The organism is Streptomyces sennicomposti (assembly GCF_019890635.1).
GTDB lineage: Bacteria > Actinomycetota > Actinomycetes > Streptomycetales > Streptomycetaceae > Streptomyces > Streptomyces sennicomposti.
The window spans coordinates 1-115,343 of the sequence record NZ_JAIOAB010000017.1; the positions used below are offsets into that span (position 1 = coordinate 1).

Sequence of the window (115,343 nt, forward strand, 5' to 3'; positions counted from 1 at the left end):
GACCGTACGCCCCGATCCCGAAGGGACTTCCGTGACCATCGACCTCGCCGCGCTCCCGCACGACTTCCTGTGGGGCACGGCCACTTCGGCGTACCAGATCGAGGGGGCCGCCGCCGAGGACGGCCGTGCGCCGTCCATCTGGGACACCTTCTCCCACACCCCGGGAAAGACAGACAACGGCGACCACGGCGACGTCGCCTGCGACCACTACCACCGCTGGCCCGAAGACATCGCCCTGATGCGGCAACTCGGGCTGAACGCCTACCGGTTGTCCATCGCCTGGCCCCGGGTGGTGCCGGGGGGCGACGGCCCGGCGAACCCCAAGGGCCTCGCCTTCTACGACGAGTTGATCGACGGCCTGCTCGAAGCCGGCATCACCCCGTCCGTCACCCTCTACCACTGGGACCTCCCGCAGGCGCTGCAGGACCGCGGCGGCTGGCCCGAGCGGGACACGGCCGAGCACTTCGCCGACTACGCCTCGGTCGTCGCCGACCGCCTGGGCGACCGGGTCAGCCACTGGACCACCCTCAACGAGCCCTCCTGCTCGGCCTGGATCGGCCATCTGGAGGGCAAGATGGCCCCCGGCCTGACCGATCTCACCGCTGCCGTCCGCGCCTCATACCACCTGCTGCTGGGCCACGGCCTGGCCACCCGGGCGATCCGCGCGACGGCCCCGAACGCCAAGATCGGCATCGTCAACAACCTCTCCACCGTGTTCCCCGCCACCGACCGCCCCGAGGACGCCGCAGCGGCGCACCGCCACGACGGCCACGTCAACCGCTGGTGGCTGGACCCGATCCACGGCCGCGGCTTCCCCGCCGACATGCGCGAGGTCTACGGCGTCGAACTCCCCGAGCGGCACGGCGACATGGAGACCATCGCCGCCCCGCTGGACTGGCTGGGCCTGAACTACTACTTCCCGGCCCACATCGCCGACGACCCCACCGGCCCCGCCCCGCACGTGCGTTCCGTACGCCGCCCGGACGTACCGCGCACCGGCATGGACTGGGAGATCGACGCGAGCGGCATCGAGACCCTGCTGCTGCGCCTCACCGACGAGTACCGCGCCCGCAGGCTCTACGTCACCGAGAACGGCTCCGCCTTCCCGGACGTGGTCCGCCCCGACGGCACGATCGACGACCCCGAGCGCCAGGACTACCTGGTCCGGCACCTCGCCGCCTGCGCCTCCGCCACCCGGCAGGGCGCCCCGCTCGCGGGCTACTTCGCCTGGTCGCTGCTGGACAACTTCGAGTGGGCGTACGGCTACGACAAGCGCTTCGGCCTCGTCCACGTCGACTACGCGACCCAGAAGCGCACCGTCAAGGGCAGCGGACACCGGTACGCGGGGATCGTGCGCGCGCACCGGGACGGGGAGCGGAGGGCGGCGTAGCGCCGCCGTCATGGGTTCCGGTGGGCGCGAGCGCGGGAGGCCCGCGCCCACCGGTCTGTCGTGCGCCCGTCGTGCTTGTGGGCCGCCGTCCGTCGTTCCCCGATTCCGGCGGCCCGGCGGCCCGGCGGTTCGGCGGCGGGCGCGGCCGTCAGCCGTCCTTGCGGGCCACCCCGCCGTAGATGCCGATGGGCGGGGCGTCGTGCCGCGGGGGCTCGTCGGGGCGCCAGTCGGTGACCTTGACCAGGCCGGGGTCGAGCAGGGTGAAGTCGCCGAAGAACTCCAGGACCTGGTCGTGCGAGCGGAGGTTCAGGCTGGCGGTGGCCTGGTCGTAGACGGCCGCCGCGTCCTCGCGCCGGTCGGCGTGGACGTCGCCCGTGGCGTGCGAGAGGACGAGGTAGGAGCCCGTGGGCAGCGCGTCGCGCAGGGTGGCGACGACGCCCGCCGGGTCGTCCGCCCCGGCGAGGAAGTGCACGACGGCCACCAGCAGCAGCGCCACCGGCCGGTCGAAGTCGATGACCCGCAGCACCTCGGGGTGTTCGAGGATCGCGCGCGGGTCGCGCAGATCGGCCAGGACGACGGAGGTGCCGCCGGCGCCGTCCAGCAGGGCCATCGAGTGGGTGCTGACGATCGGGTCGTTGTCGACGTAGGCGATGCGGGTGTCGGGGGCGACGCCCTGCGCGATCTGGTGCACATTGGGCTCGGTGGGCAGGCCCGTGCCGACGTCCAGGATCTGCCGGACGCCGCCCTCGGCGACGACGTGCCGGACGGCGCGGTGCATGAACCGGCGGTTGGCGAGGACCCCGTCGCGCACCTCGGGGGCCGCCTTCATGAACCGTTCGGCGGCCTGCTGGTCGACCTCGTAGTTGTCCTTGCCGCCGAGGAAGTAGTCGTACATCCGGGCCGGGTGCGGCTTGCCGGTGTCGATCTCGTACCGGGGAGCGGCGCCGCCGTCGCCGCTGCTGAGGGAGGTCATGGATACCTGGCTCCGTCCTGGACTCGCAACCCGGTGACCGCCGTCCCGGTGATCACCTGTCAGAACATCATCCTGGCACGGCTCGGGCGGGGACGGGACGGGAATCCGGGGCGGCGCGGGAGAGGGCCGCCGCCGGTGCGTTCCGGCGCATGTGTCACTCGATCGGGTGGGGTTCGGCGTGGCGGGCACGGACGGCCGGAGCGCCTCGTTCGACGGGGTGACGGGATCATCCCGGCATCGTCCGGTTTTGAGGGAGACGCGACATGGGGCTGTATTTCCACCACAACGAGGACGGCACGACCACCGGCCGGAACGAGGACACGGGCTTCACCGTGACCCTCGCCGACGAGGAAGAGGTCAAGCGACAGTTGTACGAGGACGCGGGCTGGGAGTACACGCCACCGCCGCCGCCCGTCCCGCCGGGCGTGCACCGGTTCTGCCTGATGGACGAGTCGCCCGGGACCGGCGGCTTCGACGACGAGCGGTATGCGCGGCTGCGGGAGCGACCGCCGCAGGGGTGCGTCCCGGCCGACTGGGGCGGCTTCGCCCTGGAGTGCGAGCGCCCGGGGAAGTCGCTGCTGGACGCCGTCGCCGGCACCGTCGCCGAGATCCGCCGCGAGCACGGGGTCGTGATGAACAGCCTCGGCATCGAGAAACCGCAGGAATGGTTCGGCGCGGACGACAAGGACGGGCATGCGGCGCGCATCGTGGCCCATCTGCTGCTCATGACGGCCCACCGCGCCTCGCTGCTGGGGTACGGCCGCAAGGACCTGGTCCGGCTGCTGGACGCGACGGGGGTGGGGTAGCGGGGGAGGAGGGGCGGATACGGCAGGCGTGCTGCGTTCCGGCGCGGGCTCCCGTCGGGTGCGGCGCAGCCCTCGCATCGGGTGCGGTGCTGCCCTCACACCCTCGGTGAGGTCTCCAGCAGCTCCTCGGCGAGGGAGTGATGCCGGGCGGTCGTCGGTGCGGTCGTCTCTGCGGCGTAGGGGTGCGCCGGGGCGGCCTTCCCCGTGGGGGCGTGTCGCGCGTTCTCCCCGGCAGGGGCGTGCAGCGGTGTTCCAGCCTCGGTGCCGGCCGGTCGCCGCGGGGCCGCCCGCCGGCGCAGCCACAGCACGTCCCGTCCGAAGGACCACACCAGCAGGGCCAGCGCCAGCAGGACGACGCCCAGAGCGGCCGGGTACGGAAGGAGGTGTGCGCCCGCCAGCAGCAGGAGGATGCCCTGCAGGGCGGCCACCGTCTTGCGGGCGGTGCTCGGCGGCAGCGGCGCGGTCAGCCAGGGCAGGACGCGGGCGGCGGCGACGAAGGCGTAGCGCATGCCGCCGATCAGGAGTACCCAGGGGCCGAGGTCCATGGACACGTACACGCTGAGCACCAGGATCAGGAACGCGTCGACCTCCATGTCGAAGCGGGCGCCCAGCGCTGTGGACGTGCCGGTGCGGCGCGCCACCTTGCCGTCCACGCCGTCCAGGATCAGCGCCACCGCCGTCAGACCGACCAGCAACGACACCGGAGGTGAGCTTTCGAACGAGTCCGCGACCAGCGCCGTCACCCCGCCGACGAGGGTGGCCCGCCCCAGCGTCACCCGGTTGGCCGGGCCGAACGAGGCGAGCCGCGAGCGGAGCACGGCCCTGGAGAGCACCGCCCAGGTGGCGAGCGCGAAGACCAGGCCGGTCACCCAGCCCGCCGGGCCCATGCCGATCGCCGTGCCGAGCAGGGCCAGCAGCAGGATCTGCACCCCCGCTCCCACCGCGGTCTCCTGCTGGACGGGCCGACAGGGCCTCGCCTCGTACGTGTTGTTCAGGGCCACCGCACACCTTCCGACGAGTGACAGAGTCGATCAACGCCGCGTACTGTGCGCGGCCTGTGCACACCTCGGTACGTGGACCACTTGCCGATCGTTCAGGAGGACGCTCGATGAACAGTTCCGCCCGTGCCTTCTGGCTCGGTTCGCCCGGCCGGGGCGAGATACGTGACGAAAGCCTTGCGGAGCCCGGTGCGGGTGAGGTCGTCGTGCGCACGCTGTACTCCGGGGTCAGCCGGGGCACCGAGACACTGGTGTTCCGCGGCGGGGTGCCCGTCAGCCAGTACGGGGCGATGCGGGCGCCGTTCCAGGAGGGCGACTTCCCGGGACCGGTGAAGTACGGCTACCTCAACGTGGGCGTGGTGGAGTCGGGGCCGCCGGAGCTGGCCGGGCGCACGGTCTTCTGCCTCTACCCGCACCAGACCCGCTACGTCGTGCCGGCGAGCGCCGTGACCGTGGTGCCCGAGCGGGTCCCCGCCGGGCGGGCCGTCCTCGCGGGCACCGTGGAGACCGCGGTGAACGCGCTGTGGGACGCCGCGCCGCTGGTCGGCGACCGGATCGCCGTGGTCGGCGGCGGGATGGTCGGCTGCTCGGTGGCCGCGCTGCTGGCCCGGTTCCCCGGGGTGCGCGTCCAGTTGGTGGACGCCGATCCCGCGCGGGCCGCCGTCTCCGAGGCGCTGGGCGTCGGCTTCGCCACGCCCGGGGACGCCCTGGACGGCTGCGACCTCGTCGTGCACGCCAGCGCTACCGAACAGGGCCTCGCCCGCTCGCTCGAACTGCTGACCGCCGAGGGCACCGTCCTGGAACTGAGCTGGTACGGCGACCGCACCGTCTCGCTCCCGCTCGGCGAGGCCTTCCACTCCCGCCGCCTGGTCATCCGCAGCAGCCAGGTCGGCACCGTCTCCCCGGCCCGCCGCGGCAACCGCGGCTACGCCGACCGGCTCGCCCTCGCCCTGGACCTGCTCGCCGATCCGGCACTGGACGCGCTGATCACGGGTGAGTGCGCGTTCGAGGAACTTCCGGAGGTCATGCCCCGGCTGGCGTCCGGCGCGATACCGGCCCTGTGCCACCGGGTGCGGTACGGCACGGGCGCGTGAGCTGAGAAACAGGCGCCGCTGACCTGAGAAAAGGGTGCGGGAGGGCTGAACACGGGGAAGCGTGGAGCCGTACTACACGGCATCCCCCGGCAGGTACGGGCGGGGGACCAGACGCGCCGCACCTGGAGGGTCGTCCGTTGTTCAGCATCACCGTCCGCGATCACATCATGATCGCCCACAGCTTCCGCGGCGAGGTGTTCGGGCCCGCCCAGCGGCTGCACGGAGCCACGTTCCTCGTGGACGCCACCTTCCGGCGCGAGCAGCTGGACGACGACAACATCGTCGTCGACATAGGCCTGGCCACCCAGGAACTCGGCGCGGTGGTCAGCGAGCTGAACTACCGCAACCTCGACAACGAACCCGACTTCGCCGGGATCAACACCTCCACCGAGTTCTTGGCCAAGGTCATAGCCGACCGGCTCGCCGAGCGGATCCACAAGGGCGCACTGGGCGAGGGCGCCAAGGGCCTGGCCGGCCTCACCGTCACCCTGCACGAGTCGCATGTCGCCTGGGCGAGTTACGAGCGTGCGCTGTGACCGACACGACCACCCACCGCGCCCCGGCCCCGTCCCCCGCAGCCCCGGCCTCCGTAGGCCCGGCCTTCGCGGCCCCGTCCCTCGACTACGTGCCCGCGCAGCGCGCGAGCCTGGACAACGTCGGGATCATCCCCATGTCCCTGCGGACCGCGCACTTCGTCCTGCCGGGCGGCGTCGACGACCCGGCCACCCCGAGCGGCGGCAACGCCTACGACCGCCGCGTCAGCCTCGACCTGCCGGGCTTCGGCTGGCAGGTCCGGCCGCACCCCGTGCCCGGCGACTGGCCCCGCCCCGGCGACCGGGCCCGCGCGGACCTCGCCCGGACGCTGCGGGAGCTGCCGGACGGCGCCGTCGTCCTCCTCGACGGGCTCGTCGCCTGCGGCGTCCCCGAGATCGTCGTACCGGAGAGCGAACGGCTGCGCCTGGCGGTCCTCGTGCACCTCCCGCTCGGTGACGAGACGGGGCTCGACGCGGCCGTCGCCGCCGAACTGGACGCCAGGGAGCGCCAGGTGCTGCGGGCCGTGCCCGCCGTCGTCGCCACCAGCGACTGGGCGGTCCGCCGGCTCGTCGCCCACCACGGCCTCGCCCCCGAGCGGGTGCACCTCGCCACCCCCGGCGCCGACATCGCGCCGCTCGCCCCCGGAACCGACGGCGTCTCGCGCCTGCTGTGCGTCGCCGCGGTCACCCCGCGCAAGGGCCAGCACCGGCTGGTGGAGGCCCTGGCCACGGTCACCGACCTGCCCTGGGAGTGCGTGTGCGTCGGCGCTCTGACCCAGGACCCGGCCTACGTCGCCCGGCTGCGCGACCTGATCGCCGGGCACGGCCTCCAGGACCGCTTCCACCTGGCCGGACCGCGCACCGGCGCGGACCTCGACGCCGCTTACGCCGCCGCCGACCTGATGGTCCTCGCCTCCTACGCGGAGACGTACGGCATGGCGGTCACCGAGGCGCTGGCGCGCGGTGTGCCCGTGCTGGCCACGGATGTCGGGGGCGTGCCCGAGGCGGTCGGCCGCGCACCCGACGGCGGGGTCCCCGGCATCCTCGTCCCGCCGGAGGACCCCGCCGCCCTCGCCGCCGAACTGCGCGGCTGGTTCGGCGAGGCCGACGTGCGCCGCCGGCTCAAGGCGGCCGCCCGGGGCCGGCGCGCCGCCCTCGACGGGTGGGCCGCCACCGCCCGCAGCCTGGCCGGCGTCCTGGCCCGGCTTCCGCGCGAACCCCGGAGGGCGGCATGAGGGACATGACGGCCGCGTCCCGGACCGGCGGCCCCGACGCGGTGATCGCGGGCGCGGGCCCCGTGGGAAGTCCCGGCGAGCGGGCCACCGTACGGCTCCGGGCGGAGGCAGCGGCGGAACCGCCCCGGTACGCGCCCGAGTGGCTGCGGCTGCGGGAGCCCGCCGACGCGGCGGCTCGGGCCACGGACCTGCTCGCGCCGCTGCGCGCCCGCCTCGCCGAACGGCCGCCCGCACAGGGCGGGTTCGTCGTGCACGACCTGGGCTGCGGCACCGGCTCGATGGGCCGCTGGCTCGCCCCCCGGCTGGCCGGCGCACAGCACTGGGTCCTGCACGACCGCGACCCCTATCTGCTGCACTTCGCCGCCGCGGGCGCCGCGCGCGCCGCGGCGGACGGCAGCCGGGTCACGGTGGAGACCCGGCGCGGCGACGTGGCCCGGCTGACCCCCGACGCCCTGGCCGGGGCCGGCCTGGTGACGGCGTCCGCCCTGCTCGACGTGCTCACCCGCGACGAGGTCGCCGCCCTCGCCGCCGCCTGCGCCGGAGCCGGCTGCCCCGCCCTGCTCACCCTGTCCGTGGCCGGCCGGGTCGCACTCACCCCGGCCGACCCGCTGGACGCCGACCTCGCCGAAGCCTTCAACGCCCACCAGCGCCGGACCGGACTGCTCGGCCCGGACGCCGTGGCGGCGGCCCGCGAGGCGTTCGCCGCGCACGGCGCGGACGTCGCCGTGTGCCCGAGCCCCTGGCGGCTCGGCCCCGGCGAACGCGAACTGGCCGCCCAGTGGCTGCGCGGCTGGGTCGGCGCGGCCGTCGAACAGCGCCCCGGACTGAAGCAGCGGGCCGACCGCTACCTCGCCGAGCGTCTGGAGGCCTGCGCGGCGGGGGAGCTGGAGGTCGTCGTGCACCACGACGACCTGCTGGCCCTGCCCGCGCGGACGGGAGGCGCCGCGTGAGCGTGCAGACGGTGGACGTGCCGACGGCGAGCGCGAACGCCGTGCCCGCCGCCCCCGCCCCCTCGTTCCGTGCCGCCCGGACCGGTCCCTCCCCGGCCCCCCGGGCCGCGACCGCTCCCGGCCACGCCACCCGCGCCCGCAGGGTTCTCACCCGCGGCGTCCTCGCCCGCATCGACACACGTGTGCTGCGGGCACACCTCGGCACCGTGACGGGTGTGCTGATCCTGGCCGTGCTGCTGTGGCGGCTGGGCACCGGGGTCTTCCTGGACGGGCTGCGCCGGATCGACGCGCCCACGCTTGCCGTCGCGGTCGCCATCGGCGCCGTCACCACTGTGTTCAGCGCCTGGCGCTGGCAGTTGGTGGCCCGCGGGCTGCGCGTCCGGCTGCCGCTCGGCCCGGCCGTCGCCGACTACTACCGCGCGCTGTTCCTGAACGCGGCGCTGCCCGGCGGCGTTCTCGGCGACGTGCACCGCGCGGTGCGACACGGACGCAGCGCGGGGGACGTGGGGCGCGGTGTGCGGACCGTCGTCCTGGAGCGGGTGGCCGGGCAACTCGCCCTCGCCCTCACGGCGGTGGCGGTCCTGCTGACCCTGCCGTCCCCGGTCCGCTCGCAGGCCCGGCACCTCGCACCGCTCATCGGCCTCGCCCTGGTGGGCGCGCTGGCCGTCGCCCTCGCCCTGCGGATGAACCGGGCGCCCTCCGGCGGCCGCCGGGAAAGCCGCCCGCACCGGCTCCTCGGCGAAGCGCGCGAGGGCTTGCTGTCCCGCCGCACCGGGCCCGGTGTCGCGGTCTCCTCCGCCGTCGTGCTCGCCGGGCACCTCACGACGTTCGTGGTCGCCGCCCGGGTGGCCGGGTGCGCCGCTCCCGTCGCCGTGCTGCTGCCGCTCGCCGTGCTCGCGCTGGTGGCGATGGGAGTGCCGCTGAACGTGGGCGGGTTCGGTCCCCGGGAGGGCGTCACGGCGTGGGCGTTCGGCGCCGCGGGCCTCGGCGCGAGCACCGGGCTGGCGGTGGCCGTGGTGTACGGGGTGCTGAGCTTCGCGGCGAGCCTGCCGGGGTCGCTCGTCCTGGTCGCCCGCCGCCGCGCCGCGCCGCCGGCCGGACGCCGGACCGCCTCGACGGCCCTCGAGTCCGGGCTCCGGGTCACGCCGACGGACCCGGAGCCCGGACCCCGGGTCACACCGGCGAACCCCGAGTCCGGGCTCCGGGTCACACCGGCGAACCCGGAGCCCGGACCCCGGGCCGCACCGGTCGACCCGGAGCCGGTGCCCGGCCCCCCGGCTCACTTGGACGGTTCGCCCGAGGTCAGCAGCGAGAAATACGGCCCGAAGGAATCGGCGAGGCTCGCCAGCAGTTCCTTTCCCTTTTCCGCGTCGCCCAGGGAAGGACGGCCGATGACGCCCGATTCGGTATAGGCGGACATTCCGACGGTGAGGAGATGACGCCGGTCGTCCGCGACGAAGTCCGCCTTTTCATAGCCTTCTTTGACCAATTCGGGGTGCGCGTGCAGAAGAATCGACGTCTCGATTTCCCCGGCGTGCATGTCCGTGAGCAGCGAGGTGCGCACCCCGGCCCGTTCCCGGGCCGTCTCCCAGTCCTCCGCGGCCGGGAAGAGCACGATGTGCTCGCCGCGCGCGGAGGACTCCTGGACGACGTTGCCCAACACGTAGTTCCCGCCGTGCCCGTTGACCACGACCAGGGCGTCCACGCCGGAGCGGCGCAGCGAGTCGGCGATGTCCCGCACCACCGCGTGCAGGGTCACGGCGGAGATGCTGACCGTCCCCGGCCAGGCCGCGTGCTCGTGCGAGCAGGAGATCGTCACCGGTGGGAGCGGGTGCACCGGGTACGCGGCGGCGATCTCCCCGGCGATGGCACAGGCGACCAGCGTGTCCGTCGCCAACGGCAGGTGAGCGCCGTGCTGTTCGAAGCTTCCCACCGGCAGGACGGCCACCTGCCGCGCCCGGCCCGCTCCCCGTGTCCGTACGTCCTCCGTGGTGTCCGCCGGCACCAGGCCGCGCGCACCGGATGCCGTCGGCCGCGTTCCTGAACCACTCATCGTTTCCCGGCCTTTCGTCTCTGCTTAGGAACCAGATCATGACAGAAAACCTCGGCGTACTCGGCAAGAAGTCTCCACGGCGCACGGGTGTGGAACGCGTCGTGAATGCCCCGCTGCCCACGGTCCACGGGAAATTCCAGGCGATCGGCTACCTCGACCACGACCGCGGCGACGAACAAGTCGCGCTGGTGCACGGCGACATCGGCGCCGAACGGGTCCTGGTCCGGCTGCACTCCGAATGCCTGACCGGCGACGCCTTCGGGTCGCAGCACTGCGAGTGCGGCGACCAGCTCGCCGCCGCGCTGCGCGCCGTGGTCGCCGAAGGCAGCGGCGTCGTCGTCTACTTGCGGGGCCACGAGGGCCGGGGGATCGGACTGCTCGCCAAGCTGCGGGCGATGGCCCTGCAGGCGGAGGGCCTGGACACGGTCGAGGCCAACCTCGCCCTCGGCCTGCCGGTCGACGCCCGCGACTACGGCGTCGCCGCCGGGATGCTGCACGACCTCGGCGTCCGCTCGGTACGGCTGATGTCCAACAACCCGCGTAAACGGGAGGCGTTGGTGCGGCACGGCATCGAGGTGGCCGAGCAGGTGCCGCTGCTGATACCGCCGTGCGAGAGCAACATCACCTATCTGCGCACCAAGCGGGAGCGCCTGGACCACCATCTGCCGCACCTGGACGCGGTGGCTCACCTCTCCTGAGCCGGCGCCGGGCCGGTGGCCGGGACCGCCTCGCCGCCGGTGTCGCCGTCGGCCGCGCACTCCGCCTCGGCGCGCCGCCGTTCGGACGAAGTTCGGTGGCCGCCGCGTCCCGGCAGCGCCCAGGCCGCCGCTGCCGCACCCGCCCCGGCCACGGCGGCGAGCGCCGCCAGGGCCGGTCCGGCGCCGCCGCCCGCCGTGCGCAGCGCGGTCGCCGCGGCCACACCCAGGGCGGGGCCGACGTTCATCGCGGTCTGCTGCAGCCCGCCGGCGACCCCGGCGGAGGCGACGGCCGCCTCACGTACGACGACCTGGGTCGCGGCGACCATCACCGTGCCGAACCCGGCGCCCAGCAGCGCGAAGCCGGTGCAGAGGGCGGGCGCGGCCGTCGCCCGGGCGAGCACCAGCACGCCCAGCGCGAGCAGGAGCATCGCCGTCACCGTCGTACGGCGTGCCCCGAAGCGGCGCAGCAGCACCGGGCACCCGGCTGCCGCGAGAACCATCAGGAGCGCCAACGGCAGGCTGCGCAGGGAGCTTTGGAAGGGGTCGAGGCCGAGCGTGTCCTGGAGCACGTAGGTGGCGACGAACAGCGTGCCGGACAGGGCCGCCGACGCGGCCACCAGCACCACCAGCGCGGAGCCGACGGCCGCCGAGCCGATGACGTCCGGCGGCAGCAGCGGAACGGCGGTGCGGCGCTCGTGCCGGACGAACGCGACCCCGGCGACCACGGCCACCGCCGCCACGACGGCCGTGCCCGGCCCCGCGCCGCCGGGCTCCGCCACGGCGACCAGCGCCCGCACGACACACCCGAGCCCCACCGCCAGCAGCACGGCCCCCGGCAGATCGAGCCCGGCGACCGACAGCCACGCCCCCGCGCCGCGCTCCGCCCGCTCGCGGTACTCCGCTCGCCCGGCCTGCGCCCTGCGCTCTGCCCGCGCCTCGTGCCCCGGCCGTCCGGCCCGCTCGCCGTACTCCGCCCCCGCGCCGCGCTTCCTCCGCCCGGCCCACCCCGAGCGTCCGGCCCATCCGGCCCCACGGGCACCACCGATCCGTCCGATTCGTCTGATCCGTCCGGCCCGAGCGGCCGGAGCCGTCCGAGCGGCAGGCTCACCCCGCTCGTGACCCCGCTCGGCCCCGTGCGGCACCAGCGCCAGCAGGCCGAACAGCAGTGCCGGGCCCACGTTCAGGAAGAACGCCGCTCGCCAGCCGGGTCCCGCCGCCAGTGCGCCGCCTGCCAGGGGTCCGGCCGCGGCCGCCACCGCGATGGCGCTCGTCCGGACCGCCAGCGGCGTCGCGAGCCGGTCCGGCGGGAAGGCGGCGCGCAGCATCCCCAGCGTGGCCGGCTGCGCCAGCGCGCCGAACACGCCCTGGGCGACGCGCAGTGCGATCACCCAGCCGATCGAGGGCGCCAGCCCGATGCCCGCCGACGCCGCTCCGAAGCCGAGCATCCCCACGGCGAACAGCCGCCGGTGCCCGAGGGGCCGCCGCCCGCGCAGCAGGCCGTGCGGGAGGTCGCCGAGCCGTCCGGCGAACACCAGCAGACTCGCCACCGCGATCAGATAGCCGGTGCTGGTCCACTGCACCTGTGCGTACGACGCGTCCAACTCCCGTTGCAGCCGGGGCTGGGCCACGGTGAGCACCGTGCCGTCCAGGGCCACGATCACCGCCCCGGCCACACTGCTCGCGAGCGTCACCGCCCGGAGGCGGCGGCTCACCTCCCGTCCTCCGGACCGAGGTGCGCGTCCAGGGTGGTGCGGAGGAGGGGAGTGAAGTCGTCGGTCCCTGTGGCCAGTTGGAGGCTTCCCCAGCGCCAGAGCTGCGCGATGCCGTGCAGATTGGCCCACAGGGAACCGGCGACCACGCGCGCGTCGGCGTCGGGACGCACCCGGCCGACGAGGTCCACGAGGACGCCGAAGAGGGGCAGGCTGGTGTCCCGCAGGCCCAAGTGACCGCTCTCCAGCAGGTCGTGGCGGAACATCAGCTCGTACATGCCGCGCTCACGCGTGGCGAACTCCAGATAGACGCGTCCCAGCGCGGTCACCTGGGCGCGCGGGTCCGCCCCGCCGTCGCCTAGGGCGCCCCGGGCCTCCTCGACCCGCGCGGCCAGCTCGACGAAGCCGCGCCGCGCGATGGCGGACAGCAGCTCCAGATGGGTGGGGAAGTAGCGGCGCGGCGCTCCGTGCGAGACGCCCGCCCGGCGGGCGATCTCCCGCAGTGTCAGCGCCTGGACGCCCTCCGTGGCCAGCAGCTCCGCGCCCACGTCGACCAACCGGTCCCGCAACGCCCTCGAACCCTCGTCCGACTCAGTCATAGACACTGTCTACCAGGGGTGGGTAGACAGTGTCTACCGCGATCGTGGCCGCACCCTCCGGGAATGCCCGGAACAACCCTCCGGGTTGACCCGGATATGACTCAGGACACATCGCACGACCCCGCGCAGGAAGCCCTGCTCGCCCTGCTCCCGGAGATCCGCGGCGGGGTGCTGGTGACCCTCAAGCGCGACGGCCGCCCTCAGTTGTCGAACGTCAGCCACGCCTACGATCCGGACGAGCGTGTCGTGCGCGTGTCGATCACCGACGACCGCGCCAAGACCCGCAACCTGCGCCGGGACCCACGGGCCTCCTACCACGTCACCAGCCCGGACCGCTGGGCCTACACGGTCGTCGAGGGCACCGCCGATCTGTCTCCCGTCGCGGCGGACCCGCACGACGAGACCGTCGAGGAGCTGATCCGCCTCTACCGCGACCTCCTCGGGGAGCACCCCGACTGGGACGAGTACCGTGCCGCGATGGTCCGCGACCGGCGCCTCGTCCTGCGGCTGCGGGTGGAACGGGCGTACGGCATCCCCAAGGGCGCGAACAAGGGCTGAGCCGGCCGCCGCCCCCACCCACGCCCGCCCCCGCCCCGCTCCACCGACCCCGAAGTTCCACCGATCCCGAAGTTCCACCGACCCCGAAGTCCCGCCCGCGCGACCGGCCCGGAGTCCCCGCCCCGCCCGACCGGCCCCGAAGCCCCCACCGCCGAGGGGCCGGTCACCAGCCCGCCGGTCATCGGCCGGCCGGGCGGTCAGTCCTGGGCGGCGGCCTCGGTGCGCGCCTCCAGGGCCCTCAGGACCGCCACCATGTCCTCGCCGCCGTGCCCGAGCGACACCGTCTCGGTGAACAGGGCGTGGCACACGTCGAGCAGCGGCGAGGCGATGCCCGAGGCGCGGGCGGCCTCGGCGATCAGCCGGTTGTTCTTGAGCACGTCCAGAGCCGCGGCCTGCACGGAGAAGTCCCCGCCCAGCAGCTTCGGCGCCTTCATCAGCGACACCGGGCTGGCCATCGGGCCCGCCCCCAGGACCTCCAGGAACAGCCGCCGGTCGAGCCCCTGGCGCCCGGCGAAGTGGAATGCCTCGGCGAGCCCGGTCACCAGCGTGATCAGGAACAGGTTGACCGACAGCTTCATCAGCAGCGCGGCCGGCGCGGGACCGCACACGAACGTCTCGCCGCACAGGGGGGCGAGCAGCGGCCGTACGGTCGCCACCGCCCGCTCCTCCCCGGCCAGCATCGCCACCAGCCTGCCCTCCTCGGCCGGGACGCGGGAGCCGGAGACGGGCGCCTCGACGTAACTGCCGCCCGCAGCCCGCACGTCGGCCTCCAGGCCCTGCGAGTACGCGGGCGAGGTGGTGCCCATGTGGACGACCACGCGCCCCGCGACCCGGGCCGCGAAGTCCGCCGTGCCCCGGGCCAGGACCGTGTCCGTCGCGGCCTCGTCGGCCAGCATCAGGAACACCACGTCCGAACGGACGAACACCTCGCCCGGCTCCGCCGCGACCTCCGCCCCGGCGGCCCGGAGCGGCTCGGCGCGGGCCGCCGTGCGGTTCCAGACGAGCAGCGCAGTGCCGGCGCGGGCCAGCCTGAGCGCCATGGGGCGGCCCATGACGCCGAGACCGAGGAAACCGACCTTCATGGGGACCGTCCTGGGGCCGAGACGACGTTATGACAGTGGTCATAGTAGCGAGCGTTATGACGGTAGTCATAGGCTGAGGGGCCGAGGAGATCCGAGAGGCGCGCACGACGCCGGGAGGCGAGGCCGAGGATGACGGAGGCCCGGGGGAGCGAACGCGGGCCGCGCGAGCGGATGGTGTTCAGCGCGGCGCAGCTGATCCGGCGCAATGGGGTCGGCGCGACCGGCATGCGGGACGTCGCCGCCCACGCGGACGCCCCGCGCGGCTCGCTCCAGCACTACTTCCCCGGCGGCAAGGAGCAACTGGTCAACGAGGCGGTGGCCTGGGCCGGGCGCTACGCCGCCGGGCGTGTCGCCCGCTTCGTGGCGGGGCTGGCCGAGCCGACGCCGAGCGGCCTGTTCGCCGCGATGGTGCGGCAGTGGACGGACGAGTACGAGACGGCGGGCGCGGTGGGCGGCTGCCCGGTGGCCGCGGCGACCGTCGACCAGGCGTCGTGCGGTCCGTCCACCCGCGAGGCGGCCGCCGCCGCGTTCGCCGCCTGGCGGCGGCCGGTGGCCGGAGCGCTGACGGACATGGGGGTGCCGGCCGAGCGGGCCGAGCCGCTGGCCACGCTGATGATCAGCAGCCTGGAGGGCGCGATCCTGATGGCCCGGGCCGAAGGCGGCGTACACCCGCTCGCGACCGTCGCCCGCGAACTGGCCCCGCTCCTGGACGCGGCCGTACCACCGGCCGGCGACCGGCGGCACGACGACCGCCCGCGCCACGATGGCGGCCTGCGCCACGATGGCGGCCCGCGCGACGATGGCGGCCCGCGCGACGATGGCGGCCCGCGCGACGATGGCGGCCCGCGCCACGACGACGGCCCGCGCCACGACGGCGCCCGCCGGCCCGACGGCGTCCCGCGCCCGTAGAGGCGGCCCCGGTACGAAAGCAGGGTCCCGGCACTCCGCCGGAACCCTGCTCACCGATCCGATCAGCCGATCAGCCGCGCTGTCGATCAGCCGCTCCGCCGATCGGCCACTGCACCGCGCCCGAACGGCGTCAGCCCTTCTTCACCGCCTCCACGGCGTGCCCGCCGAACTGGTTGCGCAGCGCGGCGACCATCTTCATCTGCGGCGAGTCCTCCTGGCGGGAGGCGAACCGGGCGAAGAGGGAGGCCGTGATCGTCGGCAGCGGCACGGCGTTGTCGATGGCCGCCTCCACCGTCCAGCGGCCCTCGCCGGAGTCCTCCGCGTAACCGCGCAGCTTGTCCAGGTGCTGGTCCTCGTCGAGCGCGTTGACGGCGAGGTCGAGCAGCCAGGAGCGGATGACGGTGCCCTCCTGCCAGGAGCGGAACACCTCGCGGACGTTGTCCACGGAGTCCACCTTCTCCAGCAGCTCCCAGCCCTCGGCGTAGGCCTGCATCATCGCGTACTCGATGCCGTTGTGGACCATCTTCGCGAAGTGGCCGGCGCCCACCTTGCCCGCGTGGACGTACCCGTACGGTCCCTCCGGCTTGAGCGCGTCGAAGATCGGCTTCAGCTGGTCGACGCACTCCTTCTCGCCGCCGACCATGAGCGCGTAGCCGTTCTTCAGGCCCCACACACCGCCGGAGACGCCCGCGTCCACGAAGCCGATGCCGCGCGCGTGCAGCTGCTTGGCATGCCTCTCGTCGTCCGTCCAGCGGGAGTTGCCGCCGTCCACGACCAGGTCGCCCGGCTTGAGCAGGGTGGCGAGCTGGTCGATGACGTGCTGGGTGGGGCCGCCGGCCGGGACCATCACCCACACCTTGCGCGGCGCCTCGAGCGCGTCGACCAGGTCGACCATGCTCTCCACGTCCGACACTTCGGGGTTCTGGTCGTAACCGACGACCGTGTGGCCGGCGTTGCGGAGGCGCTCCCGCATGTTGCCGCCCATCTTGCCGAGACCGATGAGTCCGAGCTGCATGTCAGTTCACTTCCTGAGGGTGCGGTAGGCGGCCACGAGGGCGGCGGTGGACGGGTCGAGACCGGGCACGTCGGCGCCCTCGGTCAGGGCGGGTTCGACGCGCTTGGCGAGCACCTTGCCGAGTTCGACGCCCCACTGGTCGAAGGAGTCGATGTTCCACACCGCGCCCTGGACGAACACCTTGTGCTCGTACAGCGCGATCAGCTGGCCGAGGACCGACGGGGTCAGCTCGGTCGCCAGGATGGTGGTGGTGGGGTGGTCGCCGTGGAAGGTGCGGTGCGTGACCTGCTCCTCGGGCACGCCCTCGGCGCGTACCTCCTCGGCGCTCTTGCCGAAGGCCAGCGCCTGCGTCTGCGCGAAGAAGTTGGCCATCAACAGGTCGTGCTGCGCCTTGAGTTCGTCGCTCAGCTCGCCGACCGGGTTGGCGAAGCCGATGAAGTCGGCCGGGATCAGCTTGGTGCCCTGGTGGATCAACTGGTAGTAGGCGTGCTGTCCGTTGGTGCCCGGGGTGCCCCACACCACGGGGCCGGTCTGCCACTCGACCGGTTCGCCGTCGCGCTGCACCGACTTGCCGTTGGACTCCATGTCCAGCTGCTGGAGGTAGGCGGTGAACTTCGACAGGTAGTGCGAGTACGGCAGCACCGCGTGCGTCTGCGCGTCGAAGAAGTTGCCGTACCAGATGCCCAGCAGGCCCAGCAGCAGCGGGGCGTTGGCCTCCGCGGGCGCGTTCTGGAAGTGGTCGTCGACGATGCGGAACCCGTCGAGCATCTCGCGGAACCGGTCCGGGCCGATGGCGATCATCAGGGACAGGCCGATCGCGGAGTCGTAGGAGTAGCGGCCGCCGACCCAGTCCCAGAACTCGAACATGTTGGCCACGTCGATGCCGAAGTCGGCGACCTTCTCCGCGTTCGTGGACAGCGCCACGAAGTGCTTGGCCACCGCCTCCGGCCCGGCCTTCAGCTCGCCGAGCAGCCAGTTGCGCGCCGAGGTCGCGTTGGTGATCGTCTCGATCGTGGTGAACGTCTTGGACGCGACGATGAACAGCGTCTCCTCGGCGTCCAGGTCGCGGGTGGCCTCGTGCAGGTCGGCGCCGTCGACGTTGGAGACGAACCGGACCGTCAGCCCGCGGTCGGTGAAGGCGCGCAGCGCCTCGTACGCCATCGCCGGGCCGAGGTCGGAGCCGCCGATGCCGATGTTGACGACGTTCCTGATCCGCCGGCCGGTGTGCCCGGTCCACTCGCCCGAGCGCACCCGCCCGGCGAAGTCGGCCATCTTGTCGAGGACTTCGTGCACCTTGGGCACGACGTTCTCGCCGTCGACCTCGATCACCGCGTCGCGCGGGGCGCGCAGCGCGGTGTGCAGCACGGCCCGCTTCTCCGTGACGTTGATCTTCTCGCCGCGGAACATCGCGTCACGCAGGCCGAACACGTCGGTGGCGGCCGCCAGTTCCCGCAGCAGGGCCAGCGTCTCGTCGGTGATCAGGTGCTTGGAGTAGTCGATGCGCAGATCGCCGACGCGCACCGTGTAGCGCTCCGCGCGCGAGGGGTCCTCGGCGAACAGGTCCCGCAGGTGCGGCTGCCACCGGTCGCGGTGGTCCGCCAGCGCGGTCCACTCGGGCCGCCGGGTGAGCTTGGGGGTGTCGGACATGTCAGACGGTCTCCTTGATGCCGTCGCCGCGCAGGGCGATGGCGTACATCTCGTCGGCGTCGAGTCGGCGCAGTTCCTCGGCGATCAGCTCCGAGGTGGGACGTACCTTGAGGGCCAGGGTGCGCGAGGGCTGGCCCGGCAGGGTCAGCGTGGCCAGCGGACCGGCGGGCCGGTCGATGACGATCTCGCCGTCCGCCGTGCCGAGCCGTACGGCCGTCACGAACGGGCCGGCGCTGCCCACCCGGTCCACCCGGACGCCGAGGCGGGCCTCCAGCCAGCGGGCCAGCAGCTCCGCGCTCGGGTTGTCCGCCTCGGCCTCCACGGCCGCCGACGTCACCTTGACCCGGGCCTGGTCGAGGGCGGCGGCGAGCATCGAGCGCCACAGGGTGAGCCGGGTCCAGGCGAGGTCGGTGTCGCCGGGCGCGTAGTGCCGGGCCCGCTGCTCCAGGACCTCCAGCGGGCGGTCGAAGGCGTACAGGTCGGTGATCCGGCGCTGCGCGAGTGCGCCCAGCGGGTCCTCGGCCAGGTTCTCCGGGGCCTCCACCGGCCACCACACCACGACCGGCGCGTCCGGCAGCAGCAGCGGCAGGACCACCGAATCGGCGTGGTCGGACACGTCGCCGTAGGTGCGCAGCACCACCGTCTCGCCGGTGCCGGCCTCGGAGCCGACCCGGATCTCCGCGTCCAGCCGGGAGTGGGTGCGGTCGCGCAGGGTGCGCACATGCCGCTTGATCACGACCAGGGTGCGCGAGGGGTGCTCGCGCGAGGCGTCCTCGGCCGCCTTGATCGAGTCGTAGGCGTTCTCCTCGTCCGTGACGATGATCATCGTCAGGACCATGCCCACGGCGGGCGTGCCGATCGCGCGGCGGCCCTCCACCAACGCCTTGTTGATCTTGCTTGCCGTGGTGTCGGTCAGGTCGATCTTCATGGCCTGCGCCAGCTCCGTCCGTCTCGTGCGAGCATCTCGTCGGCTTCCCGCGGACCCCAGGTCCCCGAACGGTACTGGGCGGGCCTGCCGTGCTCGTCCCAGTACGCCTCGATCGGGTCGAGGATCTTCCAGGACTCTTCCACTTCCTGGTGCCGGGGGAACAGGTTGGCGTCGCCGAGCAGCACGTCCAGGATGAGCCGTTCGTACGCCTCCGGGCTGGACTCGGTGAAGGACTCGCCGTAGGCGAAGTCCATCGACACGTCCCGGATCTCCATGGAGGTGCCCGGCACCTTGGAGCCGAACCGCACCGTCATGCCCTCGTCCGGCTGGACGCGGATCACGATCGCGTTCTCGCCCAGCTCCTCGGTGGCCGTGGAGTCGAACGGGGAGTGCGGGGCCCGCTTGAAGACCACCGCGATCTCCGTGACCCGGCGGCCCAGGCGCTTGCCGGTGCGCAGGTAGAACGGGATGCCGGCCCAGCGGCGGTTGTCGATCTCCAGCTTGACCGCCGCGTAGGTGTCGGTCTTCGACTTGGGGTCGATGCCTTCCTCTTCGAGGTAGCCGACGACCTTCTCGCCGCCCTGCCAGCCCTCGGCGTACTGCGCGCGCACCGTGTGGGCGCCCAGGTCCTCGGGCAGCCGCACCGACTTGAGCACCTTCAGCTTCTCGGTGAGCAGCGCCTCCGCGTCGAAGGCGATGGGCTCCTCCATCGCGGTGAGCGCCATCAGCTGGAGCAGGTGGTTCTGGATGACGTCGCGGGCGGCGCCGATGCCGTCGTAGTAGCCGGCCCGGCCGCCGATGCCGATGTCCTCGGCCATGGTGATCTGGACGTGGTCGACGTAGGAGCGGTTCCAGATCGGCTCGTACATCTGGTTGGCGAAGCGCAGCGCCAGGATGTTCTGGACGGTCTCCTTGCCCAGGTAGTGGTCGATGCGGAAGACCTGCTCCGGGTCGAACACCTCGTGCACGATCCGGTTCAGCTCCCGGGCGCTCTCCAGATCGTGGCCGAACGGCTTTTCGATGACCGCGCGCCGCCAGGAACCCTGCGGCGCCTCGGCCAGACCGTGCTTCTTCAGCTGCTCGACGACCTTCGGGAAGAACTTCGGCGGAACCGACAGATAGAAGGCGTAGTTGCCGGCCGTGCCCCGGGAGGAGTCCAGCTCCTCCACGGCGACGCGCAGCTGTTCGAACGCGTGGTCGTCGTCGAAGTCGCCGGGGATGAACCGCATCCCCTCGGCGAGCTGCTGCCAGACCTCCTCGCGGAACGGCGTGCGCGCGTGCTCCTTGACCGCGTCGTGCACGACCTGCGCGAAGTCCTGGTCCTCCCAGTCGCGGCGGGCGAAGCCCACCAGCGAGAAGCCCGGCGGCAGCAGACCCCGGTTCGCGAGGTCGTAGACGGCCGGCATCAGCTTCTTGCGGGACAGGTCGCCCGTGACGCCGAAGATGACCAGACCCGACGGCCCCGCGATCCGCGGCAGCCTGCGGTCGCGGGGGTCACGCAGCGGATTCACCCAGTCGGCGGTGGGCACGGGCTCCGTCCGCGCCCCGGAGGACGCGGAGCCGGACGGCGCGGAGCCGCCCCCGGCGCCGGAGGCGACGGCCTCGGACGCGGCCGCAGCGCTCCTGCGGCGCTCCTGTTCGACGGCCGGCTCCCCGGCCTGCATGGCCTTGGGACCCGGTCCCTCCGGAACCGCGGCGTCCTGCGCCGACGGGTCCTTCGCCGCGTCCGCTCCCGGCTTCGCCGGCTCGGCGGGCTTCTTGCTCATTCCGCGTCAACTCCCTTGCTGTTCAAGGACTTCGCGACCGCGTCCAACAGGTCCTGCCAGGCCGTCTCGAACTTGGCGACGCCCTCGTCCTCCAGCTGCCGCACCACCTCGTCGTAGGAGATGCCCAGCCGCTCGACCGCCGCCAGGTCGGCCCGGGCCCGCTCGTAACCGCCGGTCACCGTGTCACCGGTGACGACGCCGTGATCGGCGGCGGCGTTCAGCGTGGCCTCCGGCATGGTGTTCACCGTGCCGGGCGCGACCAGCTCGTCCACATACAGGGTGTCCTTGTACGCGGGATCCTTCACCCCGGTGGACGCCCACAGCGGACGCTGCGCGTGGGCCCCGGCGCCCGCGAGCGCGGCGAAGCGCTCACCGGCCGGCGTCGCACCGTCCGCCGAGCCGAACACCTGCTCGTACGCCGCGTAGGCGAGCCGCGCGTTGGCCAGGGCCGCCCGGCCCTTGAGCGCCAGCGCCTCCTCGGTGCCCAGCACGGTCAGCCGCTTGTCGATCTCGGAGTCGACCCGGGAGACGAAGAACGAGGCCACCGAGTGGATCCGCGACAGGTCCCGGCCCGCGGCGCGCGCCTTCTCCAGACCGGCGAGGTAGGCGTCCATCACCTCGCGGTAGCGCTCCAGGGAGAAGATCAGCGTCACGTTCACACTGATACCCGCTCCGACGACCTCCGTGATCGCCGGCAGGCCCGCCCGGGTGGCCGGAATCTTGATCATCACGTTCGGCCGGTCCACCAGCCAGGCCAGCTGCCGCGCCTCGGCGACGGTGGCCGTCGTGGCGTGCGCGAGCCGCGGATCGACCTCGATGGAGACCCGGCCGTCCCGGCCTCCGGTCGCCTCGTACACCGGCCGCAGCACATCGGCGGCGGCCCGTACGTCGGCGGTGGTCATCATGCGCACCGCCTCCTCGACGGTGACGCCGCGCACCGCCAGATCGGCCAGCTGCTCCTCGTAGCCGTCGCCCGAGCCGATGGCGGCCTGGAAGATCGAGGGGTTGGTGGTCACGCCCACCACGTGCTTGTTCTCGACGAGACCGGCCAGGTTGCCCGAGTCGATCCGCCGCCGCGACAGGTCGTCCAGCCAGATCGACACGCCCTCGGCGGACAGGCGCTCGAGCGCTCCGGCGGTCGCGGTTGCTTCGGTCACAGTGATCATCTTCCTTGTTGCGTTCGGATCATGCGCGCGCGGCGGCCAGCGATGCGCGGGCCGCGGCGGCGACGTTCTCGGGGGTGAAGCCGTACTCGGCGAACAGGGTCCCGGCGGCGGCGGAGGCGCCGAAGTGCTCCAGGGAGACGATGCGGCCCGCATCGCCCACATAGCGGTACCAGGTCAGCCCGATGCCGGCCTCCACCGCCACCCGCGCCCGCACCGACGGCGGCAGCACCCGCTCGCGGTACTCGCGCGGCTGCTCCTCGAACCACTCCACCGACGGCATCGACACCACCCGGGCGCCGATCCCCTCGGCCTCCAACCGCTCCCGCGCCGCCACGGCGAGCTGCACCTCGGAGCCGGTGGCGATGATCACCACGTCCGGGGCGCCGGTGGGGGACTCCTTCAGCACATAGCCGCCCCTGGCCGCGTCCGGGTTCGGCGCGTACGTCGGCACGCCCTGCCGGGTCAGCGCGAGGCCGTGCGGGGCCGGGTCGGTGGAGTGCCGGCGCAGGATCTCCGCCCAGGCGATCGCGGTCTCGTTGGCGTCGGCGGGGCGGACCACGTTCAGACCCGGGATGGCGCGCAGCGAGGCCAGGTGCTCGACCGGCTGGTGGGTCGGGCCGTCCTCGCCGAGGCCGATGGAGTCGTGCGTCCACACGTACGTCACCGGCAGCTGCATCAGCGCCGACAGCCGCACCGCGTTGCGCATGTAGTCCGAGAAGACCAGGAACGTGCCGCCGTAGATGCGCGTGTTGCCGTGCAGGGCGATGCCGTTCATCTCCGCGGCCATGGAGAACTCGCGGATGCCGAAGTGGATCGTGCGCCCGTAGGGGTCGGCGCCCGGCAGCGGGTTGCCCTTCGGCAGGAACGACGACGTCTTGTCGATGGTGGTGTTGTTGGACCCGGCCAGGTCGGCGGAGCCGCCCCACAGCTCGGGCAGGACCGCGCCGAGCGACTGGAGCACCTTGCCGGAGGCGGCGCGGGTGGCGACCGCCTTGCCCTCCTCGAACACCGGCAGCGCGTCCCGCCAGCCCTCGGGGAGCTGGCCGGCCACGATCCGGTCGAGCAGCTTCGCCCGCTCGGGCTGGGCGCCGCGCCACTCGTCGAGCCTCTTGTCCCAGGCGGCGTGCGCCTCGGCGCCCCGGTCCAGGGCCTGCCGGGTGCGGGCGAGGACGTCCTCCTCGACCTGGAAGGTCTGCTCCGGGTCGAAGCCGAGCAGCCGCTTGGTGGCGGCGATCTCGTCCTCGCCGAGCGCCGAGCCGTGCGCGGCCTCGGTGTCGCGCGCGTTCGGGGCCGGCCAGGCGATGATCGTGCGCATGGCGATGATCGAGGGGCGGCCGGTCTCGGCCCTGGCCGCCGTCAGCGCCGCGTACAGCGCCGGCACGTCGATGTCGCCGTCCTCGGCCGGCTCGACGCGCTGGGTGTGCCAGCCGTAGGCCTCGTAGCGCTGCAGCACGTCCTCGGAGAAGGCGGTGGCGGTGTCGCCCTCGATGGAGATGTGGTTGTCGTCGTAGAGGAAGACCAGGTTCCCGAGCTTCTGGTGCCCGGCCAGCGACGACGCCTCGGCGGAGACGCCCTCCTCCAGGTCGCCGTCGGAGACGATCGCCCAGACGGTGTGGTCGAAGGGGGACTCGCCCTCGGGCGCGTCCGGGTCGAACAGGCCGCGCTCGTAGCGGGCGGCCATCGCCATGCCCACCGCCATCGCGGCGCCCTGGCCGAGCGGGCCGGTCGTCGTCTCCACGCCCGCCGTGTGCCCGTACTCCGGGTGGCCCGGCGTCTTGGAGCCGAAGGTGCGGAACGCCTTCAGGTCGTCCAGCTCCAGCTCGTACCCGGCGAGGTAGAGCTGGGTGTAGAGGGTCAGCGAGGTGTGGCCGGGGGAGAGGACGAACCGGTCGCGCCCGATCCACTCCGGGTCGGCCGGGTCGTGCCGCATCACCTTCTGAAAGATCGTGTACGCGGCCGGGGCCAGGCTCATCGCCGTGCCGGGGTGGCCGTTGCCCACCTTCTGCACGGCGTCGGCCGCCAGCAGACGGGCGGTGTCCACGGCACGCCGGTCGAGGTCGGTCCACTCGAAGCGGTCGGTTGTGTGCTCGCTCATCTTCAAGAAGTCCTCGGAAGAAGCGGAAATGGTGCCGGACGTGTTCGAACTTAAAAGTCAGACTTTTTCGCCGGAAGGTCTTCGTGTGTCAGCCTGTGGTGAAAATGGGACACCCCGCGACGAACGATCCGGACGTCGGGCGGTCAAGGCGGTACGAGAGGGACATGACGGACGCAATCACCCACGGCGCGGCAGACGCCCGGGGCGACGCCACGGAGCGGTACGGCGGCCTCGCCGGCGACGGCCTCGGCGACGACGGGACCGCCGGAGCGGACGCCGGCGAGCGCGACCGCGGCGGCGACGGGGCGAGGGCCGGGGGCGGGGCGAGGACCGGCGACGGCGAGGGCACGAGGGGCGGCGACGCGACGAGGACCGGCGACGGCGACGCGATCAGGACCTTCCCCTTCCCGGTCGACCTCAGTCTCGGCGGCGTGGGGCTCCAGATCGGCCCCCTGGGCAGCGAGCGCACCTGGCGCGCCGAGGCTCCTCTGCATCGCGTCCACCGGATCGACTTCCACGTGGTCATGCTCTTCGCCGACGGCCCCGTGCGGCACATGGTCGACTTCGCCGAGTACGAGGCCGCCGCCGGGGACGTGCTGTGGGTCCGCCCCGGACAGGTCCATCGGTTCTCCCGCACCGACGAGTACCGCGGAACCGTGCTGACCATGCAGCCCGGCTTCCTGCCCCGCGCCACCGTCGAGGCGACCGGCCTGTACCGCTACGACCTGCCGCCCCTGCTCCACCCCGACGACGCCCAGCGCGAGGCCCTCAAGGCCGCCCTCGCCCAGCTGCGCCGCGAGTACGAGGACACCGACACCCTCCCGCTCAGCCTGCACACCGCCGTGCTGCGGCACTCGCTCACCGCGTTCCTGCTGCGCCTGGCCCATCTCGCCGCCAGTTCGGCCGAGGCCACCCGGCGGCAGGCCGACACCACCTTCACCTTGTTCCGCGACGCGGTCGAGAAGGGCTTCACCACCAACCACAGCGTCAGCGCCTACGCCGACGCCCTCGGCTACTCCCGCCGCACCCTCGTCCGCGCGGTCCGCGCCGCCACCGGCGAGACCCCCAAGGGCTTCATCGACAAACGCGTGGTGCTGGAGGCCAAACGGCTGCTCGCCCACACCGGCCTGCCGATCGGCCGGGTCGGCGCGGCCGTCGGCTTCCCGGACGCGGCCAACTTCTCCAAGTTCTTCCACCTGCACACCGGTCAGACCCCGGTGGCCTTCCGGGCCGAGCTGCGCTGAACGCACGGCGGCCCCGCGCACGGTGCGCGGGGCCGCCGGAGGCCAGGGGGCCAGGGGGCCTGGGGTCCAGGGGGCCAGTAAGGCGAACGGCCGTCCTACTGAAGGCGGTACGAGTACACGGTCGTCGTCACCTTGCACACGCTCGGCGGGACGACCTCGGCGCGCAGCACGCCGCGGGCCGCGTCGTAGTCCACGCCCTCCGCCTCGAACGTGCCCGAGCACACGCTGCGCTGGGGCAGCGCGAACAGGCTCGCCACATGCCCGGTGACCGGTCCGCCGTCCAGCTTGTGGTCCAGGTCCACCTGGAGCAGCGGCCGGTCCTCCGGGAACAGCGACTTCGAGCCGTCGTCCGACGCGCACAGCAGCCGCGTGTCGGTGACGAAGTCGCAGCCCTGGATGTCCCGCACGGGCTTGTCGAGGGTGATCTGCGGCGCCTGGGCGAGCGCGCCGCCGGTGGCGGGGGTGGCCGGGTTGAGCAGGGGAGCGGGGAAGACCTGGAGCCGGTTCTGGTCGCCCCACTCGCCCGACACCAGCCACTGGGCGTCGGGCGAGACGGCGGCGAAGGAGTTGTTCACCTTCTCGCCGGCGTCGAGTCGGTGCACGTACTCGTAGCGCTTGCCGGCCGGGGTGGTCACCGCGAACATCTTGGACGTCGCGTCGTCCGCGCCCTGGTAGGCGTCGAAGACGTAGTCGCGTGCGATGTCCGGGTCGCCGACGTGGTTCCAGCCCTTGATCCGCAGGTCCAGCGGGATCGAGGCGAGGCCCCGGTGCAGCAGCGAGCCGTCCGTGCGGGCGGCCAGGCCCTGACTGCCGCTCAGCGAGTCGACGTACGCCGTCCCGGTCTCCTGCCAGACCGGTACCGCCGCCACCGCGGAGGCGGCCGTGCCGAGGGCGACGGCCGCCGACAGGGCCGCGACGGCGAAGAGTTGACGTCTCATCCGTACCTGCCATGTTCATGAGGGGGGATGGGGTTCGCATCGAACCATGTGCCGGGCCGTCAGGTCACCGTCTTCGGCCCACGCGTCCGGATCACGCCCCCGCCACCCCGCACGCCGCACGCGCCCCCGCCGCCCCGCACCGCCCCACGCGTCCCCGTCACCCCGCACCGCCGCACGCGTCCCCGCCGCCCCGCACCGCCGCACGCGTCCCCGTCACCCCGCACCGCCACCCCCGCGTCCCCGCCGCCCCGGCCCCGGCGGCGCGGGCCGCGCCCCGGCCGGCGAGTAGGGTGCGGAGCGGGCCGGACGGGCGGCGTGGCGGGAAGGTACGAGGGTGAGGCTGACGATTCTGGGCGGCGGCGGATTCCGCGTGCCGCTGGTGTACGGGGCACTGCTGACGGACCGCGTCGAGGGCCGGGTCACCGAGGTCGTCCTGCACGACGTCGACGCCGGACGGCTGTCCGCCGTGACCCGGGTCCTGGCCGAACAGGCCGCCGAGGTGACCGACGCCCCCGCGGTACGGGCCACCACCGATCTCGACGAGGCCCTGCGCGGGGCGGACTTCGTGTTCTCCGCGATCCGCGTGGGCGGCCTCGCGGGACGCGCCGAGGACGAACGGGTCGCCCTCGCCGAAGGCGTGCTCGGGCAGGAGACCGTCGGCGCGGGCGGCATCGCCTACGGCCTGCGCACTGTGCCCGTCGCCGTCGACATCGCCCGGCGCGCGGCCCGCCTCGCGCCCGACGCCTGGGTCATCAACTTCACCAACCCGGCCGGACTGGTCACCGAGGCCATGTCCCGCCACCTCGGCGACCGCGTCATCGGCATCTGCGACTCGCCGGTCGGCCTCGGCCGCCGGATCGCCCGGGTGCTCGGCGTGCCGCCCGGGGACGCGTGGATCGACTACGTCGGCCTCAACCACCTCGGCTGGGTGCGCGGGCTGCGCCACGCCGGGCGCGACCTGCTCCCGCGCCTGCTCGGCGATCCCGAGCTGCTCGGCTCCTTCGAGGAGGGCCGTCTCTTCGGCCCGGAGTGGCTGCGCTCCCTGGGCGCGATCCCCAACGAGTATCTGCACTACTACTACTTCAACCGCGAGGCCGTCGAGGCCTACCAGCGGGCCGAGAAGACCCGCGGCGCCTTCCTGCGCGACCAGCAGGCCGCGTTCTACGAGGGGTTGAACGACCCGGCGGCCCCGGCGCTCGCGGCCTGGAACCGCACCCGCGCCGAACGCGAGGCGACCTACATGGCCGAGAACCGCGAGGCGGCCGGGGCGGGGGAGCGCGAGGAGGACGACCTCTCCGGCGGCTACGAGAAGGTGGCCCTCGCCCTGATGCGGGCCATCGCCCGCGACGAACGCGCCACGCTCATCCTCAACGTCCGCAACCAGGGCGTCCTTTCGGTGCTGGACGCGGACGCCGTCATCGAGGTGCCCTGCCTGGTCGACGCCAACGGCGCGCACCCGGTCGCGGTCGATCCGCTGCCCGGCCACGCCACCGGCCTGGTTTGCGCGGTCAAGGCGGTCGAGCGCGAGGTGCTGACGGCGGCCGAGTCGGGCTCCCGGGCTGCGGCGGTCAAGGCGTTCGCGCTGCACCCGCTGGTCGACTCGGTGAACGTGGCCCACCGCCTGGTCGAGGGCTACACCCGGGTCCACCCGGGGCTGGCGTATCTCGGGTGACGGACGTGCGGGCGGGCGCAGGAGACCGCGCTCATGCCGAGGCGGCCGGCCGCTCCCCCGTACCGCGGCCGACCGCCCCGTCCCCCGTTCCCCCGTGATCCCCCGTGGCCCCCGCCCTGTTTCCCCCGTTCCTCCCCTCCCCGTCCCCCGTTCTTCTCCGCATCCCCACCCTTGAGAGTCGGCGGCGGCCTCCCTGATACACCCCGGACGGAAGGAATCCGCGGGGGGCGGTGATTCGGCCACGGTCGGCGGGGCGGACCTGGAACGCACTTGTCCGGATGTCGGCCGGTGTGTTGTTGTGGTGACCGACAGGTGCGTGACGGGGGGCCGGAGTGACGGGGACAGCGGGCGGCGACGGACGGCTGCTTGCCATCAGCGACCTGCACATCGGCTACCGCGAGAACCGCGACCTGGTCGAGCGGATGGAGCCGGAGTCGGAGGACGACTGGCTGCTGGTCGCCGGGGACGTCGCCGAGACCGTGACCGACGTCCGCTGGGCCCTGAAGACGCTGGCGAGCCGCTTCCGCAAGGTGATCTGGGCGCCCGGCAACCACGAACTGTGGACCCACCCGAAGGACACCGTCACCCTGCGCGGCGTCGCCCGCTACGACCACCTGGTCGAGGTCTGCCGCGAACTCGGCGTGACGACGCCCGAGGACCCCTACCCCCGCTGGCAGGGCCCCGGCGGCCCGGTGGCCGTCGCCCCGCTGTTCCTGCTGTACGACTACTCGTTCCTGCCGGCCGGCTGCGCCACCAAGGACGAGGGACTGGCCTACGCGAACGGCACCGGGATCGTCTGCAACGACGAGTTCCTGCTCCACCCCGACCCGTACCCGAGCCGCGAGGCGTGGTGCCGGGCCCGGGTCGCCGAGACCGAGCGCCGGCTCGCCGAACTCCCCGCCGACCTGCCGACCGTGCTCGTCAACCACTACCCGCTGGACCGGCACCCCATGGAGGTGCTCTGGTACCCGGAGTTCGCCATGTGGTGCGGCACCCGGCTGACCGCCGACTGGCACCGCAGGTTCCGGGTGACCGCCATGGTCTACGGCCACCTCCACATCCCCCGGACCACCTGGCACGAGGGCGTCCGCTTCGAGGAGGTCTCCGTGGGCTACCCCCGCGAGTGGCGCAAGCGGCCGGGACCGCCGGGCAGACTGCGCCGCATTCTCCCGATGGAGGGCTGAACCGGTGATCGATGAGCTGCTCCCGGACTCGGTGGTGGCCGTGGAGTCGTACGGCGGCGAGGAGGGCGTCCTGCCCCCGCTGTTCCCCGAGGAGGAGGCGGTCGTGGCGCGCGCGGTCGACAAACGCCGCCGCGAGTTCACCACCGTACGCGCCTGCGCCCGGCGCGCCATGGAGAAGCTCGGCGTACCGCCGCAGCCCGTTCTGCCCGCCGAACGCGGCGCCCCGGTCTGGCCGCAGGGCCTGGCCGGCAGCATGACCCACTGCGAGGGCTACTGCGCCGCGGCCCTGGTCCGCGCCACCGACCTGGCCTCCCTCGGCATCGACGCCGAACCGCACGGCCCGCTCCCGGACGGGGTGCTGACCGCCGTCGCCCTGCCCGCCGAGGCGCGCCGGCTGCGCACGCTCGCCGACCAGGACGCCGCCGTGCACTGGGACCGGCTGCTGTTCAGCGCCAAGGAGTCCGTCTACAAGGCGTGGTTCCCGCTGACCGGCAAGTGGCTCGACTTCATGGAGGCGGACATCGAGATGTACGCCTACCCCGGGACGCCTCATCTCGGCGCTTTCCGGGCCGAGTTGCTCGTCCCCGGCCCCGAGGTCGGCGGGCGCCGCGTCGCCGCCTTCCACGGCCGCTGGACGGTCGCCAGGGGCCTGGTCGCCACGGCGGTGACGGTCCCGTACGTCTGAACAGCCGCGCACCTCGGCGTCCGCACTGCTGGGCACCCGTGCCTGCGTCGCGCCCGGCCCCGGCGCCCCGGGCGGCTGCGCCAGGTGGCCGGGGCCGGGCGTCGTCATCGGCGGGGCGCCGGTCCGGTCAGGGCTTCGGGCACCAGTCGCCGAGCAGATCGAAGAAGGCCCCCTCGTTGCCCGCCAGTCCGGCCCGGGCCAGCGCCTGGTCCGCCTCGGCCAGGACGGACGGCGGGACGAGCGGCGGGCGGCCGGCCGCGGCCGGGGCGTCGAAGGCGGCGCGCACGGTGTGCAGCAGCCGCAGATAGGCCTGGACGGCGGTGCGTTCGTGGTCGGTCAGTACGGCGGCGGTCGGCATCGGTCGCTCTCCCCGGTTTCGGCGTCACACGGTCCCGCGCCCGGTTGCCCGACGACGCGGTGCCACCAGCTTGCCGTCCCCCACTGACAATGCCCCCGGACCGCGCTGCGGTTCGCCCGCCCGGCTCAGGGACCAGACGCCCGCGCCCGCGTCCCCGGCCGGCCTCAGGACTCGGGGCGCTTGACGCTCTCCAGGAGCATGTCCAGCCATTCGGCGACCTTGTCCCGGTGCTGGTCGGTGGGGAGTTGGGCGGCCCGCCAGGCGATGCCGCGCACACCGTGGTTCTGCAGCAGCCGCTCCAGCGGGTCGTCCGCGGCGGCCGCCGCCTCCCGCTCCCGGTCCGCGAGGCGTTGCAGCAGTTCCTGCTCGGTGCGCTGCAGGGCGCCGGCCAGCGCCTCGGGGTCCTCGGCGGTGAGGAAGCCCGCGTGCACGCGGAAGAACCGCTGGATGGCGTCGCAGTGCTCCATGGTGGGGCGCCGGTCGCCGTTGATGAGGGCGCCCGCCTGCTGGCGCGACATGCCCGCGCCGTCGGCGATCTCCTGCTGCGTGTAGCGCCGCCGGTCGGGCTTGAGCCGGGTGCGGCGCAGCAGATCCAGCCGTTGCAGGAAGCGGGCCTGCACGTCGGGTTCGCCCGCCGGCCGGCCGCTCAGCAGTTTCTTGATCACGGGTTCCGGCACGCCGCAGGCCACCGACAGGCGGGCGGCGTCGAAGACCTCCGCCTGCGGCACGCCCAGCCGGTCCGCGAGCGCGGTGACACGTGCGACGACCGCCGACAGGACAGCCGACGCCACGGTACCCGGATCCTCGATGCCATCCGTCACCGACAGATCTCCTACGTCTCTCTACAGACTTCTCACAGGGCAGGGTGCCGTGAACTTCCCGGAGAGTAGCCCGTTGCTCGAACTCACATCCAGGTCTCGCCACAACTGTGGCCAATTTCAGCCGTCGACCGGCATGAAATGCCACGATAGTTGACACGGTCCCGTCCGAACAGCAGGATCAAGGCGCCGCGTGAAGGCCGCAGAGGCAAGAGGGGTGACCTCCCGATGGCATTTCAGGCAGGAGGGCAGCGGCCGGCGCCGCAGCCCGTTCCCGTCAGTCCCGAGGCGCAGGCCTACCTGCAGGACTACGCCATGCTTCTGGAGGCCGTCTCCTTCCCGTCCTTCGTCGTCGACCACCGCTGGGACGTCGTCCTGACCAACGGCGCCTTCACGTCGCTCTTCGGCGGCGCGGGCCCGCACCCGACGGCCATGCCCGGGGACAACTTCCTGCGGTTCGTGCTGTTCCACCCGGAGGCGGGCGCCGTCCTCGGGGACCACGAGGCACGCTGGTGCCTGCCGATGCTGGCGCAGTTCGCGGCGACCGTGGAGCAGTGGGGGCACGATCCGGCCCTCCAGGCCATCCGCCGGGACATCGCCCAGGACCCCATCATGGAGGCCGCCTACCGGCACGGCGTGCCGCACTGGATCCGGGTCGTCGGTCCGTCGGCCGCGGAGCCGGACGGCGCGGTGCGGCCGCTGCTGCATCCCGATCCGCGCTGGGGCGCCACCGAGTGCCGGGTCGTCGAGGAGACCCCGGCCACGCTGCGGGAGTTCGGCTACACCCGGTTCACCCTGGTCCTGCGCGAGCCGCCCCGTCCGGCCCCGGCCCGGCACCGCCCGCGCCGCGTCCGCCGCCCGGCCGGCCACCTCAGCGTGGTGCCCACCCCCGAGTCCTGACGCCCGGTACCGCCGGCGTTCAGGTCGCCGACGGCACCGGGCGCCGGACCGGCCCTGACCGTCCTGCCCGGGCGGACGTGCCCGCCCGTACAGGCACGTCCGCCCGGGCAGGACGGGTCCGGGCGCGGCCGGGCAGGCCCGTCCGCCACCGGCCCGGCGGGGGCGCGCTCGCCGCGTCTTCGCCGCCCCTGGCCGGCCCTGCCCCGCCACGCCCCCCTGCATGCGGTAGTCCACCGCGGGGGCGCCACGGGCCGCGGCTCCCCGGCGGCGGTCCCTCGGCGCCCGCCTGTACCGGCCTGCCCGCCCCCGGTGGTGCCACGCCCCCGAGCGCGCGTCCCGCGGCCAACTTGCCGCAGCCGCAGTAGCAGCGGCCGGGCCACGCCCCCGAGCGCGCGTCCCGCGGGCCAGTGGTGCCACGCCCCCGAGGGTACGTCCCGCGGCGGTGAGCCGTGCCGCGCCGTTACGCAAGTAACTTGCGCAATCTTGCGCTACTCTTGCGTGCATGACGCGACGACTTGCGGAAGTGGCGAAGAAGGTCGGGGTCAGCGAGGCCACGGTCAGCCGGGTGCTCAACGGGAAGCCCGGGGTGTCCGAAGCCACCCGGCAGGCGGTGCTGTCCGCGCTGGACGTGCTCGGCTACGAGCGGCCGACGCAGCTGCGCGGTGAGCGGGCCCGGCTGGTCGGCCTGGTCCTGCCCGAGCTGCAGAACCCCATCTTCCCGGCCTTCGCCGAGGTCATCGGGGGCGCGCTGGCCCAGCTGGGGCTCACCCCCGTGCTGTGCACCCAGACCAAGGGCGGCGTCTCCGAGGCGGACTACGTCGAGCTGCTGCTGCAACAGCAGGTCTCCGGCGTCGTCTTCGCCGGCGGTCTCTACGCCCAGGCGGACGCGCCGCACGACCACTACCGTCTGCTGGCCGACCGCAACATCCCCGTCGTGCTGGTCAACGCGGGGATCGAACACCTCGGCTTCCCCGGCGTGTCCTGCGACGACGCGGTCGCCGTGGAACAGGCCTGGCGTCACCTCGCCTCCCTCGGCCACGAGCGGATCGGTCTCGTCCTCGGCCCCGGCGACCACGTGCCGTCCGCGCGCAAGCTGGCCGCGGCCCGCGCGCTCGGCGCCGAGCTGCCCGACGAGTTCGTCGCCCGCGCCATCTTCTCCATCGAGGGCGGCCACGCCGCGGCGACCAAGCTCATCGACCGCGGCGTCACCGGCTTCATCTGTGCCAGCGACCCGCTCGCCCTCGGCGTCGTACGCGCCGCCCGCCGCCGCGGCCTCGACGTCCCGGGGCGGATCTCCGTCGTCGGCTACGACGACTCCGCGCTGATGAACTGCACGGAGCCTCCGCTGACCACCGTCCGCCAGCCCATCGAGTCCATGGGCAAGGCGGCCGTGGAGCTGCTGAACGCGCAGATCGGCGGCAGTGCCGTACCGGCGGACGAGCTGCTGTTCGAACCGGAGCTGGTGGTGCGCGGCTCCACCGCGCAGGCCCCCCGCGACTGACCGACGCGGCCCACCGCGCCCAGGCCCATTCGGGCCCGGCGCCCGCCCCTGCCCGGGGTTCGGTGCCGTCCCCTGCTCGGGGTCCGGTGCCGCCCCCGTCCGGGTCCGGCGTCCCGCCTGGCCCGGGGTTCGGCGCCCGTCCCCGTCGGGGTCCGGCGCCCCGCCTGGCCCGGGGTCTGGTGCCGTCCCCGTCGGGGTCCGGCGTCCCGCTTGGCCCGGGGTTCGGTGCCCGTCTCCGTCGGGGTCCGGCGCCCGCCTCACCGGGGTCCGGCCGTCCGGCCCGCCCAGGTCCGCGCCCACCCCGCCTCAGGCGAAGCCCGTCGGCCCCGCATCCCCGGGCCCGCCCGGGCCTTCGCGCTTGGCCCCACGGGCCCGCGCGCCCGGCCCGCCCGGGCCTCCGGCACAGTGGGCCGGGCCCGCGTCCGGCCGGCCCGTTCGGGCCCTTGCGCCCGGCCCCACAGACCCGCGCGACGCCCCGCTTGGACCCATGTCCAGCCCGCCGGGCCCCACGCCCAGCCCCCGGGCCCCACGCCCAGCCCGCCGGGCCCGCATGCCCGGCCCGTCGAGGCTTTTGCGCTCGCCCCACAGGCCCGCGCAACGCCCCGCTCGGCCCCCACCCCCAGCCCTGCCCTCCGGGCCCGCGCGCCCGCCCCGCCCAGGCCCCTTCCAGGCCCCTTGTGCCCGACGCGCACAGGCGCCTGTGCCCGACCTGCTCAGGCCCCCACCTCCACTCCACCTCCACTCCACCCCCCACCCCACGCCCCCAGGCCCGTGACGCCCCGTCGCGGGCCTGTAATCGCTTTCCGCGTCCCTGCGTGCACCCCGCCGCGCCCCCAGCAAAGCCCCGTCTCGAAGATCCCGCCCGCTGTCAAATAATTTCAGTTTCTGCGCGAGATCTTGCGCATAGCCCTCACCGGTGCTTGAGTGTGCCGCGCCCACCGCTCCTGCCCAGAGGGGTCCACCGATGAGAAGTACCGGGTTCCGCCCTGCCGTCGCCGCCCTCGGCGTCTGCGCCCTCGCTCTCGCCCTGACGTCGTGCGGTTCGGACGACGACGACGCCGCGAGCGGCAAGACCCGTATCACGGTCAACTGCGAGCCGCCCAAGAGCGCCAAGGTCGACCGGAAGTTCTTCGACGAGGACACCGCGTCCTTCGAGAAGCAGAACCCGGACATCGACGTCACGCTGCACGACGCGTTCCCCTGCGAGGACCCCAAGACCTTCGACGCCAAGCTGGCCGGCGGCCAGATGGAGGACGTGTTCTACACGTACTTCACCGACGTCAAGCACGTCGTGGACACCGGCCAGGCGGCCGACCTGACGCCGTACGTCAAGGAGTTGAAGAGCTACGGCACCATCCAGCAGCAGCTGCGCGACATCTACACCGTCGACGGCAAGGTCTACGGCATCCCGCGCACCGGCTACTCGATGGGCCTGATCTACAACAAGAAGCTCTTCCAGAAGGCCGGCCTCGACCCCGAGAAGCCGCCGACGACGTGGGAAGAGGTCCGCGCCGACGCCAAGAAGATCGCCGCGCTCGGCGGCGGCACCGTCGGCTACGCCGACTACAGCGCCCAGAACCAGGGCGGCTGGCACTTCACCGCCGAGATGTACTCCCAGGGCGGCGACGTCGTCAGCGCCGACGGCAAGAAGGCCGCCGTCGACACCCCCGAGGGCCACGCCGTGCTGCAGAACCTGCACGACATGCGCTGGACCGACGACTCCATGGGCAGCAAGCAGCTCCTCGTCATCAACGACGTCCAGCTGCTCATGGGCTCGGGCAAGCTCGGCATGTACCTGGCCGCCCCGGACAACATCCCGATCCTGGTCAAGGAGAAGGGCGGCAACTACAAGGACCTCGCCCTCGCCCCCATGCCCGGCGGCAAGGGAACCCTCGTCGGCGGCGACGGCTACATGTTCAGCAAGAAGGACACCCCCGCCCAGATCCGGGCCGGACTGAAGTACCTCGACCACATGTTCCTCACCCCCGGCAAGGGCTTCCTCGGCGACTACGCCCGCGCCAAGAAGAACGACGCGCCCGTCGGCCTGCCCGAGCCGCGCCTGTTCACCGGCGCCGCCGACGCCACCGACCAGCAGGTCAAGAAGGCCAACGCCAACGTCCCGGTGGACAACTACCAGTCCTTCCTGGACGGCAACCAGAAGCTCCAGCTGAAGGTCGAGCCGCCCAACGCCCAGCAGATCTACTCCGTCCTCGACGGCGTCGTCTCCGCGGTCCTCACCAAGAAGGACGCCGACATCGACCACCTGCTCGAGGACGCCTCATCGAAGATCGACGGCATCCTGGCCCGGAGCTGACCGACCATGACGAAAACGGCCGAGCGGCGGCCCGCCCAGGCGAAGGCCGTCCACCCGGTACCGGCGCCGCCCCCGGCAGGGGACCGGAGGCGGCGCCGCCTCGCCGAGCAGGCCCGCGCCTACGCCTTCCTCCTCGGCGGACTGATCTGCTTCGCCCTGTTCTCCTGGTACCCGGCGATCCGCGCCGTCGTGATCGCCTTCCAGAAGTACACGCCGGGCAACCCGCCCGAGTGGGTCGGCACCGCCAACTTCACCCACGTCCTGCACGACCCCGAGTTCGCCGCCGCCTGGCGCAACACCCTCACCTTCACGGTGCTCGCCCTGCTGATCGGCTTCGCCGTGCCGTTCGTCCTGGCCCTCGTCCTGAACGAACTGCGGCACGCCAAGGCCTTCTTCCGGGTCGTGGTGTACCTGCCGGTGATGATCCCGCCGGTGGTCAGCGCCCTGCTGTGGAAGTGGTTCTACGACCCGGGCGCCGGCCTCGCCAACGAGGCGCTGCGCGCCCTGCACCTGCCCACCTCGAACTGGACCAACGGCACCGACACCGCGCTGGTCTCCCTGGTCCTGGTGGCGACCTGGGCCAACCTCGGCGGCACCGTCCTGATCTACCTGGCCGCCCTGCAGTCCATCCCCGGCGAGCTGTACGAGGCCGCGGAACTGGACGGCGCGAACCTCCTCCAGCGCGTCCGCCACGTCACGATCCCGCAGACCCGGTTCGTGATCCTGATGCTGATGCTGCTCCAGATCATCGCCACCATGCAGGTGTTCACCGAACCCTTCGTGATCACCGGCGGCGGCCCGGAGAGCGCCACGGTCACCGTCCTCTACCTCATCTACAAGTACGCCTTCCTCTACAACGACTTCGGCGGCGCCTGCGCGCTGAGCGTCATGCTCCTCGTGCTGCTCGGCGTCTTCTCCGCGGTCTACCTCAGGCTGACCCGGTCCGGCTCCGGCGAGGAGTACGCATGAGCAGCGCGACCCGCACCCTCGTCTCCCCGGCCACCCTGGCCCGTCCGCGCGGCAAGGTCCTCTACTGGACCGTCTTCGGCGCGGTCGTGGTCCTGTTCACGCTGGCCTTCCTCTTCCCCGTCTACTGGATGGTGACCGGCGCGGCCAAGTCGCCGGACGAGGTGGCCCAGACCCCGCCCACCCTGGTCCCCGAGCACTGGCACACCGGCGCCTTCACCGACGCCTGGGACCTGATGCAGCTGCCGCGGCACCTGTGGAACACCGTCGTCCAGGCCGCCGGCGCCTGGGCCTTCCAGCTGGTGTTCTGCACGGCCGCCGCCTACGCCCTGTCCAAGCTGAGACCGGCCTTCGGCAAGGTGATCCTCGGCGGCATCCTGGCCACCCTGATGGTCCCGGCCCAGGCCCTGGTGGTGCCGAAGTACCTGACCGTGGCCGACCTGCCGATCCTGCACACCAGCCTGCTCAACGACCCGCTCGCGATCTGGCTGCCGGCCGTCGCCAACGCCTTCAACCTCTATCTGCTCAAGCGGTTCTTCGACCAGATACCGCGCGACGTGCTGGAGGCCGCCGAGATCGACGGCGCGGGCAAGCTGCGCATCCTGTGGTCGATCGTGCTGCCGATCTCCCGGCCGGTGCTCGGTGTCGTGTCGATCTTCGCGCTGGTCGCGGTCTGGCAGGACTTCCTGTGGCCGCTGATGGTCTTCTCCGACACCGACGAACAGCCCATCAGCGTCGCCCTGGTGCAGCTGTCGCAGAACATCCAGCTGACCGTGCTCATCGCCGCCATGGTGATCGCCAGCATCCCGATGGTCGCCCTCTTCCTCGTCTTCCAGCGGCACATCATCGCCGGGATCAGCGCGGGCAGCACGAAGGGCTGACACCGCCCCTTCGCACCGACACAGAAAGGCAGGCACAGTGGGACAGCCCACCCATGCCCGAAACGGCCGCGACGACGCCGACTGGTGGCGCGACGCCGTCCTCTACCAGGTCTACGTCCGCAGCTTCGCCGACGGCGACGGCGACGGCACCGGCGACCTCGCGGGTGTCCGCTCCCGGCTGCCGTACCTCGCCGAACTCGGCGTGGACGCGCTCTGGTTCAGCCCCTGGTACCTCTCCCCGATGAAGGACGGCGGCTACGACGTCGCCGACTACCGCGCCATCGACCCGGCCTTCGGCACCCTCGCCGAGGCGGAGAAGCTGATCGCCGAGGCCCGCGAACTCGGCATCCGCACCATCGTCGACATCGTGCCCAACCACGTCTCCGACCAGCACCCCTGGTTCCGCGCCGCCCGCGCCGCCGCCCCCGGCGCACCCGAGCGGGAACTGTTCCACTTCCGGCCCGGCCGCGGCGAGCACGGCGAACTCCCGCCCAACGACTGGACGTCCGAGTTCGGCGGGCCGGCCTGGACCCGGCTCCCGGACGGCGAGTGGTACCTGCACCTGTTCGCGCCCGAGCAGCCCGACGTCAACTGGGCCCACCCGGCGGTCCGCCGGGAGCACGAGGACATCCTGCGCTTCTGGTTCGAACGCGGCGTGGCGGGCGTCCGCATCGACTCGGCCGCCCTGCTCGTCAAGGACCCCGACCTGCCCGACTTCACCGAGGGCCAGGACCCGCACCCCTACGTCGACCGGGACGACCTGCACGACGTCTACCGCTCCTGGCGCCGCCTCGCCGACGAGTACGGCGGTGTCTTCGTCGGCGAGGTGTGGCTGCCCGACAGCGAGCGCTTCGCCCGCTATCTGCGCCCCGACGAACTGCACAGCGCCTTCAACTTCGCCTTCATGTCCTGCCCCTGGGACGCGGACCGGCTGCGCACCTCCATCGACGAGACCCTCGCCGAGCACGCCCCCGTCGGCGCCCCCGCCACCTGGGTGCTGTGCAACCACGACATCACCCGCACCGTCACCCGCTACGGCCGCGCCGACACCGGGTTCGACTTCGCCACCAAGGCCTTCGGCACCCCCACCGACCTGGCCCTGGGCACCCGCCGGGCGCGCGCCGCCGCCCTGCTCTCCCTGGCCCTGCCCGGCGCGGTCTACGTCTACCAGGGCGAGGAACTCGGGCTGCCCGAGGCGGACATCCCCGTGGACCGCATCCAGGACCCGATGCACTTCCGCTCCGGCGGCACCGACCCCGGCCGCGACGGCTGCCGCGTCCCGCTGCCCTGGACCGCCGACGCGCCCCACGCCGGCTTCGGCTCCCGCGGCGAACCGTGGCTTCCGCAGCCCGCCGACTGGGCCTCGTACGCCGTGGACCGCCAGGCGGACGACCCGGACTCCATGCTCAGCCTCTACCGGCGGGCGATCCGGCTGCGCCCGGTGTTCGGCGACGCCCCCCTGACCTGGCTGCCCGCCCCCGACGGCGTCCTCGCCTTCACCCGCGCCGAGGGGACCTGCTGCGTGGTCAACCTCGGCGCCGAACCCTATGAACTGCCGGACCACTCCCGGCTCCTGCTGGCCAGCGGCCCGCTGGACGCGGCCGGCCGGCTCCCCGAGGACACGGCGGTCTGGCTGCGCGCCTGACCACGCGGCCGGACCGCCGTACCACCCCGCATCACCCCGCACAGCGCTATCCCCGCAACCCCACTCGAAGGGATCAGCACATGCACGGCACCCGCACGTCCCAAGCCGCCCGGCGTCTGCCGGCCGTGGGCGCCGCCGTCGCCCTCGCCGCCGGCATGCTCGTCACCCTCACCGCCCCCGCCGCCCACGCGGCGGCGGGCGCCGCCCTGCCGTTCACCTCGGTCGAGGCCGAGACCGCCACCACCAACGGCACCCGGATCGGGCCCGACTACACGCAGGGCACCCTCGCCTCGGAGGCCTCCGGCCGTCAGGCCGTGCGCCTGTCCGCCGGACAGCGCGTGGAGTTCACCGCACCCCGCGCGGCCAACGCGGTGAACCTCTCCTACAACGTCCCCGACGGCCAGTCCGGCACGCTGAACGTCTACGTCAACGGCGTCAAACTCGACAAGACCCTCGCCGTCACCTCCAAGTACTCCTACGTGGACACCGGCTGGATCGCCGGCGCCAAAACCCACCACTTCTACGACAACGCCCGCCTGCTGCTCGGCCGCAACGTCCAGGCCGGCGACAAGATCGCCGTCGAGGCGGCCAACGTCCAGGTCACCGTGGACGTCGCCGACTTCGAGCAGGTCGCCGCCGCGGCCGCGCAGCCCGCAGGATCGGTCTCCGTCACGTCCAAGGGCGCCGACCCCAGCGGCCAGGGCGACTCCACCCAGGCCTTCCGCGACGCCATCAACGCCGCCCAGGGCGGGGTGGTGTGGATCCCGCCGGGCGACTACCGGCTGACCTCCGCGCTCGGCGGCGTGCAGAACGTCACCCTCCAGGGCGCGGGCAGCTGGTACTCCGTCGTGCACAGCTCCAGCTTCATCAACCAGGGCAGCTCGGCGGGCAACGTCCACCTCAAGGACTTCGCGGTCATCGGCGAGGTCACCGAACGCAACGACTCCAGCCCCGACAACTTCGTCAACGGCTCCCTCGGCGCGAACTCGTCCGTCTCCGGCATGTGGATCCAGCACCTCAAGTGCGGGCTGTGGCTGACCGGGACCAACGACAACCTGGTCGTCGAGAACAACCGCATCCTCGACACCACCGCCGACGGGCTCAACCTCAACGGCAACGCCAAGGGCGTCAAGGTGCGCGGGAACTTCCTGCGCAACCAGGGCGACGACTCGCTCGCCATGTGGTCCCTCAACGCCCCCGACTCCAACAGCAGTTTCGAGAACAACACGATCAGCCAGCCCAACCTCGCCAACGGCATCGCGATCTACGGCGGCACCGACATCACCGTCCGGAACAACCTGATCTCCGACACCAACGCCCTCGGCAGCGGCATCGCGATCTCCAACCAGAAGTTCATGGACCCCTTCAACCCGCTCGCCGGCACCATCACCGTCGCCGGCAACACCCTCGTGCGCACCGGCGCGATCAACCCCAACTGGGGCCACCCGATGGGCGCGCTGCGCGTCGACTCCTACGACAGCGCAATCAACGCCACCGTGAACATCACCGACACGACGATCACGGACAGCCCCTACAGCGCCTTCGAGTTCGTCTCCGGCGGCGGCACCGGCAACCCGGTCCGCAACGTCACCGTGAACGGCGCGACCGTGAAGAACACCGGCACGGTCGTCGTCCAGGCCGAGACCCAGGGCGCGGCGACCTTCCGCAACGTCACCGCCACCGGCGTGGGCGTGGCCGGGATCTACAACTGCCCCTACCCGGCGAACTCCGGCAGCTTCGCGCTCACCGACGGCGGCGGCAACTCCGGCTGGAACACCACCTGGTCGGACTGCTCCAGCTGGCCGCAGCCCGGCCAGGGCAACCCGGACCCCGACCCGAACCGCAACCTCGCCAAGGGCCGCCCGGCCACCGCCACCGGCTCGCAGGACGTCTACACGCCCGGCAAGGCGGTCGACGGCGACGCGAACAGCTACTGGGAGTCCGCCAACAACGCCTTCCCGCAGTCCCTCACCGTGGACCTCGGCTCCAGCCAGAGCGTGCGCCGGCTGGTGCTGAAGCTGCCCCCGTCCTCGGCCTGGGGCGCCCGCACCCAGACCGTCGCGGTGCTCGGCAGCGGCGACGGATCGACGTACACGACGGTGGCCGGCGCGCAGGGCTACCGCTTCGACCCGGCCACCGGCAACACCGTCACCGTGAACCTGCCCAGCGGCACCAATCTGCGCTACCTGCGCCTGACCGTCACCGGCAACACCGGCCGGCCGGCGGCCCAGTTCAGCGAGGTGGAGGCCTACGCCACCCCGTGACCGGACGGGCCGGGTCCCCGCCGGACCCGGCCCGCGCGCCCTGGCGGCCGGGCGCCGCCCCTCCACAGCCGGGAGGGGCGGCGCCCGGCCGTGCGCGTGGCCGGAACGTGTCGCCGCACGTACCGCTCGCCTTCACACGGGCGACACCGCACCCTTCCCCCGCGTTCGGTGCTCTTGGAACACTCGCTGCGCACAGCACACAGTCCCACCCGGCCGTCCGTGCGTCAGGATGAGAGGTCCTTCCCCCATGCCGTCACCCACGCCCGAAGTCAACCGGCGCCGCTTCCTGCAGATCGCGGGCGCGACCACCGCGTTCACCGCTCTCTCCGGCAGCATCCAGCGGGCCGCCGCGCTGCCCGCCAACCGTCGCACGGGGTCGATCGAGGACGTCGAGCACATCGTCGTCCTGATGCAGGAGAACCGCTCCTTCGACCACTACTTCGGCACCCTCAAGGGCGTGCGCGGCTTCGGCGACCCGCGCCCGGTCACCCTGCCGAGCGGCAAGAGCGTCTGGTACCAGACCGACGCCGCCGGCAAGGAGATACCGCCCTTCCACCCCGACGCCGATGACCTGGGCCTCGCCTTCATCCAGGACCTGCCGCACGGCTGGAACGACGGCCACGCCGCGTTCGACGGCGGCCGCTACGACAAGTGGGTGCCGTCCAAGGGCAGCACGACGATGGCGTACCTGACCCGCGACGACATCCCCTTCCACTACGCGCTCGCCGACACCTTCACCGTCTGCGACGCCTACCACTGCTCGTTCATCGGCTCCACCGACCCCAACCGCTACTACATGTGGTCCGGTTACGTCGGCAACGACGGCCAGGGCGGCGGCCCCGTCCTCGGCAACGACGAGGCCGGCTACGGCTGGACGACGTACCCCGAGCGGCTGGAGAAGGCGGGCGTCTCCTGGAAGATCTACCAGGACGTCGGCGACGACCTCGACGCCGCCGGCGGCTGGGGCTGGATCAACGACGCCTACCGCGGCAACTACGGCGACAACTCCCTGCTGTACTTCGACCAGTACCGCAACGCCCAGCCCGGCGACCCGCTCTACGACAAGGCCCGCACCGGCACCGACGCCCGCAAGGGCGAAGGCTACTTCGACCGGCTGAAGGCCGACGTCCAGGGCGGCAAGCTGCCCCAGGTCTCCTGGATCGTCGCCCCCGAGGCCTTCACCGAGCACCCCAACTGGCCCGCCAACTACGGCGCCTGGTACGTATCCCAGGTCCTCGACGCGCTCACCTCCGACCCGAAGGTGTGGGCGAAGACCGCCCTGTTCATCACCTACGACGAGAACGACGGCTTCTTCGACCACCTGGTGCCGCCCTTCGCGCCGGCCTCCGCCGACCGGGGCCTGTCCACGGTCGACGTCACCCAGGACGTCTTCAAGGGCGACGCCGGCCACGTCGCCGGACCGTACGGGCTCGGCCAGCGCGTGCCGATGCTCGTCGTCTCGCCCTGGAGCAAGGGCGGATACGTCTGCTCCGAGACGTTCGACCACACCTCGATCATCCGCTTCATCGAGCGCCGCTTCGGCGTGCACGAGCCCAACATCTCGCCCTGGCGGCGCGCGGTCTGCGGCGACCTGACCGCCGCCTTCGACTTCTCCAGCGCCGACGCCCGGCCGGCCGCCCTCCCGGACACCACCGGCTACCGGCCGCCGGACAAGAGCCGCCACCCCGACTACGTGCCGGTCCCGCCCGCCCAGGGCGCCCTGCCGAAGCAGGAGCGAGGACAGCGCCCCACCCGCCCCCTCAAGTACGCCCCCGTGGTGGACGGTTCGGCGAACACGGCGACCGGGAAGTTCCAGCTGACCTTCTCCTCGGGGGCCGGCGCGGGCGCCGCGTTCCTCGTCACCTCCGGCAACCGCACCGACGGCCCCTGGACCTACACCACCGAGGCCGGCAAGAGCGTGTCCGACGCCTGGAACTCGGTCTACTCCGGCGGCTCCCACGACCTGACCGTGCACGGCCCCAACGGCTTCCTGCGCGCCTTCCGCAACCCCGGCAAGGCCGCGGGCCCGGAGGCGGTCGCCCGGTACGCCGGCGACGACATCGAGCTGACCTTCACCAACCAGGGGGCATCCACGGTGACGTTGAAGGTGGTGAACGGCTACGGCGGGCAGACCACCGCCGTCAAGGTCACGCCCGGCGCCACGGTGCGCCGCCGCTTCTCCCTGACGGCGAGCGGACGCTGGTACGACCTGACCGTCACCTCCGACACGGACGCGGGCTTCCTGCGGCGGTTCGCCGGACATGTCGAGAACGGCCGCCCCGGCGTGAGCGATCCGGCCATCGCCACCCGCTGACTTAGGGCCTCTCGTTTGGATCAGGCCGGGCTCGCGGGGTCTGGCACCGCACCTCGCCGCGTTGTCGTCGGTTGCCATGGCTCCGCCATGACGCCCTCCTCCGCCTTGCGATGCACGGCACCAGACCCCGCTCCCTGATCCGGCCTGATCCAAACGAAAGACCCTAGCCCCCCGGGGCGCACCGGCGGGAGCGATGACAGCGGTTGCTTTCCGGCCGGCTCGCGGTAGTGTGCCCCGGTGACCACGCATTCGAACACACCTGCAGGCTGGTACCCCGATCCGCACGGTGCGGCCCAGACCCTGCGTTACTGGGACGGCGCCCAGTGGACCGAGCACACCCACGCCGGCCAGCAGGCCCCCGCGGGCCCGCAGGTTCCGCCGCAGACGCCGGCCCAGGCCGCTCCCGACGCCCGGGTGCAGCGCCAGGTGCAGGAGCAGGCCGGCGTCGCCGGCGCCGGCACGGGCGGCGGCTCGCTGTTCAGCGAGCCGGTGCTCGTGGTGAACCAGAAGGCCAAGCTCATCGAGCTGACCAACGAGTACAAGGTCTTCGACCAGAACGGCAACCAGATCGGCGCGGTCACCGAGGTCGGCCAGAGCGCGCTGAAGAAGATCCTGCGGTTCGTCTCCAGCCTCGACCAGTTCATGACGCACAAGCTGGAGATCCGGGACGGCTACGGCCGGCCCGTGCTGGTGCTCACCCGGCCCGCGAAGATCTTCAAGTCCCGGGTGATCGTGTCCCGTCCGGACGGCTCGCAGGTCGGCGAGATCGTCCAGCAGAACGTCTTCGGCAAGATCAACTTCGCGATGAACGCGGGCGGCCGGCAGGTCGGCGCGATCAAGGCGGAGAACTGGCGCGCCTGGAACTTCGCGATCGTCGACCACGCCGGCAGCGAGGTCGCCCGGATCACGAAGACCTGGGAGGGCCTGGCCAAGACCATGTTCACCACCGCGGACAACTACGTCCTGCAGATCCACTATCAACTGCCCGACCCGCTGCTGAGCCTTGTGGTGGCGACGGCGCTCACCGTCGACACCGCCCTCAAGCAGGACTCACGCGGCCTCGGCTGACCGGCCGGTCACCCCGGGGCACCGGCCACAGCGTCGATGGCCCCGGTCACAGCGGAGTGAGATGCCCCGGTCCGGACCGCCGCGACCGGGGCAGCAGCGCGGGCTCCGGCGACGCCGACTCCGGCTCCAGGGCCAGGACGGCGGCCACGGGGTGCGCCTCGGGATCGCCGTACTGCGCGGACGCCGGGCCGTCGGACTCGTCCCGGTCGGCGAGACCGGCCGCCGCGGCGGGCGGGGTCGCCCGCGAGAGTTCCACCACGCCCCACGAGGCGAGGGCCGCCCCGGCCAGCGCGCACAGCACGCCCCGCACGCCCCCGTGCAGCCCCTGGCCGAGCAGCGTCAGACCGATCACCGCGGCCGCCACCGGGTTGGCCAGCGTCACCACCGCGAGCGGCGCGCCGAGCCCGCCCCGGTAGGCGGTCTGCGACAGCAGCAGCCCGCCCACCGCGAACGCCGCGACGAGCAGCGCCACGACGATCACCCGCGCGCTGAGGAGCGGCCCGGTGTGGTCGGTGGCGGCCACCGTGACCGTCTGGGTGAGCGCGGAGGCGACCCCCGAGGCCAGCCCGGACGCGGTCGCGTGCCGCAGCCCCGGCCGCGCCCCGGGCCGGGAGAGCGCCCCGATGAGGACGGCCGTCGCACCGGCCACCGCCAGCGCCTCGGCCGGGCTCAGCACCTGGTGCGGGGCCGGTCCGGAGGCCGCGAGCAGCAGCGCGCCGAGCCCGAGCAGGGTGAGCACCGTGCCGCGCCACTCGGCCGCGACGACCCGCCGCCCGGCCAGGCGCGCCCCCATCGGCACGGCCGCCACCAGCGTCAGCGCGCCGAGCGGCTGGACCACGGTGAGCGGGCCGTACTTGAGGGCCACCACGTGCAGCAGGGCCGCGGCGCCGTTCAGCGCGACGGCGCACCACCAGGCGCCCGAGCGCAGCAGCCGCAGGGCGCCGGCGTCCGCCGCGCGTGAGGCCAGGCGCTCCTGGGCGACGGCCGCGGCGGCGTAGGCGACGGCCGACACCAGCGACAGGAGCACGGCGAGCAGGGCGGCGCTCATCGGGCCGCCCCCACCAGGACGTTGTCCTCGGCCGGCACGGACTGGGCCGGGATCCGGCCGACGGCGGCCGGGGTGTGCCGCGGTCGCGGGACGACCGCCAGCGTGAGGCCGAGCAGCGCGGCCGCCACCAGGGCGTCGAGCCAGTAGTGGTTGGCGGTGCCCACGATCACCAGCAGCGTGAACAGCGGGTGCAGCAGCCACAGCAGGCGCCACCGGGAACGGGTGGCCGCGATCAGCGCGATCGCCACCATCAGCGCCCACCCGAAGTGCAGCGAGGGCATCGCCGCGAACTGGTTCGAGAGGTGGTCGGTCCTGGGCGGCCCGTAGACCGAGGGGCCGTAGACCCGGGCGGTGTCGATCAGGCCGGCCGCGCCGAGCATCCGGGGCGGGGCGAGCGGGAACGTGAGATGCAGCACCAGGGCCGCCGCGGTCAGCGCGGCGAGCACCCGGCGGGTCCACACGTAGTGCGCCGGGCGGCGCAGGTAGAGCCAGACCAGCAGGCCCGCGGTGGCGGGGAAGTGCACGGTCGCGTAGTAGGTGTTGGCGATGTGCACGAGGGTGTCGCCGTGCAGCAGCAGGGACTGCACCGAGCCCTCGCCGGGCAGATGGGCCCAGCGCTCCAGGCGCCAGACGCGGTCCGCGTCGTGGAAGGCCTCGCCGGTGTGGTCGGCGGCCAGTTGCCGGCCGAGTTTGTAGACCAGGAACAGGCCCGCGACGAGCAGCAGCTCGCGTATGAGCGCGGGACGCGCGGGCCTGCCGGGCTCCGCTGCGGCGGCCTCGGTTCGGGATGTCATGCCCCGGCCCCTTCGCTGGCGGTGTACGTGTGTCCGGCCCCTGCCGGCCCGGTCGGGCGGCACGCTCGGACGAACTCATCGATACGGTACCGTACCGATACGGCAGTGTACCGATACGTCGCAGTACCGGTACACTGGCGTATCGATCGATGTACGTCACACCGGCGCGCCACACTGGAGGCGACCGGCCCGCACCACGATCACGAGCGAGCGAGGAGAAGAGCGATGGCATCGCAGGCCGCGGACGGACCGGACACGGTTGTCGCCTCGCGCCGCTCCAAGATCACGCCCGAGCGTGAGCGGGAGTTCTTCGATGCCGTGCTGGAACAGATCCGCGAGTGCGGGTACGACGCCGTCACCATGGAGGGCGTCGCCGCCACCACCCGGTGCAGCAAGTCCACGCTCTACCGGCAGTGGAAGAACAAGACGCAGTTCGTGGTGGCCGCGCTGCGCGCCAACCGGCGGGCCCGGTTCGCCGGGATCGACACCGGCTCGCTCGCCGAGGACCTGCGCCGGGCCGCGCGGGCCGCGGGGGAGTGGTCGGGCAAGGACACCCGGCTGCTCCAGGCGCTCGGGCACGCGATCACGCAGGACCCGGAGCTGAAGCGGGCGCTGCGCGAGACGCTGGTGGAGCCGGAGGTGGCCGCGCTGCGGGAGATCCTGCGGCGCGGGGTCGAGCGCGGCGAGGTCCGCGCCGACAATCCGGCGCTGGAGTACGTCCCCGCGCAGATGTTCGGCGTGCTGCGCATCCGTCTCGTGCTGGACGGGGAGTACGCCGGCCCGGACTACATGGTCCGGTTCGTGGAGGCCGCGGTGCTGCCCGCGCTCGGCCTCGACTAGAAGACCCAGGCCGCCGTCCGAGGGATGACTGGACGGCGACCTGCGCGCGCCGCACCGTGGGGACGGGGGCGGCGCCACCCGGCCGGGCGGGGTCCCTCTGGAGCGGAGAGGGACCCCGCCCGGCCGACGTTCTCCCGGGCGGCCCGGACGGTCCGCGCGGGCTGTCCGGGCCGCCCGGACCGGGTGGTACGGGCGGCCCGGGACGCGTCACACGTTCTGGCCGCTCCCGCCGCCCGAGGACTCCTTGATGCCGCGGGTGATCTCGTCGATGACCGACTGCCCCTGCTCGACGTCCACGCCGAAGCGGACGACGACCATCAGGCCCGGGTTCCCCGGCGACGGGAAGGCCAGCGACTCCACATACCCGTCGGACCCCTTGGCGGTGACCGCCTTCCAGCGCACCAGGTACCCCTTCTGGCCGGCCACGGTGACCGCCTTCGAGGCCAGCACCTGGTGCGACGATATGCCGCCGTAGGCCTTGCCGTACGACTGGTCGGCGTTGGTCGCGATGTCCGCCTCGGCCACCTGCCGCGCCGTGCCGACCGCGGGCGCGGGCGAGGAGTAGGCGCCACCCTTGTTGCAGCTCAGCGAGGTGTCGCCGGGGCACTTGTAGGTGTCGGAGGAGTTGACCTGGGCGCCGCTGCCGTTGGCGAACTGCTGGCCGTACCAGCCGCTCGGGACGGGCAGGCTGATGCCGCTCGCCGGGTCCGCCACCGACCCGCTCTTGATCTTCGGCGGCTCGGACTGCTCCGGGGCGGGCGCCTGGCCCCCCGAGCCGCCCGACCCACCCGAGCCGCCCGCACCACCGGAGCCGCCGGACTCCCCGGACCCGCCCGAGCCGCCCGGGTCCCCGAAGCCGCCGCTGCCGCCGGAGCCGTCGCCGCCGAAGGGGCCGCCCTGGCCGCCGGACCGGCCGCCGCCCTGCCCGCCCGGGACCTGCCGGGAGGCGGCCCGGTCGCCGCCGCCGTCGTCCTTGGTCAGCGCGTACACCCCGACCCCGATGCTGGCCAGCACCGCGGCGGCCACCGCCACGGCGATGCCCGTGCGCAGCCCGCGGCGCCCGGCGGGCGCGGGCTGCCCCGGGTACGCGGGATACCCCGGCTGCGCCGGATGGCCCGGGTACCCCGGCTGCCCCGGAGCGGCCGGCTGCCCGGGGCCGCCCTGGTACGCCGGGTAGGGGCCCGCGGCGGGCGGCTGCGCCGGCGGACCCCACGCGGCGGCCGAGCCGGCCGGGCGGGTCCGGTCCGTCCATGCCCCGCCGTCCCACCAGCGTTCGGTGGCGGGGCCGTCACTTGTCTGCCCCGGGTCGGGGTACCACCCGGGAGGAGTCACCTGCGTCATGTCCCCACCGTATGAGGCGTCCGTGAAAGAGGTATGAGAGGCCCCCGCCCGGCGGGACCGCCCCCGCCCCGCCCCCTGAGCCGCTTCGCGCCCCACGGGATGCTTCCCCCCCCCGGGTACGCCACCGCTCGCGGTGCGCCGCGCCTCCTGTCCTTGCGCGCCGCCGCCTGCCGTGCGCCGCGCCTGCCGCCGCGCACGTCACCGTCCGCGGTGCGAGGCCCCCGCCCCACTGTAGGCGGCGCCGGCCCCGACGGGGAGGGCCCGCCCGGCGCCGTCCGCCCGGCGGACCGGCACCACCACCGGCACCACGGCGAACCCGCGCACCACCGCACCATGAAAGTCCCTATACACCGTCAAATCTGCGCCAACTCACGCTCGTTGACATTCCGCCCTTTCCCCCGCAGGTCGCGGGCGCGCCGCGTCGCCCGCCCGTACCCGACGTCACCCGTGACGGCAACACGTGGCCGGACCGTCCTCCGCTCGGCCTCCCGGAGGGATACGCTCGGGATTCGTACGGCGTTCGGGCGGCTTGGGGAGGTACCGGAATGACGGAGGCACGGCCGGGCGCGGCCGCCTCGGCTTCCCTGTGGGAGCGCGACGAGGAAGTCACCGCCGTCCGGCGGGCGGTGGACATCCTGTGCGCCGACCGCGCGTCCGGGGGCGGCCTGCTGGTCTTCCAGGGCGAGGCCGGACTCGGCAAGACCGCCCTGCTGACCGAGACCCGCCGCATCGCCGAGGAGCGCGGCTGCACGGTGTGGTCGGCCCGCGGCGGCGAGATCCTGCGCTCCGTCCCCTTCAACGTGGTGCGCCAACTCCTCCAGCCCGCCCTGCTGTCGCTGCTGCCCGAGGAGGCCCGCGAATACCTCGGCGACTGGTACGGCATCGCCGGCCCCGCCCTCGGCATAGCGGAACCCGGCGAACGGCAGGCCGACCCGCAGGGCGTCTGCGACGGCCTGGTCAACGCCGTGCGCCGCCTGGCCGACCGCGAGTGGCCGCTGGTGCTGCTGATCGACGACGCCCACTGGGCCGACGAGGAGTCGCTGCGCTGGCTCGCCGCCTCCGCCGAACGCCTGGCCGAGCTGTCCGTGCTGCTCGTGGTGACCCGCAGGCGCGGCGAGGTGAGCGGCGAGAGCGCCCGGCTGCTGGACGCGGTCGCCGCCGCCGCGGGCGTCAGCGATCTGCGCGCCCTGTCCCCGGACGCCACCGCCGAACTCACCCGCAGCGCCCTCGGCCCGCACGCGGACGCCCCGTTCTGCCGCGAGGTGTGGGCGGTCACCGGCGGCAACCCCTACGACGCCGTCGAACTCCTCGCCAAGGTCCGCGACAGCGAACTCGAACCGGTCGAGTCCCGGGCCGGCGAACTGCGCGACCTCAACCGCTCGGCCCGCGGCGGCGGCCTCGTCGCCCGCCTGGAGGAACTCGGCATCGACGCCACCCGGTTCGCCTGGGCCGCCGCCATCCTCGGCACCGGCATCTCCGTCGACCTGGTCGCCCAACTCGCCACCATGAGCCGCGACGAGGCGGTGCGCTGCGCCGAACTCCTGCGCACCGCCCGCATCCTCACCGAGCCCGACCCGGCCGGCGCCCACGGCGTCGACGGCGACCTGGAGTTCGTGCACCCGCTGATCGCCACCGCCGTCTACAACTCCATCCCGGACGCCCTGCGCACCGCCATGCACGGCATCGCCGCCCAGGTGGTGGCCGAGTCCGGGCGCGGCGCCGCCGCGGCCTCCCGGCATCTGCTGGAGGTCCACCCGGACGACGACGAGGAACTGGTCGACCAACTGCGGCAGGCCGCCCGCGAACACCTCGCCGTCGGCGCGCCCGAGGCCGCCCGCCGCTGCCTGGAGCGGGCCCTGCGGGAGCCGCCCACGCCCGAGGTGCACCCGCGCGTGCTCTACGAACTCGGCTGCGCCACGCTGCTGACCGCGCCCGCCACCACCATCGAGCACCTCCGGCTGGCGCTGAGCATGCCCGGACTGGACGGCCGGGCACGGGTGGACGCCGTGTGCCGACTCTCCCAGGCGCAGTTGCACAACAACCAGCTGGAGGAGGCCGTCCGCACGGTCGAGGCCGAGGCGGCCCGCCACGAACCGGGCCCCACCCGGCTGCGGCTGCAGGCCACCCAGTACATGTGGGAGGGACTGCACGCCGGCGAGTCGATCTCGCCCGACCGCTCCGGGCGGCTCGCCGAACTCGCCGCCGCCTGCACCGGACGCGACAACTCCGAGCGGGCGCTGCTGATCCTGCGCGGCTTCGACGCCATGGCCCGCGGCGAGAACGCCGAGGAGGTCGTCGAGCTGTGCGACCGCGCCCTCGTCAACGGCCGCCTGGCTCCCGGACTCGGCTGGACCGACACCGAGTGGGGCATCGAACTGCTGCTGATGCTCGCCAGCGCCTACGCCTACAGCGACCGCCTCGACCGGGCCGAAGCCCTGTACAACGAGGCCTTGCGCGCCTACGAGACCGCGGGCTGGAGCGGCGGGCACCTGGCCCTCGCCCACGCCTACGTCGGTCTCGGCCACCGCAGGCGCGGCCGGCTCAGAGAGGCCGAGGCGTCCCTGCGCGAGTCGCTGCGGATCGCCGAGCGGGTCGGCCGGGGACTGCCGCTGTACTGGACGGCGACCTGCAACCTCGTGGACACCCTGCTCGCCCGCGGCCATGTCGAGGAGGCCTGGACGATCGCCGAGCGGTACGAGTTCGCGCCGCCGTACCCGGCCACCATCGTCATCCCCGACCCGCGCAGCGTGCGCGGCAGGCTGCTGCTCGCCACCGGCCGCACCAAGGAGGGCGTCAACGAACTGGAGGCCGCCGAGAAGGCGGCGGCCGTGCGCGGTCACCACAACCCGGTGATGGTGCCGTGGGCCGCGGACCTGGCCCGCGCCCTCGCCGTGGAGGACCCGGCCCGGGCGGCCCGGCTCGCCGCCGACGTCCGCCGCCAGGCCGAGCGGTTCGGCACCGACACCGCGATAGGGGAGGCCCTGCGCTGCGCGGCCGCCCTGGAGACCGGCCAGCGCGCGGTACGGCTGGCCGCACAGGCCGTCGCCTACCTGGAGGCGTCCCCGTGCCAGTACGAACACGCCGCCGCACGCGTCGAGTTCGGCATCGCCTCCCGCTCGGCCGCCGAACTGGAACGCGGTCTGGCGCTGGCCCGCTCGTGCGGCGCGGACGGTCTGGTGGCCCAGGCGCGCGAGGCCCTGGAGTCGGCCCACGGCGTGAGCTGAACCGCCTCCGGGGAGGCCGTCAGGGGGTTCCTCCCCCGGCGCTCTCCCCGGACTCCTCGGCCAGCACCCGCTGCGCCACCGCGAACGCCGAGTTGGCGGCCGGCACGCCGCAGTACACGGCGCTCTGGAGCAGCACCGCGCCGATCTCCTCGGGGGTGAGCCCGTTTCGCCGGGCCGCCCGCACGTGCAGGGCCAGCTCGTCGTGGTGGCCGTGCGCGACCAGCGCCGTCATCGTGACCATGCTGCGCTCGCGGCGGGTGAGCGTCGGATCGGTCCAGATCTCGCCCCAGGCGTAGCGGGAGATGAAGTCCTGGAACCGGGCCGTGAACGGCGTCTGCCGGGCCTGCGCCCGGTCCACGTGCGCGTCGCCCAGCACCTCCCGCCGCACCTCCATGCCCCGTTTAGGCGCCCCGCCGAAGTGGGTGCGCAGCGCGGCGAGGACGGCCTCCGGGCGCTGCGCGGGCGCCAGGTGCGAGGCGCCCGGGATCTCCACGAGCGCCGCGCCCGGCACCGCGTCCGCGATCTGCCGCAGCCGTGCGGGCGGCGTGGCCGGGTCCTCGCGGCCCGCCACCAGCAGTGTGGGCGCGCTGATCCCGGGCAGCCGGTCGGTCAGGTCGAAGGCGGCGAGCGCGTCGCAGCAGGCGGCGTACGCCTCCGGGTCGGCCTCCCGGTGGTCGCGGACCAGCCCGGGCACGGTGAAGTCCCCGGCGAACCAGCGGGCGTTCGCGCTCTGAACCAGCCGGCCCAAACCCTCCCGGCGGACCTGCTCGGCGCGCTCCCGCCACGGCCCGGGGTCGCCGAAACGGGCCGCGGAGCACAGCACGGCCAGCGAGGCGACCCGCTCGGGGTGGTGCACGGCGAGATGCAGCCCCACCGCACCGCCGAGCGACACGCCCGCGTAGGCGAAGCGTGCGACGCCGAGCGAGTCCGCGAGCGCGAGCACCAGCTCGGCGAGGTCGCCGACGGTCGCGCCCGCCTTGATCAGTCCGGCCGGCGATCCGCCGTGGCCGGGCAGGTCCCAGCGGATCACCCGGTGCGAGACGGCCAGTTCGGGAGCCACCTCGTCCCACAGCGCGTACGACGTGCCCAGCGACGGCCCGAGCAGCAGCGGGGGAGCGGAGGCGGGTCCTTCGAGGAGGTGGTGCAGGGTGGTCAACGTCGCTCCAGGGCACGGTCGGTGAGGGCTCCGGCGGAGCCGGTGTAACGGGTGGGGTCGGTCGCTTCGCCCAGCTCGACGCCCTTCAACTCTTCCCTTTCGGCGAGGAGTTCGCCGAGGCTTCGGCCCTCGGTGTAGGCACGGCGGGCGAGTTCGGTGAGGAGTTCCTTGGCGCGGGCGCGGCCGAGCACCGCGGCCAGTTCGGCCGACAGCCGCTCGGAGACGATCAGGCCGTGGGTGAGATCCAGATGGGCGCGCATCGCGTCCGCGTCCACCGTCAGCCCCTCGGTCAGCTCGACGGTGTCCCGCGCCGCGCCGCCGGTCAGGCGCAGCAGATCGCGCAGCGGCTCCCACTCGGCGTGCCAGGCGCCCGCCGGCCGCTCGTCCTCGGCGGCGAGCGATCCGTACAGGGTGGCCGCGAGCTGCGGTGCGCGCCGGGCGGCGGCCGCGATGAGCGTGGACCGCACCGGGTTGGCCTTGTGCGGCATGGCCGAGGAGCCGCCGCCGCTGCCCTCGGCCACCTCGGCGATCTCCGTACGGCACAGCACCAGCACGTCCGCCGCCGTCTTGCCCAGCGCCCCGGCCGTGAAGGCCAGGCATCCGGCGAGGTCGGCGATCGGAGTGCGCAGTGTGTGCCAGGGCAACAGCGGCTCGCACAGGCCGAGTTCACGGGCGTACGCGCCGGGCAGCGCCGTGGCGTCCTCGACGCCGTACACCGAGAACGCCGCCAACGTGCCGGCCGCCCCGCCGAGCTGGACGGGCAGCGAGTCCCGTACCCGGCCGACGCGGTCGCGGGCGTCCAGCACCAGCGACCGCCACCCGGCGGCCTTGAGGCCGAACGTCGTCGGCACCGCGTGCTGCGTGAGCGTCCGCCCCGGCATCGCGGTGTCCCGGTGCCCGGCGGCCAGCCGCCCCAGCGCCGCCGCGGTGCGCTCCAGATCGGCGTGGATCAGATCGAGGGCGCGGGCGGCGACCAGCATCGTCGCGGTGTCCATGATGTCCTGGCTGGTCGCGCCCCGGTGGACGTAGGGGCCGTACTCCTCGCCGACCGCTCGGGTCAGCTCCGCGACCAGCGGGATCACCGGGTTGCCGCCGCCGCGCGCGTGCCCGGCGAGGGCGCGGGCGTCGAAGCGGTCCGGATCGGCGGCCCGGGTCACCGCCTCGGCCGCCCCGGCGGGGACCGGCCCGAGGGCGGCCTGCGCCCGGGTGAGGGCGGCCTCCGCGTCGAGCAGCGCCCGCAGATACGCGGCGTCGCCGGTCGCGGCGGCGGCCGGGGAGGCGGCCCAGCCGGGCCCGAGCAGACCCGCCTCGGACGCGGACCCGGCGGCCGACGGGGAGGGTGCGGATGCTGGTGGTGTCACCGGAACTCCAGGAAGACCGTCTCGCCCTCGCCCTGAAGGCGGATGTCGAAACGGTAAGCCGTGCCGCCCTCCGCAGCGGCGATCAGCGTGCCGCGCCGCTCCTCGTCCAGCCGGGACAGCAGCGGGTCCGCGGCCAGCGCCGCCTCGTCGCCGGGCAGATAGATCCGGGTGAACAGATGTACGAGCAGCCCGCGCGCGAACACGCACACGCTCAGATACGGCGCGTTCCGCCCGCGCGCGCCGGGCCGCAGCGTGCGCGCGTACCAGTGGCCGTTCGCGTCGGTCTGACTGCGGCCGAAGCCGGTGAACTCCACGCCGTTGCGGCCGAGGAAGCCGCCGGAGGCCGGATCGCGCCGCATCGAGCCGTCCACGGCCGGCAGGACGCCGTCCGGGCCCGGGCCCCACACCTCCACGAGCGCGTCCGGCAGCGGCCGGCCCTCGCCGTCGTAGACGTGTCCGTGCACGGTGAGGGTGTCGGGGTGGCCGAGCGGCGCGATCTCCTCGCCGCCGCGGAAGGGCAGCGCGTAGCCGTAGAAGGGGCCCACCGTGTGCGAGGGGGTGGGCGCGACGCCCTCCGGGCGGCTGGTGTCGGTCTTCGTCATGGCAGGTCAGCGTCCTTCTTCGAGCCAGGTGGCGGCGGGGCCGTCCAGCACGATGTCCCAGTGGTAGCCGAGCGAGAACTCCGGCACCGACAGGCCGTGGTCGTACGTCGCCACCAGCCGCTGCCGGGCGGCGTCGTCCGTCACGGACTGCAGGATCGGGTCGTACGGGAAGAGCGGGTCGCCCGGGAAGTACATCTGGGTCACCAGCCGCTGCGTGAACGCCGAGCCGAAGACCGAGAAGTGGATGTGCGCCGGCCGCCAGGCATTGGCGTGGTTGCGCCACGGGTAGGGGCCCGGCTGGATGGTGGTGAAGCGGTAGAACCCGTCGGCGTCGGTCAGGGTGCGGCCGAAGCCGGTGAAGTTCGGGTCGAGCGGGGCGTCGTGCTGCTCGCGCTGATGGGCGTAGCGGCCGGCCGAGTTGGCCTGCCAGATCTCGATGAGCTGGCCGCGCACCGGCCGCCCGGCGCGGTCCAGCAGCCGCCCGGAGACGGTGATCCGCTCGCCGACCGGGTCCCCGGTGTGCTGACGGGTGAGGTCGTTGTCGATCTCGGTGATGTCCCGCTCGCCGAACGCGGGCGAGGACAGCTCGACCAGCTCCGGGTCCCGGGCGGTGTCGATGGCGACCAGCGGCTGCTTGGGGTGGCGCAGGACCGAGGACCGGTAGGGCGCGTAGTCGCGGCGCGGGTGGTGCTCGACGGGGGCGCCCTCGGCGACGCGCTTGTCGTAGGCGGCGTGCTCGGCCGCGATCTCCTGGTCGATGTCGTGCTGGGTGAGGGTCATGGCGATACCTGACGCTTCCTTGGCGTGCGAGGACGGGTCCTCGGCTTCGAGAGCCGAGGACGGGTCCTCGGCTTCGAGGAGGGGCCTCAGCGTTCGAGGACGAGGGCGAGGCCCTGGCCGACGCCGATGCACAGGGTGGCGACGCCCGTGCCGCCGCCCTTGCGGGCGAGCTGGTGGGCGACGGTTCCCGCGAGCCGGGCGCCCGAGGCGCCGAGCGGATGACCGAGGGCGATCGCGCCGCCCTGCGGGTTGAGGACGGCCGGGTCGAACGCGGGCCACTCGGCGAGGCAGCCGAGGACCTGCGCCGCGAACGCCTCGTTGAGTTCGAGGACGTCGAGGTCGGCGAAGCCCTTCCCGGCCTTGGCGAGCGCGCGGTCGACCGCTTCGACGGGGGCGAGGCCGAAGTAGTGCGGCTCGACGGCCGAGACGCCGGTCGCCGAGATCCGGGCCAGCGGCTCCCGGCCGGTGGCCCGCAGCCCTTCCTCGTCGGCGAGCAGCAGGGCGGCGGCGCCGTCGTTGAGCGGGGAGGCGTTGCCCGCGGTGACCGTGCCGTTCTCGGTACGGAACGACGGCCGGAGCTTCGCCATCGCCGCGAGCGAGGCGTCGGGGCGTACGCACTCGTCGGCGGCGAACAGGACCGGCTCGCCCTTGCGCCGCGGGACGGGCACCGGGACCAGTTCGGCGTCGAAGAGGCCGCCGGCCTGTGCCTCGGCGGCCTTTTGGTGGGAGGCGAGGGCGAACGCGTCCTGCTGCTCGCGGGTGAGGGAGTGCTTGTCGGCGATGAGTTCGGCGGACTCGCCCAGCGGAACGGTCCACTGCGGCTCCATCCTCGGGTTGACCATGCGCCAGCCGAGGGTGGTCGAGTACAGCTCCGTGTGCCCGGCCGGGAACGGCCGGTCGCTCTTGGGCAGCACGTACGGGGCGCGGGTCATCGACTCCACGCCGCCCGCCACCGCGATCGAGGCGTCGCCGACGGCGATGGCGCGGGCGGCCTGGATCACCGCCTCCAGGCCGGAGGCGCACAGCCGGTTGACGGTGACGCCGGGCACGCTGGTGGGCAGCCCGGCCAGCAGGGCCGCCATCCGGCCGACGTTGCGGTTCTCCTCGCCGGCGCCGTTGGCGTTGCCGAGGTACACGTCCTCGATCCGGGCCGGGTCCAGGTCCGGGGTGCGGGCGAGGAGTCCGCGCAGGGCGTGGGCGGCCAGGTCGTCCGGGCGGACGCCCGCCAGGGCGCCGTCGTAGCGGCCGATCGGGGTGCGGACCGCGTCGACGACGTAGACGGTCCTCAGGGCGTCCTTCACTTCGGATCCTCCGCGTCCTTCAGGTCGGCTGCGTCCTTCGTGCCGTCGGCGTCCTCCGGGGCGTCCGCGCCCCTCGCGGCCTCGGCGGCCTTCGCGTCGTCCGCGCGCTCCGGGCCCGCCGCGACGGTCAGGCGGGCGCCGGTCGCGGCGGCGACCTCGGCCGCGGTGACGCCGGGCGCGGTCTCTCGCAGGACGAGTCCGTCGCCGGTGACGTCCAGGACGCCCAGGTCGGTGATGATCCGGTCCACGCACGCCCTGCCGGTCAGCGGAAGCGCGCACTCCGTGAGGATCTTCGGCGAGCCGTCCTTGGCGGTGTGGGTCATCACCACGATGACCGTGCGCGCCCCGTGGACGAGGTCCATCGCGCCGCCGATGCCGGTGACCAGCTTGCCGGGGACGGCCCAGTTGGCCAGGTCGCCCTTCTCGGAGACCTGCATCGCGCCGAGCACGGCGACGTCGATGTGCCCGCCGCGGATCATCGCGAACGAGAGCGCCGAGTCGAAGAAGGACGCCCCGGGCAGGACGGTGACGGTCTCCTTGCCCGCGTTGATCAGGTCCGGGTCGACCTGGTCCTCGGTCGGGTAGGGGCCGGTGCCGAGGATGCCGTTCTCCGACTCCAGGATCACCTCCACCCCCTCGGGCAGATGGTTGGGGATCAGCGTCGGCAGTCCGATGCCGAGGTTGACGTACTGGCCGTCGCGCAGCTCGCGCGCGGCGCGGGCGGCCATCTCCTCACGCGTCCAGGCCATCAGCGGCTCACCGTCCCCCGCGAAGTGCCCTGCGCGGCGGGCGCCGTCGCCCGCGCGGCGGGCGCGGAGACCGTCCGCTTCTCGATCCGCTTGTCGGCCGCCTGCTCGGCGGTCAGGGCGACCACCCGCTGGACGAAGATCCCCGGCAGGTGCACCGCGTCGGGATCGATGCCGCCCGGTTCGACCAGTTCCTCCACCTCGGCGATCGTGACCTTGCCGGCCATCGCCGCGAGCGGGTTGAAGTTGCGGGTGGACCTGTTGAAGACGAGGTTGCCGTGCCGGTCGCCCCTCGCCGCGCGGACCAGCGCGAAGTCGGTGCGGATGCCGCGCTCCAGGACGTACTCGACGCCGTCGAACGCGCGGACCTCCTTGGGCGGGGAGGCCAGCGCGACGCCGCCGGAGCCGTCGTAGCGCCAGGGCAGCCCGCCGTCGGCGACCTGGGTGCCGACCCCGGCGGGGGTGTAGAAGGCGGGGATGCCCGCGCCGCCGGCCCGCAGCCGCTCGGCGAGCGTGCCCTGCGGAATCAGCTCCACCTCCAGCTCACCGGCCAGGTACTGGCGGGCGAACTCCTTGTTGGCCCCGATGTACGAGCCGGTCACCCGGGCGATCCGCCCGGCCGCCAGCAGCACCGCGAGCCCCGAGTCCAGGGCGCCGCAGTTGTTGGAGACCACCGAGAGAGAGCCGGTCCCGCGCTCGTACAGCGCCTGGATCAGCACGTTCGGCACTCCGCTCAGCCCGAAACCGCCCACCGCCAGGGACGCGCCGTCCGGCACGTCCGCCACCGCCTCCGCGGCCGTGGCGACCACCTTGTCCATCGAAACGAGCCCCATCTCTCCCGAACGACACCCCGCGGCACGACGGCCCGCGACCGCGCCGGCACGAAGACACCGGCCCCCAGATAGTCAGGGCACTGATTATTTCCGCGAGGTTACCCACACGCTGCCACTCGGGGTCGAGGCCGTCAAGAGGCCCTTGAAGCGGCGGGTGCTCGGCGCGCGGCGAGTGATCCACGTACCGCCCGCGCACGGTATCGTTCAGTACACCTACGAATTCCGTGGGCGGCGACCGGACTCTCGCGAGGAGCGCACATGGCCGCGGTGGACCTCACCACCCACCCCGGGCACCTGGCCCGGCGGCTGCAGCAGGCCCACTATCTGCTGTGGAACGCGATGGTCTCCGAGGAGATCACCTCGCCGCAGTTCGCGGTCCTCAACGCGCTCGTCGCCGAACCCGGGCTCGACCAGCGCACGGTGGGGGAGCGGGTCGGCCTCGACCGGTCCACCATCGCCGAGGTCGTCAGCCGGCTCGGACGGCGCGGGCTGCTGGACAAGGACCGCGACCCGCAGGACGGCCGCCGCTTCCTGCTGCGGCCGACCGCGGAGGGCGAGAAGACCCACCGCAGGCTCGCCGTCCGCACGGCCCGGATGAACCAGGTCTTCCTCGGCCCGCTCAGCCCCGCGGAGCAGACCCAGTTCTTCGACCTGATCCGTCGGGTGGCGGACGCGGCCGAGGGCCTGCGCAACCCGGCCGAGCCCGACCGGGCCTGAGGCGCGGCGCGCACCGCGGCGCAGCCCTCCGGGGGCCGGCGCGCCCCGCCGCCGCCCGCCCCCTCACGGTTCGCCCGTTCGGCCCCGGGTACCCGGCCGGTCGCGAAGGTGACGGACCGCGACGAAAGGGGCGCTACGCGATGAAGGCAGTGACCTGGCAGGGCAAGCGCGACGTGCGGGTGGAGGAGGTCCCCGACCCCGAGATCCAGGAGCCGACGGACGCCGTCATCCGGATCACCTCCAGCGGCCTGTGCGGCTCCGACCTGCACCTGTACGAAGTGCTCACCCCGTTCATGACGCCCGGCGACATCCTCGGCCACGAGCCGATGGGCGTGGTCGAGGAGGTCGGTCCGGAGGTGCCGAACCTCAAGCGCGGCGACCGGGTGGTCGTCCCGTTCCAGATCTCCTGCGGCCACTGCTACATGTGCTCCTCGGGCCTGCAGACCCAGTGCGAGACCACCCAGGTCACCAGCGAGGGCATGGGCGCGGCCCTGTTCGGCTACACCCGGCTCTACGGCGCCGTCCCCGGCGCGCAGGCCGAGTACCTCAGGGTTCCGCAGGCCCACTACGGGCCGATCAAGGTCCCCGTGGGCCCGGCCGACGACCGCTTCGTCTACCTCTCCGACGTGCTGCCCACCGCCTGGCAGGCCGTCGCCTACGCCGACGTCCCGCCCGGCGGCACCGTCGCCGTCCTGGGCCTCGGCCCCATCGGCGACATGGCCTGCCGGATCGCCCGGGTGCGCGGCGCCGAGCAGGTGTTCGGCGTGGACCTGGTCCCCGAACGGCTGGAGCGGGCGCGCCGGCGCGGTGTGAAGACGTACGACCTGCGCGACTTCGACAGCGAGAAGGAACTCGTCGCCGCCATCCGCGACGAGACCCACGGGCGCGGCCCGGACGCCGTGATCGACGCGGTCGGCACCGAGGCGCACGGCAGCGCGGTCGCCAAGATGGTCCAGCAGGCCGCCGCGGTGATGCCCCGCCGGCTGAGCGGGCCGCTCGCCGAGCGCTTCAGCGTGGACCGGCTCGCCGCCTTCTACACCGCCATCGAGCTGGTGCGGCGCGGCGGGACCATCTCGCTGTCCGGCGTGTACGGCGGCTCGGCGGACCCGCTGCCGATGCTCACCATGTTCGACAAGCAGATCCAGTTCCGGATGGGCCAGGCCAACGTCCGCCGCTGGGTGGACGACATCCTGCCCTATCTGACGGACGAGGACGTGCTCGGCGTGGACGACTTCGCCACCCACCGGCTGCCGCTCACGGACGCGCCGCACGCCTACGAGATGTTCCAGCACAAGCAGGACGGCGCGGTCAAGGTGCTCATGACGCCGTGACACCCTAACGCCGTGACGCCCTGACGCGGCGTCGTCCGGCCGCTCGCCGCCCCGGCCCCCTACCCGCCGTCGCCCGGCCGCCCGTCGTCGGGCCTCGCGGGCGGCGGGCCGAGGATCTCGGCGAGGTCGTAGCGGACGGGCTCCTCCAGCTGGGCGTAGGTGCAGCTGCGCGGGGTGCGGTCCGGGCGCCAGCGGCGGAAGCGCGCCGTGTGCCGGAACCGCGCCCCGTTCTCCATGTGGTCGTACGCCACCTCGGCGACCCGCTCGGGCCTGAGCGGCACCCACGACAGGTCCTTCTTGCCCGACCAGCGGCTCGGCGCCCCCGGCAGCCGGGCCGACTCGTGGGCCGCCTCCTCGGACCAGGCCGCCCACGGGTGCCCGGCCGCGCTGTCCATGCGCAGCGGCGCCAGCTCCTCGATCAGCTCGGCCCGCCGCTTCATCGGGAACGCCGCCGACACGCCGACGTGCTGGAGGCGGCCCTCGTCGTCGTAGAGGCCGAGCAGCAGGGAGCCGACCACCGGGCCGGACTTGTGGTGGCGGTAGCCGGCGACGACCACGTCGGCCGTCCGCTCGTGCTTGATCTTGAACATGGCGCGCTCGTCCTGGAGGTAGCGCAGCCCCGGCGGCTTGGCGATCACCCCGTCCAGCCCCGCGCCCTCGTACTGCTCGAACCACCGCCGGGCCACCTCGACGTCCCGCGTCGCGGGCGCCACATGCACCGGGGCCGTGACCCCGGCGAGCGCCCTGACCAGCAGCGCCCGCCGGTCCGACAGCGGTACGTCGAGCAGCGACTCGTCGTCCAGGGCGAGCAGGTCGAAGGCGACGAAGGAGGCCGGGGTCCGCTCGGCCAGCGTGCGCACCCGGGAGTCGGCGGGATGGATGCGCTCGGTCAGCGCGTCGAAGTCCAGCCGCCCCTCGCGGGCGATCACGATCTCCCCGTCCAGCACGCACCGCTCGGGCACCCGCTCCTTCAGCGCCGCCACCAGCTCGGGGAAGTACCTGGTCAACGGCTTGCCGGTCCGGCTGCCCAGCTCCACCTCGGGGCCGTCGCGGAACACGATCGCCCGGAAGCCGTCCCACTTCGCCTCGTACTGCATGTCCGGCGGGATCCTCGCCACCGACTTGGCGAGCATCGGCTTCACGGGCGGCATCACGGGCAGCTCCATGCAGCGATTGTGCGTGTTCGCGAGGGGCCGCGCCCGTCAGCGGGCGTGGCGTGCCCGCCCGGCAGCGCCTGTGCGCCCAGGGAGGGCGGCCCGTCCGCGACGCCCGGTGTGCGGGGACCGCACCCTGCGCCTACCGTGGCACGCATGGGCGAAGCGGTGGAACTGGACGTGGCCGGCCGGACCGTGCGGCTGTCCAGTCCGGACAAGGTCTTCTTCCCGGAGCGCGGCTACACCAAGCTGGACGTGGCCCGCTACTACCAGGCGGTCGCCCCCGGCATCCTGCGCGCCCTGCGCGACCGCCCCACCACCCTGGAGCGCTATCCGGACGGCATCACCGGCGAGTGGTTCTACCAGAAGCGGGCGCCCAAGGGCATGCCCGACTGGATCCCGACCGCGCACATCACCTTCCCCAGCGGGCGCAGCGCCGACGAGATGTGCCCCACCGAGGAGGCGGCCGTGGTGTGGGCCGCCCAGTACGGCACCCTCACCTTCCACCCCTGGCCGGTGCGCCGCGACGACGTCGACCACCCGGACGAACTGCGCATCGACCTCGACCCGCAGCCCGGCACCGACTACGACGACGCGGTCCGCGCCGCCGGTGAACTGCGCGCCGTGCTGGAGGAGTTCGGCGGACTGCGCGGCTGGCCCAAGACCTCCGGCGGGCGCGGACTGCACGTCTTCGTGCCCATCGAGCCGCGCTGGACCTTCACCCAGGTACGCCGGGCCGCCATCGCGGCGGGCCGGGAGCTGGAGCGCCGGATGCCCGAGCAGGTGACCACCAAGTGGTGGAAGGAGGAACGCGGCGCCCGGATCTTCGTGGACTACAACCAGACCGCCCGCGACCGCACCATCGCCTCCGCCTACTCCGTGCGCCCCCGCCCGAACGCCCCCGTCTCCGCGCCGCTGCGCTGGGAGGAGGTGGGCGTCGCGCACCCCGAGGACTTCGACATCACCACGATGCCCGCCCGGTTCGCCGAGGTGGGCGACGTGCACGCCGACATGGACGACCACGCCTACGCGCTGGACGCGCTGCTGGAGCTGGCCGACCGCGACGAGCGCGAGCACGGCCTCGGCGATCTGCCCTATCCGCCCGATCACCCGAAGATGCCGGGCGAGCCGAAACGCGTCCAGCCCAGCCGCGCCAAGCGGGACGACCGGCCCGCCTCCGAGGCGTCGTAGGCCCCCGAGGCGTCGTGGAAGACCCTCGTCTCACTCCCGCGGCGCCGGCCGCAGTACGGCGAACCGGGCGCCGTACGGATCGGCGAGGCGGGCGACGCGGCCGACCCCCGCGATGTCGGTGGCGGGCAGCCGGACCGTGCCGCCCAGCTCCGCCGCCCGGGCGACCACGGCGTCCGCGTCCAGCACGGCGAAGTACGGCAGCCAGTACGCGCCCGCCGCCGCCTCGGCCGGATCGTCGCCGAGCGGCACGAAACCGCCGAACATGGCGTCCTCGCCGCCGCCCGCCGGATTGACGCAGGTGTACGTGCCGTCCGGGAAGGACACCGCGGAGGTCTCCAGCCCCAGCACGCGGTGGTAGAAGGCGGCGGCCGCCGCGATGTCCGGCGTGTACAGCTCGACCCAGCACAGGGCGCCGGGTGCGCCCGCCACGTCCACGCCCGCGGTCCGCCCCGGCTGCCACAGCCCGAACGGCACGCCCGCCCGGTCGGCGAGGAGCGCCATGTGGCCCTCGCCCATGACGTCGATCGGATGGACCAGCACACGGCCGTGCGCCTGCTCGGCGGCCGCGGCGGTCGCCCGGGCGTCGGGGGTGCGGAAGTACACGGTCCAGGACGGCGGCCCCTGGCTCGGCTGGATCTCCATGCCGCCGGCCACCGTACGGCCGTCCAGCTGGAAGAAGCCGTAGCCGCCGCTGCCGGGCCCGGCCGGGCGGAACTCCCAGCCGAACAGGGCGCGGTAGAAGGCGCGGGCGCCGTCGAGGTCGGGGGCGCCGACGTCGATCCAGTCGGGGGCGCCGTCGGTGAAACGGGTGGTGAGCATCGTCGCCCTCCTCGGCAGGGGCCGCTGTCCGCTCTGCGCTTGCGTCTGCTCTGCTCTGCTCTGCCGAGTCTCGCACCGCCCGCCGGCGATCGCCGCCGCACACGCGGGTGGGCGCGCCGCCGTGCGCACGCGCCGCCGCCGGGCCATCATCGAGGCGGCCGGCGGACTGTGAACGCCGCGTTGAGTGCGCGTTGATCGAACGTTTTTCGCCGCCTGCCACGCTTTCGGACATGCACATCGAGACCATGACCCCGGCCGACCCGGCCTGGCAGGCCCAGGCGCTGTGCGCGCAGACCGGGGCCGACTTCTTCTTCCCCGAGCCGGGCAGCTCCGTGCGCGAGGCCAAGCGCATCTGCGCCCTGTGCGAGATGCGCCCGGCCTGCCTGGAGTACGCCCTCGCCCACGACGAACGCTTCGGCGTCTGGGGCGGCCTGTCCGAGAAGGAACGGCTCGGCCTGCGCCGGACCGCGCGCTAGGCCGTGTCGTCAAATTCCCGCCTGCTCCGCGACGCCATGCACGCACTCTCGCCGCACCGGACCCAGACCCGAGTACGTCCAGTACGAGGGTCAGGATCCGGCACGCCGAGAGCACGCACCTGACGCCGCAGAGCGCGCCCTCCGGGCGGACGGCGGGAATTTGACGACACGGCCTAGAGGCGCGCGGCCCGGCGGGGCTCACGCGCCGGCGCGGGCCGCCATCCGGGCCTTGCGGGCCGCCAGCTTCGCGTCGAACTTGGCCGCCTCCGCGTCCAGACCGCCCATGAACAGACCCAGTTCCTCCTGCGCCCGCACGCCCTCGGGGCCGAGGCCGTCGATGTCCAGCACCTTCAGATGGCGCAGCACCGGCTGCAGCACGTCGTCGTGGTGGATGCGCAGGTTGTAGACCTCGCCGATGGCCATCTGCGCCGCCGCCCGCTCGAAGCCGGGGATGCCGTGGCCGGGCATGCGGAACTCCACCACCACGTCCCGCACCGCCTGCATGGTGAGGTCGGGTGCGAGTTCGAAGGCCGCCTTGAGCAGATTGCGGTAGAAGACCATGTGCAGGTTCTCGTCGGTCGCGATGCGCGCGAGCATGCGGTCGCAGACCGGATCGCCGGACTGGTGGCCGGTGTTGCGGTGCGAGATACGGGTGGCCAGCTCCTGGAAGGCGACGTAGGCGATCGAGTGCAGCATCGAGTGCCGGTTGTCGGACTCGAAGCCCTCGCTCATGTGCGACATCCGGAACTGCTCCAGCTTGTCCGGGTCCACCGCGCGCGAGGTGAGCAGGTAGTCCCGCATCACGATGCCGTGCCGGCCCTCCTCCGCAGTCCAGCGGTGCACCCAGGTGCCCCACGCGCCGTCCCGGCCGAACAGGCTGGCGATCTCGTGGTGGTAGCTGGGGAGGTTGTCCTCGGTCAGCAGGTTCACGACCAGCGCGGTCCGGCCGATCTCCGTGACCTTGGACTGCTGCTTGTCCCACGCCTCGCCGTCGGCGAACTGGCCGGGGAAGTTGCGGCCGTCGCTCCACGGGACGTACTCGTGCGGCATCCAGTCCTTGGCGACCTTCAGATGCCGGTTCAGTTCCCGCTCGACCACTTCCTCCAGTGCGTACAGCAGCCGGGCGTCGGTCCAGACGGCGGACGGGCTGCCGAGGTGCGGGGAAGTGATCGTCATGGATACTCCAGGGGGACGTGCGGGGGCCGGGCGGGAGCCGGCACCGCCGAGCGGGAAACGGTCGAACAGGCCGGCGAGCGGTGCCGGCCAACCTACGGAATCGTAGGCTACGAGACCGTAGGTTACGTAACCGTAGGTTAAGGCCGCCGTAAAGACCGCCGTAAAGACCGCCCCGCGTACCCCGTCCGGCCCGCCCCGACGGGCCGTATGACGGACCGTGAGCGGCAGCGCGTCCCGCCCGTGCGCCGCGGGACACGCGGCCGTCTCACCCGTTCGGCCGCTCCATGGAAGAGCCGGCGCCGCTACTCCGTGGCCGCGACGGCCTCCCAGGTGGTCTCCCTCAGCTCCCCGTCCTCCACCAGGAACCAGCGGGTGATGCCGATCGAGCGCAGGAACGGCAGATCGTGACCCGCCACGATCAGCGCGCCCTCGTACGACTCCAGCGCGCTGGTCAGCCGGCGCACGCTCGCCATGTCGAGGTTGTTCGTCGGCTCGTCCAGCAACAGCAGCTGGGGCGCGGGCTCGGCCAGCATCAGCGCGGCGAGCGCGGCCCGGAAGCGTTCGCCGCCGGACAGCGTCCCCGCCTTCTGGTCGGCCCGCGCGCCCCGGAACAGGAACCGGGCCAGCCGGGCCCTGACGCGGTTGGCGGTGGCGTCCGGCGCGAACCGGGCCACGTTCTCCACGACGCTCAGCTCGTCGTCGAGGACGTCCAGCCGCTGCGGCAGGAACCGCAGCGGCACGTGCGCCACCGCCTCCCCGGACACCGGCGGCAGCTCACCGGCGACGGTGCGCAGCAGCGTCGTCTTGCCCGCGCCGTTGCGCCCGACCAGCGCCACCCGCTCCGGGCCGCGCAGATCGAGCCCGCCGCTCACGCGCGCGCCGTACGCCGTCCTGAGGTCCCGCAGGGTGAGCACATCGCGGCCCGGCGGCACCGCCGTGTACGGGAGTTCGACGCGGATCTCGTCGTCGTCGCGCACCGCCTCCACCGCCTCGTCCAGGCGCTCCTTGGCCGCGGTGAGCCGCTCCTCGTGCAGGATGCGGTGCTTGCCGGCCGACTCCTGGGCGGCCCGCTTGCGCGCGCCCATCACGATCTTCGGCTCCCGCTTGCTGTCCCACATCTTCTGGCCGTACCGCTTGCGGCGGGCCAACTTGACCTGGGCGTCGACCAGTTCGCGCTTCTGGCGGCGCAGATCGGACTCGGCGACGCGCACCATCCGCTCGGCGGCGTCCTGTTCGACGGCGAGGGCCTCCTCGTACGCCGCGTAGTTGCCGCCGTACCAGGTGACCCGGCCGGCGCGCAGATCGGCGATCTGGTCCACCAGGTCCAGCAGTTCGCGGTCGTGGCTGACCACGACCAGCACGCCGGGCCAGGCCGCGACGGCCGCGTACAGCCGCCGCCGCGCGTACAGGTCGAGGTTGTTCGTGGGCTCGTCCAGCAGCAGCACGTCGGGGCGGCGCAGCAGCAGCGCGGCCAGCCGGAGCAGCACCGACTCGCCGCCGGAGACCTCGCCGACGGTGCGGTCCAGGCCGATGTGGCCGAGTCCGAGTTCGCCGAGCGTGGCCAGGGCGCGTTCCTCCACGTCCCAGTCGTCGCCGACGGTCTCGAAGTGCTCCTCGGCCGCGTCGCCCGCCTCGATGGCGTGCAGCGCGGCCCGCTGCGCGGCGATGCCGAGGGCCTCGTCCACCCGCAGGCCGGTGCCGAGGGTGACGTTCTGCGGGAGGCAGCCGACCTCGCCGGCCACCCGGACGACGCCGTCGGACGGTGTCAGCTCGCCCGCGATCAGCTTCAGCAGGGTGGATTTCCCGGTGCCGTTGACGCCGACGAGGCCGGTGCGGCCGGGGCCGAAGGCGATGTCGAGGCCGGAGAAGACGGACGTGCCGTCGGGCCAGGCGAAGGACAGTGCGGTGCAGGTGATGGATGGTGACATGGGCGCCTCGCGGTTGCTGGGTGCGGTCTGGGGGCAGACGCGTGTCGAGACACCGCGGGGCGGGGAGGCCGTGTAGGAGAGGAGGCACGGGGCAGGAGAAGAGCCCTGGGCCGGACTTCCGTGAGGACGGCTCGGACGCCGAGGTCGGACGCGACGCACACACCTGACCGGTGTGACGCGGTGTCTCAGGACCTCAGACGAGCAACGTCCTTCTCCAATCGACGGCAACAGGAACGCTGTACAACGTACGAGCGGCTCCGGGCGGCTGTCAACGAATATTCGCGTGGGCCCCGCGCCCACCGTGCGAAGGAGATCCGCCCATGTCCGACGGCCCGCCCCCGCAGACCCTCCCGGCCCCACCGCTCCCGCTGTCGCTGCCGGCCCGCCTCTACCTGCTGGCCTGGGACACCTCGCGCCGGCGCCTCACCGGCGCCGACCGGCTGCCCCACCTGGTGCGGGCCGGCGCGCTGACCGAGCTGGTCCGGCGCGGGCTGCTGGTGGACGACGACGGCATCGCCACCCCCGTCGACCTGGACGCCCGCACCGGCGACGCGGTGCTGGACGGCCTCCTCGACCTGGTCCGCGAGTCCTGCCCCCGCCGCTGGCGGACCTGGGTCACGCTGCGCGCCCGGTACACGCTGGTGGCCGTGCGCGAGCAACTGGCCGCCGAGGGGTATCTGCGCGCGGAGAAGCGGCGGGTCTTCGGGGTCTTCCCCACGGTGGAGTACGTCCTGGAGCGCGTCGCCGCCGTGGACGCGCTGCGCGCGGAGGCGCGGCAGGTGCTGGACGGCGACCGTCCGGCGGCGGAGGTCACCGAGCTGACCGCCGCAGCGGTCGCCCTGGCCGCCGCGGCCCGGCTGGGCACCCTCGTGCCCGACCGGGAGCGCGGCCGGCACCGGCGGCGCATCGAGGAACTGACCGAACGCGGCACGGCGGCGGTCCCGGCCCTGCGCGGCGTGGTCCGCGAGGTCCGCACGGCACTGACGGCGACGACGGCCACGGCGGCGACGGGCGGCTGAGCCGGGGGACCGGTACGGTCGGGGCGGCCGGCCGAGCGGTGGCGTGTCCCCGCCCCGCAGCCGACGGACCCCGGGGCGAGCGCCCGCGACCGGCTCGTCCTGAGCCACCCGCGACCGTTCGTACGCGACCCTCCCGCCGCCGGGAGGGCCGGGCGCGCCCCTGCCCGCGAGTCCGCGCCCACCCCTTGCGCCGGCTGTCACGTCCATGTCGGATTTCTGCTGGACCGGTCCCCGCCCCGCTGGTTGAGTGGCGGGCATGAGCAACCGAGACGCCCTGCGCGACCGCGCCCGCACCTTCCACGCCCTGCACGTGCCCGGCCGGCCCCTGGTCCTGGCCAACGCCTGGGACGCCATGAGCGCGCGGCTCGTCGAGGCGGCGGGCGCCCCGGCCGTGGCGACCACCAGCGCCGGACTCGCCTGGGCGCTCGGCGTCGCCGACGGGAACGCACTGGACCGGGAGCCCGCGCTCGCCGCCCTGGCCCGGATCACCGCCGCCGTCACCGTGCCGGTCAGCGCCGACATCGAGAGCGGCTACGCGCAGGACGCCGCGGGCGTCGCCGAGACGGTCCGCGCGGTGCTCGCGGCCGGCGCCGTCGGGATCAACATCGAGGACGCCGCGCACGGGCGGGGCGCCGCCCCGCTGCGTTCCGTCGCCGAGCAGTGCGAGCGGCTGGCCGCCGCCCGTGAGGCCGCCGACGCCGAAGGAGTGCCGCTGTTCGTCAACGCCCGTATCGACACGTTCCTGCGCGGCGCGGGCGGCGTGGACGCCACCCTGGAGCGGGCCGCCGCCTACCGCGCCGCGGGAGCCGACGGCGTCTTCGTGCCCGGGACCGCCGACCCGGACACCGTGAAGGCGCTGGCCGCGGGCGTGACCGGGCCGCTCAACATCCTGGCGGGCCCCGGCGCCCCGCCGGTCGCGGAGCTGGCCGCGCTCGGCGTCGCCCGGGTGAGCGCCGGCTCCGGCATCGCCGAGGCCGCGTACGCCGTGGTCGCCCGCGCCGCGCGGGAGCTGCTGGACGCGGGGACCTACGGGGCCGTGACGGACGCACTGCCCTACGGCGAGCTGAACGCGCTGCTGCGCACGGAGCGCTAGGGTCTTTCGTTTGGGTCAGGCTGGATCAGGGAGCGGGGTCTGGTGCCGTGCCTCGCAAGGCGGAGGAGGGCGTCATGGCGGAGCCATGGCAACCGACGACAACGCCGCGAGGTGCGGTGCCAGGGCCCGCGAGCCCGGCCGGATCCAAACGAGAGGCCCTAACAGGCGTCCCGCATCAACTCCGCGAGCCCGTGGTCCACGTCGAGCTGGAGGTGTTCGAGGCCGACCGGCACCAGCTCGCTCGCGGCCCGCAGGAACCGGCGTATCTCACCGCTGCGGACGTGCACCACGGCGGTGCCCTCGGGGGCGTGGAACTCCAGCACGGTGCGGTCGTAGCCGTACGGCCGCACCCGTACGTCGCCGTCGCCCTCGGGCTCCTCCAGGCCGGCCGTCAGCAGATCGCGGGCGAAGGTCCAGCAGACCTCGACGCCCTCCAGGGTGGCCGGGGCGGGGAAGGACATCCGGACGGCGAACGGGTCCCGGCGGTCGTAGTGCAGCGTGGCGGGAATGCTGGGCATCCGCGGCGCGGCGGCGACCAGACGCGCCTCGACGGGCTGCTCGATGACGGTGGACAACGCCTTGCTCCCTTGTGACGTAGGGCGTACGACGGCTGGACGGACAGACGGACGGGTGAGCGGTCGGGCGGTCGGGCGGATGAGGCCGGCACTGGGAGAGACGACGGAACCGGCCGGTCCGTGCACACGGGGAGCGAGTGACCTCTGTCACCGCGTTCATGCGCGGACGTGACCCGTCTTACGCGGCCGGCCGGTGCGTGGGACCCCAGGTCACCGGGCATCCGGCGACAAGGGACGCTTCGCTCGACCGGGGGATTGAATATCGCCTGATATAGCGAACTATTCCAAGATGCGGGTATCCGTTCCTTGACAGAGAGGAAGTGAACGGCATGCCACGCGGAAGCAGTTCCAAGCGGGAGCGTCAGTACGAGCACATCAAGGAGAGCGCGCAGGACCGGGGCGAGAGCACCGGGCGCGCCAAGGAGATCGCCGCCCGCACGGTGAACAAGGAGCGCGCCCGCTCGGGCGAGTCGAAGACCGCCGGCCGTACCTCGACGCAGGACATGTCCTCCGGCAAGCGGGGCGGACAGCGGTCGGGCCAGGGCTCCCAGGGCCCCACCTACGACCAGCTCTACGAAGAGGCCAAGCGGCGCAACATCCACGGCCGCTCCGACATGAACAAGCAGCAGTTGCGGCAGGCCCTGGACAAGTGACCGCGGGGCCCGCGGACGGCACGCGGCGCATCCGCGCGCGCTTCCCGTGAGCCGGCGCCGACGACCCCACGGTACGGGGCCGCCCCGCGGTCCCGCCCCGCGCGGCGGCCCCGTACCCTCGTCCTCACCATGACGACGACCGTAGGCATACCCGCGGGCTGGCCCGCGACGGCGGAGCAGGCCCGGGCCGTGCAGGACGAGTTGCGGACGAAGGTCGTGCGGGACGAGGCGGGGCCGCCGCCCGGTACGGGGCACGTCACCGGCGTGGACGTCGCCTACGACGACGAGCGGGACGTCGTCGCCGCGGCCGCCGTCGTCCTCGACGCGGCCACGCTGCGGGTGGTCGCCGAGGCCACCGCCGTCGGCCGGATCTCCTTCCCCTACGTCCCCGGACTGCTCGCCTTCCGCGAGATCCCCACCGTGCTCGCCGCCCTGGACGCCCTGGACCGCCCGCCGGGCCTGGTCGTCTGCGACGGCTACGGGCTGGCGCATCCGCGCCGGTTCGGCCTCGCCAGCCATCTCGGCGTCCTGACCGGCCTTCCGACGATCGGCGTCGCCAAGAACCCCTTCGCCTTCGCCCACGCCGACCCGGACACCCCGCGCGGCAGCGCCTCCCCGCTGCTCGACGGCGCCGAGGAGGTCGGCCGCGCGCTGCGCACCCGGGACGGCGTGAAGCCGGTCTTCGTCTCCGTGGGCCACCGCACCACGCTCGACGGCGCCTGCGCCCACACGCTCGCCCTGACCCCGGCCTACCGTCTTCCGGAGACCACCCGCCGGGCCGACGCGCTGTGCCGCCGGGCCCTGCGCGAGGCGACGGGGCAGCCGGAGCGCGGCTGATCCAGACGAGAGGCCCTGGCCGGCCCCGCCGTCGGCGCGCGGTCAGCCGACCGCCGCCGCCGTGCGGATGGCGAGCCCGGACGCGCGCAGCCGGTCGAGGAGCGCGTCGCCCATCGCGACCGCCGTGGTCACCTGTCCGGCCGTCTCGGGCAGGTCGTCCAGGGCCAGGCACAGGGCCGACTCGGCGAACATCCGCGCCGTCTCGTCGTAGCCGGGGTCGCCGCCCGCGACCTCGGTGAAGACCCGCCGGCCGCCGCCCTCGCCCACGAACCGCACCGAGAACCAGCTCCTGGCCCGTTTCTCGGCGCTCGGCCCGTCGCCCGGCTTGAGCCGCCCGGTCAACCAGCCGCGCACCGGCGGCAGTTGGGCGGCTGCGGCGAGCGCGCCGACGGCGGCCACGCCTCCGGCGGCCACCGGCAGATGCTTCACGGCGGCGTAGTGGCGGTAGCGGAAGTCGGGGCCGTAGCGCTCCAGCGCCCGCGCCGAGCGGACCACGATCTGCGGATCGATGGTCGGCAGCGGCAGCGCCCACGCGCCGACCTCCCCGGCGAACCGCGGCCCGGCCGCCGGCGCCGAGGCCCGCCGCCCCACCAGCCGCGGCTCGTGCCGGGCGCGCTCGCGCGCGGCGGCCCGCATCCGCAGCGGCCGGGACAACTGCCCGAGCGCCGAGGCGAACGTGCCGCCCGAGAACGCGGCGTCCGCGCGGACGAACCCGTCCACGGACAGCGGCACGCCCTCCGGCAGTTGCCGGACCGTGTAGTACACGCCCAGATCGTGCGGGACCGAGTCGAATCCGCAGGCGTGCACCAGACGCGCCCCGGTCTCCCGCGCGCGGGCGTCGTGCCGGACGTACATCAGATCGACGAACTCGGGTTCGCCGGTCAGGTCCACATAGTCCGTTCCGCTGTCCGCGCAGGCGGCGACCAGCTCCTCGCCGTACGTCATGTACGGGCCCACGGTGGTGGCCACCACGCGGGCCTGCCGGGCCAGCGCGCGCACGGAGTCCGGGTCGGCCACGTCGGCCTTCACCACCCCGACGGACGCGCCGCCGGGCAGCTCGGCGCGCAGCTCCTTGAGCCTGCGCTCGCTGCGGCCCGCGACGGCCCAGCGCAGGCCGTCCGGCGCGTGCGCGGCCAGGTACGCGGCGGTCAGCCGCCCCACGAAACCGGTGGCCCCGAAGAGCACGATGTCGTAGGGACGTTCCGTCTTGTTCAGCCTGCTCATGACACCCTCCTCGCGGCAGCGCCGCCTCGCCGCCGTCGGTGGCCGAGGCTAGCGTGCGCGCGGCGATCACCGCGAGGGGGTGCCGCCGCGGTGGCCGGGAAGCGGCGTCCGCGTCGCGCGGGGAGGGAAACGGTGGCCGCGGGGAGGGAAGCGGTGGCGCGCGGATCGCGACCGGCGGGCGAAGCGGCCTGCGGATCGTGCCCGGCGGGCGAAGCGGCCTGCGGTGCGTGCCCGGCGGCGGAGTGGCGTGCGGGCGGCGGGGGAGTGGCGTGCGGTACGGCCGGCGGCGCGCCGGGTACGTCTCGGACACGACCTTGGCTAAGCGCTTGCTCGTGCGGGGCTTGTGCCGGGTGGAACGTGTTCTTAACATCAGCGGTGTTACATCGGTTGTGTCACAGTGGTCGCGACGAGGGGGCCCACCAAATGGCAACGGCACAGACGCCGGGGCGGCACGGCCCGCTGACCGGCGTGCGCGTCGTGGAACTGGCCGGCATCGGCCCCGGCCCGTTCGCCGCGATGCTGCTGGCCGACCTCGGCGCCGACGTGGTCCGGGTGGACCGTCCCGGCGGCGCGGGCCTCGGCATCGACCCGGCCCGCGACGTCACCAACCGCAACAAGCGCTCGGTCGTCCTCGACCTGAAGTCCCCCGAGGGCCGGGCCGGCGTCCTCGACCTCGCCGCCCGCGCCGACGTCCTCATCGAGGGCTACCGCCCCGGCGTCGCCGAACGCCTCGGCGTCGGCCCCGAGGACTGCCACGCCCGCAACCCCCGGCTCGTCTACGGCCGGATGACCGGCTGGGGCCAGGACGGGCCGCTCGCCCCGCGCGCGGGCCACGACATCGCCTACATCGCCGTCACCGGCGCCCTCGGCATGATCGGCGCCCCCGACCGGCCCCCGGCCGTCCCCGCCAACCTCCTCGGCGACTACGCGGGCGGCTCCCTCTACCTCGTCGTCGGCGTCCTGGCCGCCCTGCACCACGCCCGCGCGAGCGGCGCCGGCCAGGTGGTGGACGCCGCCATCGTGGACGGCGCCGCCCATCTGGGCGCGATGATCCACGGCATGCTCGCCGCCGGGGCCTGGCAGGACCGGCGCGGCGTCAACCTCCTGGACGGCGGCTGCCCGTACTACGGCGCCTACGAGACCGCCGACGGGGCCTACATGGCGGTCGGCGCGCTGGAGCGGCGCTTCTACGACGAGTTCGCCGCGCTGCTCGGCCTGCCGTCCGACCTCGCCGGCGCCCACGCCGACCTCGCCCGCTGGGGCGAGCTGCGCGAGGCCGTCGCGGCCCGCTTCAAGTCCCGCACCCGCGACGAGTGGACCGCCGTCTTCGAGGGCTCCGACGCGTGCGTGGCGCCCGTACTGTCGCTGCGCGAGGCGCCGCACCACCCGCACCTGGCCGCCCGCGGCGCCTTCACCGACCACGGCGGGATCACCCAGCCCGCCCCCGCGCCCCGCTTCTCGGCCACCCCCACCGCCGTCCGCACCGGCCCGGCCCTGCCCGGCGCCCACGCGGCCGAGGTGGCCCGCGACTGGGACCTGCCGGCGGGCGCCTGAACCGAGCGCCGCCCCGGCCGCGCCCCCTTCGCACCGCACAGCCACCGAAACCCTCATCGAAAGGCCTGTCAGTGAGCACCGAAGCGTACGTGTACGACGCGATCCGCACCCCGCGCGGGCGCGGCAAGGCAGGCGGCGCCCTGCACGGCACCAAGCCCATCGACCTGGTCGTCGGTCTCATCCACGAGATCCGCCGCCGCTTCCCGGACCTGGACCCGGCGGCCGTCGACGACGTGGTGCTCGGCGTCGTCGGCCCGGTCGGCGACCAGGGCTCCGACATCGCCCGGATCGCCGCGCTGGCCGCGGGCCTGCCGGACACGGTCGCCGGCGTCCAGGAGAACCGCTTCTGCGCCTCGGGTCTGGAGGCCGTCAACCTGGCCGCCGCCAAGGTCCGTTCGGGCTGGGAGGACCTGATCCTCGCGGGCGGCGTCGAGTCCATGTCCCGGGTGCCGATGGCCTCCGACGGCGGCGCCTGGTTCAACGACCCGATGACCAACCTCACCGTCAACTTCGTGCCCCAGGGCATCGGCGCCGACCTGATCGCCACCATCGAGGGCTTCTCGCGGCGCGACGTGGACGAGTACGCGGCGCTGTCCCAGGAGCGCGCCGCCGCGGCCTGGAAGGACGGCCGCTTCGAGCGCTCCGTCGTCCCCGTCAAGGACCGCAACGGCCTCGTCGTCCTCGACCACGACGAGCACCCGCGCCCCGGCACCACCGCCGACTCCCTCGCGAAGCTCAAGCCGTCCTTCGCGGACATCGGCGAGCTGGGCGGCTTCGACGCCGTCGCCCTCCAGCAGTACCACTGGGTGGAGAAGATCGACCACGTCCACCACGCGGGCAACTCCTCCGGCATCGTGGACGGCGCCTCGCTCGTCGCGATCGGCTCCAAGGAGGTCGGCGAGCGCTACGGCCTGACCCCGCGCGCCCGGATCGTCTCCGCCGCGGTCTCCGGCTCCGAGCCCACCATCATGCTCACCGGCCCCGCCCCGGCCACCCGCAAGGCGCTCGCCAAGGCCGGCCTCACCATCGACGACATCGACCTGGTCGAGATCAACGAGGCCTTCGCGGCCGTCGTCCTGCGCTTCGTCAAGGACATGGGCCTGTCCCTGGACAAGGTCAACGTCAACGGCGGCGCCATCGCGCTCGGCCACCCGCTCGGCGCCACCGGCGCGATGATCCTCGGCACCCTGGTGGACGAACTGGAGCGCCAGGACAAGCGCTACGGCCTCGCCACCCTCTGCGTCGGCGGCGGCATGGGCGTCGCCACCGTCGTCGAGCGCCTCTGACTCCCAGCGCAGCCCTCAGCACCGGACCTCAACGGAGACCCCTGACATGACCGAGAGCACCACCATCCGCTGGGAACAGGACGACACCGGCGTCGTCACCCTCGTCCTGGACGACCCGAACCAGTCCGCGAACACCATGAACCAGGCGTTCCGCGACTCCTTCGCCGCGATCGTCGACCGCCTCGAAGCCGAGCTGCGGGCCGACCCCGACGCCGTCCGCGGCATCATCCTCACCTCCGCGAAGAAGACCTTCTTCGCTGGCGGCGACCTGCGCGACCTGATCCGCGTCACCCCCGAGACCGCGCAGGACCTGCTCGACGGCGGCCTCGCCATCAAGCGGAACATGCGCCGCATCGAGACCCTCGGCAAGCCGGTGGTCGCCGCGATCAACGGCGCGGCCCTCGGCGGCGGCTTCGAACTCGCCCTCGCCTGCCACCACCGCGTCGCCCTCGACACCCCCGGCACCAAGATCGGCTGCCCCGAGGTCACCCTCGGCCTGCTCCCCGGCGGCGGCGGCGTGGTGCGCACCGTACGGCTGCTCGGCATCACCGACGCCCTGCTGAAGGTGCTCCTCCAGGGCACCCAGTACAACGCGCGCCGCGCCCAGGAGAACGGCCTCGTCCACGAGGTGGCCGCCACCCCCGAGGAGCTGATCGCCAAGGCGCGCGCCTTCATCGACGCCAACCCCCAGTCGCAGCAGCCCTGGGACAAGCCGGGCTACCGCATCCCGGGCGGCACCCCGTCGAACCCGAAGTTCGCCGCCAACCTGCCCGCCTTCCCGGCCAACCTGCGCAAGCAGACGGGCGGCGCGCCCTACCCCGCGCCGCGCAACATCCTGGCCGCCGCGGTCGAGGGCGCCCAGGTCGACTTCGAGACCGCCCAGGTCATCGAGGCCCGCTACTTCGTGGAGCTGGCCGCCGGGCAGACCTCGAAGAACATGATCCAGGCGTTCTTCTTCGACCTCCAGGCCGTCAACTCCGGTGCCAACCGCCCCCAGGGGATCGAGCCCCGCAAGGTCCGGAAGGTCGCCGTCCTCGGCGCCGGGATGATGGGCGCCGGCATCGCCTACAGCTGCGCCCGCGCCGGCATCGAGGTCGTCCTCAAGGACGTCTCCCTGGAGGCGGCCGTCAAGGGCAAGGGCTACTCCGAGAAGCTGTGCGCCAAGGCCGTCTCCCGGGGCCGTACCAGCCAGGAGAAGGCGGACGCGCTGCTCGCCCGCATCACCCCGACCGCCGACGCGGCCGACCTCGCCGGCTGCGACGCGGTGATCGAGGCCGTCTTCGAGGACCCCTCGCTCAAGCACAAGGTGTTCCAGGAGATCGAGCACGTCGTCGCGCCGGACGCGCTGCTGTGCTCCAACACCTCCACGCTGCCCATCACCGTCCTCGCCGAGGGCGTCGAGCGGCAGGGCGACTTCATCGGCCTGCACTTCTTCTCGCCGGTGGACAAGATGCCGCTGGTGGAGATCATCAAGGGCGAGCGCACCGGCGACGAGGCGCTGGCCCGCGCCTTCGACCTGGTCCGCCAGATCAACAAGACGCCCATCGTCGTCAACGACTCGCGCGGCTTCTTCACCTCCCGGGTGATCGGCCACTTCATCAACGAGGGCGTGGCGATGGTCGGCGAGGGCATCGAGCCCGCCTCCGTCGAGCAGGCCGCGGCCCAGGCCGGCTACCCGGCCAAGGTGCTCTCCCTGATGGACGAGCTGACCCTCACCCTGCCCCGCAAGATCCGCAACGAGTCGAAGCGGGCCGTGGAGGAGGCCGGCGGCACCTGGCCGGCCCACCCCGCCGAGGCGGTCATCGACCGCATGGTGGACGAGTTCGGCCGCACCGGCCGCAGCGGCGGCGCCGGCTTCTACGAGTACGGCGAGGACGGCAAGCGGGCGGGCCTGTGGCCGGGCCTGCGCGAGCACTTCACCAAGCCGGGGCACGAGATCCCGTTCCGGGACATGCAGGAGCGGATGCTCTTCTCGGAGGCCCTGGACACGGTCAAGCTGCTGGAGGAGGGCGTCCTGACCTCGGTCGCCGACGCCAACATCGGCTCGATCTTCGGCATCGGCTTCCCCGGCTGGACCGGCGGCGTGCTCCAGTACATCAACGGCTACGAGGGCGGCCTGCCCGGCTTCGTGGCCCGCGCCCGGGAACTCGCCGAGCGCTACGGCGAGCGGTTCGAGCCGCCGGCGCTGCTGGTCGCCAAGGCGGAGCGGGGGGAGACCTTCACGGACGCCCGCTGAGCCGACGCGCTGAACGGCCGCCGCGCTCGGGCGGCCGTCACGCTCAGGCGGAGGACGCGTCCCCGTTCCCGGGGGGCGCGTTCTGCGCGCGCCCGGCACCGCTGTCGACCCACTCCCGCAGCTCCTCCTTCAGCGACCGCTGGAAGGTGGTCAGCAGCGCCTGCACCACCAGCGGGTGCATGTGCGCCGACAGCGACTTCACGTCCTCGGCGTCCCGCTCGGCGACCGCGTCGCGCAGCAGCCCCGACAGCTCACGGGCCGCCGCGCGGGCGTGCTCGATCAGCGCGGTGCGGGCCGCGAGGATCGTCTCCTGGGACAGCGGCACGTCCAGCAGCCGCACCCCCAGCCGGAACAGCCCGGCGTCGACGCGGAACGCGCCGTCCTCGGGCGCCAGCACGTTCATCGCCTCCAGCCGGTCCACGTCCTCGTCGGTGAGCGGCCGCCCGGCCCGCCGCCCCAGCTCGCGCCGGGACAGCCTCTCCACGCTCTCCGGGGCCCAGGAGGCGACGACCGCCCGGTGCACGGCCAGATCGTGCGGGCTCAGGTCCGGCGGGAGCTGGCGCAGATGCCGTTCGATCGCGGCCAGCGTCATGCCCTGGTGCTGCATCTCCTCGATCAGGGCGAGCCGGGCCAGATGATCGCGGCCGTAGCGGCCCACCCGGCGCGGGCCGATCTCGGGCGGCGGCAGCAGACCGCGACTGCTGTAGAAGCGGACCGTGCGCACCGTGACCCCGGCCCGCGCGGCCAGCTCGTCGATCGTGAGGGCCGGCTCCCCGGTGTCGGTCGTCGTCATGTGGAGCAGTATCGCTGTTACACCAATGGTGTGAAAGCCGGTGACCGATCCGCGCAGGTCATGTGAGAAGTTCCGCTGTGTGACGTGCGCCATCGCATGGGACGCGAGCGCCCTGGGAAGCTGCTTTCCTGGTCTGTACCGCGCCCACGGGCAGGGCGGGCCGGAATCGTACGGACAACCGGGCCCACCCCGCCCGGGGCACCAGAGAGTGGATCTTCCCCTTGAGCAAGGACGTGCACACGGCGCCCGTCGTCGAGCATCCCCCGACGACCGGGACCCCCGCCGACGCGGGCGACGCCGGGTACAGCAAGGACCTCAAGCACCGCCACGTCAACATGATCGCCATCGGCGGTGCGATCGGCACCGGGCTCTTCCTGGGCGCCGGCGGCCGCCTGCACAACGCGGGACCGGCACTCGCCCTGGCCTACCTGGTCTGCGGCGTCTTCGCGTTCTTCGTCGTCCGCGCCCTCGGCGAGCTGGTCCTGTACCGGCCCTCCTCCGGCTCCTTCGTGTCGTACGCGCGCGAGTTCCTGGGGGAGAAGGGCGCCTACGTCGCGGGCTGGATGTACTTCCTGAACTGGTCGACCACCGGTATCGCCGACATCACCGCGATCGCGCTCTACACGCACTACTGGAGTTTCTTCACCCCGATCCCGCAGTGGGCGCTCGCACTGATCGCCCTGGCCGTCGTCCTCGCCGTGAACCTGATCTCGGTGAAGATCTTCGGCGAGATGGAGTTCTGGTTCGCGATCGTCAAGGTGGCCACCCTGGTCGCCTTCATGCTGATCGGCATCTTCCTGCTGGCCACCCAGCACCCGGTGGACGGCACCACACCGGGCCTGAGCGTCATCAGCGACCACGGCGGGCTGCTCCCGCACGGCGCGATGCCGGTGGTCCTCGTCATGCAGGGCGTGATCTTCGCCTACGCCGCCCTGGAGCTGGTCGGCGTCGCCGCCGGCGAGACCGCCGAGCCGGAGAAGGTCGTCCCGCGCGCGGTGAACTCCATCATGTGGCGGGTCGCCCTCTTCTACGTCGGCTCGGTCGTGCTGCTGGCGCTGCTGCTGCCGGGCTCGGTGTACTCCGCCGACGAGAGCCCCTTCGTCACGGTCCTGTCGAAGGTGGGCGTGCCGGCGGCCGGCGACGTGATGAACCTCGTGGTCCTCACCGCCGCCATGTCCTCGCTGAACTCCGGCCTGTACTCCACCGGCCGCATCCTGCGCTCCATGGCGATGGCGGGCTCCGCCCCGAAGTTCACCCGCGTGATGAGCCGCAGCCAGGTGCCCTACGGCGGCATCCTGCTGACCTGCGCGGTGTGCGTGCTCGGCGTGGTCCTCAACTACAAGGTGCCCGACCAGGCCTTCGAGATCGTGCTGAACGTCGCCTCCCTCGGCATCGTCAGCACCTGGGTGATCATCATGATCTGCCACCTGATCTTCGTCCGCCGCGCCAAGGCGGGCCTGGTCACCCGCCCGCACTTCCGCCTCCCCTTCAGCCCGGTCACCGAGATCGCCACGGTCGCCTTCCTCCTGGCCTGCCTCGGCCTGATGTGGAACGACCCGGACGTCGGCCGCAAGACCCTCTACCTCATCCCGGCCATCGCCCTCCTCCTGGTCGCGGGCTGGTTCGGGGTGCGCCGCAGGGTCACGGAGGAGGCCTCGGCTTCGCTGACGAAGTAAGAAGTAGGGGCGGCCGGGGAGACGGCGGCCGGCCGCCGCGGGACGGCCCGGTGAAGGGCCGTCCCGCGCACCGCTGACCGGTGCGCGCGTCACCTGTGCTCGCGGAGGAACACCGGGATGTCGGCGCGGGTCGGGTAGTCGGGCAGCGGCGCGGGCTCGTCCCGGAGGAAGGCGGTGATGACGGCCGCCGCCCGTCGGTCGTTGTCGTCCAGGCCGTTCCACATGTGGTGGCCGACCCCTGGCAGGTACTGGGTGCGCTGGACGGCGGGGTCGTTCGCGAGGACGGCTGTCTCCCACTGCCGGACCTGGGAGGAGCACTCGGCGATCATCAGCATCGCGGGCGTCCGAGAGTTCCTCAGCCGCGGGGCGAGCGAGGGGGAGTCCTTGACCGTCTGCTGGATGCGGAGGCTGGCGGCGGCGCTGAAGGAGAAGTTGTCCGCCGTGTCCTCGACCGGGATGCGGTGCGCGTCCCGTGCGCAGTAGCCGGAGGCCGTGTCGCTGCCGAGATCGGCGGCCGTGAAGGCGTTGTCGCCCTCCGCCTGTCCCACCAGCCCGTTGTCCGGGCTGAGCAGTCCGAGCCGCAGCAGGCCGAACGCGACGGCGTACCTGGGCACGTGGGTGGAGCGCGGTCCGGTCATGGCCGGGGCGAGGCCCCGTGCCGAGGGCCTGCCCTTCGGCCCCGAGATCCGGGCGGTGGGGCCGTCCATCGGGCCTGGCTCGGCGATGACCGCCCGGTGGAAGCGGGCGGCGGTGGCCGGGTCGGCCAGCGCGCGGGTGAGCACGACCGCGCCCGCGGAGAATCCGAGCACGTCGGCAGGGCCCTCGCCGAGCTTGTCGACGAAGGCCCCGAGGTCCTGGACGGACCGGGTGATCGAGTACTGGTCCATGGGCAGCAGGTCGCTGCGCCCGCCGCCGGCCTGCTCGTAGGCGTACACGTCGTAGCCCTGTCCCGCGAGCCGGCGCAGGAAGCGGTGGTCGAGCACCGAGATGCCCCGCACCGGCCCGCCGTTGAGATAGACGAGCGGGATCCGTTGCCGAGGGCTCTTGCCGGCGGGCGGGTAGTGGTAGACGGCGACCCGGCTGCCGGTGGACAGACTCCAGTGCTCGGTGGCCACGGACGCCAGGCCGGGCGGGTAGCGGCGCGTCGTGGGAACGGTCGGGACGCAGACCGAGAGCGTCAGGGCCGCTGCGGCGAGCACCGGGAGGAACGGGACCAGCCGCCCCCGCCAGGGCCGGCGGCGGCCCCGCCACAGCGCCGCGGCGACCGCGGCCCCGAGCGTCACCGACCAGGCGAGGAACCCCGATCCCGCGCCGTCGGTGGCGACGATCAATGCCAGGAACAGGGCGACCAGCCCCACCACTGCGGCGGCCGACGCCAGCAGTCGGCCGACGAGGCGTAAGGGACGTATGACGGAGAGTGGCACGGTGATTCCTCCCGCTTTTGAAACGCTGTTTTGAAACGGTGTTAGCAGGCACGGTACACTGCTTCTCGTGGGAAGGCCGAGAACGAACGACGCCGCCGTCAGGGAACGGCTGGTGGCATGCGCGACGGAGATGTTCGCCACCCGTCCGCAGGAGTCCGTCACGGTGCGCGCGCTGGCCGCGGTCGCCGGGACGTCGACGGCGGCGGTGTACACGCTGTTCCGGGGCAAGGACGGGCTGATTCGCGAGGTGCGCGATCGGGCGGTCGCCGGCCTGTTCCAGGACCTGACGGCGGTTCCCGCCTCCGAGGCCGCCGTCGAGGACCTGTACGCGTTGGCCGCGGCCTACCGCCGCTGGGGGTGCGAACACCGCCACCTGTACACGGTGCTGTTCGGCGGCGCGCAGTCCTTCGACCCCTCGGGCGGGGTCGGTGACCACGACCCCGTGGGACCGCTCCTCGCGGCGATCGACCGAGCCGTGGCACAGGGCGCCCTCGCAGGCGACACCACGCTGATCGCCGTCTCCATCTGGGTCGCGCTGCACGGTCTGGTCACCCTCGAACTCGCCGGCGCCCTGCACGACGCCGCGGCCGAGACCGCGTTCCGGTCCACGCTGGACGCCGTACTGCGAGGCTGGGCGCCCTCCGCCGCGTCCCCAGGGCCGCGCCGCGCCGACGCCGCGCGGTGAAGCGGCGGCTGCGCAGGCGCGGGGGAGCGACGAGGCGACGCACCTGCGCCTGCGACCGCCGCACGACGACCCGCACCCGTCACCGACGACCGAGTCGACCACCGCGAGACGCCCGGGTGAGACGCCCGGGTCAGACGGCTCCCTAGGTGACGAGCGGGAGCGCTCCTCGTACGACCACCGTCAAGGTGCGCCCTCTCCCTCGGCACCGCTCGGGCTCACACCGGCACGTGCCCTCGGACGCACCAGGACGTCATGGTGCCCGCACAGGGCGAGGACCGACTTGGCGATCCGACGCACTCGCTCGACCTCGCCCCACAGGCCCGCCGCTTCCACCTCGTCGAGCCGCCGCCGGGCTTCCGCGAGCGCGTCCCGGGCGACCTTCGCGGGGACGTCGTCGGCCGGTGAGGCAGCGGCGAGCTGTTCGACGCGCGGAATCAGCTCACCGAGGGTCCGGCGGAAGCCGTCCTCGAAGGCCCGCACGGTGCCGTGGCGCGGCAGCGTCCTCTGGTCCAGGAACCAGGCCGCGGCGGCGCGCACCGTGACGGAGGCGAGCGCGACGCCGTCCGGCTCCGTGCCGACGCCGCTCACCGGCCGGACTCCGCCGCGCGGTGGATCGGACAGGCGCAGGGCAGCGCCCGGCTCATCGGCGGCGGCACGGGCCCGTCGCTGTGCGGCACGAGGCACACTGCGCGAGCCGTCGCCTCGTACGGTGTAGACCCGGATGGTCATCTTGGCACCCTCTGGGCGCTGCCGGTCTCGTGCGTCGGCCATCCCGGCCCCCTCTGGTCGGCTTTCATGTGCGAGACAGATGGTGGGGGCCGTCGAACGTGACAAGTACCCCGGCTAGGGGTACCTGCGGTCTCGTTACACGGCGGAGCACCATTCGGCGAAGTTGGTCAGCGCTTCGGCATCCGACCGCTTCAACCGGCGCAGCGTGGACACGTCCTCGCGGACCCACGGGTGCTGTCGGGTGTGCTGGGGCGCGATGTGCCGGGCGAGCTTCAGCGACTCGAAGGCGTCGTCGGCGAGCCCGGACCATAGCTGGGCGCGGGCCAGCTCGATGTAGAAGCCGCTGCGCCGCTCCGCCGGAAGGTCTTTCGGAGGCTCCCACGTGTCGGCCACGTCAAGGGCGCGGCCGACATGGTCGCCGCCGAGACTCACCGCGACGGCGACCTCGTGGATGCGTACGCATTCCGGACCGAATGCGGTACCGAGGTAGACCCCTTCGGGTACTCGGTCAGCGAGGGCTCGCGCCTCGCTGAGGTGAGTGGCCACAGCTGAGGCGTCGCGAACCCGGCCCGCGACGACCGCAGCCCGCATGTGGAGGGCGCCTCGTGCTGCGATCTCCCGACGCCCCGTCGGTGCGGGTGCGAGATCGAGTGCCTGGTGCAGGGCCCGCAGGCCGGCGCTGTGAGCCCGGGCAGCGAAGAACGTCTCGGTACGCACGTACGCGACGGTCGCGGCCAGCAGAGGATCGTTCGCCTCGGGTACGGCCCACCGCATCAGCTCCACGAGCCGCGCGGACAGATCGCGCGCGCCGAACTTGTATGCCACGGCGTCCGCGGAACGGTAGGCCCGAACGAGCAAACCGGCCAGCTCGGCCCGATCTGCCGCGGTTGCTCCATGGAAGGCGCGGGCGAGTTCGGTGAGCAGGTCCGGAAGCTCGCGGGCGATGCGCGTGTACTGCGCCGCCAGCCGCCACCGGGCCGCTTCTTCGGCGTCGGCCCGCAGTTCTGGGAGAGACCGCACAGGACCGTCCTCGGGCACGTCGTACGTGGCGATCGCCGCGGAGAGCGCGGGCAGAGCGTCGTGGACGCGGCTTCGAGCGGACTCGCGGTCCGTGCGAAGCCGGGACGGATCGAGCCTCAGGGCAGCGGCGATGGCCTCCAGAGTCTCGTCGGTGACGCCACGCTCCCCGCGTTCGATCTTGCGGATGGTGCCCAGCGCTACGCGGGCCGCATCCGCGAGCTGCCGCTGCGTCATCCTCGGACGTGCGACGCCTCGGTAGTAGGCGATTCTCCGGCCCACGCCGCCGTCGGTCTCCACGGGCATCCAGGCTCCCAGTTCGGTGCTTCCACTCCGCACCGTATCCGCGCCAGGACGCCGCGTGCATGGAAACGGTCCCGAGCCTTCGCGCTCGGGACCGCACGTGCCCTACCTGCCGGTGATCCGGCTGAGCGCAGTGAGGCCGTCGACTCGCCAGTCCGCCGCCGCGATCACATCGGGGTCGTCCGCCCACAGATGCCCCCACGGGCCGCGCCGCAGATGCGCGGTCCGCAGACCCGCGGCCTTGGCCGGGAAGATGTCGTTCACCGGGTGGTCGCCGACGTACACCGTCCGGTCGGGCGCCGCCTGCGCCACGTCCATCACCCGCAGGAAGAAGTCCGGCGCCGGCTTGGCGACACCCCACTCGCCCGAGGTCGCGATCAGGTCCGCGGGCAGGTCCAGGGCGCGTAGCAACTCCCCGGCCCGCGCGGTCTGGTTGCCCGCGATGACGACCCGCACGCCCTGAGCGCGCAGGGCCGACAGCGCCGGCCGCACATCCTCGTACAGGTCGTCCTCGGCCAACCGCTCGCCGCGCCCGGCCGCCTCCCGGGCGCGGTACTCCGTGGCGACGTCGATGCCGGGGCGTACGAGACGGAGCGCGTCCGCGTTGTCCTGCCCCCGGGCGACCACGGCCCCGACGAGGGCGGAGAGCGTATGCCTCGGAACCTCCAGCCAGTCGGCCCAGGAAGCCCAGTAGCGATCGTCCCGGACGAGGGTCTCGCCGACGTCGAACACGATGGTGTCAATCACGCCCCGAGCCTACGGGGAGCCGGTACGCCGCCCGAGGGTCGAATAGGTCGGCCATCCACGGCGGGAGGCCACGACCACGAGTCGCCGGGCCATCGATGCTCTGTCCGACGCCGTAGGCGAACAAGCCCAGCTGTACCCGTACACCGTCGGCAAGGCCGCGTCGCAGCCCGTGGCCGAAGCCACGACAATGATCCGAGACCCGCTGTCCACGTAAGAGGATCGACGTGACCACGATTGCCGTCACCGGGCACATGGATCTGACCGAGGCGAGCGTGCCCCTCGTGCGGGAGGCGCTGCGCGGGGTGCTGGAGCCCTACGCCGCGGAGCTGGACGGGCTCTCGTGCCTCGCCGCGGGAGCCGACAGCGTCTTCGCCGATGTCGTGCTGGAGCTGGGCGGCCGCCTCGTCGCCGTCATCCCCTCCAAGGACTACCGGGCGGCCAAGGTGAAGCCGGAGCACGCCGGCACCTTCGACCGTCTCGTCCGGGCCGCGGCCGAGGTGACGGTGCTGGACCATGAGACCGCGAACCGGGCAGCGTACGAGGACGCCAACGCCGTGCTTCTCCGGCGCGCGGACCGACTCGTCGCCGTGTGGAACGGCGAGCCGCCGTCCGGCAAGGGCGGAGGCACCGCGGACACCGTCCTCGACGCCCGCGCTACCGGACTGCCGGTCGACGTGGTGTGGCCGGAGGGCGCCGCTCGCCGGCCGGCGTCCTGAACGGCCCGGGCCGCCCCGCCGGAAGGGGCGGTCCGGGCCGGCGGTCAGTCCTCGTGCGCCTCGTGGGCGGACTCGATCTTCTTCCAGGACTTCGGCTGCGGGACAGCCGCGCCCGGCTTCGCCGCCGTGAGCGAGCGGGAGGCCGCCGCGGCGGCCGGCTTCACCGGCTGGAAGAGCCACGTGTCGAACAGGGCCGCCAGCGGCTTGCCGGAGACCTGTTCCGCGTACTTCTGGAAGTCGGCCACCGACGCGTTGCCGTACGCGTGCGCCGCCGGCCAGCCCTTGAGGATGCGGAAGAACGCGGTGTCGCCGACCTCGTCGCGCAGCGCCTGGATGGCGGCCGCGCCCCGGTCGTAGACGGCGTCGTCGAACTGGTTGTCCGCCCCGGGATCGCCGGGCGCGACCGTCCAGAACGGGTCGTCGGCCGGGTGCGAGGCGTACACGTAGTCCGCCAGCTCCTGCGCCGTGCCCTCGCCCTCGTGCTCCGACCACAGCCACTGCGCGTACGTCGCGAAGCCCTCGTTGAGCCAGATGTCCTTCCAGCCCTTCACCGACACGTCGTCGCCGAACCACTGGTGGCCCAGCTCGTGCACGATCAGCGAGACGTTGGCGCCCTTCGCGAACTGCTTGGGGCTGTAGAACACGCGGGTCTGCGTCTCCAGCGCGTAGCCGGTGGTCGTGTTCGGGACGTAGCCGCCGGCCGAGCTGAAGGGGTACGGCCCGAAGTAGCCGCTCAGCCAGTCGACGATCTCCCCGGTGCGCTCCACGCTCGCCCGCGCCGCCCCGTCGTTGTCGCCGAGGTCCTTGCTGTAGGCGTTGATCACCGGGACGCCGCCCTCGGAGACGCCCGTGGTGATGTCGAACTTCCCGAGCGCCAGCGTGGCCAGGTAGGTGGCCTGCGGCTTGTTCTGCCGCCAGCTGTAGCGGGTCCAGCCCAGCTGCGAGCTGGTCGCCTGGAGGGTGCCGTTGGAGATCGCCTGGGTGCCGTCCGGCACCGCCACCGACACGTCGTACGTCGCCTTGTCGCTCGGGTGGTCGTTGCTCGGGAACCACCACCAGGCGGCCTCGGGCTCGTCCGCCGCGACCGCGCCGTCCGGGGTGCGGTGCCAGGTGGTGAAGCCGTACGCGCTCTTCGTGGACGGCACCCCGCTGTAGCGGACGACCACGGTGACCGCCGTGCCCTTGGCCAGCGGCGTCTTCGGCGTGACCACCAGCTCGTGCTGCCCGGACGTGGTGAAGGCGGCCTTCGTGCCGTTGACCCGCACCTCGCTCACGTCCAGCAGGAAGTCCAGGTCGAAGCTGGACAGGTCCTGCGTGGTCCGCGCGGAGATCGTCGCGGTGCCCTCCAGCTCGTCCGTCGCCGGCTGGTACTTCAGCCGCAGGTCGTAGTGGGAGACGTCGTAGCCGCCGTTGCCGTAGTCGGGGTAGTAGGGGTCGCCGATGCCCGGCGCGCCGGGGGAGAGGCTCGCGGCCGATGCCGGGATCGCCAGCAGGACGGAGGCCGCCGCCAAGACACCCGGCGCGAGGATTCTGCGGTGCACGTCAGCTCCAAGTCGTAGGGGCATGAAGTCTGTTCGGAGCCTATTGAGTCCCTGTGGGCGCAGACATGTCCATGGCCACCCCTGTCACACGATCGCCATTCGGCCGACATGCGCCGGGCACGCGCTTCGCCCGGTTCCCGGCGAATCCGGCGACACGGCTGTCGCCGCGTCAGCCGCCTTCTTCTGCACGGGAGTCGTCCGCTGTACCGTCCCGCTCATGCCGAACAGCATGAGCATGACGATCTGGAGACGGCTGATCGTGACGGCCACCGCCGTCCTGGCCGCCGCCCTCCTCACCCCGGCGGCGGCGCACGGCGCCCCGCACGACAGCCGGGCCCCGCGCGAGAGCCGGCCCGTCTACTCCTACGCGGACGCCGTCCGCGAGTCCGTGTGGGTGGACACCGGGCTCGACGGCGACGGCGACGGCCGCACCGACCGCGTCGCCGCCGACATCGTCCGCCCCCGCGAACCCGCCCTACAGGGCCGGAAAGTGCCCGTCATCATGGACGCCAGCCCGTACTACTCCTGCTGCGGGCGCGGCAACGAGAGCCAGACCAAGACGTACGACGCGGCCGGCCACGTCGTCCAGATGCCGCTGTTCTACGACAACTACTTCGTGCCCCGCGGCTACGCGTTCGTCGGCGTCGACCTCGCCGGCACCGACCGCTCCGACGGCTGCGTCGACGTCGGCGGCCGCTCCGACGTCCAGTCCGCCAAGGCGGTGATCGACTGGCTGAACGGCCGCGCCCGCGCCTACACCACCCGCACCGGCACCACCCCGGCCAAGGCCACCTGGACGAACGGCAGAACCGGCATGATCGGCAAGAGCTGGGACGGCACCATCGCCAACGGCGTCGCCGCCACCGGCGTCAAGGGCCTGAAGACCATTGTGCCGATCAGCTCCATCTCCTCCTGGTACGACTACTACTTCGCCCAGGGCGCCCCCCTCTACGACTCCGGCCCCGACTGGCTCTCCGACTACGTCGAGAGCGACACCGCCCGCGCCCGCTGCGCCGCCGAACAGCGCAAGATCGTCGCCGGCGCCCCGCGCACCGGCGACTGGACCCCGTTCTGGACCGAGCGCGACTACGTCAAGGACGCGAGCAAGGTCCGCGCCAGCGTCTTCGTCGTCCACGGCATGCAGGACCTCAACGTCCGCACCAAGAACTTCGGCCAGTGGTGGGACGCGCTCGCCAAGAACGGCGTGCAGCGCAAGATCTGGCTCTCCCAGACCGGCCACGTCGACCCCTTCGACTACCGGCGCGGCGCCTGGGTGGACACCCTGCACCGCTGGTTCGACCACGAACTCCTCGGCTACGACAACGGCGTCGACCGCGAACCCATGGCCGACGTCGAACGCCACCCCGACCAGTGGACCACCTCCGCCACCTGGCCGCCCCGCGGCACCGCCGCCACCACCCTGCGCCCCGCCCCCGGCTCCGCGACCGGCGTCGGCGCCCTGGGCCTGCGCCCGGCCCGCGGCACCGAGACGTTCACCGACGACCCGTCGCTGAGCGAGACCGACTGGGCCGCGCGGATCGACCGGTCTACCCCGGAGAAGGCCGGCTTCGTCACCGGGCCGCTCGGCCGCGACCTGCGGATCGCCGGTTCCTCCGAGGTCACCGTCACCGCCACCCCGACCACCGCCACGGCCCACCTCTCGGCCGTCCTGGTGGACCTCGGCCCCGACACCATCCGCGACTACGGCGACGTGGACGAGGGCATCACCACCCTCGCCGACCGCAGCTGCTGGGGCGCGAGCACGGCGGGCGACAGCTCCTGCTACAAGGAGACCGCCGCGAAGACGAAGGCCGTGGACTCCACCGTCGTCAGCCGCGGCTGGGCCGACCTCGGCGACTGGGCCGGTGACGGCAAGGGCCGCCCGCTCACCCCGGGCAAGGCGTACACGATCACCCTCGACCTGGCGGCGACCGACCACGTCGTGCCCAAGGGGCACCGCCTGGCGCTGATCGTGGCGGGCACCGACAAGGACCTCATCGACCCGCCGTCGAGCACGCCCACCCTGACCGTGGACCTGTCCCGTACGTCGGCCAAGGTGCCGCTGGTCGGCGGGGCGGCGGCGTTCACGCGGGCGCCCGCGGGGACCGGGGGGAGCGCGGTGGGCGCCACGGCGGCGGTGACCGCTTCCGATGCGGCCTCCGCCTCCGCGCCCGCTGCCGCCGTGGAGGAGGCCCCGCGGGGCGTCCGGCACGAGCCCGCCGTCCACCGGCTTCCCGCGCGGTGACGGGCTGAGGGACTGAGGGCCGGTTCTCAGGCGGCCGGGCGCACCAGCCCGGCCGCCTGACGCGCGCAGCCCCACGCCACGGTGACCCCCGCGCCGCCGTGCCCGTAGTTGTGGACCAGGAGCCGCCCGTCCGGCAGCGCCTCGCGCTCCAGCCGTACCGCGTGCCGGGCCGGGCGCAGCCCGACCCGGTGCTCCAGCACCCGCGCCCCGGCGATCTTTGGCCGTACGGCGGCGCAGCGCGCGACGATCGCCTCGGCCACCGCCGGATCGGGCGTCAGCGACCAGTCGTCCTCCTCCGCTGTCCCACCGAGGACGAGTCCGCCCGGCTGCGGGAAGAAGTACACGGAGGCCGCCGCGGCATGGTCCACGCAGGTCAGCCAGGTCGTGATCCCCGGGTTCTCCACGACGACGAGCTGGCCGCGCACCGGCCGCACCGCCGGGTCCGGCACCAGTTCGCGGGCCCCGAGCCCCGTGCAGTTCACCACCACCGGGGCGTCCACGGCGGCCAGCTCGGTCACCGTCCGCTCCTCGACGCCGCCGCCCGCCGCCCGCAGCCGCTCCCGCAGCCAGGCCAGATGCGCCGGCATGTCGATCAGCGGCAGCCGCGCCCACAGCGCCGGACCCGGATGCTCGTCAGCCGTCGCCACGCGCAGCTGCGGCACCCGCGCCGCCCACGGCCCGAGCGAGTCGAACCGGGTGTCGGCGTGCAGGCCCTCGACCATCCGCACGCCCGTCTCGGCGGGCCGCGCCGCCAGCTCCTCGTAGACGGCCAGGGACTCCAGCGACCAGTCGCCGACCAGCGACTCCGGCTCGATCCGGTACGGCCACCAGAGGGCGCCCGCGACCGCCGACGTCGTCCGCTCGATCGGCTCGCGCGTCCACACCCGTACCCGTACGCCGCGCTCCGCCAGCACCAGCGCGGTCGTCAGCCCGATGACCCCGCCGCCGACCACCACGGCCTCGCCGCCCGGTCCACCCTCGCTCAGTCCACCGTCCACGCCAGGACCGTAGCGGACGACGCCCCGCCGCGCGCACCTCGGCCCCGCGCCGGACGACTAGGATCGGCCCCCTGATGACTGCCACCCTCGTCGCCAAGAACCTCGCCGCCGGACACGGCGACCGCGCCCTGTTCTCCGGGCTCGACCTCGTCGTCGCGCCCGGGGACGTCATCGGGCTGGTCGGCGCCAACGGCGCGGGCAAGTCCACGCTGCTGCGGATGCTCGCCGGCCTCAGCACGCCCGAACAGGGCGACCTCACCCTCTCCCCGCCCTCCGCCGCCGTCGGCCACCTGCCGCAGGAACCCGACCGCCGGCCCGGCGAGACCGTACGTGAGTTCCTGGCCCGCCGTACCGGCGTCGCCGCCGCCCAGCGGGCGATGGACGAGGCGACCCAGGCCCTGGTCGACTCCGCGCCCGGCGCGGACGACGCCTACGCCGGCGCCCTGGAGCGCTGGCTCGGCCTCGGCGGCGCCGACCTGGACGAACGGGCGGAGGAGACCGCCGACTCCCTCGGCCTGGCCGTCGACCTCGATCAGCCGATGACGTCCCTGTCCGGCGGCCAGGCGGCCCGCGCCGGCCTCGCCTCGCTGCTGCTGTCCCGCTACGACGTCTTCCTGCTGGACGAGCCCACCAACGACCTCGACCTCGACGGCCTCGAACGCCTCGAACGCTTCGTCACAGGACTGCGCGCCGGGACGGTCGTCGTCAGCCACGACCGCGAGTTCCTCACCCGCACGGTCACCAAGGTCCTCGAACTCGACCTGGCCCAGCGGCAGATCAACCTCTACGGCGGCGGTTACGCGGCCTATCTGGAGGAGCGCGAGGTGGCCCGCCGGCACGCCCGCGACGAGTACGAGGAATACGCCGACAAGCGGGCCTCCCTCCAGGACCGGGCGCAGATGCAGCGCTCCTGGATGGACAAGGGCGTGAAGAACGCCCGGCGCAAGGCGGGCAACGACAACGACAAGATCGGCCGCAAGTTCCGCAGCGAGGCCAGCGAGAAGCAGGCCGCGAAGGCGCGGCAGACCCAGCGGATGATCGAGCGCCTGGACGTCGTCGAGGAGCCGCGCAAGGAGTGGGAACTGCGCATGGAGATCGCGGCGGCGCCGCGATCCGGCGCGGTCGTCGCCACGCTGCGCGACGCGGAGGTGCGGCGCGGCGGCTTCGCGCTCGGGCCGGTCTCGCTGCAGATCGACTGGGCGGACCGGGTGGCGGTCACCGGTGCGAACGGGGCCGGCAAGTCGACGCTGCTGGCCGCGCTGCTGGGACGGCTTCCGCTGGACGCCGGGCACGCGGCGCTGGGGTCCGGTGTGCTGGTCGGCGAGGTGGACCAGGCGCGGCGGCTCTTCCACGGCGAGGAGACGCTGCTGGACGCCTTCCGGGCGGCGGTCCCGGACACCGAACCGGTCGAAGTGCGGACGCTGCTGGCCAAGTTCGGGCTGAAGAGCGAGCATGTGATGCGGCCGGCCGCGACGTTGTCGCCGGGGGAGCGGACCCGGGCCGCGCTCGCGCTGCTCCAGGGGCGGGGGGTCAATCTGCTGGTCCTGGACGAGCCGACGAACCACCTCGATCTGCCGGCGATCGAGCAGCTGGAGTCGGCGCTGGAGTCCTACGAGGGGACGTTGCTGCTGGTCACCCATGACCGGCGGATGCTGTCCGCGGTCCGGACGAACCGTCATCTGGAGGTCGTGGACGGTAAGGTGACGGAGCATCAGGTGTAGGTGCGGGGTGCGCGCGGGGTGCGCCGCGGGACGGGTGGTCCCGATGTGCCGGGTGTACCGGCCATGAGGGGCTTCGGGGCGGGGGCCTACACTCGGCAACCGTTGTCCAGCGGAGAGAGACCGCCGACCGAAAGGCCTGGTTGCCCATGTTCCAAGACGCCCCCATCTACCACCAACTCGTCGCCGAGCGGGGCGATGTGCCCGCGCGTGTGCGGGACGCGGCCACGAGCATACTTCGGGAGCTTGAGGAAGTGATGCGTGTGGGGCAGCCGTCGGGCGGGTTCCTGCCCGGCCCGGCCCCGCGGGGCGCGGCAGCGCCACGCCCCCACTCGGCCCTACCGCCGGGGCAGCATCCGCGCTGAGGTTTGTGGGGCGGGGGTGTGAGCGCGGTGCGGGTGGGCGGGGATGCGGTGCCGGTGGGCGGGGGTGCGGGCTCGTTGGATCCGCCCCCGCCGCCCTTACCCATTCCCCTCCAAAGAAGGGGCTCCGCCCCTCCGCCCCCACCAGGGGCTCCGCCCCTGAAACCCCGGCGGGAGTCCCCGGCCCCCGCCGTGGAGTGCGGCGGGGGCCGGGGGTGGGGTCAGGTGCGGCCGTTCTTCGTGTTGAGGAGGCCCGCGCGGCGCAAGGCGTCCGCCATCGCGCTGTTGGCGGGCGGGGGCGCCTGGCGTGAGGCGCCGCCGGCGCCGCCGCCCGAGCGGCCCTGGCGCTGCTGCGGCGGACGGCCCCCGCGCTGGCGGCGCTCGCCGCCGCCGTTCTGCTTCTCCTGCGGCGCCGCCTCGTCGTCCAGCCGCAGCGTCAGCGAGATCCGCTTGCGCGGGATGTCGACGTCCAGCACCTTCACCTTGACGATGTCACCCGGCTTGACCACGTCCCGCGGGTCCTTCACGAACGTCCGCGACATCGCCGACACATGCACCAGACCGTCCTGGTGGACGCCGACGTCCACGAACGCGCCGAAGGCCGCCACGTTCGTCACCACACCCTCCAGGATCATCCCCGAGGACAGGTCGGAGATCTTCTCCACGCCCTCCTTGAAGGTGGCCGTCTTGAAGGCGGGCCGCGGGTCGCGCCCCGGCTTCTCCAGCTCCTTGAGGATGTCGGTGACCGTCGGCAGACCGAACGTGTCGTCCACGAAGTCCGCCGGCCGCAGCGAGCGCAGCACCCCGGTGTTGCCGACCAGGGAGGCCACCTCCTGCCCCGTGGTCTTCACCATCCGCCGCACCACCGGATACGCCTCCGGGTGCACACTGGAGGCGTCCAGCGGGTCGTCGCCGCCGCGGATCCTGAGGAAGCCCGCGCACTGCTCGTACGCCTTGGGGCCGAGCCGGGAGACCTTCTTCAGCTGGGCGCGCGAGGTGAACGGCCCGTTGGCGTCCCGGTGCGCGACGATGTTCTCCGCGAGCGACCCGGTGATGCCCGAGACCCGCGAAAGCAGCGGCACCGACGCCGTGTTGACGTCCACGCCCACGCCGTTCACACAGTCCTCGACCACCGCGTCCAGCGAGCGCGACAGCTTCACCTCGGACAGGTCGTGCTGGTACTGGCCGACCCCGATGGACTTCGGGTCGATCTTCACCAGTTCGGCCAGCGGGTCCTGGAGCCGGCGCGCGATGGACACCGCGCCGCGCAGCGACACGTCCATGCCCGGCAGTTCCTGCGAGGCGTAGGCGGAGGCGGAGTACACCGACGCGCCCGCCTCCGACACCATCACCTTGGTGAGCTTCAACTCCGGGTGCTTGGCGATGAGTTCACCGGCGAGCTTGTCGGTCTCGCGGGACGCGGTGCCGTTGCCGATGGCGATCAGCTCGACCGCGTGCTCCTTCGCTAGCCGCGCCAGCTTCGCGATCGCCTCGTCCCACTTGTTGGCCGGGACGTGCGGATAGATGACGTCCGTGGCGACGACCTTGCCGGTCGCGTCCACCACGGCCACCTTCACGCCCGTACGGAAGCCGGGGTCCAGGCCCAGCGTCGCGCGGGTGCCGGCCGGGGCGGCCAGCAGCAGATCGCGCAGGTTGGCCGCGAACACGTTCACCGCCTCGTCCTCGGCGGCCGTGCGCAGCCGCAGCCGCAGGTCGATGCCGAGGTGGACCAGGATGCGGGTGCGCCAGGCCCAGCGGACGGTGTCCTTCAGCCACTTGTCGCCGGGCCGGCCGCGGTCGGCGATGCCGAACCGGTGCGCCACGATGCCCTCATAGGAGGACGGGCCGTCGGTGGGCTCCTCCGGCTCCAGGACGAGGTCGAGGACCTCCTCCTTCTCGCCGCGCAGCATCGCCAGGACCCGGTGCGAGGGCAGCTCGGTGAACGGCTCGGTGAAGTCGAAGTAGTCGGCGAACTTCGCGCCCGCCTCCTCCTTGCCCTCGCGCACCTTCGCCGCCAGCCGGCCGCGCGTCCACATGCGTTCGCGCAGCTCGCCGATCAGGTCGGCGTCCTCCGAGAACCGCTCGGTGAGGATCGCCCGGGCGCCGTCCAGCGCGGCCTGCGGATCGGCCACGCCCTTGTCCGCGTCCACGAAGGCCGCCGCCGCGGCGAGCGGGTCCACGGACGGGTCGCCGAGCAGGCCGTCGGCCAGCGGCTCCAGACCCGCCTCGCGCGCGATCTGCGCCTTGGTGCGCCGCTTCGGCTTGTACGGCAGGTAGATGTCCTCCAGGCGCGCCTTGGTCTGGGCGCCCCGGATCCGCGCCTCCAGCTCGTCGGTGAGCTTGCCCTGCTCGCGCACCGACTCCAGGACGGCGGCCCGCCGGTCCTCCAGCTCCCGCAGATAGCGCAGCCGCTCCTCGATCGTGCGCAGCTGCGCGTCGTCGAGCATCTCGGTCGCTTCCTTGCGGTAGCGGGCGACGAAGGGCACCGTCGAACCGCCGTCGAGCAGCTCCACGGCGGCCTTGACCTGCCGCTCCCGTACGCCGAGCTCCTCGGCGATCCTGCCTTCGATGGACCCTGTGAGGGGTGTCGTCACGTTCCCGTACCGCCTTCTCCGCTTCGGGTTGCGCCGCAATTGTGGCAGGTGGCGCCGTCAACCGGGGATCAGGGCGGCTTCCGGCGGGGCGGCCCCGACCGCCCACCGCGCCGGAGCGCCCGGGGCGGCCCCGACCGCCCACCGCGCCGGGGCGACCGGGGCGGGCGTGACCGCAACCACCGCCGTACCGCCGCGCCCCCGTGGCAGAAAAGGTGGGGAACCCGTCATTGCGGCCATCGCGCGGCCCGCGAAGAATCGTCGGCATGGCGCAGCGAACCGTTCTCGTCGTTCTCTTCGACGGCGTCCAGAGCCTCGACGTCACCGGTCCCCTGGAGGTCTTCGCCGGTGCCGACCAGCACACGCCGGGCTCCTACCGGCTCCGCACCGCCTCCCTGGACGGCGGTCCCGTGCGCACCAGCAGCGGCCTGACGCTCGTACCGGACCTCGCGCTCGCCGACGCACCCGAGGCGCACACCCTCCTCGTCCCCGGCGGCCAGGGCACCCGCCGGCCCGACGGACGCCTGATCGAATGGGTGCGCGCGCACGGGCCGCGGGCCGACCGGCTGGTCTCGGTGTGCACGGGCGCGATCCTGCTGGCCGAGGCGGGCCTGCTGGACGGCCGCCGGGCCACCACCCACTGGGCCTACTGCGACACCTTCGCCCGCCGGCACCCCGCCGTACGGGTCGAGGCCGACCCGATCTACGTCCGCGACGGCCACGTCGCCACCTCCGCCGGGGTCACCTGCGGCATCGACCTCGCCCTCGCGCTGGTCGAGGAGGACCTCGGCCGCGACGCCGCGCTCGCCGTCGCCCGCCATCTCGTCGTCTTCCTGCGCCGGCCCGGCAACCAGGCCCAGTTCAGCGCGCAGCTCGCCGTCCAGACGGCCCGCCGAGCGCCGCTGCGGGACGTACAGCAGTGGATCACCGAGCACCCCGCCGCCGATCTGTCCGTCGAGGCGCTCGCCGCCCGCGCCCGCCTCTCGCCGCGCCACTTCGCCCGCGCCTTCCGCGCCGAGACCGGCGCCACCCCCGGCCGCTACGTCGACCGGGTCCGCCTCGAACACGCCCGGAGGCTGCTGGAGGACACCTCCGACGGCGTCGAGGAGATCTCCCGCGCCAGCGGCTACGGCACCCCCGAGGCCATGCGCCGCGCGTTCGTCAAGGCGCTCGGCGCCTCCCCGGCCGAGTACCGCCGCCGCTTCCACCCCGCCCCGGCCCCCTGAATCCGCCGAGGCCCACCGAGGCCGAACCGAAGCCCACCGAGGCCCATCGAAGCCCCGAGCCCACCTGAACCACCCGAAGTCCACCGAGCCCACCTGAACCGCCCGAGTCCACGAGTCCACGAGTCCACCCGAGGAGAACCCGTGCAGATCGCCGTCGTCCTCTACGACCGCTTCACCGCCCTCGACGCCGTCGGCCCCTACGAGATCCTCCAGCGCCTCCCGGACGCCCGCGTCGTCTTCGTCGCCGAACAGGCCGGTCCCGTGCGCACCGACACCGGCGCCCTCGCCCTCGTCGCCGACCAGGCCCTCGCCGAGGTGACCGTCCCCGACGTGGTGGTCGTCCCGGGCGGGCCGGGCCAGAGCGCCCTCATGGACCACGCACCGCTGCTGGACTGGCTGCGCGCGGCCGACGCCACCAGCACCTGGACCACCTCGGTGTGCACCGGCTCCCTGCTGCTGGGCGCCGCCGGACTGCTTCAAGGACGCCGCGCGACCTCGCACTGGCTGGCGCTGGACCAACTGCCCGCCCTCGGCGCCGAGCCCACCGGCGAGCGGGTCGTGGTGGACGGCAAGTACGTCACCGGGGCCGGGGTCTCCGCCGGGATCGACATGGCCCTCACCCTGGCCGGCCGGATCGCCGGCGACGACGTCGCCCGGTCCGTCCAGCTCGGCACGGAGTACGACCCGCGCCCGCCCTACGACGCCGGCTCCCCGGACAAGGCGCCCGCCCACCTGGTCGACGCCCTGCGGGCCCGCAGCCGCTTCCTCCTGACATGACGGACGCGACGGACGCGACCGACGTGAGGGATCAGCCGGAGGTGGACACGCTCCAGGTGAAGCGCGGCGCCCTGCGCTCCAGGAACGCGGCGACCCCCTCGGCGGTGTCGCCGCTGCCGCGCGCCTGCTCGGTCCAGTGGCCGTCCCGGTCCGTACGGCCGTCCGCGAACTCCTTGGCGGCGGCCTGCGTCAGCTGCGAGCGGGCGGCCAGGGTCCGGGTGAACTCGGCGACCCGCTTGTCGAGTTCGCCCTCCGGCAGCACCTCGTCCACCAGGCCGGTGCGCAGCGCGCGCTCCGTGTCGATCAACTCACCGGAGAACAGCAGGTACTTGGCGGTGGCCGGGCCGACCAGGGAGACCAGCCGCCGGGTGGCGGAGGCGGGGTAGACGATGCCGAGCTTCGCCGGCGTGACCCCGAACAGCGCGCCGGCCTCGGCGAACCGCAGATCGCAGGCGGCCGCGAGCTGTGCGCCGCCGCCCACGCAGTGCCCGCGCACCGCGGCCAGCGTCGGCTTGGGGAACGCCGCCAGGGCCTCCTCGGCCCGCACCGCCAGGCGCTGCGCCTCGTCCGGCGAGCCGCGCAGCGTGGAGATGTCGGCGCCGGCGCAGAACGTGCCGCCCGCACCCGTCAGCACCAGCGCCCGCACCCGCGGATCGGCCGCCAGGGAGTCCAGGAGCGGCGGCAGCGACCGCCACATCCCGGCGGTCATGGCGTTGCGCTTGGCCGGGTGATGGACGACGACGGTGGCGACCGCGTCGGTGACCTCGTGCAGCAGCTGCGGCTCCATGCGCCGGATGCTATCCGCTCACCCCGGCGGGCGGTCGGCGGGGGCGGACGGCGCAACCCGTACAACACGAAGAGTTCACGAACCCGGCGCGGACCGAAGGCCGGCGGTCACGTCCGGTAGAAATGTGGACGCGAACGGTCGTAAGGCGACGTGAAGCCGCTGACTTGTGTTCAGTGCTTGGGGCGGGACGCCGGGGCGCGAACACTCTTCGTGTGGCGACAATCGAGGGCGGCGACCGGACGATGGACGACCACGGGCGCGGGGAGGGCCCGCGCCCGGCAGGCGGCACGGAGGCGTTCGCCCCCCGGACCGCCGAGCCGCCGGACCCGCTCCCGTACGAGGGGGTGTGGCGCTTCACCGCGCCGGCCGCCGACGCCTCCGTCCCGCAGGCCCGGCACGCGGTGCGGGACCTGCTGCGCCGCCAGGGCGTCCCGGCGTCGCCCGACCTCGTCCACGGGCTGCTGCTGATCGTGTCCGAGCTGGTCACCAACGCCGTACGGCACGCCGCCGTGCTGTCGCCGACGCTCGCCGTGGAGGTCGCCGTCGGCGCCGGGTGGGTGCGGGTCGCCGTGGAGGACCAGCATCCCTACCGGCCGACCGCGCTGGAGACCGACCACGGCCGCACCGGCGGGCGCGGGCTGCTGCTGGTCCGCGAGATCGCCCGGGAGGCGGGCGGGGTCTGCGACGTGGAGCACACGGCGAGCGGCGGCAAGGTGATCTGGGTCGCCCTTCCGCTGGGCTCCGTCTGAGACGACGGCCCCGGACCCCGGGGGCGGGCGCACCGCTTCCGTCCGGTCCCGTCCGCGCCGTTCAGCCGGCCCCGCCCCGTCGGGGCGGGTGCGCGGGTTCTGGTCCGGTCCGTCCGCGCGCGTTCAGGAAGACCGCGGACCTGTCCGTACCGACGGCCCCGGTCCGGCCCGTGCCGACGGCCCCGGTCCGGTCCGCGCCGCCGCGACGGACCGGACCGGCCGCCGGTCTCACCAGCCCGCGGGGCCCGTCAGCTCCCTGATCGCCGGACGCGCCGCGTCCAGCACGGTCATGAACCAGGCGGAGAAGGGGGCCCGGGCGTGCCGCTCGGCCAGCTCGGCCGGCGTCACGAACGCCGTGTCGCCCACCTCGTCCGGGTCCGGCCGCAGCCGGGACTGCACCAGGCCGACGAAGAGGTGGTTGAACTCCTGCTCCACCAGGCCGGAGGCCGGGTCCGGGTGGTTGTAGCGGACGGTGCCCGCCGCGGCGAGCAGCGAGGGGGAGACCCCCAGCTCCTCGTACGTGCGCCGGGCCGCCGCCGCGAAGGGGGCCTCGCCGGGGTACGGGTGACCGCAGCAGGTGTTGGACCACACGCCGGGGGAGTGGTACTTGCCGAGCGCCCGCTGCTGGAGCAGCAGCCGGCCCTGCTCGTCGAAGAGGAACACGGAGAAGGCGCGGTGCAGCTGCCCCGGCGGCTGATGGGCGGCGAGCTTCTCCGCGGTGCCGATCGTCACACCGTCCTCGTCGACGAGTTCCAGCAAGATCGCGTCCGCGGTGCCGTTCGACGAGCTGTGCGCAGCGGTGGCAGGTGTGATCGGCATACCCATCCTTCACATCGGTCCTCGAGCCCCAAGTCTGCCGCACGAATCCGGCACTCCCGGCACTTCCCGGCCGCCCGCATGTCCCGCGCGGGGCGGGCGGCGGGCCGTCGCCGGGGCGGCGGAAGAGGGGCTACCGGTAGATGATCGTGCCCGGCGCGGCGCCGGCGGAACCTTCCGGGGGTCCGGCCGGTGACGCCCCGGCGCACTCGGCGGCGCGCGGCCGGTCCGGCGGCGCCCGGTGCGTTCGGCGGTGCGCCGGGCCGGTCGGCGGTGCCTCGGTTCGTTCAGCGGTGCCTCGGTCCTTCAGAGGTGCGCCGGGCCGTTCAGTGACACCGGCCCCAGCGGCTCAGGCGTCAGCAGCACAGCCTCAGCGGCCCATGCCTCAGTGGCACAGGCCCGCCTCGTGCTCGGCGTGGCCGCTCGGCTCCAGCTGGAAGGTGCAGTGCTCCACGTCGAAGTGGTCCCCGAGGCAGCCCTGCAGCTCGTGCAGCAGCTTCTCGTGACCGATGGCGCCGAGCAGCTCGGAACTGACGACCACGTGCGCGGAGAGCACCGGCAGCCCGGAGGTGATCGTCCAGGCGTGCAGGTCGTGCACGTCCTCGACCCCGTCCAGGGCCAGGATGTGCGCCCGCACCTCGTCCATGTCCACGTTCTTCGGCGCCGCCTCCAGCAGGACGTCCAGCGTCTCGCGCAGCAGCTTGACGGTGCGCGGCACGATCAGCAGGCCGATGGCCAGGGAGGCGATCGGGTCGGCGGTGCGCCAGCCGGTGAGCAGGATCACCGCGGCCGAGATCATCACGGCGAGCGAGCCGAGTGCGTCGGCGGCGACCTCCAGGAACGCGCCGCGCACGTTCAGGCTCTCCTTCTGGCCGCGCATCAGGAGGGTCAGCGAGACGGAGTTGGCCACCAGGCCGATCAGACCGAACACGATCATCAGCCCGCCGTGGGTGTCGGCCGGGGTGACGAACCGCTGGATCGCCTCGAAGAGGACGTAGCCGCCGACGCCGAGCAGCAGCAGACAGTTGGCGAGCGCGGCGAGGATCTCGGCGCGGGCCAGGCCGAAGGTGCGGTTGCGGCTCGGCGGGCGGTTGGCGATGCGGATGGCGAACAGCGCCATGCCGAGGCCGAGGGCGTCCGTGGCCATGTGGGCGGCGTCGGCCACCAGGGCGAGGGAGTCGGCGAGCAGACCGCCGACGATCTCCACCACCGTCACGGCGAGCGTGATGGACAGCGCGATGCGCAGCGTGCCGACGTGCGCCGCCGCGGCCGTGCCGGAGCCGCCGTGCGTGTGCCCGTGCGCGTGGTCGTGACCGGCCCCCATGAGCTGTCCGCCCTCCTGTGTTCCGTCCGGAACCACAGTGAACTACGGCCCGGGGGTATCGGGCAACGCGGCACTGAACACCGTTGTCATGTGCCCTGACCTGCGCAAACGAACCGCAGGTCAGGCCCTGCGCCCCGCCCGCACCACCCCTGCGGCCCACACCGCACGCCCGCGCCACGGTGCGCACTGCCACCCGCGCCGCACGCCCCCTCCCGCGGTGCGCACTGTCGCCCGCGCCGCGCACCCGCTCCTGCGGCGCGTACGGCGTGACCCCGGACACCTCTCGCACAGCGCGCCCGCCCCCGCGCGCCCCCCTGCGGACCCATGCCGCGCCCCACGGGCCCGTCCCTACGGCCTCATGCCGCTCCCCACGGCCCCATGCCGCCCCTCGGCGGTCCTATGCACCGAATGCCCGTTCTACCCCGCCCCCCGCCCCCCGGAGTTTGTGACCCGGCCCTCCGATCGCCCATGATGATCGCGGCGCAGGCTGGAGCAGACGGCGTGGAGCAGCCCGTTAACGGGCGGTGAACGTGGCCCTTCGGGCATCCGATAGCCTCTGCCGACATGCCGCCCGGGCGCGTCGCACCAGCGGCGCCCCACCATGCACATGACCGGCGCGGACGCGTCGGCACAGGGAGTGAGTTCGGTTGTCGACCGCCATCCTCACCGGTCAGCCGGTCCCCGGATCGTCGATCGAGGGCGATCTGCGGTCCCTCGGATTCGAGGTCCGGATCGCCGCCGACGTCCCGGAGGCCGAGACCCTCCTCGCCCAGGTCCCCGCCGACCGGCGCGTCGCCGTCGTGGACGCCGCCTTCGTCGGCCATCTGCACGCCCTGCGGCTGGGGCTGACCGACCCGCGCTTCCCGCTGGCCGCCGTCCCCGGCGCCGTCACCGCCCAGCCCGCCGGCCGGCAGGCCCTCACCCGCGCGATGGCCCGCGAGCACTCCGACGGCGGGGGCGCCTCCCTGGCCGTCGACAACCACGTCGCCGGCCTCGCCGACCGGATCGCCGCCGCCCTCGACGCCGACGGCGCCGCCGTGCACCGCCCGGATCTCGGCAGCCTCGTGGCCGCCGTGCCCGCCGACCCCCAGGCCCGCAACGAGGCCCGGCAGGCGGTGGCCGTCGTGGACGACGAGGCCGTCCGCCTCAAGTCGGCCGTCAAGGCGCGCGACGGCTTCTTCACCACCTTCTTCATCAGCCCGTACTCGCGCTACCTCGCGCGCTGGTGCGCCCGCCGCGGCCTGACCCCCAACCAGGTCACCACCGCGTCCCTGGTCACCGCGCTGATAGCGGCCGGCTGCGCCGCCACCGGCACCCGCGGCGGCTTCGTCGCCGCCGGCGTGCTCCTCATCGCCTCGTTCGTCCTGGACTGCACCGACGGACAGCTCGCCCGCTACTCCCTGCAGTACTCCACCCTCGGCGCCTGGCTGGACGCCACCTTCGACCGGGCCAAGGAGTACGCCTACTACGCCGGCCTCGCCCTCGGCGCGGCCCGCGGCGGCGACGACGTCTGGGCCCTCGCCCTCGGCGCCATGGTCCTGCAGACCTGCCGGCACGTGGTCGACTTCTCCTTCAACGAGGCCAACCACGACGCCACCGCCAACACCAGCCCCACCGCCGCCCTCTCCGACCGCCTCGACAGCGTCGGCTGGACGGTCTGGCTGCGCCGGATGATCGTCCTGCCCATCGGCGAACGCTGGGCCATGATCGCCGTCCTCACCGCGGCCACCACCCCCCGCATCACCTTCTACGCGCTGCTCGCCGGCTGCGCCCTGGCCGCGTCGTACACCACCGCCGGCCGGCTGCTGCGCTCCGTGACCCGCCGGGCCACCCGCACCGACCGCGCGGCACAGGCGCTCGCGGACCTCGCCGACACCGGGCCGCTGGCCGAGCTGTGCGGGCGCTTCCTGCGCCGGGTGCCGCGCCACTCGGCCGCCTACCTGGCGCTGATCGGCGGCGCCCTCGTGACCGGCTCCGCCGCGCTGTGGGGCGCCGGCTGGCAGACCGTCGTGTGCGCCGCCCTCTACGTCCCGCTCTCGGCGGCCGCCGTCGCCCGCCCCCTCAAGGGCCCCCTGGACTGGCTGGTGCCGCCCTTCTTCCGCGCCGCCGAGTACGGCACGGTCCTGGCCCTGGCCGCCCACGCCGAGGTGAACGGCGCCCTGCCGGCGGCTTTCGGCCTGGTGGCGGCCGTCGCCTACCATCACTACGACACGGTGTACCGCATCCGCGGCGGCGCCGGAGCGCCACCGGCCCGCCTGGTGCGCGCCATCGGGGGGCAGGAGGGGCGGACACTGCTCGTCGCCGTGCTCGCCGCGCTGCTCACCGCCGTCCAGTTCAAGGTCGCGCTCACGGTGCTCGCCGTGTTCGTGGCCGTGCTGGTGCTCACCGAGAGCATCCGCTTCTGGGTGCGCGCCCACCGGGGCGGCGCACCCGCCGTACATGACGAAGGAGAACCCGCATGATCGGCCTCGTGCTGGCGGCCGGCGCCGGACGGCGCCTGCGCCCCTACACCGACACCCTGCCCAAGGCGCTGGTGCCGGTGGGGCCCGAGGGTGCGGAGGACGCCGTCACCGTGCTCGACATAGCGCTCGGCAACTTCGCCGAGGTGGGCCTGACCGAGGTCGGGATCATCGTGGGCTACCGCAAGGAGGCCGTCTACGAGCGCCGCGCGGCCCTGGAGCAGAAGTACGGCCTGAAGATCACCCTGATCGACAACGACAAGGCCGAGGAGTGGAACAACGCCTACTCCCTGTGGTGCGGCCGTGACGCCCTGAAGGACGGCGTGATCCTCGCCAACGGCGACACCGTCCACCCGGTCTCGGTGGAGAAGACCCTGCTGGCCGCCCGCGGCGACGGCAAGAAGATCATCCTCGCGCTGGACACCGTGAAGTCCCTGGCCGACGAGGAGATGAAGGTCGTCGTCGGACCGGAGGGCGGTGTCCGCCGGATCACCAAGCTGATGGACCCGGCCGAGGCCACCGGCGAGTACATCGGCGTCACCCTGATCGAGGGCGAGGCGGCCGGGGAGCTGGCCGACGCGCTGAAGGCCACCTTCGAGCGCGACCCGCAGCTGTACTACGAGGACGGCTACCAGGAGCTGGTGAACCGCGGCTTCAAGGTCGACGTGGCCCCGATCGGCGAGGTCGACTGGGTGGAGATCGACAACCACGACGACCTCGCCAAGGGCCGGGAGATCGCGTGCCGGTACTGACGAGGCTCATCCCCTCGCCGCTCGTCGTGGACATCCGGCCGGGGGCGCTCGACGACCTGGCCGTGATCCTCTCCGACGAGCGGATCTCGCCCTCGGGGCGGCTGGCCTTCGCCATCAGCAACGGCTCCGGCCAGGTGCTGCGGGACCGGTTCGCGCCGGCCTTCCCCGGCGCCGACTGGTTCGCCGACGCCGACGGCACCATCGACGGCGCCGTCCGGCTCGCCGACTCCATCAAGAAGGCCGGCCGCTACGACGCGGTGGTCGGCGTCGGCGGCGGCAAGGTCATCGACTGCGCCAAGTACGCGGCGGCCCGGGTGGGCCTGCCGCTGGTCGCGGTCGCCACCAACCTGGCCAACGACGGGCTGTGCTCCCCGGTCGCCACCCTCGACAACGACGCGGGCCGCGGCTCCTACGGCGTGCCCAACCCCATCGGCATCGTCATCGACCTCGATGTGATCCGCGAGGCCCCGGTGCGCTACGTCCGGGCCGGCATCGGCGATGTGATCTGCAAGATCTCCGCCGTGGCCGACTGGGAGCTGTCGCACCGCGAGACCGGCGAGAAGGTCGACGGCCTGGCCGCCGCGATGGCCCGCCAGGCCGCCGAGGCGGTGCTGCGCCACCCCGGGACCATCGGCGACGCCTCGTTCCTGACGACGCTCGCCGAGTCCCTGGTGCTGTGCGGCATCTCCATGTCGGTGGCCGGCGACAGCCGGCCCGCCTCGGGCGCCTGCCACGAGATCAGCCACGCGTTCGACCTGCGGTACCCCAAGCGCAGCGCGCTCCACGGCGAGCAGTGCGGCCTCGGCGGCGCCTTCGCCACGTTCCTGCGCGGCGACCGGGAGACGGCCGGGCAGATGGCCGACGTGCTGCGCCACCACGGGCTGCCCGTGCTGCCCGGCGAGATCGGCTTCGACCCGGACGAGTTCGTCCAGGCCGTCGACTACGCCCCGCAGACCCGGCCCGGCCGCTACACCATCCTCGAACACCTCGACCTCTCCACCGACCAGATCAGGGACGCATACGCCGACTATGCAAAAGCCATCGGTAGCTGAGCTCCGCCCGGTCGTCCACCCCGCGGGGGTGAAGGACCGGCGGAGCGGCGAGCACTGGGCCGGCCGGCTCTACATGCGCGAGATCTCGCTGCGCATCGACCGGCACCTGGTGAACACCCGGGTCACGCCCAACCAACTGACCTACCTGATGACCGTGTTCGGGGTCCTCGCGGCCCCGGCCCTGCTGGTGCCGGGGATCTGGGGCGCCGTGCTAGGCGTGGTCATGGTCCAGCTGTACCTGCTGCTGGACTGCGTCGACGGCGAGGTCGCCCGCTGGAAGCGGCAGTTCTCGCTCGGCGGGGTCTACCTCGACCGGGTCGGGGCGTACCTGACCGACGCCGCGGTCCTGGTCGGGCTCGGGCTGCGCGCCGCCGACCTGTTCGGCAGCGGCCGGATTGACTGGCTGTGGGCGTTCCTCGGCACCCTGGCCGCCCTCGGCGCCATCCTGATCAAGGCGGAGACCGACCTCGTCGGCGTCGCCCGGCACCAGGGCGGGCTGCCGCCGGTGAAGGAGTCCGCCTCCGAGCCGCGCTCCTCCGGCATGGCGCTGGCCCGCCGCGCCGCCGGCGCGCTCAAGTTCCACCGGCTGATCCTCGGCATCGAGGCCTCGCTGCTGATCCTGGTCCTCGCGATCGTGGACCAGATCCGGGGCGACCTGTTCTTCACCCGGCTCGGCACCGCCGTCCTGGCCGGCATCGCGCTGCTGCAGACCCTGCTGCACCTGGTGTCCATCCTCGCCTCCAGCAGGCTGAAGTGAGCGGCTCCATGGACAGGTCCCTGAAGGTCGGCGCGGTCGTCATCACCATGGGCAACCGCCCCGAGGAGCTGCGCGCGCTGCTGGACTCGGTCGCCAAGCAGGACGGCGACCGCGTCGAGGTCGTCGTCGTCGGCAACGGCTCGCCCGTCCCGGACGTCCCCGAGGGCGTACGGACGATCGAGCTGCCGGAGAACCTCGGCATCCCCGGCGGCCGCAACGTCGGCATCGAGGCCTTCGGGCCCGGCGGCCGGGACGTGGACGTCCTGCTCTTCCTGGACGACGACGGACTGCTGGCCCGCACCGACACCGCCGAGCTGTGCCGGCAGGCGTTCGCGGCCGACGAGAAGCTCGGCATCATCAGCTTCCGCATCGCCGACCCGGACACCGGCCTCACCCAGCGCCGCCACGTGCCGCGCCTGCGGGCCTCCGACCCGATGCGCTCCTCCCGGGTCACCACCTTCCTCGGCGGCGCGAACGCCGTGCGCACCCAGGTCTTCGCCGAGGTCGGCGGCCTGCCGGACGCGTTCTTCTACGCCCACGAGGAGACCGACCTGGCGTGGCGGGCCCTGGACGCGGGCTGGCTGATCGACTACCGGTCCGACATGGTGCTGTACCACCCGACGACCGCGCCCTCCCGGCACGCGGTCTACCACCGCATGGTCGCCCGCAACCGGGTCTGGCTGGCCCGCCGCAACCTGCCCGCCCCGCTCGTGCCGGTCTACCTGGGGGTGTGGCTGCTGCTCACCCTGGCCCGCCGCCCCTCGGGCCCGGCCCTCAAGGCCTGGTTCAGCGGCTTCAAGGAGGGCTGGAGCACGTCGTGCGGACCGCGCCGGCCGATGAAGTGGCGTACCGTGTGGCGGCTCACCCGGCTGGGCCGGCCGCCGGTCATCTGACAGTCTCGTTCGTGGCGGGTACCCGATCCGCCCTGTCCGTGCCCGACAGCCGCACACGCTGCGCATGAGAAGACGAAAGCAAGGCCTCGTGAGTGAGACAACGCAGGACGGCGCCGTCGCCCTCGGCGCGGCGGCCGACCGGGGACTGACGCCGGCGCAGCTCGCCGCCAAGTACGGGCTGTCCGTCAGCGGCGCCCGGCCCCCGCTCATGGAGTACGTACGCCAGTTGTGGGGCCGGCGCCACTTCATCCTCGCCTTCTCCCAGGCCAAGCTGACCGCCCAGTACAGTCAGGCCAAGCTCGGCCAGGTGTGGCAGGTGGCGACCCCGCTGCTGAACGCGGCCGTCTACTACTTCATCTTCGGCCTCATCCTGAAGGCCAACCGGGGCATGAGCCACGGCTCGTACATCCCGTTCCTGGTGACCGGGGTGTTCGTGTTCACCTTCACCCAGAGTTCGGTCATGGCCGGGGTGCGCGCCATCTCCGGCAATCTGGGGCTGGTGCGCGCGCTGCACTTCCCGCGCGCCGCGCTGCCGATCTCCTTCGCGCTCCAGCAGCTCCAGCAGCTGCTGTTCTCGATGATCGTGGTGTTCGTCGTCACGGTCGCCTTCGGCAGCTATCCGGGGCTGTCCTGGCTGCTGATCGTGCCGGCGCTGGCGCTGCAGCTGCTGTTCAACTCCGGGCTGGCGCTGATCCTGGCCCGGCTCGGCGCCAAGACCCCCGACCTCGCGCAGCTCATGCCGTTCGTCATGCGCACCTGGATGTACGCCTCGGGCGTGATGTTCTCCATCAGCAGCGTGCTGGCCGGCAAGCCCGAGTGGCTCATCCGGGCGATGCAGGCCAACCCCGCCGCGGTCTACATGGACCTCGTCCGGTTCGCCCTGATCGACGGCTACGACTCCTCGCACCTGTCGCCGCACATCTGGCCGCTGGCCGTGTTCTGGGCCGTCGTCTTCTTCGCCGGCGGTTTCGTGTTCTTCTGGAAGGCCGAGGAGAGGTACGGCCGTGGCTGAGCGGAGCGAGCGGCGCACCGGCCGGTGACCCGTGCCGACGCGAGGCCCCGCCGGAACCGTCCGGCGGGGCCTCGCGTGTGCAAAGGAAGCGTCAACTCCCGCGGCGCCAAGGAATCTTGATAACGATCGGTGTGTTGTTGTGATGTGCAGGACACCCCCATGCGGTTCGCTGCGTTGTACAACGTAAGCTGTACCGGTCCCGGAAAGCGGCAAGTGGGGAGATAATGCGCGACACCCTCCGCCAGGGCCGCCGCCCGGACGGCAGGGCGGCGTGTCCGAAATAGTGTGTGTCGGGTCGGCAGTGTAGAACGGGAGATGTGACGGCAATGGCTACGGAAACTCCCCAGCTCAACGCAGCATGTGCCGTCCCCGCGCCGGGCAGCGGACGATGACGGCGACGAGCGCGGCGCACGATCTCGAACGCGCCACCCTCGACAAGGCCGCGGGTGAGAACTTCCCCGTGGCGCCGTTCTTCCTGCCCCGCGCCTGGCGCACCGACCTCATGGCCGTCTACGGCTTCGCCCGTCTCGTCGACGACATCGGCGACGGCGACCTGGCCCCCGGCGGCGCCGACGCCCGGCTGCTCGGCGTGTCGGCCACCGACGCGCAGGACCGCCTCGTGCTCCTCGACGCCTTCGAGGCCGATCTGCGCCGCGTCTTCGACGGCACGCCCCGCCACCCCCTGCTGCGCCGGCTCCAGCCCACCGTCCGCCGGTGCGCGCTGCCGGTCGAGCCGTTCCTCGGCCTGATCGCCGCCAACCGCCAGGACCAGCTCGTCGCCCGGTACGAGACCTACGACGACCTCCTCGCCTACTGCGAGCTGTCCGCCAACCCCGTGGGCCGGCTGGTCCTCGGCGTCACCGGCACCTCGACCCCCGAGCGCGTCCGCCGCTCCGACGCGATCTGCACCGCGCTGCAGATCGTCGAGCACCTCCAGGACGTCAAGGAGGACCTCGGCCGCGACCGCGTCTACCTCCCCGCCGAGGACATGAAGCGCTTCCACGTCCAGGAGGCGGACCTCGCCGCGCCCACCGCCGGCGCATCGGTGCGCGCCCTGGTCGCGTACGAAGCGGAACGCGCCCGCGATCTGCTGAATGAAGGCGCCCCCCTGGTGGGTAGCGTCCACGGCAGGCTGAAGCTGCTGCTCGCGGGGTTCGTGGCAGGGGGGAGGGCGGCCGTCGACGCGATCGCCGCCGCCGCATACGACGTACTTCCCGGCCCGCCCAAGCCCGGCAAGGTCCAGTTGCTGCGCGAGGTGGGCGTGACTCTGCGAGGAGAGGGGTGATCCGGACCGTGGAGTCGGAACAGCACGCGTCCGCACCGGTACTCGCCGCCTACAGCTACTGCGAGGCCGTCACCGGGCAGCAGGCCCGTAACTTCGCCTACGGCATCCGGCTGCTGCCGACGCCCAAGCGCCGCGCGATGTCGGCGCTGTACGCGTTCTCCCGGCGCGTGGACGACATCGGCGACGGCGCGCTGGCGGACGACGTCAAGGCCGCCCGTCTCAAGGACACCCGGGCGCTGCTCGACCGCATCCGGGACGGCGCCGTCGAGGACGACGACACCGACCCCGTGGCCGTCGCCCTCGCCCACGCCGCCCGCTCCTTCCCGATCCCGCTCGACGGCCTCGACGAGCTGATCGACGGCGTCCTCGCCGACGTGCGCGGCGAGACCTACGAGACCTGGGACGACCTCAAGGTCTACTGCCGCTGCGTGGCCGGCGCCATCGGACGGCTCTCGCTCGGCGTGTTCGGCACCGAGCCCGGCGCGCGCGGCGCCGAGCGCGCCCCCGAGTACGCCGACACGCTGGGCCTCGCCCTCCAGCTCACCAACATCCTGCGCGACATCCGCGAGGACGCCGAGGGCGGCCGCACCTATCTGCCCGCCGACGACCTCGCCAAGTTCGGCTGCTCGGCCGGCTTCCACGGGCCGATCCCGCCGGAGGGCTCCGACTTCGCCGGTCTGATCCACTTCGAAGTCCGGCGCGCCCGCGCCCTGTTCGCCGAGGGCTACCAGCTGCTGCCCATGCTGGACCGGCGCAGCGGCGCCTGCGTGGCCGCCATGGCCGGCATCTACCGGCGGCTGCTGGACCGCATCGCCCGCGACCCCGAGGCCGTCCTGCGCGGCCGGGTCTCCCTGCCCGGACGGGAGAAGGCGTACGTCGCCGTGCGCGGGCTGTCCGGGCTCGACACCCGGCATGTGAGCAGGCAGACCGTCAGGAGGCGGGCCTGATGGACGCACCGGCCACCGGCGCCCGGCCGGAGAGCAGGCGGCGGGCAACCCGCCGCTGCCGCACGGCGTCCCTGACGGCGACGACCGGCGGCGAAGCACCCGCTCACCGCGGCGGACGAACAGGGGAGGGCGCGCGATGAGCGACGGCACGCTACCGCAGCAACCGCACGGCGGCACGGCCCGCACCGGCGGCCGGCACGCCGTCGTGGTCGGCGGCGGACTGGCCGGACTCACCTCCGCGCTCGCCCTCGCCGACGCCGGGGTGCGCGTGACGCTGCTGGAGAGCCGGCCGCGCCTGGGCGGCCTCGCCTTCTCCTTCCAGCGCGGCGACCTCACCGTCGACAACGGACAGCACGTCTATCTGCGCTGCTGCACCGCCTACCGCTGGTTCCTCGACCGCGTCGGCGGCGCGCACCTCGCCCCGTTGCAGAACCGGCTCGACGTGCCCGTCCTGGACCTGGCCCGGCCCGAGGGCCGACGGCTCGGCAGACTCCGGCGCGACCCGCTGCCCGTACCCCTGCACCTGGGGCGCAGCCTGGCCGCCTATCCGCACCTCTCGCTCGCCGAGCGCGCCCGCGTCGGCCGTGCCGCACTGGCGCTGCGCTCCCTCGACCCCGCCGACCCGGCCCTGGACGCGACCGACTTCGGCAGCTGGCTGGCCGCGCACGGGCAGTCCGCGCGGGCCGTCGAGGCACTGTGGGACCTCGTCGGGGTCGCCACCCTCAACGCGCGAGCCGCCGACGCCTCACTGGGGCTCGCCGCGATGGTGTTCAAGACCGGTCTGCTGTCCGACCCGGGCGCCGCCGACATCGGCTGGGCCCGCGTCCCGCTGGGCGAACTGCACGACCGGCTCGCCCGCAAGGCGCTCGACTCCGCGGGCGTGCGTACCGAGGTCCGGACACGGGTCACCTCCCTCTCCCCCAACGAAAACGGCGGCTGGAGCGTTCAGGTTCCCGGCGAGAGACTCGACGCGGACGCCGTCGTGCTCGCCGTACCGCAGCGCGAGGCGCACGACCTGCTGCCCGCCGGCGCCCTGGACGCACCCGAACGGCTGCTGGAGATCGGCACCGCCCCGATCCTCAACATCCACGTCCGCTACGACCGCAAGGTGCTCGCCGCCCCCTTCGTGGCCGCCCTCGGCACCCCGGTGCAGTGGGTCTTCGACCGCACCGAGGCCGCCGGCGTCCAGCACGGCCAGTACCTGGCGCTGTCCCAGTCGGTGGCGCAGGACGAGATCGACACGCCCGTCGCCGACCTGCGCGAGCGCTATCTGCCCGAGCTGCGCCGCCTGCTGCCCCGCACACGCGAGGCCGAGGTCGTGGACTTCTTCGTGACCCGGGAGCGCACGGCGACGTTCGCCCCGGCCCCCGGCGTCGGCCGGCTGCGGCCCGGCGCCCGCACCAAGGCACCCGGCCTGTACCTGGCCGGAGCGTGGACCGCCACCGGGTGGCCCGCGACCATGGAGAGCGCGGTCCGCAGCGGCGTGAGCGCGGCCGACGCCGCGCTCGACGCCCTGGGGCGGCCCCGCCCGACCCGTCTCTTCGTCCCCGAGGAGGCGGCCGCGTGACGTTTCGACAGCGGCCGGCGGCGGACCCCCGCACCTCCGGCACCGCGACAAGAGGAGAGACTGTGCCCACTGTGCCCCCGGCCCCGACGGCCGCTCGGCGGACCGCGGTGGACGTGACCGCGCTGTTGGACCGCGGCCGGACCCTGGCCACCCCGGTCCTCAAGGCGGCCGTCGACCGCCTGGCCCCTCCGATGGACACCGTCGCCGCCTACCACTTCGGCTGGATCGACGCCGCCGGCAACCCCGCCGACGGGGACGGCGGCAAGGCCGTGCGCCCCGCCCTGGCCGTGCTCTCCGCGGAGGTCGCCGGCGCCGCCCCCGAGGCCGGCGTGCCCGGCGCGGTCGCCGTGGAACTCGTGCACAACTTCTCGCTGCTGCACGACGACCTGATGGACGGCGACGAGCAGCGCCGGCACCGCGACACCGTCTGGAAGGTGCACGGCCCCGCCCAGGCCATCCTGGTCGGCGACGCGCTGTTCGCCCTCGCCAACGAGGTCCTGCTGGAGCTCGGCACGGTCGAGGCCGGCCGCGCCGCCCGCCGGCTGACCACCGCCACCCGCGCCCTGATCGACGGCCAGGCGCAGGACATCTCCTACGAGCACCGCGACCGGGTCAGCGTCGAGGAGTGCCTGGAGATGGAGGGCAACAAGACCGGTGCCCTGCTCGCCTGCGCCTGCTCCATCGGCGCCGTGCTCGGCGGCGCCGACGACCGCACCGCCGACACCCTGGAGAAGTACGGCTACCACCTCGGCCTGGCCTTCCAGGCCGTCGACGACCTCCTCGGCATCTGGGGCGACCCGGACGCCACCGGCAAGCAGACCTGGAGCGATCTGCGCCAGCGCAAGAAGTCCCTGCCGGTCGTGGCCGCGCTCGCGGCGGGCGGCGACGCCTCCGAGCGGCTCGGCGAGATCCTCGCCGCCGACGCCAAGAGCAGCGACTTCGAGAACTTCTCCGAGGAGGAGTTCGCGGCCCGTGCCGCCCTCATCGAGGAGGCCGGCGGCCGCGAATGGACGGCTCAGGAAGCACGCCGTCAGCACACCATCGCCATCGAAGCCCTCGACGCCGTGGACATGCCCGACCAGGTGCGGTCCGCGTTCGCGGCGCTCGCCGACTTCGTCGTCGTACGAAAGAGATGATCACTATCGGTCGAACCACCCTCGCGTAGTCGCCGGCCGGTGCAGGAACGTTGCGCGCACCGGCCGACGGCGGACCCACAGCAGCACGACTTGCACGACTGCACGAAGGGGAAGCCATGACAGCGACGACCGACGGAAGCACCGGGGCGACACTGCCGACCCGCGCTGCCGCGGCCAGCGAACCCGTACTCACCACCCCCGTCGCGGCCGGGGTACACCAAGCCGCGGAACACGCCGTCAGGCGTGCCACCGACTTCCTGCTGAGCAGGCAGGACGCCGAGGGCTGGTGGAAAGGCGACCTCGAGACCAACGTCACGATGGACGCCGAAGACCTGCTCCTGCGCCAGTTCCTGGGCATCCAGGACGAGGCGACCACGCACGCCGCCGCGCTCTTCATCCGCGGCGAGCAGCGCGAGGACGGCACCTGGGCCACCTTCTACGGCGGCCCCGGCGAACTGTCCACCACCATCGAGGCCTATGTGGCGCTGCGGCTGGCCGGCGACGCGCCCGACGCCCCGCACATGGCGAAGGCCGCGGCCTGGGTGCGCGCGCGGGGCGGCATCGCCGCCTCCCGCGTCTTCACCCGGATCTGGCTCGCCCTGTTCGGCTGGTGGAAGTGGGAGGACCTGCCCGAACTCCCGCCCGAGCTGATCTACTTCCCCACCTGGTTCCCGCTCAACATCTACGACTTCGGCTGCTGGGCGCGGCAGACCATCGTGCCGCTCACCATCGTCTCCGCGAAGCGGCCGGTGCGCCCCGCCCCGTTCCCGCTGGACGAGCTGCACACCGACCCGGCCCAGCCCAACCCCGTCAAGCCCCTGGCCCCTGCGGCGAGTTGGGACGGCGCCTTCCAGCGTCTGGACAAGGCGCTGCACGCCTTCCGCAAGGTGGCGCCCAAGCGGCTGCGCCGCTCGGCGATGAACACCGCCGCCCGCTGGATCATCGAGAGGCAGGAGAACGACGGCTGCTGGGGCGGCATCCAGCCGCCGGCCGTGTACTCGATCATCGCACTGCACCTGTTGGGTTACGACCTGCAGCACCCCGTGATGCGCGCGGGCCTGGAGTCGCTGGACCGGTTCGCGGTGTGGCGCGAGGACGGCGCCCGGATGATCGAGGCCTGCCAGTCGCCGGTGTGGGACACCTGCCTGGCCACCATCGCGCTCGCCGACGCCGGACTGCCCGCCGACCACCCGCAGTTGGTGAAGGCCGCCGACTGGATGCTCGGCGAGGAGATCGTGCGCCCCGGCGACTGGTCGGTGCGCCGGCCCCAACTTCCGCCGGGCGGCTGGGCGTTCGAGTTCCACAACGACAACTACCCCGACATCGACGACACCGCCGAGGTGGTCCTCGCGCTGCGCCGGGTCAGGCACCACGACCCGGAGCGGGTCGACCGGGCCATCGGGCGCGGGGTGCGCTGGAACCTCGGCATGCAGTCGAAGAACGGCGCCTGGGGCGCCTTCGACGTCGACAACACCAGCCCCTTCCCCAACCGGCTGCCGTTCTGCGACTTCGGCGAGGTCATCGACCCGCCGTCGGCCGACGTCACCGCGCACGTCGTGGAGATGCTGGCCGTCGAGGGCCTGGCCCACGACCCGCGCACCCGGCGCGGCATCCAGTGGCTGCTGGAGGAACAGGAGCCCGACGGCTCGTGGTTCGGCCGCTGGGGCGTCAACTACATCTACGGCACCGGCTCCGTCGTCCCCGCCCTGACCGCCGCCGGACTGCCCGGCTCGCACCCGGCGATCCGCCGCGCGGTGGCCTGGCTCAAGCGGGTGCAGAACGACGACGGCGGCTGGGGCGAGGACCTGCGCTCCTACCGGGACTCCAAGAAGTGGAGCGGCAAGGGCGCCTCCACCGCCTCGCAGACCGCGTGGGCGCTGATGGCCCTGCTGGCGGCCGGGGAGCGGGACTCCGAGGCCGTCGAGCGCGGCGTGCGGTGGCTCGCGGACACCCAGCGGGAGGACGGCTCCTGGGACGAGCCGTACTTCACCGGCACCGGCTTCCCGTG

Annotated in this window: 93 protein-coding genes and 4 pseudogenes (1 of these 97 running past the window's edge); 55 read left to right on the plus strand and 42 right to left on the minus strand. The window is 73.5% G+C overall.

The window, feature by feature from the left end; all coding sequences use genetic code 11:
- Positions 1-31 precede the first annotated feature (31 nt).
- A complete protein-coding gene (locus K7787_RS12435) occupies positions 32-1,390 on the plus strand; it encodes a GH1 family beta-glucosidase (RefSeq protein ID WP_223001471.1) in 1,359 nt (452 codons plus the stop codon).
- A gap of 148 nt (positions 1,391-1,538) precedes the next feature.
- Here the strand turns inward: K7787_RS12435 and K7787_RS12440 are convergent, their stop codons facing one another.
- Positions 1,539-2,363, minus strand: a complete 825-nt coding sequence (locus K7787_RS12440; RefSeq protein WP_223001431.1) for an SAM-dependent methyltransferase — start codon at positions 2,361-2,363, stop codon at positions 1,539-1,541.
- A gap of 263 nt (positions 2,364-2,626) precedes the next feature.
- Here K7787_RS12440 and K7787_RS12445 point away from each other — a divergent pair, with 263 nt between their 5' ends.
- Complete coding sequence (locus tag K7787_RS12445; RefSeq protein ID WP_009191538.1) at positions 2,627-3,169, plus strand: hypothetical protein; 543 nt, start codon at positions 2,627-2,629, stop codon at positions 3,167-3,169.
- Positions 3,170-3,453: 284 nt separating this feature from the next.
- On the opposite strand, the pseudogene K7787_RS12450 reads toward K7787_RS12445, so the two are convergent.
- Positions 3,454-4,170: pseudogene (locus K7787_RS12450) on the minus strand (CDP-alcohol phosphatidyltransferase family protein); the annotation flags it as partial.
- Positions 4,171-4,277: 107 nt separating this feature from the next.
- Between K7787_RS12450 and K7787_RS12455 the strand changes: the two are divergent.
- The 5 genes and pseudogenes from K7787_RS12455 to K7787_RS12475 all read left to right on the plus strand — a co-directional run.
- Positions 4,278-5,261, plus strand: coding sequence for a zinc-dependent alcohol dehydrogenase (locus K7787_RS12455; protein WP_223001432.1), 984 nt, complete (start codon positions 4,278-4,280; stop codon positions 5,259-5,261).
- A 137-nt stretch (positions 5,262-5,398) separates the two neighbouring features.
- On the plus strand, positions 5,399-5,797 hold the full coding sequence (locus tag K7787_RS12460; protein WP_019985263.1) for a 6-pyruvoyl trahydropterin synthase family protein: 399 nt from the start codon (positions 5,399-5,401) through the stop codon (positions 5,795-5,797).
- Complete coding sequence (locus tag K7787_RS12465) at positions 5,794-7,029, plus strand: glycosyltransferase family 4 protein (RefSeq protein WP_372456640.1); 1,236 nt, start codon at positions 5,794-5,796, stop codon at positions 7,027-7,029. The genes K7787_RS12460 and K7787_RS12465 overlap by 4 nt, the downstream gene beginning before the upstream one ends.
- A 5-nt stretch (positions 7,030-7,034) precedes the next feature.
- On the plus strand, positions 7,035-7,979 hold the full coding sequence (locus K7787_RS12470; RefSeq protein WP_169438651.1) for a methyltransferase domain-containing protein: 945 nt from the start codon (positions 7,035-7,037) through the stop codon (positions 7,977-7,979).
- Between the two features lie 230 nt (positions 7,980-8,209).
- A pseudogene (locus K7787_RS12475) lies at positions 8,210-8,965 on the plus strand (lysylphosphatidylglycerol synthase transmembrane domain-containing protein); the annotation flags it as partial.
- A gap of 293 nt (positions 8,966-9,258) precedes the next feature.
- On the opposite strand, the gene K7787_RS12480 reads toward K7787_RS12475, so the two are convergent.
- The gene (locus tag K7787_RS12480; protein WP_223001433.1) at positions 9,259-10,032 is read right to left on the minus strand and encodes a creatininase family protein; all 774 of its coding nucleotides are present in this window, start codon (positions 10,030-10,032) and stop codon (positions 9,259-9,261) included.
- Positions 10,033-10,070: 38 nt separating this feature from the next.
- Between K7787_RS12480 and ribA the strand changes: the two genes are divergently transcribed.
- Complete coding sequence (gene ribA / locus K7787_RS12485; protein WP_009191545.1) at positions 10,071-10,730, plus strand: GTP cyclohydrolase II; 660 nt, start codon at positions 10,071-10,073, stop codon at positions 10,728-10,730.
- Here ribA and K7787_RS12490 read toward each other — a convergent pair.
- Positions 10,718-12,442: an MFS transporter gene (locus tag K7787_RS12490; protein ID WP_223001434.1), complete on the minus strand. Its 1,725-nt coding sequence runs from the start codon at positions 12,440-12,442 to the stop codon at positions 10,718-10,720. The two genes, ribA and K7787_RS12490, sit on opposite strands and share 13 nt — an antisense overlap.
- Positions 12,439-13,038 carry a TetR/AcrR family transcriptional regulator gene (locus K7787_RS12495; protein WP_223001435.1) on the minus strand — a complete coding sequence of 200 codons (600 nt, stop codon included), beginning with the start codon at positions 13,036-13,038 and terminating at the stop codon, positions 12,439-12,441. The genes K7787_RS12490 and K7787_RS12495 overlap by 4 nt, the downstream gene beginning before the upstream one ends.
- A gap of 96 nt (positions 13,039-13,134) precedes the next feature.
- Between K7787_RS12495 and K7787_RS12500 the strand changes: the two genes are divergently transcribed.
- A complete protein-coding gene (locus K7787_RS12500; RefSeq protein WP_009191549.1) occupies positions 13,135-13,596 on the plus strand; it encodes a PPOX class F420-dependent oxidoreductase in 462 nt (153 codons plus the stop codon).
- Positions 13,597-13,793: 197 nt separating this feature from the next.
- On the opposite strand, the gene K7787_RS12505 is transcribed toward K7787_RS12500, so the two are convergent.
- Complete coding sequence (locus K7787_RS12505) at positions 13,794-14,678, minus strand: NAD(P)-dependent oxidoreductase (RefSeq protein WP_223001436.1); 885 nt, start codon at positions 14,676-14,678, stop codon at positions 13,794-13,796.
- A 129-nt stretch (positions 14,679-14,807) separates the two neighbouring features.
- Here K7787_RS12505 and K7787_RS12510 point away from each other — a divergent pair.
- A pseudogene (locus K7787_RS12510) lies at positions 14,808-15,398 on the plus strand (TetR/AcrR family transcriptional regulator); the annotation flags it as partial.
- A gap of 319 nt (positions 15,399-15,717) precedes the next feature.
- On the opposite strand, the gene gnd reads toward K7787_RS12510, so the two are convergent.
- The 6 genes from gnd to tkt are packed head-to-tail and all read right to left on the minus strand — an operon-like array spanning position 15,718 to position 24,204.
- On the minus strand, positions 15,718-16,602 hold the full coding sequence (gnd, locus tag K7787_RS12515) for a phosphogluconate dehydrogenase (NAD(+)-dependent, decarboxylating) (protein WP_009191552.1): 885 nt from the start codon (positions 16,600-16,602) through the stop codon (positions 15,718-15,720).
- 6 nt (positions 16,603-16,608) lie between these two features.
- Positions 16,609-18,249 carry a glucose-6-phosphate isomerase gene (pgi, locus tag K7787_RS12520; RefSeq protein ID WP_223001438.1) on the minus strand — a complete coding sequence of 547 codons (1,641 nt, stop codon included), beginning with the start codon at positions 18,247-18,249 and terminating at the stop codon, positions 16,609-16,611.
- A gap of 1 nt (position 18,250) precedes the next feature.
- A complete protein-coding gene (gene opcA / locus K7787_RS12525) occupies positions 18,251-19,177 on the minus strand; it encodes a glucose-6-phosphate dehydrogenase assembly protein OpcA (RefSeq protein ID WP_019985276.1) in 927 nt (308 codons plus the stop codon).
- Entirely contained in the window at positions 19,174-20,943 is a 1,770-nt protein-coding gene (gene zwf, locus K7787_RS12530) for a glucose-6-phosphate dehydrogenase (RefSeq protein ID WP_043261529.1), read from the minus strand. Before zwf ends, opcA begins: the two co-directional genes overlap by 4 nt.
- Entirely contained in the window at positions 20,940-22,109 is a 1,170-nt protein-coding gene (tal, locus tag K7787_RS12535; RefSeq protein WP_164387532.1) for a transaldolase, read from the minus strand. The genes zwf and tal overlap by 4 nt, the downstream gene beginning before the upstream one ends.
- Before the next feature lie 19 nt (positions 22,110-22,128).
- Positions 22,129-24,204 (minus strand): transketolase, encoded by a 2,076-nt coding sequence (gene tkt / locus K7787_RS12540; protein WP_223001439.1) that lies wholly within the window; start codon positions 24,202-24,204, stop codon positions 22,129-22,131.
- Between the two features lie 164 nt (positions 24,205-24,368).
- Here tkt and K7787_RS12545 point away from each other — a divergent pair, with 164 nt between their 5' ends.
- Complete coding sequence (locus K7787_RS12545; protein ID WP_247720822.1) at positions 24,369-25,448, plus strand: helix-turn-helix domain-containing protein; 1,080 nt, start codon at positions 24,369-24,371, stop codon at positions 25,446-25,448.
- Positions 25,449-25,543: 95 nt separating this feature from the next.
- On the opposite strand, the gene K7787_RS12550 is transcribed toward K7787_RS12545, so the two are convergent.
- Positions 25,544-26,386: a hypothetical protein gene (locus K7787_RS12550; protein WP_164387534.1), complete on the minus strand. Its 843-nt coding sequence runs from the start codon at positions 26,384-26,386 to the stop codon at positions 25,544-25,546.
- Positions 26,387-26,720: 334 nt separating this feature from the next.
- Here K7787_RS12550 and K7787_RS12555 point away from each other — a divergent pair, with 334 nt between their 5' ends.
- The 3 genes from K7787_RS12555 to K7787_RS12565 all read left to right on the plus strand — a co-directional run bounded on the left by K7787_RS12555 (position 26,721) and on the right by K7787_RS12565 (position 29,927).
- Positions 26,721-28,058 (plus strand): 6-phospho-beta-glucosidase, encoded by a 1,338-nt coding sequence (locus tag K7787_RS12555; RefSeq protein ID WP_223001440.1) that lies wholly within the window; start codon positions 26,721-26,723, stop codon positions 28,056-28,058.
- Positions 28,059-28,390: 332 nt separating this feature from the next.
- Positions 28,391-29,242: a metallophosphoesterase family protein gene (locus K7787_RS12560; RefSeq protein WP_019984295.1), complete on the plus strand. Its 852-nt coding sequence runs from the start codon at positions 28,391-28,393 to the stop codon at positions 29,240-29,242.
- A gap of 4 nt (positions 29,243-29,246) precedes the next feature.
- Positions 29,247-29,927 (plus strand): 4'-phosphopantetheinyl transferase family protein, encoded by a 681-nt coding sequence (locus K7787_RS12565; protein ID WP_019984294.1) that lies wholly within the window; start codon positions 29,247-29,249, stop codon positions 29,925-29,927.
- A gap of 127 nt (positions 29,928-30,054) precedes the next feature.
- Here K7787_RS12565 and K7787_RS12570 read toward each other — a convergent pair whose 3' ends face one another.
- A complete protein-coding gene (locus K7787_RS12570; protein WP_019984293.1) occupies positions 30,055-30,285 on the minus strand; it encodes a hypothetical protein in 231 nt (76 codons plus the stop codon).
- Between the two features lie 164 nt (positions 30,286-30,449).
- Positions 30,450-31,106, minus strand: a complete 657-nt coding sequence (locus K7787_RS12575; RefSeq protein ID WP_009191563.1) for a helix-turn-helix domain-containing protein — start codon at positions 31,104-31,106, stop codon at positions 30,450-30,452.
- Positions 31,107-31,331: 225 nt separating this feature from the next.
- Here K7787_RS12575 and K7787_RS12580 point away from each other — a divergent pair, with 225 nt between their 5' ends.
- From K7787_RS12580 to K7787_RS12620, 9 genes are all read left to right on the plus strand, one after another.
- Positions 31,332-32,003, plus strand: coding sequence for an MmyB family transcriptional regulator (locus tag K7787_RS12580; RefSeq protein ID WP_009191564.1), 672 nt, complete (start codon positions 31,332-31,334; stop codon positions 32,001-32,003).
- Between the two features lie 502 nt (positions 32,004-32,505).
- A complete protein-coding gene (locus K7787_RS12585) occupies positions 32,506-33,504 on the plus strand; it encodes a LacI family DNA-binding transcriptional regulator (protein WP_009191565.1) in 999 nt (332 codons plus the stop codon).
- A gap of 964 nt (positions 33,505-34,468) precedes the next feature.
- Entirely contained in the window at positions 34,469-35,818 is a 1,350-nt protein-coding gene (locus K7787_RS12590) for an ABC transporter substrate-binding protein (RefSeq protein WP_164389372.1), read from the plus strand.
- A gap of 6 nt (positions 35,819-35,824) precedes the next feature.
- Positions 35,825-36,787 carry a carbohydrate ABC transporter permease gene (locus tag K7787_RS12595; protein WP_009191567.1) on the plus strand — a complete coding sequence of 321 codons (963 nt, stop codon included), beginning with the start codon at positions 35,825-35,827 and terminating at the stop codon, positions 36,785-36,787.
- Positions 36,784-37,665, plus strand: coding sequence for a carbohydrate ABC transporter permease (locus tag K7787_RS12600; RefSeq protein ID WP_164389370.1), 882 nt, complete (start codon positions 36,784-36,786; stop codon positions 37,663-37,665). Before K7787_RS12595 ends, K7787_RS12600 begins: the two co-directional genes overlap by 4 nt.
- A 37-nt stretch (positions 37,666-37,702) precedes the next feature.
- Positions 37,703-39,310, plus strand: a complete 1,608-nt coding sequence (locus K7787_RS12605; protein ID WP_009191569.1) for a glycoside hydrolase family 13 protein — start codon at positions 37,703-37,705, stop codon at positions 39,308-39,310.
- Between the two features lie 80 nt (positions 39,311-39,390).
- A complete protein-coding gene (locus tag K7787_RS12610; protein ID WP_223001441.1) occupies positions 39,391-41,574 on the plus strand; it encodes a discoidin domain-containing protein in 2,184 nt (727 codons plus the stop codon).
- Positions 41,575-41,821: 247 nt separating this feature from the next.
- Positions 41,822-43,888 carry a phosphocholine-specific phospholipase C gene (locus tag K7787_RS12615; protein WP_223001442.1) on the plus strand — a complete coding sequence of 689 codons (2,067 nt, stop codon included), beginning with the start codon at positions 41,822-41,824 and terminating at the stop codon, positions 43,886-43,888.
- A 237-nt stretch (positions 43,889-44,125) separates the two neighbouring features.
- Positions 44,126-44,956, plus strand: a complete 831-nt coding sequence (locus K7787_RS12620) for an LURP-one-related family protein (RefSeq protein ID WP_223001443.1) — start codon at positions 44,126-44,128, stop codon at positions 44,954-44,956.
- A 46-nt stretch (positions 44,957-45,002) separates the two neighbouring features.
- On the opposite strand, the gene K7787_RS12625 is transcribed toward K7787_RS12620, so the two are convergent.
- Together K7787_RS12625 and K7787_RS12630 are read right to left on the minus strand one after the other, a co-directional pair.
- The gene (locus tag K7787_RS12625; protein ID WP_223001444.1) at positions 45,003-46,004 is read right to left on the minus strand and encodes a DMT family protein; all 1,002 of its coding nucleotides are present in this window, start codon (positions 46,002-46,004) and stop codon (positions 45,003-45,005) included.
- A complete protein-coding gene (locus K7787_RS12630) occupies positions 46,001-46,798 on the minus strand; it encodes a phosphatase PAP2 family protein (protein ID WP_223001445.1) in 798 nt (265 codons plus the stop codon). The genes K7787_RS12625 and K7787_RS12630 overlap by 4 nt, the downstream gene beginning before the upstream one ends.
- A 225-nt stretch (positions 46,799-47,023) precedes the next feature.
- On the opposite strand from K7787_RS12630, the gene K7787_RS12635 reads away from it, so the two are divergent.
- Positions 47,024-47,638, plus strand: a complete 615-nt coding sequence (locus K7787_RS12635; RefSeq protein ID WP_164392212.1) for a TetR/AcrR family transcriptional regulator — start codon at positions 47,024-47,026, stop codon at positions 47,636-47,638.
- Between the two features lie 207 nt (positions 47,639-47,845).
- Here the strand turns inward: K7787_RS12635 and K7787_RS12640 are convergent, their stop codons facing one another.
- The gene (locus K7787_RS12640) at positions 47,846-48,979 is read right to left on the minus strand and encodes a DUF2510 domain-containing protein (protein ID WP_223001446.1); all 1,134 of its coding nucleotides are present in this window, start codon (positions 48,977-48,979) and stop codon (positions 47,846-47,848) included.
- 545 nt (positions 48,980-49,524) lie between these two features.
- Here K7787_RS12640 and K7787_RS12645 point away from each other — a divergent pair.
- Complete coding sequence (locus K7787_RS12645) at positions 49,525-52,203, plus strand: ATP-binding protein (protein WP_164389125.1); 2,679 nt, start codon at positions 49,525-49,527, stop codon at positions 52,201-52,203.
- Positions 52,204-52,222: 19 nt separating this feature from the next.
- Here K7787_RS12645 and pcaDC read toward each other — a convergent pair whose 3' ends face one another.
- The 7 genes and pseudogenes from pcaDC to K7787_RS12680 all read right to left on the minus strand — a co-directional run bounded on the left by pcaDC (position 52,223) and on the right by K7787_RS12680 (position 58,967).
- Positions 52,223-53,359, minus strand: coding sequence for a bifunctional 3-oxoadipate enol-lactonase/4-carboxymuconolactone decarboxylase PcaDC (gene pcaDC / locus K7787_RS12650; protein WP_223001447.1), 1,137 nt, complete (start codon positions 53,357-53,359; stop codon positions 52,223-52,225).
- Complete coding sequence (pcaB, locus tag K7787_RS12655) at positions 53,356-54,720, minus strand: 3-carboxy-cis,cis-muconate cycloisomerase (RefSeq protein WP_223001448.1); 1,365 nt, start codon at positions 54,718-54,720, stop codon at positions 53,356-53,358. Before pcaB ends, pcaDC begins: the two co-directional genes overlap by 4 nt.
- A complete protein-coding gene (gene pcaG / locus K7787_RS12660) occupies positions 54,717-55,322 on the minus strand; it encodes a protocatechuate 3,4-dioxygenase subunit alpha (RefSeq protein ID WP_223001449.1) in 606 nt (201 codons plus the stop codon). The genes pcaB and pcaG overlap by 4 nt, the downstream gene beginning before the upstream one ends.
- Before the next feature lie 6 nt (positions 55,323-55,328).
- A complete protein-coding gene (gene pcaH / locus K7787_RS12665; RefSeq protein WP_009191575.1) occupies positions 55,329-56,102 on the minus strand; it encodes a protocatechuate 3,4-dioxygenase subunit beta in 774 nt (257 codons plus the stop codon).
- A gap of 86 nt (positions 56,103-56,188) precedes the next feature.
- On the minus strand, positions 56,189-57,391 hold the full coding sequence (locus K7787_RS12670; protein WP_223001475.1) for a thiolase family protein: 1,203 nt from the start codon (positions 57,389-57,391) through the stop codon (positions 56,189-56,191).
- A gap of 125 nt (positions 57,392-57,516) precedes the next feature.
- Positions 57,517-58,152: pseudogene (locus tag K7787_RS12675) on the minus strand (CoA transferase subunit B); the annotation flags it as partial.
- Positions 58,152-58,967 (minus strand): CoA transferase subunit A, encoded by an 816-nt coding sequence (locus K7787_RS12680; RefSeq protein ID WP_223001477.1) that lies wholly within the window; start codon positions 58,965-58,967, stop codon positions 58,152-58,154. The pseudogene K7787_RS12675 and the gene K7787_RS12680, both read right to left, overlap by 1 nt.
- A gap of 273 nt (positions 58,968-59,240) precedes the next feature.
- On the opposite strand from K7787_RS12680, the gene K7787_RS12685 reads away from it, so the two are divergent.
- Both K7787_RS12685 and K7787_RS12690 read left to right on the plus strand, forming a co-directional pair.
- The gene (locus K7787_RS12685) at positions 59,241-59,699 is read left to right on the plus strand and encodes a MarR family winged helix-turn-helix transcriptional regulator (protein WP_223001450.1); all 459 of its coding nucleotides are present in this window, start codon (positions 59,241-59,243) and stop codon (positions 59,697-59,699) included.
- A 140-nt stretch (positions 59,700-59,839) separates the two neighbouring features.
- The gene (locus K7787_RS12690) at positions 59,840-61,030 is read left to right on the plus strand and encodes a zinc-dependent alcohol dehydrogenase (protein ID WP_019984275.1); all 1,191 of its coding nucleotides are present in this window, start codon (positions 59,840-59,842) and stop codon (positions 61,028-61,030) included.
- Positions 61,031-61,089: 59 nt separating this feature from the next.
- Here the strand turns inward: K7787_RS12690 and K7787_RS12695 are convergent, their stop codons facing one another.
- A complete protein-coding gene (locus K7787_RS12695) occupies positions 61,090-62,196 on the minus strand; it encodes an ATP-dependent DNA ligase (protein ID WP_050790795.1) in 1,107 nt (368 codons plus the stop codon).
- A gap of 144 nt (positions 62,197-62,340) precedes the next feature.
- On the opposite strand from K7787_RS12695, the gene ligD reads away from it, so the two are divergent.
- Positions 62,341-63,375: a non-homologous end-joining DNA ligase gene (gene ligD, locus K7787_RS12700; protein WP_009191582.1), complete on the plus strand. Its 1,035-nt coding sequence runs from the start codon at positions 62,341-62,343 to the stop codon at positions 63,373-63,375.
- A gap of 30 nt (positions 63,376-63,405) precedes the next feature.
- On the opposite strand, the gene K7787_RS12705 is transcribed toward ligD, so the two are convergent.
- Positions 63,406-64,194 (minus strand): VOC family protein, encoded by a 789-nt coding sequence (locus tag K7787_RS12705; RefSeq protein ID WP_223001451.1) that lies wholly within the window; start codon positions 64,192-64,194, stop codon positions 63,406-63,408.
- Positions 64,195-64,424: 230 nt separating this feature from the next.
- Between K7787_RS12705 and K7787_RS12710 the strand changes: the two genes are divergently transcribed.
- The gene (locus K7787_RS12710; protein WP_019984271.1) at positions 64,425-64,670 is read left to right on the plus strand and encodes a WhiB family transcriptional regulator; all 246 of its coding nucleotides are present in this window, start codon (positions 64,425-64,427) and stop codon (positions 64,668-64,670) included.
- 198 nt (positions 64,671-64,868) lie between these two features.
- On the opposite strand, the gene K7787_RS12715 is transcribed toward K7787_RS12710, so the two are convergent.
- Together K7787_RS12715 and K7787_RS12720 are read right to left on the minus strand one after the other, a co-directional pair.
- A complete protein-coding gene (locus K7787_RS12715) occupies positions 64,869-65,846 on the minus strand; it encodes an acyl-ACP desaturase (RefSeq protein WP_164394440.1) in 978 nt (325 codons plus the stop codon).
- A gap of 302 nt (positions 65,847-66,148) precedes the next feature.
- Positions 66,149-67,774 carry an ABC-F family ATP-binding cassette domain-containing protein gene (locus tag K7787_RS12720; RefSeq protein WP_009191586.1) on the minus strand — a complete coding sequence of 542 codons (1,626 nt, stop codon included), beginning with the start codon at positions 67,772-67,774 and terminating at the stop codon, positions 66,149-66,151.
- 320 nt (positions 67,775-68,094) lie between these two features.
- Between K7787_RS12720 and K7787_RS12725 the strand changes: the two genes are divergently transcribed.
- Both K7787_RS12725 and K7787_RS12730 read left to right on the plus strand, forming a co-directional pair.
- Entirely contained in the window at positions 68,095-68,793 is a 699-nt protein-coding gene (locus K7787_RS12725) for a GOLPH3/VPS74 family protein (RefSeq protein WP_223001452.1), read from the plus strand.
- A gap of 256 nt (positions 68,794-69,049) precedes the next feature.
- Complete coding sequence (locus K7787_RS12730) at positions 69,050-69,886, plus strand: isocitrate lyase/PEP mutase family protein (RefSeq protein ID WP_223001453.1); 837 nt, start codon at positions 69,050-69,052, stop codon at positions 69,884-69,886.
- Positions 69,887-70,044: 158 nt separating this feature from the next.
- Here the strand turns inward: K7787_RS12730 and ssgD are convergent, their stop codons facing one another.
- Positions 70,045-70,461 (minus strand): spore wall synthesis regulator SsgD, encoded by a 417-nt coding sequence (gene ssgD, locus K7787_RS12735; protein WP_019984266.1) that lies wholly within the window; start codon positions 70,459-70,461, stop codon positions 70,045-70,047.
- A 329-nt stretch (positions 70,462-70,790) separates the two neighbouring features.
- Between ssgD and K7787_RS12740 the strand changes: the two genes are divergently transcribed.
- Together K7787_RS12740 and K7787_RS12745 are read left to right on the plus strand one after the other, a co-directional pair.
- Positions 70,791-71,114: a hypothetical protein gene (locus K7787_RS12740; RefSeq protein ID WP_043261540.1), complete on the plus strand. Its 324-nt coding sequence runs from the start codon at positions 70,791-70,793 to the stop codon at positions 71,112-71,114.
- Positions 71,115-71,243: 129 nt separating this feature from the next.
- Positions 71,244-71,951, plus strand: coding sequence for an endonuclease V (locus K7787_RS12745; protein ID WP_223001454.1), 708 nt, complete (start codon positions 71,244-71,246; stop codon positions 71,949-71,951).
- 42 nt (positions 71,952-71,993) lie between these two features.
- Here the strand turns inward: K7787_RS12745 and K7787_RS12750 are convergent, their stop codons facing one another.
- Positions 71,994-73,175: a saccharopine dehydrogenase family protein gene (locus tag K7787_RS12750; RefSeq protein ID WP_223001455.1), complete on the minus strand. Its 1,182-nt coding sequence runs from the start codon at positions 73,173-73,175 to the stop codon at positions 71,994-71,996.
- A 423-nt stretch (positions 73,176-73,598) separates the two neighbouring features.
- Here K7787_RS12750 and K7787_RS12755 point away from each other — a divergent pair, with 423 nt between their 5' ends.
- The 3 genes from K7787_RS12755 to K7787_RS12765 all read left to right on the plus strand — a co-directional run bounded on the left by K7787_RS12755 (position 73,599) and on the right by K7787_RS12765 (position 78,251).
- On the plus strand, positions 73,599-74,729 hold the full coding sequence (locus K7787_RS12755) for a CaiB/BaiF CoA transferase family protein (RefSeq protein ID WP_223001456.1): 1,131 nt from the start codon (positions 73,599-73,601) through the stop codon (positions 74,727-74,729).
- 71 nt (positions 74,730-74,800) lie between these two features.
- Positions 74,801-76,015 carry an acetyl-CoA C-acetyltransferase gene (locus tag K7787_RS12760; protein WP_019984261.1) on the plus strand — a complete coding sequence of 405 codons (1,215 nt, stop codon included), beginning with the start codon at positions 74,801-74,803 and terminating at the stop codon, positions 76,013-76,015.
- A gap of 46 nt (positions 76,016-76,061) precedes the next feature.
- Positions 76,062-78,251 carry a 3-hydroxyacyl-CoA dehydrogenase NAD-binding domain-containing protein gene (locus tag K7787_RS12765; protein ID WP_169438599.1) on the plus strand — a complete coding sequence of 730 codons (2,190 nt, stop codon included), beginning with the start codon at positions 76,062-76,064 and terminating at the stop codon, positions 78,249-78,251.
- A 43-nt stretch (positions 78,252-78,294) separates the two neighbouring features.
- Here K7787_RS12765 and K7787_RS12770 read toward each other — a convergent pair whose 3' ends face one another.
- Positions 78,295-79,044, minus strand: a complete 750-nt coding sequence (locus K7787_RS12770; protein ID WP_169438598.1) for a MerR family transcriptional regulator — start codon at positions 79,042-79,044, stop codon at positions 78,295-78,297.
- Positions 79,045-79,265: 221 nt separating this feature from the next.
- On the opposite strand from K7787_RS12770, the gene K7787_RS12775 reads away from it, so the two are divergent.
- A complete protein-coding gene (locus tag K7787_RS12775; RefSeq protein WP_009191595.1) occupies positions 79,266-80,720 on the plus strand; it encodes an amino acid permease in 1,455 nt (484 codons plus the stop codon).
- A gap of 89 nt (positions 80,721-80,809) precedes the next feature.
- Here the strand turns inward: K7787_RS12775 and K7787_RS12780 are convergent, their stop codons facing one another.
- On the minus strand, positions 80,810-82,144 hold the full coding sequence (locus K7787_RS12780) for an alpha/beta hydrolase (protein WP_223001457.1): 1,335 nt from the start codon (positions 82,142-82,144) through the stop codon (positions 80,810-80,812).
- Positions 82,145-82,211: 67 nt separating this feature from the next.
- Between K7787_RS12780 and K7787_RS12785 the strand changes: the two genes are divergently transcribed.
- Positions 82,212-82,829, plus strand: a complete 618-nt coding sequence (locus K7787_RS12785; protein ID WP_164393512.1) for a TetR/AcrR family transcriptional regulator — start codon at positions 82,212-82,214, stop codon at positions 82,827-82,829.
- Between the two features lie 180 nt (positions 82,830-83,009).
- On the opposite strand, the gene K7787_RS12790 is transcribed toward K7787_RS12785, so the two are convergent.
- The 3 genes from K7787_RS12790 to K7787_RS12800 form a co-directional block, all read right to left on the minus strand.
- Positions 83,010-83,417 carry a DUF6415 family natural product biosynthesis protein gene (locus K7787_RS12790; protein ID WP_223001458.1) on the minus strand — a complete coding sequence of 136 codons (408 nt, stop codon included), beginning with the start codon at positions 83,415-83,417 and terminating at the stop codon, positions 83,010-83,012.
- 276 nt (positions 83,418-83,693) lie between these two features.
- On the minus strand, positions 83,694-84,881 hold the full coding sequence (locus K7787_RS12795; RefSeq protein ID WP_223001459.1) for a helix-turn-helix domain-containing protein: 1,188 nt from the start codon (positions 84,879-84,881) through the stop codon (positions 83,694-83,696).
- Positions 84,882-84,983: 102 nt separating this feature from the next.
- On the minus strand, positions 84,984-85,625 hold the full coding sequence (locus K7787_RS12800) for an HAD family hydrolase (RefSeq protein WP_009191601.1): 642 nt from the start codon (positions 85,623-85,625) through the stop codon (positions 84,984-84,986).
- A gap of 224 nt (positions 85,626-85,849) precedes the next feature.
- Here K7787_RS12800 and K7787_RS12805 point away from each other — a divergent pair, with 224 nt between their 5' ends.
- A complete protein-coding gene (locus K7787_RS12805; RefSeq protein WP_223001460.1) occupies positions 85,850-86,341 on the plus strand; it encodes a hypothetical protein in 492 nt (163 codons plus the stop codon).
- 44 nt (positions 86,342-86,385) lie between these two features.
- Here the strand turns inward: K7787_RS12805 and K7787_RS12810 are convergent, their stop codons facing one another.
- Positions 86,386-87,882, minus strand: coding sequence for a M1 family metallopeptidase (locus tag K7787_RS12810; protein WP_223001461.1), 1,497 nt, complete (start codon positions 87,880-87,882; stop codon positions 86,386-86,388).
- A gap of 217 nt (positions 87,883-88,099) precedes the next feature.
- Between K7787_RS12810 and K7787_RS12815 the strand changes: the two genes are divergently transcribed.
- Complete coding sequence (locus K7787_RS12815) at positions 88,100-90,127, plus strand: Xaa-Pro dipeptidyl-peptidase (RefSeq protein WP_223001462.1); 2,028 nt, start codon at positions 88,100-88,102, stop codon at positions 90,125-90,127.
- Between the two features lie 26 nt (positions 90,128-90,153).
- Here the strand turns inward: K7787_RS12815 and K7787_RS12820 are convergent, their stop codons facing one another.
- A complete protein-coding gene (locus K7787_RS12820) occupies positions 90,154-91,125 on the minus strand; it encodes an FAD-dependent oxidoreductase (RefSeq protein ID WP_308036339.1) in 972 nt (323 codons plus the stop codon).
- Positions 91,126-91,199: 74 nt separating this feature from the next.
- On the opposite strand from K7787_RS12820, the gene K7787_RS12825 reads away from it, so the two are divergent.
- Positions 91,200-92,846, plus strand: coding sequence for an ABC-F family ATP-binding cassette domain-containing protein (locus K7787_RS12825; protein WP_164388025.1), 1,647 nt, complete (start codon positions 91,200-91,202; stop codon positions 92,844-92,846).
- A 580-nt stretch (positions 92,847-93,426) separates the two neighbouring features.
- Here K7787_RS12825 and K7787_RS12830 read toward each other — a convergent pair.
- Positions 93,427-95,799, minus strand: coding sequence for a Tex family protein (locus K7787_RS12830; protein WP_223001463.1), 2,373 nt, complete (start codon positions 95,797-95,799; stop codon positions 93,427-93,429).
- Between the two features lie 263 nt (positions 95,800-96,062).
- Here K7787_RS12830 and K7787_RS12835 point away from each other — a divergent pair, with 263 nt between their 5' ends.
- Both K7787_RS12835 and K7787_RS12840 read left to right on the plus strand, forming a co-directional pair.
- Positions 96,063-97,022 (plus strand): GlxA family transcriptional regulator, encoded by a 960-nt coding sequence (locus tag K7787_RS12835; RefSeq protein WP_223001464.1) that lies wholly within the window; start codon positions 96,063-96,065, stop codon positions 97,020-97,022.
- A 141-nt stretch (positions 97,023-97,163) separates the two neighbouring features.
- Positions 97,164-97,799: a DJ-1/PfpI family protein gene (locus K7787_RS12840; RefSeq protein ID WP_223001465.1), complete on the plus strand. Its 636-nt coding sequence runs from the start codon at positions 97,164-97,166 to the stop codon at positions 97,797-97,799.
- A 31-nt stretch (positions 97,800-97,830) separates the two neighbouring features.
- On the opposite strand, the gene K7787_RS12845 is transcribed toward K7787_RS12840, so the two are convergent.
- A complete protein-coding gene (locus K7787_RS12845; RefSeq protein WP_223001466.1) occupies positions 97,831-98,586 on the minus strand; it encodes an enoyl-CoA hydratase/isomerase family protein in 756 nt (251 codons plus the stop codon).
- Positions 98,587-98,828: 242 nt separating this feature from the next.
- On the opposite strand from K7787_RS12845, the gene K7787_RS12850 reads away from it, so the two are divergent.
- A complete protein-coding gene (locus tag K7787_RS12850; RefSeq protein ID WP_164387414.1) occupies positions 98,829-99,335 on the plus strand; it encodes an ATP-binding protein in 507 nt (168 codons plus the stop codon).
- 228 nt (positions 99,336-99,563) lie between these two features.
- Here K7787_RS12850 and idi read toward each other — a convergent pair whose 3' ends face one another.
- Positions 99,564-100,154 (minus strand): isopentenyl-diphosphate Delta-isomerase, encoded by a 591-nt coding sequence (idi, locus tag K7787_RS12855; protein WP_019984240.1) that lies wholly within the window; start codon positions 100,152-100,154, stop codon positions 99,564-99,566.
- Positions 100,155-100,536: 382 nt separating this feature from the next.
- Positions 100,537-101,475, minus strand: a complete 939-nt coding sequence (locus K7787_RS12860) for a cation diffusion facilitator family transporter (protein ID WP_009191614.1) — start codon at positions 101,473-101,475, stop codon at positions 100,537-100,539.
- Positions 101,476-102,122: 647 nt separating this feature from the next.
- Here K7787_RS12860 and K7787_RS12865 point away from each other — a divergent pair.
- From K7787_RS12865 to shc, 11 genes are all read left to right on the plus strand, one after another.
- A complete protein-coding gene (locus K7787_RS12865; RefSeq protein ID WP_223001467.1) occupies positions 102,123-103,937 on the plus strand; it encodes a DUF5941 domain-containing protein in 1,815 nt (604 codons plus the stop codon).
- Positions 103,934-104,686 (plus strand): phosphocholine cytidylyltransferase family protein, encoded by a 753-nt coding sequence (locus K7787_RS12870; protein WP_164387412.1) that lies wholly within the window; start codon positions 103,934-103,936, stop codon positions 104,684-104,686. Before K7787_RS12865 ends, K7787_RS12870 begins: the two co-directional genes overlap by 4 nt.
- Positions 104,674-105,738, plus strand: a complete 1,065-nt coding sequence (locus K7787_RS12875; RefSeq protein WP_164387413.1) for an iron-containing alcohol dehydrogenase family protein — start codon at positions 104,674-104,676, stop codon at positions 105,736-105,738. Before K7787_RS12870 ends, K7787_RS12875 begins: the two co-directional genes overlap by 13 nt.
- Positions 105,716-106,495 carry a CDP-alcohol phosphatidyltransferase family protein gene (locus K7787_RS12880; RefSeq protein WP_078512177.1) on the plus strand — a complete coding sequence of 260 codons (780 nt, stop codon included), beginning with the start codon at positions 105,716-105,718 and terminating at the stop codon, positions 106,493-106,495. Before K7787_RS12875 ends, K7787_RS12880 begins: the two co-directional genes overlap by 23 nt.
- Positions 106,496-106,503: 8 nt before the next feature.
- Complete coding sequence (locus tag K7787_RS12885; RefSeq protein ID WP_009191619.1) at positions 106,504-107,388, plus strand: glycosyltransferase family 2 protein; 885 nt, start codon at positions 106,504-106,506, stop codon at positions 107,386-107,388.
- A gap of 88 nt (positions 107,389-107,476) precedes the next feature.
- The gene (locus K7787_RS12890) at positions 107,477-108,400 is read left to right on the plus strand and encodes an ABC transporter permease (protein WP_009191620.1); all 924 of its coding nucleotides are present in this window, start codon (positions 107,477-107,479) and stop codon (positions 108,398-108,400) included.
- Between the two features lie 388 nt (positions 108,401-108,788).
- Positions 108,789-109,685, plus strand: coding sequence for a squalene synthase HpnC (hpnC, locus tag K7787_RS12895; protein ID WP_019985319.1), 897 nt, complete (start codon positions 108,789-108,791; stop codon positions 109,683-109,685).
- Positions 109,682-110,632: a presqualene diphosphate synthase HpnD gene (gene hpnD, locus K7787_RS12900; protein WP_009191622.1), complete on the plus strand. Its 951-nt coding sequence runs from the start codon at positions 109,682-109,684 to the stop codon at positions 110,630-110,632. Before hpnC ends, hpnD begins: the two co-directional genes overlap by 4 nt.
- Positions 110,633-110,768: 136 nt before the next feature.
- The gene (gene hpnE / locus K7787_RS12905; RefSeq protein WP_223001468.1) at positions 110,769-112,199 is read left to right on the plus strand and encodes a hydroxysqualene dehydroxylase HpnE; all 1,431 of its coding nucleotides are present in this window, start codon (positions 110,769-110,771) and stop codon (positions 112,197-112,199) included.
- Between the two features lie 71 nt (positions 112,200-112,270).
- Positions 112,271-113,335, plus strand: a complete 1,065-nt coding sequence (locus K7787_RS12910; RefSeq protein ID WP_164387415.1) for a polyprenyl synthetase family protein — start codon at positions 112,271-112,273, stop codon at positions 113,333-113,335.
- Positions 113,336-113,451: 116 nt separating this feature from the next.
- Positions 113,452-115,343, plus strand: the 5' portion of a protein-coding gene (gene shc / locus K7787_RS12915) for a squalene--hopene cyclase (RefSeq protein ID WP_019985322.1). The gene runs 133 nt beyond the window's last position; 1,892 of the gene's 2,025 nt are visible here — the first part of the coding sequence; it begins with the start codon at positions 113,452-113,454; the stop codon falls past the right edge of the window.

Coding starts and splice junctions, on each gene's coding strand:
- K7787_RS12695 (WP_050790795.1), bottom strand. CDS start 62,196: ATGGAGCTGCCCGTGATGCCGCCCGTGAAGCCGATGCTCGCCAAGTCG.
- K7787_RS12740 (WP_043261540.1), top strand. CDS start 70,791: ATGCCACGCGGAAGCAGTTCCAAGCGGGAGCGTCAGTACGAGCACATC.
- K7787_RS12715 (WP_164394440.1), bottom strand. CDS start 65,846: ATGACGATCACTTCCCCGCACCTCGGCAGCCCGTCCGCCGTCTGGACC.
- hpnE (WP_223001468.1), top strand. CDS start 110,769: ATGAGCGACGGCACGCTACCGCAGCAACCGCACGGCGGCACGGCCCGC.
- K7787_RS12755 (WP_223001456.1), top strand. CDS start 73,599: ATGGCAACGGCACAGACGCCGGGGCGGCACGGCCCGCTGACCGGCGTG.
- K7787_RS12580 (WP_009191564.1), top strand. CDS start 31,332: ATGGCATTTCAGGCAGGAGGGCAGCGGCCGGCGCCGCAGCCCGTTCCC.
- K7787_RS12440 (WP_223001431.1), bottom strand. CDS start 2,363: ATGACCTCCCTCAGCAGCGGCGACGGCGGCGCCGCTCCCCGGTACGAG.
- tkt (WP_223001439.1), bottom strand. CDS start 24,204: ATGAGCGAGCACACAACCGACCGCTTCGAGTGGACCGACCTCGACCGG.
- K7787_RS12645 (WP_164389125.1), top strand. CDS start 49,525: ATGACGGAGGCACGGCCGGGCGCGGCCGCCTCGGCTTCCCTGTGGGAG.
- K7787_RS12640 (WP_223001446.1), bottom strand. CDS start 48,979: ATGACGCAGGTGACTCCTCCCGGGTGGTACCCCGACCCGGGGCAGACA.
- K7787_RS12470 (WP_169438651.1), top strand. CDS start 7,035: ATGACGGCCGCGTCCCGGACCGGCGGCCCCGACGCGGTGATCGCGGGC.
- K7787_RS12720 (WP_009191586.1), bottom strand. CDS start 67,774: ATGTCACCATCCATCACCTGCACCGCACTGTCCTTCGCCTGGCCCGAC.
- K7787_RS12705 (WP_223001451.1), bottom strand. CDS start 64,194: ATGCTCACCACCCGTTTCACCGACGGCGCCCCCGACTGGATCGACGTC.
- K7787_RS12570 (WP_019984293.1), bottom strand. CDS start 30,285: ATGCCGACCGCCGCCGTACTGACCGACCACGAACGCACCGCCGTCCAG.
- K7787_RS12795 (WP_223001459.1), bottom strand. CDS start 84,881: ATGCCCGTGGAGACCGACGGCGGCGTGGGCCGGAGAATCGCCTACTAC.
- K7787_RS12690 (WP_019984275.1), top strand. CDS start 59,840: ATGAAGGCAGTGACCTGGCAGGGCAAGCGCGACGTGCGGGTGGAGGAG.
- K7787_RS12500 (WP_009191549.1), top strand. CDS start 13,135: ATGACTCAGGACACATCGCACGACCCCGCGCAGGAAGCCCTGCTCGCC.
- K7787_RS12730 (WP_223001453.1), top strand. CDS start 69,050: ATGAGCAACCGAGACGCCCTGCGCGACCGCGCCCGCACCTTCCACGCC.
- K7787_RS12590 (WP_164389372.1), top strand. CDS start 34,469: ATGAGAAGTACCGGGTTCCGCCCTGCCGTCGCCGCCCTCGGCGTCTGC.
- K7787_RS12885 (WP_009191619.1), top strand. CDS start 106,504: ATGGACAGGTCCCTGAAGGTCGGCGCGGTCGTCATCACCATGGGCAAC.
- K7787_RS12825 (WP_164388025.1), top strand. CDS start 91,200: ATGACTGCCACCCTCGTCGCCAAGAACCTCGCCGCCGGACACGGCGAC.
- tal (WP_164387532.1), bottom strand. CDS start 22,109: ATGATCACTGTGACCGAAGCAACCGCGACCGCCGGAGCGCTCGAGCGC.
- gnd (WP_009191552.1), bottom strand. CDS start 16,602: ATGCAGCTCGGACTCATCGGTCTCGGCAAGATGGGCGGCAACATGCGG.
- K7787_RS12630 (WP_223001445.1), bottom strand. CDS start 46,798: ATGACATCCCGAACCGAGGCCGCCGCAGCGGAGCCCGGCAGGCCCGCG.
- K7787_RS12815 (WP_223001462.1), top strand. CDS start 88,100: ATGCCGAACAGCATGAGCATGACGATCTGGAGACGGCTGATCGTGACG.
- K7787_RS12445 (WP_009191538.1), top strand. CDS start 2,627: ATGGGGCTGTATTTCCACCACAACGAGGACGGCACGACCACCGGCCGG.
- idi (WP_019984240.1), bottom strand. CDS start 100,154: ATGCCGATCACACCTGCCACCGCTGCGCACAGCTCGTCGAACGGCACC.
- K7787_RS12550 (WP_164387534.1), bottom strand. CDS start 26,386: ATGAGACGTCAACTCTTCGCCGTCGCGGCCCTGTCGGCGGCCGTCGCC.
- K7787_RS12845 (WP_223001466.1), bottom strand. CDS start 98,586: ATGGAGCCGCAGCTGCTGCACGAGGTCACCGACGCGGTCGCCACCGTC.
- K7787_RS12455 (WP_223001432.1), top strand. CDS start 4,278: ATGAACAGTTCCGCCCGTGCCTTCTGGCTCGGTTCGCCCGGCCGGGGC.
- K7787_RS12725 (WP_223001452.1), top strand. CDS start 68,095: ATGTCCGACGGCCCGCCCCCGCAGACCCTCCCGGCCCCACCGCTCCCG.
- pcaH (WP_009191575.1), bottom strand. CDS start 56,102: ATGACCCTCACCCAGCACGACATCGACCAGGAGATCGCGGCCGAGCAC.
- K7787_RS12600 (WP_164389370.1), top strand. CDS start 36,784: ATGAGCAGCGCGACCCGCACCCTCGTCTCCCCGGCCACCCTGGCCCGT.
- K7787_RS12770 (WP_169438598.1), bottom strand. CDS start 79,044: ATGACGACGACCGACACCGGGGAGCCGGCCCTCACGATCGACGAGCTG.
- K7787_RS12710 (WP_019984271.1), top strand. CDS start 64,425: ATGCACATCGAGACCATGACCCCGGCCGACCCGGCCTGGCAGGCCCAG.
- K7787_RS12745 (WP_223001454.1), top strand. CDS start 71,244: ATGACGACGACCGTAGGCATACCCGCGGGCTGGCCCGCGACGGCGGAG.
- K7787_RS12505 (WP_223001436.1), bottom strand. CDS start 14,678: ATGAAGGTCGGTTTCCTCGGTCTCGGCGTCATGGGCCGCCCCATGGCG.
- K7787_RS12850 (WP_164387414.1), top strand. CDS start 98,829: ATGGACGACCACGGGCGCGGGGAGGGCCCGCGCCCGGCAGGCGGCACG.
- pcaG (WP_223001449.1), bottom strand. CDS start 55,322: ATGACGAAGACCGACACCAGCCGCCCGGAGGGCGTCGCGCCCACCCCC.
- K7787_RS12680 (WP_223001477.1), bottom strand. CDS start 58,967: ATGGACAAGGTGGTCGCCACGGCCGCGGAGGCGGTGGCGGACGTGCCG.
- K7787_RS12615 (WP_223001442.1), top strand. CDS start 41,822: ATGCCGTCACCCACGCCCGAAGTCAACCGGCGCCGCTTCCTGCAGATC.
- ribA (WP_009191545.1), top strand. CDS start 10,071: ATGACAGAAAACCTCGGCGTACTCGGCAAGAAGTCTCCACGGCGCACG.
- K7787_RS12495 (WP_223001435.1), bottom strand. CDS start 13,038: ATGACTGAGTCGGACGAGGGTTCGAGGGCGTTGCGGGACCGGTTGGTC.
- K7787_RS12625 (WP_223001444.1), bottom strand. CDS start 46,004: ATGAGCGCCGCCCTGCTCGCCGTGCTCCTGTCGCTGGTGTCGGCCGTC.
- pgi (WP_223001438.1), bottom strand. CDS start 18,249: ATGTCCGACACCCCCAAGCTCACCCGGCGGCCCGAGTGGACCGCGCTG.
- opcA (WP_019985276.1), bottom strand. CDS start 19,177: ATGAAGATCGACCTGACCGACACCACGGCAAGCAAGATCAACAAGGCG.
- K7787_RS12635 (WP_164392212.1), top strand. CDS start 47,024: ATGGCATCGCAGGCCGCGGACGGACCGGACACGGTTGTCGCCTCGCGC.
- K7787_RS12595 (WP_009191567.1), top strand. CDS start 35,825: ATGACGAAAACGGCCGAGCGGCGGCCCGCCCAGGCGAAGGCCGTCCAC.
- hpnC (WP_019985319.1), top strand. CDS start 108,789: ATGACGGCGACGAGCGCGGCGCACGATCTCGAACGCGCCACCCTCGAC.
- K7787_RS12750 (WP_223001455.1), bottom strand. CDS start 73,175: ATGAGCAGGCTGAACAAGACGGAACGTCCCTACGACATCGTGCTCTTC.
- zwf (WP_043261529.1), bottom strand. CDS start 20,943: ATGAGCAAGAAGCCCGCCGAGCCGGCGAAGCCGGGAGCGGACGCGGCG.
- K7787_RS12880 (WP_078512177.1), top strand. CDS start 105,716: ATGCAAAAGCCATCGGTAGCTGAGCTCCGCCCGGTCGTCCACCCCGCG.
- K7787_RS12835 (WP_223001464.1), top strand. CDS start 96,063: ATGGCGCAGCGAACCGTTCTCGTCGTTCTCTTCGACGGCGTCCAGAGC.
- K7787_RS12685 (WP_223001450.1), top strand. CDS start 59,241: ATGGCCGCGGTGGACCTCACCACCCACCCCGGGCACCTGGCCCGGCGG.
- K7787_RS12480 (WP_223001433.1), bottom strand. CDS start 10,032: ATGAGTGGTTCAGGAACGCGGCCGACGGCATCCGGTGCGCGCGGCCTG.
- ligD (WP_009191582.1), top strand. CDS start 62,341: ATGGGCGAAGCGGTGGAACTGGACGTGGCCGGCCGGACCGTGCGGCTG.
- K7787_RS12610 (WP_223001441.1), top strand. CDS start 39,391: ATGCACGGCACCCGCACGTCCCAAGCCGCCCGGCGTCTGCCGGCCGTG.
- K7787_RS12585 (WP_009191565.1), top strand. CDS start 32,506: ATGACGCGACGACTTGCGGAAGTGGCGAAGAAGGTCGGGGTCAGCGAG.
- K7787_RS12870 (WP_164387412.1), top strand. CDS start 103,934: ATGATCGGCCTCGTGCTGGCGGCCGGCGCCGGACGGCGCCTGCGCCCC.
- K7787_RS12545 (WP_247720822.1), top strand. CDS start 24,369: ATGACGGACGCAATCACCCACGGCGCGGCAGACGCCCGGGGCGACGCC.
- K7787_RS12765 (WP_169438599.1), top strand. CDS start 76,062: ATGACCGAGAGCACCACCATCCGCTGGGAACAGGACGACACCGGCGTC.
- K7787_RS12860 (WP_009191614.1), bottom strand. CDS start 101,475: ATGGGGGCCGGTCACGACCACGCGCACGGGCACACGCACGGCGGCTCC.